This is a genomic window from Stenotrophomonas acidaminiphila (assembly GCA_002951995.1).
Classification (GTDB): Bacteria; Pseudomonadota; Gammaproteobacteria; order Xanthomonadales; family Xanthomonadaceae; genus Stenotrophomonas; species Stenotrophomonas acidaminiphila_A.
On the sequence record CP019797.1, the window covers coordinates 2,206,858 to 2,322,200 of the forward strand.

Genomic DNA, 115,343 nt, shown 5'->3' on the forward strand with positions numbered 1-115,343 from the left:
CCCGGCCCTGGCCGCGCGGCTGCGCGTGCTCATGGCCGCGACCGGTGACGCCGAGGTCATCCAGCAGAGCTGCGATTGCGACCGCGCGCCACTGTGCCGGTGGCTCGATCCGGACCCGCTGGGCCCCACCGGACAGGTCCAGGCCACCCTGTACGAGGCCATCGAAACCCTGGAGCGCAGCCGGCATGCCTTCCGCTCGCGCGAGATGGGGCAACTGCGGCAACGCCTTACCCGCCTGCTGGAGGATCTGGCAGGCGCCGCTTGACCCGGGTGCCGCGCCACGCGCGGACCCGCTTTGCCGGGCAGGACGCACGGGCCTGCAAGACGAGGCGCTGCGGGGGCCGTTCCGGACGGAACCGCCGCCGTGGCGCTTTTTCCATGCTGGTCTTCAACGCAAGAGGGAACCATGGGTGCCGTCGACACACTGCAGGAGCTGATGCGGCGAATCGGGCTGGAGCAGGCGGAAATCAGCGAACGCGGCCGCCTGCTGGAATGGGGCCAGGACGACGCGCGGCGCCTGAACGAAAACGCCGCGCGCATGGCCGCCGCGCAGGCCGCATTCATCGAGCGGCTGTACCGCCACCTCGATGACTTCCCCGCCCCGGCCGCGCTGCTCGGCGACGCGGGCACCGTGCACCGGTTGAAGCAACGGCAACTGGAGTACTACCAGCGGCTGTGGCAGGGGCCCTACGACCGCGACTACATCGACAACCGCCTGCGCATCGGCCTGATCCACCACATCAACGGCGTCGAGCTGAAGTGGTACCTGGCCGCCTACCGGCTGTACCTGGAGCAGATGCTGGCGCCGCTGTGCGGCCAGGGCGCCGACGTGCAGCTTTTCTCCAGCCTGCTCAAGGCCGTGTTCTTCGACATGACCCTGGCCATCGACACCTACAGCGCCGCCCAGCGCAAGGCGCTGGAGGACAGCGAGGCGCGCTTCGCGCGGGCCCTGCGTGGCGCCCATGACGGGATCTGGGACTGGCATCCCGGGGCGGACACCCTGTACGTGTCCGAGCGCTGGGCGGACATGATCGGGCTGGAGCGGCAGGCCCTGGGCCAGACCAGCGACGCCTGGTTTTCCCGGGTCCATCCCGATGACCTGCCCGGCCTGCACCAGGCCATCAACGCGCACCTGCACGGGGAATCGGACTGGATCCACCACGAATACCGCATCCGCTGCCGCAATGGCGACTGGCTGTGGGTGCTCAGCCGCGGCGTGGCCGAGGCCGACCGTGACGGACAACTGCGCATCACCGGCTCGCAGAGCGACATCAGCCGGCGCAAGGCCGTCGAACACCAGCTGCACCACGCCGCCCGCCACGACCCGCTGACCGGGCTGGCCAACCGCCTGCGGCTGGACGAGCTGCTCCTGCATACCCAGCGCCAGCTGCACGACACCGGCAGCGGCCAGGCAGCGGTGCTGTTCATCGACCTGGACCGCTTCAAGCTCATCAACGACAGCTTCGGCCACCTGTTCGGCGACGGCGTGCTGGTCGAGGTCGGCCGCCGGCTCGCGCAGTGCCTGCGCGCCGCTGACCACCTGTTCCGCTTCGGCGGCGACGAATTCGTGGTGCTGCTGGTCGACCCCGGCAGCGCCGGGTGCGCCGAACAGGTCGCCCAGCGCATCCTCGGCCACCTGCACCAGCCGATGCGCGTGGACGACCGCACCCTGGTGGTCAACGCCAGCATCGGCATCGCCACCCTGCATGCCAGCGCCGACCTCAACGATGCGCTGCAGGCCGCCGACCTTGCCCTGCACCAGGCAAAGCAGGCCGGCAAGGCCCAGTTCGCCCACTACAGCGCCGGGCTGCAGGCCAGCGCGCAGCGCCAGCTGGAACTGGAGAGCGCGTTGGGCCAGGCGCTGGCGCGTGGCGAGTTCGTGCTGCACTACCAGCCGATCCACCGCCTGGACGCGCACGACCCGCCGATGGCCGGGGTCGAGGCGCTGCTGCGCTGGCGCCACGATGGCCGCCTGGTGCCGCCGCTGGAGTTCATTCCCTCGCTGGAGGAATCCGGGGAAATCGTCCAGGTGGGGGACTGGGTGCTGCGCGAGGCCTGCCGGCAGACCCGGGCCTGGCAGCTGGCCGGGCACCGGCACCTGTACTGCTCGGTCAACCTCTCGCGGCGCCAACTGCAGCAGGACGACTTCGTCGCACGCGTGGTGGCCATCCTCGACGACACCGGCCTGCCCGCGGCCAGCCTGGTGCTGGAAATCACCGAAACCCACCTGATGCAGGACAGCAACGCCACCCTGGGCGCAGCACTGCGGCGCCTGGCCGCGCTCGGCGTGCGGCTGGCGCTGGACGACTTCGGCACCGGCTACTCGTCGCTGGGTTACCTCAAGCGGTTCCCGCTGCACATGCTGAAGATCGACAAGAGCTTCATCGCCGGCCTGCCCGGCGACGCCGAGCTGGGGGTGATCAGCCGCGCCATCATCGGCCTCGGCCACAGCCTGGGCCTGGAGGTCGTGGCCGAGGGCGTCGAGCACGCCCGCCACCTGGAGTTCCTGCGCGCCGAAGGCTGCCCGCTGGCCCAGGGCTACGGCTTCAGCCCGCCCTGCCCGGCCGCGGTGCTGGAGCGCCTGCTCGAGGGCGGCGCCGCGCCGCTCCCGCCGCTGGCCCCGCCCGCGGCGGTGCTAGGCGCGTCGGCGGCGGCTGGGTGACAATGCGATTTCCGTCGGCGGACTCCGCCGCCCCCGTTTTCCAATGGTATTGCGCGCGATGAAAAAGACTTCCTCCTCCCTACCGCTCGAGATCAGGGCCAGCGTCCGCCATCCGCTCGGCATGCCCGCCGAGCGCTTCCTGCGCGACTACTGGCAGAAGCGCCCGTTGCTGATCCGTGGCGCGTTCCCGGATTTCCAGACCCCGGTGATGCCCGAAGACCTGGCCGGGCTGGCCTGCGAGGAAGGCGCATTGGCGCGCCTGGTCACCCATGACCGCGCCACCGACGGCTGGACCCTGCGCAACGGCCCGTTCCGCGAGGAGGATTTCCCGGGCATGCCCGACCACGACTGGACCCTGCTGGTACAGGACGTGGACAAGTGGGACCCGGACGTGCGCGCGCTGATCGAGCACTTCAACTTCCTGCCGCGCTGGCGCATGGATGACGTGATGATCAGCTTCGCCGCCACCGGCGGCTCGGTCGGCGCCCATGTCGACCAGTACGACGTGTTCCTGCTGCAGGCCCACGGCCACCGCCGCTGGCAGATCGACGCCAGCGAATCGACCCGGGGCAAGCGCCCGCCGCTGGATTTCCGCCCCGACGTCGAACTGAAGCTGCTGCGCAGGTTCAAGCCGACCCACGACTGGGTGCTGGAACCGGGCGACATGCTGTACCTGCCGCCGAACGTGCCGCACCACGGCGTGGCCGAGGACCCGTGCCTGACGTTCTCCTTCGGCATGCGCGCGCCGTCCTCTGCCGAGCTGATCAGCGACTGGCTGGATGACCTGGTGGCCGACGCCGACGAGGCCATCCGCTACCAGGACCCGGACCTGAAGCTGCCGGAGGACCCCAACGAGATCGACGCGGCGGCGATGAAGCGCGTGGTCACCGCGCTCAATGCGCTGCGCATGAACGACCCCGACCGCCTGGGCGACTGGTTCGGCCGCTTCATCACCACCTACCGCGCCGCCGGCGACATCCTGCCCTCGCAGGCCCCGCCCGCCCCCGCCGACGTGGACGCGGTGCTGGACGAGGGCGGCCTGCTCGAGCGCCACCCGTGGGCGCGGCTGGCCTGGCGTCGCGCCACCCGCGGCGCGGTGCTGTACAGCAGCGGCCATGCCTTCCCGTTGCCGGTCAAGGACGCGCAGGGCCTGGCCGCGGCCGAACGGATCGACGCAGCGCTGTTCCGCAAGCTGTCGGCCAAGGGCCGCAGCGCGGTGATGGAACTGCTGGCCGGCGGCCACTACCAGTTGCTGGACGCCGAGACCCTGGCGGCGATGCAGGCCGAGCAGGATGCGCTCGAGGTCATGGAAGACGCGTTCGACGACACGCTCGACGACGAAGCCGACGCACCGGAGCTGGAAATCGAGGTGTTCGAGTACGCCCAGGCCGGCGAAGGCGAGCCGGCCAGCGGCGCCATCGACACCGTGCAGGTGAACGAGGAAGGGGTCGAGGTGGTGGTGATCTGCGACGACGGCGACGAGGACGGCCCGGCAGCATGACCCCGGCGGCGTTCCACGTCGAGGCAGCCGACTACGCCACGCGGCAGGCGCTGCTGCACGGCGTGCGCGAGGCCGTGTTCGTCGGCGAGCAGCAGGTGCCGGCGGCGCTGGAAAGCGATGACCTGGACCCGCTCAGCCACCACGTCCTCGCGCTGGATGCCGATGGCCACGCCATCGGCACCGGCCGGCTGACGCCGCAGCGCCGCATCGGCCGCATGGCGGTGCTGCCCGGCTGGCGCGGCCACGGCGTCGGCGAGGCGCTGCTGCAGGCGCTGGTGGCCGAAGCGGCGCGCCGCGGCTGGGACGAGGTGACCCTGCATGCCCAGCTCCACGCCCGTGATTTCTATGCCCGCAACGGCTTCCTGCCCGAAGGCGCGCCGTTCACCGAGGCCGGCATCGTCCACCAGACCATGCGCCGCCGCATGGGCGGCGCCATGCGCGTGCAGGATGCCGCCCAGGCCGAGGCGGCCCTGGCGGCGGTGATCCACCGCGCCCGCCGCAGGCTCCTGCTCGGCTGCCGCGGCGGCGACACCGCGCTGTTCGCGCAGCCGGCGGTGCTGCAGGCACTGCGCCGCTTCGCCACCCGCCGCCACGACAAACAGGCGCTGGTGCTGCTGCACGATGCCGAACCCGCGGCCATGCCGGCCGCGCTGCTGGCACTGCTGCAGCGCCTGCCCAGCGTGTTCGCGCTGCGCCAGCCGGTGGACCCGGGCGACCCGGCGCTGGCGCCGGCCAGCGCCAGCAACGACAACGGCGACTGCTACTTTCGTCCAATGGGCGACCGCTTCGAAGGCGAGCTGTGCCTGGACATGCCCGCGACGGCCCGCCAGCAGGACGCGCTGTTCCAGCGCGCATGGGACGCCGCAGCGCTCTGCGAAGGGCTGCGGACACTCGGCATGTGAGCGCTGTCGGGGTGCGGACAAGGCATGGCCCGGCATTAACCCGGGGGACAGCGTGTGTGCCCCTTCCTGTCCCCGCGAGGGTATAATTCAGCGGTTTCATCACGCCCGCGCGGCGCCCTGCTGCAAGGTCCCCGCCGGTTCCAGAAGCCATACCCCACAAGCGAATCCGACCCTCCATCGTGGACAATCTCCTGAAGCAGTTTGCGCAGTCATCGCAACTCGCCGGCGGCAACGCCTCCTATATCGAGGACCTGTACGAGCAGTACCTCGTCTCCCCGGACAGTGTGGACCCCAAATGGAAGTCCTACTTCGACGGTTTCAAGGGCCGCGAGGCAGGTGATGTCCCGCATTCGGCCGTCATCGCCCACATCGCCGAGGCCGGCCGCAACGCGTCCAGCGCCGTGGCCAGTGCCGGCGGCGGCGACGAGCGCGAGCGCAACGTCGGACGCCTGATCACCGCCTACCGCTCGCGCGGCCACCTCGGCGCGCAGCTCGACCCGCTGGGCCTGACCCCGCCGGTCAACCCGCCCGACCTGGGCCTGGCTTTCCACCACCTGTCCGATGCCGACCTCAACGACGAGTTCAGCACCGGCGGCGTCGGTGGCCAGCCGCGCATGAAGCTGCGCGACCTGCTGGCGCGCCTGAAGGCGACCTACACCGGCTCCATCGGCGCCGAGTTCATGTACATCGCCGAAGTCGACCAGCGCCAGTGGCTGTACCAGCGCCTGGAAAGCGCCGGCGGCAACTACAACCTCGACGCGGACACCCAGCGCCGCACCCTGGAGCGGCTGACCGCGGCCGAGGGCCTCGAGCGCTACCTGCACACCAAGTACGTCGGCCAGAAGCGCTTCTCGCTGGAAGGCGGCGATTCGCTGATCCCGATGATGGACACGGTGATCCGCAGCGCCGGCAAGGACGGCGTCAAGGACGTGGTGATCGGCATGGCCCACCGCGGCCGCCTGAACGTGCTGGTCAACACCCTGGGCAAGAACCCGCGCAAGCTGTTCGACGAGTTCGAAGGCCGCTTCGAGCACGACGACCGTGCCGTGGCCGGCGACGTGAAGTACCACATGGGCTTCTCGGCCGACGTCGCCACCGCCGGCGGCCCGGTGCACCTGGCGCTGGCGTTCAACCCGTCGCACCTGGAGATCGTCGACCCGGTGGTCGCCGGTTCGGTGCGTTCGCGCCAGGAACGCCGTGGCGACACCGCGCGCAAGCAGGTCATGCCGATCCTGATCCACGGCGACGCCGCGTTCGCCGGCCAGGGCGTGGTGATGGAGCTGTTCCAGATGTCGCAGGCGCGCGGCTTCGCGGTCGGCGGCACCGTGCACATCGTCATCAACAACCAGGTCGGCTTCACCACCTCCAACCGCGACGACTCGCGCTCGACCCTGTACTGCACCGACATCGCCAAGATGGTCGGCGCGCCGGTCCTGCACGTGAACGGCGACGATCCGGAGGCGGTGGTGTTCGCCGCGCAGCTGGCCTACGACTTCCGCCAGCAGTTCCACAAGGACGTGGTGATCGACCTGGTCTGCTACCGCCGCTGGGGCCACAACGAGGCCGACGAGCCGGCGATCACCCAGCCGCTGATGTACCAGGTGATCCGCAAGCACAAGACCACCCGCGAACTGTACGCGGAGAAGCTCGAGGCTGCGGGCGTGATCCCGGCCAATGGCGGCAAGGCGCTGGTCGATGCCTACCGCGAGAAGCTCGATTCGGGCGAAGTCACCACCGAGCTGGCACAGGTCGAGAAGACTCCGCCGACCAGCAAGCTGTACGTGGACTGGCCGAAGCTGCTGGCCGGCAAGCTGTCCGACCCGGTCAGCACCCGGGTGCCGATGGCCGAACTGACCCGCCTGGCCAAGCTGATCAACACCATCCCCGAGGGCGTGGAACTGCACTCGCGCGTGGCCAAGGTCTATGACGACCGCCGCAGGATGGCGGCCGGCGAGATCCCGGGCGACTGGGGCTTCGCCGAGAACCTGGCCTACGCCACCCTGCTCGACCAGGGCCATGGCCTGCGCCTGGTCGGCCAGGACGTCGGCCGCGGCACCTTCACCCACCGCCACGCGATCCTGCACGACCAGAAGACCGACGCCTATTACCTGCCGCTGCGCCAGCTGGTGCAGTCGCCGGAACAGGCCACCGTCATCGACTCGCTGCTCAGCGAGGAGGCGGTGATGGCCTACGAGTACGGCTTCTCCACCACCGATCCCAACACCCTGTGCATCTGGGAAGGCCAGTTCGGCGACTTCGCCAACGGCGCCCAGGTGGTGATCGACCAGTTCATCGCCTCCGGCGAGGCCAAGTGGGGCCGAATTTCCGGCCTGACCCTGCTGCTGCCGCACGGCTACGAAGGCCAGGGCCCGGAACACAGCTCGGCGCGCCTGGAGCGCTTCCTGCAGCTGTGCGCGCTGGAGAACATGCTGGTCTGCGTGCCGTCGACCCCGGCCCAGGCGTTCCACATGCTGCGCCGCCAGCTGTGCATGACCACCCGCAAGCCGCTGGTGGTGATGTCGCCCAAGTCGCTGCTGCGCCACAAGCTGGCCGTTTCGACCCTGGACGAACTGGCCAACGGCGAGTTCCAGCACCTGATCGGCGACGCCAGCGCCGACGCCAAGAAGGTCCAGCGCGTGGTGCTGTGCTCGGGCAAGGTCTACTACGACCTGCTGGAAGACCAGACCAAGCGTGGCCAGGACGACGTGGCGATCATCCGCGTGGAGCAGCTGTACCCGTTCCCGCGCCCGCAGCTGGCCGCCGAACTGAAGAAGTACGGCAAGGCCGCCGACGTGGTGTGGTGCCAGGAAGAGCCGATGAACCAGGGCGCGTGGTACCAGATCCGCCACCACCTGCAGGCCTGCCTGGCTGATGGCCAGAACCTGCACTACGCTGGCCGCCCGCGTTCGCCGTCGCCGGCCGTCGGCCACATGGCCGACCACCTGCGCGAACTGCAGCAGCTGCTCGCCGATGCGCTGGTCAACCCCTTCAACGACCAGTTCGCTGAATAACTCTCCCCCTTTCACCAAGAATACGAACCAGGAAGCCCCTGCATGGCCACCGAAGTCAAAGCCCCGGTACTGCCCGAATCCGTCGCTGACGGCACCATTGCCACCTGGCACAAGAAGGTCGGCGACGCGGTCAAGCGTGACGAAAACCTGCTTGACCTGGAAACCGACAAGGTCGTGCTCGAGGTCCCGTCGCCGGTCGATGGCGTGATCAAGGAGATCAAGTTCCCCGAAGGCGCCACCGTGACCAGCAGCCAGGTCGTGGCGATCATCGAGGAAGGCGCCGTCGCCGCCGCGCCGGCCCCGGCTGCCGCCGAGGCACCGAAGGCCGCGGCCCCGGCACCGGCCGCTGCGGCCGCCGCGCCGGCCCCGGCCGCCAAGTCCGCCGCCGACAACCTGCCCCCGGGCGCCCGCTTCTCGGCCATCACCGAAGGCGTGAACCCGGCCGACGTGGCCGGTACCGGCCGCCATGGCGCGGTGACCAAGGAAGACATCGTCAACTTCGCCCGCAACGGCGGCGTCGGCAAGGCCGGCGGCGCGCGTCCGGAAGAACGCGTGCCGATGACCCGCATGCGCAAGCGCATCGCCGAGCGGCTGATGCAGTCCAAGGAATCCATCGCCATGCTGACTTCGTTCAACGAAGTCAACCTGGCCAAGGTTTCGGCCGCGCGCAAGGAACTGCAGGACGAGTTCCAGAAGGCCCACGGCATCAAGCTCGGCTTCATGAGCTTCTTCGTGAAGGCCGCGGCCAACGCGCTGCAGCGCTTCCCGCTGGTCAACGCCTCGGTCGACGGCGACGACATCATCTACCACGGCTACTCGGACATCTCCATCGCCGTGTCCACCGACAAGGGCCTGGTGACGCCGGTGCTGCGCAACGTCGAGCGCATGTCCTTCGCCGACATCGAGCAGGGCATCGCCGATTACGCCAAGAAGGCGCGCGACGGCAAGCTGGCGCTGGACGACCTGCAGGGCGGCACCTTCACCGTCACCAACGGCGGCACCTTCGGCTCGCTGATGTCGACCCCGATCGTCAACCCGCCGCAGAGCGCCATCCTCGGCATGCACACGATCAAGGAGCGCCCGATCGCCGAGAACGGCCAGGTCGTGATCGCGCCGATGATGTACATCGCGCTGTCCTACGACCACCGCATCATCGACGGCAAGGACGCGGTGCAGTTCCTGGTGGACATCAAGAACCAGCTGGAAAACCCGGGCCGCATGCTGTTCGGCCTGTAACACCCGCCGACCCCTCCCCCGCGGAGGGGTCGGTCGCTCCGGGGCCGGCCCAGCGCCCGCCCCTTGCCCGGCGCCCCGCGCCACCGGCCTCGCCCGCGAGACCGAAGGAAAGCACCAAGGAACCTCAAATGGCTGAACAATTCGACGTCGTCGTCATCGGTGCCGGCCCGGCCGGCTACCACGCCGCCATCCGCGCCGCCCAGCTGGGCCTGAAGACCGCCTGCATCGACGCGGCGCTGGGCAAGGACGGCAAGCCGGCGCTGGGCGGCACCTGCCTGCGCGTGGGCTGCATCCCGTCCAAGGCACTGCTGGACTCCTCGCGCCAGTACTGGAACATGGGCCACATCTTTGGCGACCATGGCATCAGCTTCAAGGACGCCAAGATGGACGTCGAGAAGATGGTCGGCCGCAAGGACGCCATCGTGAAGCAGTTCACCGGCGGCATCGCCCAGCTGTTCAAGGCCAACAAGGTCGCCGCCTACTACGGCTTCGGCCAGCTGCAGGCCGGCAACATCGTCAAGGTCAAGCAGCATGACGGCAGCGAGGTCGAGCTGAAGGGCACCAACGTCATCATCGCCGCCGGCTCGGACTCGATCGAACTGCCGTTCGCCAAGTTCGACGGCGAGACCATCGTCGACAACGTCGGCGCGCTGGACTTCACCGAAGTACCGGGCCGCCTGGCGGTGATCGGCGCCGGCGTGATCGGCCTGGAACTCGGCAGCGTGTGGAAGCGCCTGGGCGCCGAAGTGACCATCCTCGAGGCGATGCCGGAGTTCCTGGCCGCCGCCGACGCCGAGGTGGCCAAGGTCGCCGCCCGCGAATTCAAGAAGCAGGGCCTGGACATCAGGCTCGGCGCCAAGGTCAGCAAGACCGAAGTGACCGGCAAGGGCAAGAAGAAGGAAGTGGTGGTCACCTACACCGATGGTGAAGGCGAGAAGACCCTGACCGTCGACAAGCTGCTGGTGGCCGTCGGCCGCCGCGCCGCCACCCAGGGCCTGCTGGCCGAGGGCACCGGCGTGCAGGTCAACGAGCGCGGCCAGATCGTGGTCGACGACCATTGCCACACCGGCGTCGACGGCGTCTGGGCGGTGGGCGACTGCGTGCGCGGCCCGATGCTGGCGCACAAGGGCTTCGAGGAAGGCATCGCGGTGGCCGAACTGATCGCCGGCCTGCCGGGCCACGTCAACTTCGACACCATCCCGTGGGTGATCTACACCGAGCCGGAACTGGCCTGGGTCGGCAAGACCGAAGCCCAGCTCAAGGCCGAGGGCATCCCGTACAAGGCCGGCAGCTTCCCGTTCGCCGCCAACGGCCGTGCCGTGGCGATGGTCGAGCCGGCCGGCTTCGTCAAGGTGCTGGCGCACGCCGAAACCGACCGCGTGCTGGGCATGCACCTGGTCGGCGCCAATGTCTCCGAACTGGTGCACGAAGGCGTGCTGACCATGGAGTTCAGCGGCTCGGCCGACGACCTGGCCCGCATCTGCCACGCCCACCCGTCGCTGTCGGAAGTGATCCACGACGCGGCCATGGCGGTCGGCAAGCGCGCCATCCACAAGGCCAACTGAGCGACACCGGCCTGACCCAGAAGGCTCCGCCCCGGCGGAGCCTTCTTGCTTTTGCATTCCCCCGATCGCGCCCTGTTCATCGACGCGATCCGCACACCTCCCCAGGACTTCCCATGAAATCGATCTGCGTCTACTGCGGCTCCAACCCCGGTGCCAATCCCCTGTACATCGAGCGCGCCACCGAACTGGGCACGCGCATCGCCCACGAAGGCCTGCGCCTGATCTACGGCGGCGGCCGCACCGGGCTGATGGGCGCGGTAGCCGACGGCGTACTGGCCGCAGGCGGCCAGGTCACCGGGGTGATCCCGCAGCACCTGGTGGACCTGGAAGTGGCGCACCAGGGCGTGACCACGCTGGAGGTCGTCGGCTCCATGCACGAGCGCAAATCGCGCATGTTCGACCTGTCCGACGCCTTCGTCGCCCTGCCCGGCGGTTTCGGTACCGCCGAAGAGATCTTCGAGATGTTGACTTGGCGCCAGCTCGGCATCGGCAACAAGCCCTGCGCCTTCCTCGACGTCAACGGCTTCTACGCCAGGCTGATCGGCATGATCGACCACATGGTGGAAGAACGCTTCCTGCACCCGGAACAACGCCAGGATCTGTGGTACGGCGACGACGCCGGGCAGATGCTGGCGTGGATGCGGGCTTATTCGCCGGCGCAGGCGGACAAGTGGTTCGACGAGAAGCTGCGCGCGGCGTTGCGGTAAGGCCATTGGCGCGTGGCGACGCGGCGGGCTTCGCTGGCGCCTCCTTCCCTGCCTGGCACGGTTCGACGAAAAGCTGCGTGCGGCGTTGCGGCAAGTCCATTGGCGCGCAGCATTGCGGCAGGCCCATTGACGCGTGGCGACGCGGCGGGCTTCGCCGGCGCAGGCGGACAAGTGGTTCGACGAGAAGCTGCGCGCGGCGTTGCGGTAAGGCCATTGGCGCGTGGCGACGCGGCGGGCTTCGCTGGCGCCGCCTTCCCTGCCTGGCGCGGTTCGACGAAAAGCTGCACGCTGCGCTGCGGCAAGTCCATTGGCGCGCAGCATTGCGGCAGGCCCATTGACGCGTGGCGACGCGGCGGGCTTCGCTGGCGCCTCCTTCCCTGCCTGGCGCGGTTCGACGAAAAGCTGCGCGCCGCGTTGCGGTAAGGCCATCGGCGCGTGGCGACGCGGCAGGCTTCGCTGGCGCCTCCTTCCCTGCCTGGAGCGGTTCGATGAAAAGCTGCGTGCGGCGTTGCGGTAAGGCCACTGGCACGGCGTTGCGGCAGGAACACAGGCGCGTGACGATGCGGCAGGCGTTGCTGCGCCTCCCTCCCTGCCTGGCGCGGAATAAACGCGCCCTGCGTTGCGGACAGCCCACCGGCCGTGCCGCGGCGGCAGGCATCCGCGCGACCGTGGTCCAGCATGGCGCGGTTTGACGGGGCACACCGCGCCGCGTTTCCGCAGGGCTCCCGGCGCGAGGCGACGCGATCGCTGTCGCCGCGTGGCCGTTCCTGTATGGCGTGGCTCGACGAACGCCGCACGGCGTTGCGGTGGGTGCCGGCAGGTGCCGGGATCGACCACGCGGCGGTGCGGCGGTTCACGCCATCCGGTACAGCGTCGCTTCGCGCGGCAGCGGGTGGCCCAGCAGATAGCCCTGGCCGAAATTGCAGCCCATGTCGAACAGCGTGCGCAGCTGGCGCTCGTCTTCCACGCCCTCGCCGATGGTCTCGATGCCCAGGGTACGCGCCAGCGACACCACGCCTTCGACCAGCGCCTGCGTGCTCTTGCCGTTGTCGGCGTGCAGCCCGGCCACGAAACTGCGGTCGATCTTCAGCGCGCTGATCGGGAAGCGGTGCAGGTAGGACAGCGCCGAATAGCCGGTGCCGAAATCGTCCAGCTGCACCACGATCCCGCGCTCGCGCAGCTGGTACAGGGTACGCAGCGTGCGCGGGGCGTCCTCCAGCAATGCCATCTCGGTGATCTCCACCCGCAGCCGTCCCGGGTCGGCGCCGGCCGCTTCCAACAGCCCCAGCAGGCGCGCGGCGAACTCGGACGAGCGGAAATGCCGTGGCGAGACATTCACCGAAACGTAGCCCGAACCGGTGCCGGCCAGGTCGCGCACCACCTGCTCGTAGATCAGCCAGTCCACCTGCTCGATCAGGCCGCTTTCCTCGCCCAGCGAGATGAACTCGCCCGGCAGCAGCAGGCCCCTGCCCTCGTGCTGCCAGCGCAGCAGCGCCTCGTGGCCGACCACGGCGCCATCGGCCAGCGACACGATGGGCTGGTAGAACGGCAGGAAATCATTGTTGATGATCGCCCGGCGCAGGTCCGCCTCGAGTTCCAGGCTCTGCAGCGACTGCTCGCGCATGGCCTCGTCGAACAGCATGCAGCGATCCTGGCCCATGCCCTTGGCGCGGTACATCGCCGCATCGGCGTCGCGCAGCAGTTCCGCGCCGGAGGTGTAGCGCGGGCTCCACAGGGCGATGCCGATGCTGCCCGACGGGAACAACTCGCGCCCATCGACCCACATCGAGTGCTCCAGCGAACGCAGCAGGCGCCGGCCGACGTCCATGGCCTCCTTGGCGCCGTCGCAGCGCACCAGCAGCGCGAACTCGTCGCCGCCCAGGCGCGCCACCACGTCGTCGCTGCGCAGCATGCCCACCAGGCGCTGCGCCACTTCCACCAGCATGCGGTCGCCGGCGGCATGGCCGATGCTGTCGTTGACCCACTTGAAGCGGTCCAGGTCGAGGAACAGCAGCGCGAACATCGGGCCCATGCCCAGCTGCGCGTGTTCGATCGCCTCTTCCAGCTTCTCCAGCAACTGCAGGCGGTTGGGCAGGCCGGTCAGCACGTCGTGCATCGCCAGGTGGGTCAGGCGCTGCTCCACGCGCATGCGCTCGCCGATCTGCGCCAGCAGTTTCTGGTTGACCTCGCCCAGCTCGCGGGTGCGCTCGGCCACGCGCTGCTCCAGCTCGGCATGCGCCTGCAGCAGGCGATTGCGGTCGCGCTGGCGCGCCAGGCTGTTGCCGATGTTGCGCGCCACGAACGCCAGCAGCCGCTGGTCGTGGGCGGTGAAGCTGACCTGCGGGTTGTAGCTCTGCACCGCGATCACGCCCACCACTTCGTCGTCGCTGAACAGCGGCACGCCCAGCCAGCACTGCGACTTGGCGCCGAATTCGCGCACCTCGCCGCGCGCGATCAGCTGGTCGATCTCGGCCCGGGTCGCGAGCAGCGGCTGGCCGCTGCGGAGGGTGTACTCGGTCAGGCCGCCACTGAAGGCGCGCGACGCGCGCACCCGGTTGAACTCGTCCACCGAATAGACGAAATCCAGCCCGTCGCCCTGCTCGTTGACCAGCGCGATGTAGAAATTGCTTGCGTCCAGCAGGCCACCGATCACCCGGTGCACCTCGGCATGGAACACCGCCTGGCTGCCTCCGCTCATCGCCAGTTCCGAGACATTGAACAGCGCCGCCTGCAGGGCCTCGGCGCGCCGCCGCTCCTGTATTTCCTCCTGCAGGCTGGCGTTGGCCCGCTCCAGCTCCAGCGTGCGCCGCTGCACGTGCTGCTCCAGCTGCACGTGCGCCTGGCGCCGGTCCATGGCGGTCAGGATGTGCTTGGCCACGAAATTGAGCACGTCGCGGTCCTCGTCGCCGTACTGCACGCCGCTCTCGTAGCTCTGCACCACGATGGCGCCGCAGACGGTACCGTCGCGCCACATCGGCACCCCCAGCCAATCGGCGCTGTCCGGGCCGCTGTGCACGGAATGCTGGTGGTCCAGCACCTGCAGCAGCTCGCGCGAAGGGCCATGCATGGTCCTGCCCAGGCGCAGCACCGCGAAGGTCAGGCTGTCCTGCATTTCCTCGAAGCGGAAACGCCGCTCCGGATGCGGCGCGAAGTTGTCCAGTTCGTCGGCGAAATACAGGAAGCGCAGGCTGCTCTGGTGCTCGTCGCATTCGACGATGTAGCAGTTGTCCGCGTACATCAGGGTGCACAGGATGCGGTGGAAATGGGCCAGCATCTGCGACATTTCCAGGTCGCTGCCGGCCAGGTCGGCGATCTCGAACAGGGCCCGCTGCAGGCGCTTGGCGCGTTCGAGCTGCTCGATCTGCACGCCTTGGCGCAGCGACACCAGCACCGCGGCGACGAGCGCGTGCGCGGTGCCCAGCCAGGCCTGCCGCTGCGCGTCGGAGAAACTGGCATCGATCTCGGCCAGCACCACGATGCGGGCACCACCTTCCGCGTCGGTCCAGCGTTCCACCACGGCCTGGCGCAGGCCGTCCGGCAGCGGCTCGCCCGCCAGCAATGCGTGCACCGGTCCGCGCAATCCATCGGCACCCGGGCTGACGCAGTCGCCCTGCCCGAGCACCGCATCGTCCCAGGCGAGCGCCACGGCGCTGCCCTGGGGCAGCAGGCCGTGCAGCGTCGCCACCACGCGGTTGGTCGGCGAATCGGTGTCCACGCGGCCGCTGCCGGCATGCAGGTCGAGTTGGCGGTGGGACATGATCTCCATGCGTGTTCCGGGTTCCGGCACTCCGGAACTCCCCTGTCGCAGCATAATGCCGCAACCCCCGCCTGCGGTGCGCCCGCGCCGGGGCTGGCTGAACCGGCGCCGGCCCGCGCCCGGCGGCGACTAGGCAGTGGCGCGGCCAGCGCTTAGGCTGGGCCGCGTGGATACCGCCCTCCAAGCCCCGACCGACGAAGCGCTGATGCTGGCCTACGCCGAAGGCGATGGCGAAGCCTTCGCCGAGCTGTATGCGCGGCATCGCGCGCGGCTGTTCCACTATCTGCTGGGCCAGCTGCGCGACCGCGCGTTGGCCGAGGAGCTGTTCCAGGACGTATGGCAGCGGATGATCCTGGCCCGCTCGCGCTGGAAGCCGGAGGCGAGCTTCGCCACCTGGCTGTTCCGCATCGCCCACAACCGCCTGAACGACCACTGGCGCGCGGCGCGGCACCGGCCCGCCGCCCCGGACGATGCCGAACAGCGCACCGCGCGCCTGGCCGATGCCTGCACCCCGGAACTGCTGGCCCACGAACAGGACGAAAGGCTGCGGCTGCGCCAGGCCATGGCCGAGTTGCCGCAGGAGCAGCAGGAAGTCCTGATCCTGCGCCTGGAGCAGGAACTGAGCCTGGAGGAGATCGGGCAGATCACCGGCGTGGGCCGGGAAACCGTCAAGTCGCGGCTGCGCTATGCGATGGACAAGCTGCGCGCGAGGTTGAGCGAATGAACAGGTCCGAACCCCTGACTCCCGAAGAGCGCGAACTGGCACGGCTGCTGGGCCGTCCCGCCGCGGGCATCGCGCCGTCGGCGCGGATCGACGCGGCCATCGCCGCGCTCGCGCGCGAACCGGCCGGGTCGGAACCGGCGCCGCGGCCGTCCGCGCCCCCGGCCACTTTCACTACCGGCGCGCGCCCGGCACGACGCGGCTGGCGCCGCGGCCTGGTGTCCTCGCTCGCCGCCGCCGCGTCGCTGGTGCTGGTTGTCGGCCTGGCCTGGCAGCTGCGGCCCACGCCACCACCGCTGCCCGCGGCGGTGGCGCCGGCGGCCGCCACGCAGGCGCGCGACGCGGCGGCATCGCCCCCGCCGCCGCCGCCCATTCCCGCCCCCATGGCAGCGCCACCGCCAAGCCAGGCCCCTGTCGACAGCCACGCACGGAAAGCAGCAGCGCCCGCGCGGGCCGCACCGGCACCGGCGCGCGCGCCGGTCGCCTCCGTGCCGCCCCCGCCGCCTTCGCCGCCGCCGGCACCCGCCGCGCCTGCGCCTGCCACGGCATCGCGGGTTGCCCCCACGGCGTCCAGCTACGCGCTGGAACCCGCCGCCGCGGCGGAGCAGGCCGCGGTGCAAGCCGAACTGCGCCTGCATTCGCCCCCCAGGACGCACGCGCGGCTGCGCCGGTCCAGGCGTCCGCCGCCAGGCGGCCCGAACCGACCGCAGCGGAGGTCGTGCCCGCCGCGTCGGCCGCCATCGACGGGGACGCGCGCCTGCCGCGCCGGCAATGGCTGCAGCGCATCCGCGCGCGGCGTGCCGACGGTGACCTGGACAACGCACGTGCCAGCCTGGAGCGTTTCATGCAGGTCTATCCGGAAGCCCGTATCCCGCGCGACCTGCGGCCGTTGCTGGGCGACTGAGCGGCCCCCCGCCGGCGGTTGCCGCGCGCGGGCCCGGTCCCGCGTCCGGCAAATGATTGCCCGGCGGCCTAGAATGTGGGCGATGCCCGACACCCTCGCCGCGCCCGCCAGCCACCTGCTGGAGATCAAGCACAGCCGTTTTCTTGCCCAGGCCATGCCGATCGGCAATGCGGCCGATGCACTGTCCTTCGTCAGCGCGGTCTCGGTGGCCGACGCCACCCACAACTGCTGGGCCTACCGCTGCGGCAACGAATACCGTTCCAGCGACGACGGCGAGCCCGCCGGTACCGCCGGTCGCCCGATCCTGGCGGCGATCGATGGCCAGGGCTACGACCGTGTCGTGGTGGTGGTGACCCGCTGGTACGGCGGCATCAAGCTCGGCGCCGGTGGGCTGGTGCGCGCCTACGGCGGCACCGCCGCCGAATGCCTGCGGCTGGCGCCGCGCCTGCCGCTGGTGGCGATGCGCAGGCTGCGGCTGGCGTGCCCGTTCAACGAACTCGGCACCGTGCATGCGCAGTTGGCCGCGCATGCGGCGGACAAGCTCGGCGAGGAATTCGACGAGCATGGCGCGCAACTGGCCATCGAACTGCCCGCCGAACGGGTGGACGGCTTGAAAACCCAGCTGCGCGACGCCACCCGTGACAGGGTGCGCTGGCTCGACGCCGGCGGCTGACGCCGGCACCGCCCTTCCTTTTTCCACTGCCACGCCCATGACCGATACCGCCACCGCTCCCTCTTCTTCCGCCAAGGCACGGCTGGGCACGCTGCGGGCGCTGTGGCCGTTCGTGCGCCGCCACATGGCGCTGTTCACCGCCTGGCTGGCGGCGCTGGCGGTGGCTTCGGTGGCCACGCTGAGCTTCCCGGTCGCGTTCCGGCGCATGATCGACGACGGCTTCAGCAACGGCAGCAACATCGACCAGGTATTCCTGCTGGTGTTCGCGGTGGTGGTGGTGCTGGCCGTGGCGAGCGCCGCGCGCTTCTTCTTCGTGTCGCTGCTGGGCGAAAAAGTGGTGGCCGACCTCCGGCGCCAGCTCTATGCGCACCTGATCGCGCTGGACGCGCAGTTCCACGACCGCAACCGCAGCGGCGAACTGGTCTCGCGGTTGTCCGCCGACAGCGAACTGCTGCGCAGCGTGGTCGGCAGCAGCATGTCGGTGGCGCTGCGCAGCACCGTCACCGTGGTCGGCAGCGTGGCCATGCTGTTCGTCACCAGCCCGCGGCTGGCGGCGTTCACCCTGGTCGGCATCCCGCTGGCGGTCCTGCCGATCATCCTCGGCGCACGCCGGCTGGAAAAGGCCTCGCGCGCCAGCCAGGACCGCGTGGCCGATGCCAACAACCTCGCCAGCGAAACCCTGGGCGCGGTCCGCACCGTGCAGGCGCATGCGCGCGAAGGCTACGAAACCGGCCGCTTCGCCGATGCGGTGGCGGTGGCAGTGGCCACCGCGCGCGGACGCATCCGCACCCAGTCGCTGGTCACCGCCATCGTCATCACACTGGTGTTCGGCGCGGTGGTGCTGGTGCTGTGGTCGGGCGCGCATGACGTGATCGCCGGGCGCATCAGCAAGGGCGAGCTGGGCCAGTTCGTGTTCTACGCGCTGATCGGCGGCGGCTCGGTGGGCGCACTGGCCGAGGTGTGGAATGAACTGCAGCGTGCCGCCGGCGGCATGGGCCGCATCGCCGAACTGCTGCAGGAACGCCCGGGCGTCAGCGCGCCGCCCGCGCCGCTGGCGCTGCCCACGCCGCTGCGCGGCGACATCCGCTTCCAGGACGTGGTCTTCCACTACCCGCAGCGCCCCGGGCAGCCGGCGCTGGACGGCTTCACCCTGCACGTGCGGCCGGGCGAGACCGTGGCGCTGGTCGGCCCCTCCGGGGCCGGCAAGAGCACGGTGCTGTCGCTGCTGCTGCGTTTCCACGATCCCGAGGCGGGAACCATCAGCGTCGATGGCATCGACCTGCGCCAGGCCGAACCGACCGCGCTGCGCGAGCAGATCGCGCTGGTGCCGCAGCAACCGGCGCTGTTCGCCTCCAGTGCGGCCGACAACATCCGCTACGGCCGCCTGCAGGCCAGCGACGAGGAAGTGCATGCCGCCGCCCGCGCCGCCGAGGCCGACGATTTCATCCGTGCCCTGCCCGAGGGCTACGCCAGCGAGCTCGGCGAGCGCGGCGCGCGCCTGTCCGGCGGCCAGCAGCAGCGCATCGCCATCGCCCGCGCCCTGCTCAAGGACGCGCCGATCCTGCTGCTGGACGAAGCCACCAGCGCGCTGGACGCGCAGAGCGAACGCGCGGTGCAGCAGGCGCTGGAACGGTTGATGGCCGGCCGCACCACGCTGGTGATCGCGCACCGCCTGGCCACCGTGCTAAAGGCCGACCGCATCGTGGTGATGGACCACGGCCGCATCGTGGCGCAGGGTACCCACGCGCAGTTGCTGCGCGAGGGCGGCCTGTACGCGGAACTGGCGCGGCTGCAGTTCATCGACTGACGACGCCGCGCTAACGGGCGCCGATGCAGGCTGGCCCGGACGTACCGGGTTGCATGCCACGCAGGAGGTTGCCGATGTCGTTCCGCCAGTTCCCCGCCACCGACAGCAACGGCGAGAGCCGCATCATCATCGAGTTCGTTCCCGAGCCCGGCAGCGCCGGCAACGGCGATACCACGCCGCGCTATGAACTGGACGATGGCCGCCACCTGCGGCGCAACGCGCGCGAATTCGTCACGCTCGACGGACAGGTGCGGCTGCACATCTGAACAAACGGCGGGCACCCGCGCGCACGACCTCCGTGCGTACGCCGGCCTTGTCGCCACACGCGCCGACATCACCGCCGGTGCGCGCATCCAGCTGGCGAATAATTGACCAGCCATCTTGACAGCCTTGCGCCGCAACGGCTGCCGGCGTTCATCCACAGGCTTGTGCGCAGGTCATCCACACCCGCTGTGGATGAATGCGCGGGACACCGCCGACAACGCCTGGCGGAGCGGTGCTGCCGGCGATGCGACCGCAACCGATGCTTTCCCCGGATCGCCGATGCGCGCCGGCCAAAAATTCGCCATCCATCTTGACAGCCTTGCGCCACAACGGCTGCCGGCATTCATCCACAGGCTTGTGCGCAGGTCATCCACACCCGCTGTGGATGACGCACGTTCAGTGCTGCAGTACCCGGCCGATGCCGGTGTGGTCGATCTCGCGCGCGGCCGCGTCCAGCAGGTCCGGCGCATAGCGCTGGGCGAAGCCGATGCGGAAATGCACCTCGCCCGCCGGCGTACGCGAGGAATGGATCGAGGACAGGCTGATGCCGTGCCGTTCGAACACGTGCAGCAGCTCGCGCAGCGAACCGGCACGATCCTCGGGCAGGTGCACGCTCATCGCGCGCGTGTCGGTCAGGTCGGCCAGCAGGTAGCCCAGGCGCTCGAAGCTGTAATTGCCATCGCGCAGCGCCTGCTCGCCCACCGCCTGGCGGTTGTCGTCCAGGAACTGGCTGCGGAAGGCCGCCCGCGCCGCGTCGCTGCCGTCGGCCAGCTGCGCGCGCAGCTGCCGCAGCTGTTCCAGCATGCGGTCCAGTACCTCGCCCGCGTGCGGGTTGCCGAACTGGATGTCCTCGTAGATCGCCGGGTTGAGCGACAGGATGCGCGAGATCACCGCCGCATCCAGTTCGAATGCGGTCGAGCGGTAGGGCATCAGCGCCTGCAGTTCGCCAAGCAGCGGCGCGTAGCTGCGCAGCACGCCGGCCTGGGCCAGGTGGCTGGCATGTACCAGCGCCTGCACCAGCGCCATCACCCGGTCGTGGTGCTCGGGCGTGGCCGGCACGCACTCGGCCTCCAGCGCGGCGTACAGCCGTTCCAGCCAGGGCTGCCAGCACGCGGCCACGCGCGCCTCGCACACCACCATCACCCGGCCCTTGAGCGTGGGCGCCTTGGGCGGCGCGGTCATCGGATGCAGCCCGGCCACGGAGGCCTGCGAGCGCAGCATCGCCGCCATCGGTGCGCTCTTGATCGAGGTCACGTCCAGCCACAGCCTGCCGCGTTCGCGCCCGCCCGAGCGCCGTACGTACTCGTCGATCAGGGCCGGCGTATGCCGGATCGGCGCCGAGAACAACAGCACGTCGGCGCGCTCGAGCAGCTGTTCGGGCGTCTGCGAGGCGGCGTCGACCGGATCGTGGCCGATCACCTCCAGCCCCATGCGTGCCTGGAAAAACCCGCGCAGCCAGCGGCCATAGGCGCCGCCACTGCCGACGATGCCGACGACCGGCGCCTGCGCCGCGCTCACGCCAGCCGCTCGGCGCGGAACCGGTGCGGCGTGCCCAGTGCCGCCGGCGCCGCCGCCAATACGTCGAACTCCTCCACGCCGTGCGCCAGCGTCGCTTCCAGCGCGGCATGCACGCCGGCGATGGCGCGCCCCACCGCATCCTCGAAGCGATGGCCCTTGAGCAGGAACGCCACCAGCAGCGACATCAGCACATCGCCGGTGCCGGCCACGTCCACCGGCAGGTGCGGCGAGGCCCAGCGCCAGACCTCGTCGCGGCCGATCGCCAGGGTCACCAGTTCGCCCGGCACGCCGGACACCGAATGCGCGATCACCCACTGCGGGCCGCGCTCAAGCAGCACGCGCGAAGCGGCGATGGCGTCGTCCTGGCGTAGCGCCGGCATGCCGGTCAGGCGACCCAGTTCGAAGGCATTGGGGGTGACCAGCCAGGCATGCGGCAGCAACCGCTCGGCGAAGATGCGCTCCAGCCCCGGCTCGACATAGGGACCGGTGTGGGTATCGCCGATCACCGGGTCCAGGCAGTAGCGCAGGTCCGGGCAGGCGGGCAGCACCGCGTCCAGCCAGTCGGCGAACGCCGCGCCGTTGGCCACGCTGCCGAAATAACCGGACACCAGCGCGCCGGCGCGCTGCGGCAGGCCGCGCTCGCTGGCTCCCTGCAGCAGTTCGGCGAACCAGTCCGCCGGCAGCACGCGGCCGCGCAGCGTCGCGTAGAACGGCGCGTTGCTGAGCAGGGTGGTGGGAATCTCCGCCACGCGCAGGCCCAGCGCGCGCAGCGGCGGCACCGCCGCGCTGTTGCCGGCATGGCCGTAGACCAGCTGCGACTGTACGGAAATCACGTCCACCGGCGAAGGCCCGTCCGGGCGTTGCCGGCGACCGTGCACGAGATGGCTGTGGTCGACGTCGTTCATCGCCGCATTCTACGCCTGCGCAAACGGTGGCCGGCGGCATGGATGCGCACGCAACCAAATGCCGGAAACGACGAAGCCGCAGCGGACTGCGGCTTGGTCATGGCATTGCAGCGATCGCGCCGGGTCAGGACGAGGTCATGCGGTCCCAGAAGCCCTTGACGCCGTCCAGGAAGGTGGCCGACTTGGGCGAGTGCTTGCGCGCCTCCTCGCCACTGAAGGTGGCCTCGAACTGCTCCAGCAGCCGGCGCTGCTCGGCGGTCAGGTTGACCGGCGTTTCCACCACGATGCGGCAGTACAGGTCGCCCTCGGTACGGCTGCGCACCGAGCGCACGCCCTTGCCTCGCAGGCGGAACAGTTTGCCGGTCTGGGTCTCGGCGGGAATGCGGATCTCCGCCTCGCCGCCCAGCGTGGCCACGCGCACGGCGTCGCCCAGCGCCGCCTGCGAAATGCGGATCGGCACTTCGCAGTGCAGGTCGTCGCCGTCGCGGGTGAAGATCGGGTGCTCGCGCACGCGCACTTCCACGTACAGGTCGCCCGGCGGGGTACCGGCCGGACCGGCCTCGCCCTCGCCCTGCAGACGGATGCGGTCGCCGGTATCGACGCCGGCCGGCACTTTGACCGACAGCACCTTGTCTTCCTCGACGCGGCCGTTGCCATGGCAGGTCCTGCACGGGCGGGCGACGATCTGGCCGCGGCCGCCGCAGTTGTGGCAGGCCTGCTGCATGGCGAAGATGCCGCGCTGCATGCGCACCTGGCCACGACCGCCACAGACGTTGCAGGTCTCGACCTTGCCGTCCTCCGAACCGCTGCCGTCGCAGTCGCCGCACTCGACCAGGGTCGGGATTTCGATGCGCCGTTCCACGCCGGCCACCGCTTCCTCCAGGTCCAGCTCCATCACGTAGCCGATGTCGGCGCCGCGACGCGCCTGGCGGGCGCCGCCGCCCCCGCCGAAGATGTTGCCGAAGATGTCGCCGAAGATGTCGCCCATGTCCGGGCCACCGGGACCGCCGCCCATGCCGCCCATGCCGTGTTCGAACGCGGCGTGGCCGTGGGCGTCGTACATGCGCCGCTTGTTGCCGTCGGACAGGACCTCGTAGGCCTCCTTGCACTCCTTGAAGGCGGCTTCGGCCGCGGCATCGCCCGGGTTGCGGTCCGGGTGGTGCTTCATCGCGCAGCGACGGTAGGCCTTCTTCAGTTCCTCGTCGCCGGCGTCGCGGGAGACACCCAGTACTTCGTAGTAATCGCGCTTGCTCATGCTCTACCTCTCCCTCCCCCTCCAGGGGAGGGCTGGGGCGGGGGTTCGTGGATGCGACAAGGGCCCGGGACCGCGATGCGGTCCCGAACCCTCACCCCGGCCCCTCTCCGCGCAGGGAGAGGGGCGCCGGACGTCAGGACTTCTTGTCGTCCTTGACCTCGGTGAACTCGGCATCGACCACGTCGTCGTTCGACGGGCCGGCCGCACCGGCACCCGGGGCCGGGCCCCCCTGCTCGCCGGCCGAAGCGGCGGCGTACAGCGCCTGGCCGGCTTCCTCCAGCGCCTTGGAACGCGCCTCGATCTGCGCCTTGTCGTCGCCCTTCATCGCGGTTTCCAGGTCGGCCAGGGCCGCCTCCACCTTGCCGATGACATCACCGCCGACCTTGCTGCCGTGTTCGGTGATGGCGCTGCGGGTGGCGTGGATCAGGCCGTCGGCCTGGTTGCGCGCCTGCACCAGCTCCTGGAACTTCTTGTCTTCCTCGCGGTGCGCCTCGGCGTCGGCGACCATCCGGTTGATCTCGTCCTCGGACAGGCCCGAGCCGGCCTTGATCTCGACCTTCTGCTCCTTGTTGGTCTTCTTGTCCTTGGCCGAGACGTGCAGGATGCCGTTGGCGTCGATGTCGAAGGACACCTCGACCTGCGGCAGGCCGCGCGGCGCCGGCTCGATGCCGGTCAGGTCGAACTTGGCCAGCGACTTGTTGTAGCGGGCCTGTTCGCGCTCGCCCTGCAGCACGTGCACGGTCACCGCCGACTGGTTGTCCTCGGCGGTGGAGAACACCTGCGAGGCCTTGGTCGGGATGGTGGTGTTCTTCTCGATGATCTTGGTGAACACGCCACCCAGGGTCTCGATGCCCAGCGACAGCGGGGTCACGTCCAGCAGCAGCACGTCCTTGACGTCGCCGGCCAGCACGCCGCCCTGGATCGCGGCGCCCAGCGCCACGGCCTCGTCCGGGTTGACGTCCTTGCGCGGCTCCTTGCCGAAGAACTCGGCCACGGCCTGCTGCACCTTCGGCATGCGGGTCTGGCCACCGACCAGGATCACCTCGTGGATATCGCTCGAACGGAGGCCGGCATCGTTCAGCGCGGTGCGGCACGGCTCGATCGACTTCTTGATCAGGTCTTCCACCAGCGCTTCCAGCTTGGCGCGGGTCAGCTTGATGTTCAGGTGCTTCGGACCGGAGGCGTCGGCGGTGACGTACGGCAGGTTGACCTCGGTCTGCTGCGCGCTGGACAGCTCGATCTTGGCGCGCTCGGCCGCGTCCTTCAGGCGCTGCAGGGCCAGCGGGTCCTTGCGCAGGTCGATGCCCTGGTCCTTGTTGAACTCGTCGACCAGGTACTCGATGACGCGGTTGTCGAAGTCCTCGCCGCCGAGGAAGGTGTCACCGTTGGTGGCCAGCACTTCGAACTGCTTCTCGCCGTCGACGTTGGCGATCTCGATGATCGACACGTCGAAGGTGCCGCCGCCCAGGTCGTAGACGACGATCTTGCGGTCCTTGTTGTCGCCCTTGTCCAGGCCATAGGCCAGCGCAGCCGCGGTCGGCTCGTTGATGATGCGCTTGACGTCCAGGCCGGCGATGCGGCCGGCGTCCTTGGTCGCCTGGCGCTGGCTGTCGTTGAAGTACGCCGGCACGGTGATGACCGCCTCGGTGACCTTCTCGCCGAGGAAGTCCTCGGCGGTCTTCTTCATCTTCTCCAGCACCTTGGCGGAGATTTCCTGCGGCGCCATCTTGCGGCCGTCGCTGGTCTGCACCCAGGCGTCGCCGTTGTCATGGGCCAGGATGCCGTACGGCACGTGGGCGATGTCCTTCTGCACCTCGCCGTCGGTGAACTTGCGGCCGATCAGGCGCTTCACCGCGTAGAAGGTGTTCTTCGGATTGGTGACGGCCTGGCGCTTGGCCGAGGCGCCCACCAGCACTTCGCCGTCCTTGGTGTAGGCGACGATGGAGGGCGTGGTGCGGTCGCCTTCCGAGTTCTCGATGACGCGGGCCTTGCCGCCGTCCATGATCGCCACGCACGAGTTGGTGGTGCCGAGGTCGATACCAATGATCTTGCCCATGGGGGACTCCTGAGGATTCGTGTGCCGGCAGCCGCCGGGTATGAACGGGATGTGGGGGATGGCCGGATGACATTCAAGCCACCCCCGGAACGCTGTTTGCCGCTGGCCGCCGGCGTTAAGGCGGCGGCCAGCCGGCCGGGGTCAGTCGACCCGGGCCACCACCACCAGCGCCGGCCGCAGCAGGCGCTCGTTGAGCAGGTAGCCCTTCTGGAACACGGTCACCACCGCGCCCGGGGCCATCCCGGCCGGCGCGTCGACCTGGCTGATGGCCTGGTGATGCTCGGGATTGAAGGCCTGGCCCACCGGGTCGAGCAGGGTCAGGCCGTTGTCGGCGGCGACCTTGAGCAGTTGCTTGTAGGTCAGCTCCAGCCCTTCGCGCAGCGGGCTGGGCTCGCTGCCGGCGGCGGCCAGCCCCGCGTCCAGGCTGTCGAACACCGGCAGCAGCTCGCCCAGCAGCTTCTCGTTGGCGAACTTGCGCGCCTGTTCGATGTCGCGCGCCACGCGCTTGCGCTGGTTTTCCAGGTCGGCGCGCTCGCGCAGCGACTCGCCCTTGAGCTGCTCGATCTCGGTGCGCAGCGCCTGGACCTGCGCGTCCTGCGCCGCGGCCATGCCCTCGGCGCTGTTGTCGGTCTCGAATTCGGGGTGGTCTTGGTTCATTTCCGGTTCCCTGGCGGTCGTTCTGCCGCCTGCCTGCTCCCCCGTATGTGGGCTGCCCCCCGGGTTTCAAGGTTCCGGCTCATCCGGTGCGACGGCCGCGCATTAATGTGGCGCCCGGAGCGCCCTTCCCGGATTGACCCGCCGCATGCACATGCTAGTTTTGCGCGGCCCCATCTTCTGCCGACCATGCTCAGACATCTTTCGATCAAGGATTTCGCCGTCGTCCGCGCCACCGAACTGGAGTTCGGGCCAGGCATGACCGTGGTTTCCGGCGAGACCGGCGCCGGCAAGTCGCTGATGGTCGACGCCCTGGGCTTCCTGTCCGGGCTGCGCGCCGACAGCGGCGTGGTCCGCCACGGCGCCAGCCGGGCCGAGCTTTCGGCCGAATTCGACCTGGACGACGGCGCCCCGGCCCGCCGCTGGCTGCAGGACAACGAACTGGACGACGAGGACCAGTGCCAGCTGCGCCGGGTGATCCGCGCCGACGGCGGCTCGCGCGCCTTCATCAACGGCCGCCCGGTACCGGTGTCACAGCTGGCCGAACTGGCCGCCTTCCTGGTCGAGATCCATGGCCAGCACGAACAGCAGGCGCTGCTGTCGCGCCCCAGCCAGCTGGCGCTGCTCGATGCCTATGCCCGCAACGACGCCGAGCGCACCGCGGTACGCGCCGCCAGCAGCCGCTGGCAGGCGCTGGTCGACGAGCGCGACGCGCTGTCGCAGCAGGGCGACGTCTCCGACCGCATCGCCTTCCTGGAGCACCAGTTGGGCGAACTGCAGCGCGAGGAACTGGAACCGGCCGCGGTGGCCGCGCTGGCCGCCAGCCACCGCCGCCAGGCGCATTCCACCGCGCTGATCGAAGCCTGCCAGTACGCCGGCGGCGCGCTCAACGGCGACGACGGCCCGTCCCTGCTCGGCCTGCTGCAACAGGTGCGGCACGAACTGTCGCGGGTCAGCCAGCACGACCCGCGGCTGGGCGAGATCGACGGCATGCTCGACGCCGCCGGCATCCAGCTGCACGAGGCCCTGGCCCAGCTGGACCGGGTGCAGGACGACCTGGACAGCGACCCGGAGGCGTTCGAGGACATCGAGCGCCGGCTCGGCCGCCTGCACGACCTGGCACGCAAGCACCGGGTGTCGATGGAGGAGCTGGCGGCCACCCGCGAGCGCATCGCCGCGGAGCTGGAACAACTGCGCGGCGCCGACGCGCGGCTGTCGCAACTGGCTGGCGAGATCGACAAGGCGGCCGCGCACTGGCAGGCGCAGGCCGCCGTGCTCACCGCCAGCCGCGCCACCGCGGCCAGCGCGCTGTCGGACACCACCACCGCGCTGATCGGCGAGCTCGGCATGGGCGGCGGCCAGTTCCTGATCGAGCTGGAACCGCAGCCGCAGCCGCGCCCCGACCCGAATGGCGCCGAACGGGTCGAATTCCTGGTCGCCGCCAACGCCGGGCAGCCGCCCAGGGCGCTGCGCAAGGTCGCCTCCGGCGGCGAACTGTCGCGCATCTCGCTGGCCATCGAAGTGGCGGCACTGGGCCTGGATGCGGTACCGACCATGGTGTTCGACGAGGTTGATTCGGGGATCGGCGGTGCCGTGGCCGATATCGTCGGCAAGAAGCTGCGCGCCCTGGGCGAGCGCCGCCAGGTGCTGTGCGTGACCCACCTGCCGCAGGTCGCTTCCAAGGGGCACGCCCATTACCGGGTCAGCAAGGCGCCGGTGGAAGGCATGACCCAGAGCGCGGTGGAACTGCTCGATGCCAAGGGCCGCGAGGAAGAGCTGGCACGCATGCTCGGCGGCGCCGAAGTCAGCAAGGAAGCCCGCGCCGCGGCCCGCAAACTGCTCGCCGAGGCCTGAGCCGGCCCGGCACGACACGGCACTGCCGGGCCAGGGCCGGGACCCGCCGCACGGGCGCCATCCGCGCCGCCGGGCCTGACCCACCTGGCAGCGACGGCCTCGCTGCCGCTGCCGGGCCGGTGCCCGCCAACGCAGCCACCGGGCGTCACGCCCCGGCGCTGCCCCTGCATGCCCTTCCCCGCCCTGGGTGCGGGAGGAGGCGCAGACCCGCTGAAACGACGACACCGGCCCAAGGCCGGTGTCGTCAGGTACGGGCGCCCGATGGCTGCTCAGCGGCGCTTCTTGCGCACGTAGAGCACGAGCGAATGCTCTTCCAGTTCGTAGCCGTGCTCGGCCGCGATCCGTTTCTGCAGTTCCTCGATCTCGCGGCTCTCGAACTCGATGATCTTGCCGGTATCCACGTCCACCATGTGGTCGTGATGGCCACCCCGGTCCAGCTCGTAGACCGCCTGCCCGCCCTCGAAATTGTGCTTGAGCACCAGGCCGGCCGCCTCGAACTGGGTCAGCACGCGATAGACCGTCGCCAGGCCGATCTCGTCGCCGCAGTCGAGCAACTGCCGGTAGATGTCCTCGGCGGTCAGGTGGTGGTGGGGGGTGTTCTGCTCGAGCAGCGCCAGGATGCGCATCCGCGGATGCGTCACCTTGAGGCCGACTTTGCGCAGGTCGTTGGATTCCATGGCCATCGTGTTCATTGGCGGTTTGACGCCAGTTGCCTCCGGTCAGATCGCGCTGGGTGCCGGGGAGTGTATCATCGCCGGGATTTCCTCATTCGCCCGTCCCAATGCGCAACCTCCTGCTGATCGCCGTTGTCGCCCTGTCCACCACCGGGTGCGGCATCATCTACAAGCAGCCCATCTACCAGGGCAACCTGCTGCAAGAAAAGTCCGTCGCACAGCTGCAGGTGGGCCAGAGCAAGCAGCAGGTCAACGCGCTGCTTGGAACGCCGTCCATCCCCGACCCGTTCCACGCCCAGCGTTGGGATTACACCTCCAGCCAGCGCGTCAACCGCCTGGGCAGGACCGAGGTGAAGAACTTCACCGTGTTCTTCGAGAACGACCGGGTCACCCGCTGGGAAGGCGACTACTTCCCCAACGAGGACGGGGAACTGGCCAAGCGCAGCGTGCGCCAGTTCGGCCCCAACCTGGCCAAGGACAAGAAGAAGCGCGGCGGCCGCTGACGCCCGCCACCGCGCACCGGATCAATCGCCGCCGCGCGCCCGCCGGCGGCGATTTTCTTTGGGGTCGGCCAACAGCGGCCTGAGCAGCTCGACGCGGTCCCCGTCCTGCAGCAACTGCTGCGGCCGCGCCAGCACGCCATGCACGGCCACCGCCCGGGATTGACCACCGGGATCGAGCGCCGCCGCCGTCACCGCGTCGGCCACCGTCGCCCCCTCGGGCAATACCAGCTCGCGCCGCAGGTAGCGCTCCGGCCAGGCCAGCACCACCTCCACCCGCACGCCTCAGTCCCCCTGCTCGGCCACGCGCACGAAGTCGTTGACCATGCGGTCGGCCAGGCCCTGGAAGCCCAGCGCCAGCGCCGGCCCGAGCAGGCGCGAGGTCGGCTCGAACTCGAGCTCCAAGCTCACCTTGCAGGCGGCGTCGGACAATGGCTGGAACTGCCAGCGGCCATGCAGGCGCTTGAACGGGCCGTCCTTCAGCTGCATGTCGATGCTGCCCGGGCGCTGCAGGGTGTTCTCGGTCATGAACCAGGTGCGGAAGGAACCCAGCCCCAGGTCGAGGCGGGCCACCAGCCGCTCCGGGCCCGCTTCCAGGATCTGCGCCGCCTCGCACCAGCGGAAACGCCGCGGATAGGCAGCTACGTCGTTGACCAGGTCGAACATGCGCTCGGCCGGCTGTTCGACCAGGGCGCTGCGGCGGATGATAGGCATGCGGGATACGGACGGATGTTCGGAAAGCCTCCGAATCGGAGACAATACGGAAATGAGCAAGAAACCCGGTAAGGATAAAGCAAAGAACGCGCAGGCCGACAAAACCATCGCGCTCAACAAGCGCGCGCGCCACGAGTACCACCTGGAAGAACGCTTCGAGGCCGGGCTGGTGCTGCAGGGGTGGGAGATCAAGGCCATCCGCGCCGGGCGCGGCAACATGACCGACGCCTACGCCTACGTGAAGGACGGCGAGATCTTCCTGATCGGCGCGCAGATCACACCGTTGATCCAGGCATCGACCCATACCGTCCCGGAGGACCGACGCCAGCGCAAGCTGCTGTTGCACCGGCGCGAGATCGACAAGCTCATCGGCCGGGTGGAGCGCGACGGCTACACCCTGGTGCCGACCGCGATGTACTGGAGCAAGAACCGCATCAAGCTGGAAATCGCACTGGCCAAGGGCAAGCAGGCGCATGACAAGCGCGATGCGGCCAAGGACCGCGACTGGGCCCGCGAGAAGCAGCGTGCCCTGCGCGCCCACAACCGCAACGCCTGAGCACGGCGGCGGCCCGGCCGCCCGCCGCATTGCCCACGCAGACGGCCCTGCCCGCCCTGCTGGGCCTGGCATCGCGCGGGTATGACAGCACCGCGCGCCGGGCGACGCCCGCATGCGTCAGCGCCCCGTGCGGCACGCCGCGCGTGATCTGACCACCAGCGATGGAAGCGCCCCGTTGCCGGCATTGCCGCCAGCGACGCGGGGCCGCTGGCATCGCATGCCGCTGCCGGCCGCGAACCGTGCCTGCTGGCACCACCGACTTGCGCATCAGCGCAGCCGGCATACCTGCAAGGTCAGGAGAACAGCGTGCATGCCGCACAGCTGGCGCAGGCGGCGTCAGCGCAAGCACCCCTGCGCGGGCGTATCTCCTGATAGATGCCCTCCAGTGGCTCCTGGGCAGTCGCGGAAGATGGCGATCACCCCAGCCGCGGATACCGGGTGCCAGCCGCCTTGATTGGCGATGCGACGACACGGGAACCGCGCCCGATCACGCCCGTCGCGCGATTGGGCCTCACGGCATCACGGCCACACGCGACGGACTGCAGGCTGCACGCAGCGCCCTTGCGCAGGCCTGCGACGCACGCTCCGGGAGCGCGTCGGCGGGCGCAAAAAGAAAAGCCCAGCCGATGAAGGCTGGGCTCTACAGATGGTGGAGGTGGGCTCTACAGAAAATGGAGCGCAAGCGGCTGATTTGCGAGGAACTTTGAATGGCAGGCTTCCGTTGTTACCGCCAAAGTTACCGCCAACGAATGCCGACTAGGCGCGCTTGGCGATGACCTCGGCCACCCATTGGTCAACCTCGGTGGACACCCAGCGGGTTGTCCGCTCCGACAGCTTGACCGGCTTTGGGAACGTGCCTGCGCGGGTACGTTCCCATACGGTGCTCTCGCCTAGTCCGACGATCTGGCAGACCTCGGCAATGGGCAAGAGGCGAACGGGAGTGGCGGCGTTGGTGTTTTGGTCGTGCATGGCTTCTCCAAACGACAAAGCCCGCGCAGCGGGGCGACCGCTGGCGGGCTGTGGTGGTTGATGGTAGGTGTGGGGTGGGCTACGCGCGATGCCTCGCCGCCCGCTAATGTGAGCGGGCAGGCTCGCGCTTCCGTGGGATGGGGTGTTGGCCCGCGCTCACTATCCGGCCAATAGATCACGCGGGGCTACGGGGGTAAGCACGCGCTCGCAGGGTGTTAGACACCCTCGCGGAAATTTTCGCTACACATTTCCGGGAGTATCAGCAGCCCAGCGGATCGCTCCCCCTGTCTCACCAGAGCATCCAGTTTGAGACAAGGGGTGGTGTCTCAATGAGACAGTAGCTAGTAGTCTGCCTCTCCCTCATAGACCTCTGCCAAGCGCTCCCCTGCTTCGCTGATGGCGTCGTCCGCCAGCAGCCTCAGGGACCGGAGAAAGGCATCACGACCGTCCCTTTCGATGATCTTTGCCATCTGGGCCGCCCTTCGCTCATCCCGATGCCGCTCCCTGACATCCTCGGGCACGTCGGCGAACCTGTCGCGGCAGGCATTTCCCCGGACGTGTTTCCACTGTGGCCAGCCCGTGCCGGGGTCGCAGGCGTCGGGCTGGTAGTCAGCTGGGGAGACCTGGGGGAGCCGCTTGACCATCCGACCCACCGTGGACTTGTCCACTCCGAAGGCTCCGCCGATGCTCCTTAGGGACTCGCCTTCGGGCAGCCCGCGGCGTCCTTGGCTGGTGGCCGCCGCCAGGTACTGCCATGCGGATTCCCGCTGCTGATCGCGATGGAGCGGCAGCTTTGCGCCGTCGCAGTTGACCATCTTGGACACCATGAGGGCTTCCGCCCGAGTAGTGCCACGGACACGCACGGGGACGCTTAGGCGTCGCGCGCGCCGGTACGCCTTCAAGCGATGGTGTCCGTCGATCAGGAACAGCCCCCATCGATCCGGCCGACTAGCAGCGGGTCTAGGTCGGAACCTGCTTCCAGCTTGCCCACCATATCGCTTACGTGCTGCTCAGATGCATCCTCCAAGCGGGACCGATCACGAAATGGGGCGAGCCGGACATTCCTAGGCTGATACATCGGATCTTCCCTGATAAGTCCGGGGGCAAGTTGCTGGACTTCCATGGCTCGCCATTCGGACAGCAGGGCCGTCAGCTTCTCCAGCGCCACGCCTACGCCCTCCGACGCCGGGTATCGGCGGCTTCGGGAGCGGGGATGGCAAGGATAAGGCGGTCGAGCACCTCCCCGTTTGTAAGGTGTCGGCCTTCTTTCCGTGACAGGTAGCGTTGCCAGTGCTTAAAGCGGCCGAAGGCGTCGATGCTGAAAGACACCTCCCGATAGACCACGGTCGCGGGTTGGGGAACAGGTGAGGGGTAGAAGTGCATTGGTGGGATTCCATGTCGATTTCTTGGGGACGATAGGTGCGCGCCTGCACAGGGTGAGGGGGTGAGCTACGCCGGCTCCCTGCATTGCTCTTTGGCTGCCTTGCCGCACTGCTTCGCCTGCTTGAAGGGCCGCAAGTGCAGTGCGAAGCGCCGTAGCTCTCCGGGGGCAGCGCTGCGATGGCGGACGCGCATTCCTGCGGGGGCCTCAGTGATAAGGTGGGCGGCCGCTATGGTCTTGCCACCGGGCAGGTCGGCGGTGACCGCGCCCATAGCAAGGAACCAACGCTCCGGGGGCAGTCCGATGCTGTAAAGCTCGGCCAGATCGTCAGCATCAATGTGCGCCTTCGCTCAGCCGCCGCCGTAGGGGGCAACTACGAATGGCCGACGCTGTTCGTTGTCGGGTCTGCATTCATTTCTCCATGGCTCCCGGCAAGCGTGCACGGCAAGACCGCCGAGGCCCGAAGGCCCAGCACTCGCGGATTACTTGGTTGTGATTAGGTGATCCGGCTGTGAACCTAAGGGCACGACCGGAGGGTCAGCATCATGTGCTGCCTGCTCCAAGAGTGACCATTAAATCGGTCCGACGTCGTCCAAGGCGGACTACGGCAGTTCTGGCGGCGTTCCCTCCAAGAGCGACTACTAAATTAATTTCCATATTGATCAGAAACTTATGCAAGTTCGACCTGCATGAGCAACCGATCTCTCTTAGGCAGGGCCTTCTTCAGGCACGCTCCGGCTGCGGCGGACCAAAACGACAGATAGGGCCGCTTACAGACAAGGACGTTGGCGACCGAGGATCAACTATGAAGCTGCTATATCGGGTTGAACTACGCCCCGCCCCCTCTTCGCAGCCCATACGCTGGGCTTTCTCCCGCTTACGGGCATTGGCAACGCAGCCTATGGGGTGACCGCCAGGATGGTCGGTACGCCGTCGTAGGCCTCGGTCTCCTCCACATAGAACGCCGCAGCGGCCCACTGGTTCGCCATTACGGCTGAGGCTCTTGCTGAGCATCACCACTGCCCGCCGAGTCCGCCGCCGCGGCAGGCAGTTCGGAGCCCACTCGCTCGGCTTGGAATCTCTTGTAGCTCTCTGCCAGCATCTCTTGGAACTTGACCCCTCTCACTCCTTTGGCCATGGCGAAATCCGTAGGCCAAAGGACAACCTCGCCGGGAATACCCCGTCATCCAAGTGCTCCGGAATCAGGCGGAGTGTTCCTTTCTCCTTATCCTCCACGCGGAGTAGGAATCGCGCGTATACGGCACGTTGGTTCCGTACTATGTCCCACACCTCGCCTCGAAAATCTCCCGTTGTTCCCAGTCGGCCGTCAAGCATGACGAGCGACCACGGGGCTAGAGAGTGGGTAGCCATGTAGGAAGAATGAATCTCGCCGACATAGCGCCCCCCCCTAAGTACTCAATTGAAAGCTGAATCTCCCCGTTGTCTTCCATCGGGTCTTCGCCATGAAGAAGGTTCAGCTCTGTCCAAGCTTCGGGATCACTTGAGAAGCGCCCTGAGTACCGCTGGTAGTCCCGGAATACGTTGAGCGTGGTCTCTCTGGCTACGGGAAAATGGCTTGAGAAAGACACGATCTTCTCAGGAAGTGCGAGCAGCCCTAGAAGCGCACTAACAATCCAGCCGGACGCCAGTCCAAGCCAGTAAGCCCACTTCTTCCAAGACGGTTTCTCCGCTTGCCTCTTGGAAACCTCTGGCGATTGATGCATCTGAGTGCGCCTTCGCTGTGCTTTCTTGTTCACCACGGTGACGATGCCTCGATTGTTTGCTTCCCATTCTGCCATCGGCGAACGGGGCGAATTCTGGTGGATCAGAGTGCTTTAGGCGGTTTTGGCTTTAAAGTAGACGATGGCACCGGATGTGTTGGCGCGCAGACCGTCCAAGTAGTCCGCCCATGCCTGCATCATCTTCCGCCGCTCCTGGAGGTGACTGGTGCGGTTGTAGGCTCGCCCGTTGGGGTCGCGGACCGCGTGCGCCAGTTGGTGCTCGATCAGGTCCGGCCGCCACCCCAGCACTTCGTCCAACAACGTGCGCGCAGTGGCGCGGAAGCCGTGGGCAGTCATGGTTTCCTTGTCGAAACCCATGCGACGCAACGCGGCAGTGAGCGCGTTATCGCTCAACGGTCGCTTGGGCGAACGGCCACCGGGGAACACGTATTGGCGGTGGCAGGTCAGCGGTTGCAGGTCGCGGAGGATCGCCACAGCCTGCGAAGATAGCGGAACGAGGTGCGGCTCGCGCATCTTCATCTTGTGCGCGGGGATGTTCCACTCACCTGCATCCAAGTCGATCTCCGACCACTCGGCATGGCGTAGTTCACCGGGGCGGACGAACACCAGCGGCGCAAGCCGCAGAGCAGCGCGCGTGGTTGCATCGCCGCTGTAGGCGTCGATGGCCCGCAGCAGGCCGCCGAGCTCTCGCGGGTCGGTGATGGCCGCATGGTGGCGTTCGGCAGGAGGCGCAAGCGCGCCCCGCAAGTCAGCCACGGGATTCCGGTCGGCCCGTCCGGTGGCGACGGCGTAGCGCATGACCTGGCCGCAGTTTTGCATGATCCGGTGAGCTGACTCGATGGCGCCGCGTTCTTCAATACGGCGGGCCACGCGCAGGAAGTCGGGAGCGGTCAGCCCCGCAACCGGGCGACCGCCAATCCACGGGAACACGTCGTTGTCCATCCAGGCGACGACCTTGCAGCGGTAGGACTCCACCCAGTTCTGCTTACCTAGCCACTCTCGGGCCACGACCTCGAAACTGTTGGCTGCCCGCTCGGCACCCGCCACCTTCTCTGCCTTCCGGTGTTCGCCGGGGTCGATGCCCGCTGCCAGCAGACGGCGCGCTTCGGCATGACGGTCACGGGCAGCTTTGAGGGATACGTCGGGGTAGGTGCCAAGACTCAGGGTGTTGCGCTTGCCAGTTACCGGGCGGCGGTAGTCCCAGCGCCACCAGCGGGAGCCGTCCGGGTTGAGCAACAGGTACAGGCCGCCGCCATCGCGGAGTTTGTACGGCTTGGGGCCGGGCTTGGCCTTGCGGATGGCAGGATCGGTGAGCGGTGGGACTGCTCGCGGCATGGCGGTAACTGTTTTGGCGGTAGTTGAGTTACCGCCATTGTTACCGCCATGGGGAGCCGGATTTCAAGAGGCCCTACCGGACCTCCTTGGACACAAAAAAGGCCGGAAGCCCTGATATTGCTGGACTTTCCGGCCTTTCGTGGCCCTTGTGGGGCCGTCTAATGGTGGAGGTGGGCGGAATTGAACCGCCGTCCGAAGGCACTCCATCCCCGGCACTACATGCTTAGCTCGCCGTTGTATCTCGCCCCGGAACAGCACGGCGCGCAAAGCGCATTCCGGAACCAGCCCGCTTTATCTAGCTTGGGGCTGACGGGCAGCCACCCCATGCGATTCCGTGATGATGACCCTACGCAGCGAGCACGGACACAAGCTGTTTCGGGGCTTAGGCCTTAAGCGGCCAGAGCGTAGTTGTCGTCGTTGGCAACTATGAGTTGTGCAGCTGGATTTACGAGGAAAGCTACCCCCTCGGCATGCGCCAAGCGACTTCACAACCCCCGTCGAAACCAGTGCACCCCGATTTCTTCAAGAATTCTTCCGTACTGATCGTCTGTATCCGCGATGCGGCGTGGACGATGCTCGACAGCGGCCATGGTACGCGATGTGGCGCGATGCGTCACCTGCGCGTGACCCGGCGGACATCTTCCAGTCATGCCCCGCCCGTGGCTTGCATCGCGGCCCGCTCATGCATGCCCCGGAAACGAAAAACGTCCGCAAACCCGGGGCTTGCAGACGTTCTTCAACTGGCGGAGTGAGAGGGATTCGAACCCTCGATAGAGCTTTTGACCCTATACTCCCTTAGCAGGGGAGCCCCTTCGGCCTCTCGGGCATCACTCCGTTTTCTTTCGCCCTGCCGCGTGTTCCGTGGCAGGGCGCGAAGAATACCGTTTAACGGGGTGAAAGGTAAACCCTTATTCGGAAGTTTCTTCACTTCCCTGTGCAGCCGGCTCATCGCCGCGCTGGATACGCTGGAAAATTTCCTCACGGTGCACCGCCACGTCCTTGGGCGCGGTGATACCGATACGTACCTGGTTGCCCTTGACGCCGAGCACGGTCACGCTGACCGAGTCACCAATCATCAGGGTTTCGCCTACACGGCGAGTCAGGATCAACATTGTGCGAGTCTCCATGGAACCGGTGGGGGTTTCCCACCGGCATTGGCGCGCCAAGAACCTGCGCCCCACGACAAAGGGAAAAGACTCCCAATGTTAATGGCAGGCAGCAGGCGCCTTCAAGGCGCGCGGCTGCCTACGTTCATGCCAAGTGTGGCTTGATCCATTCCAGCACGCCGTCGAGCGCGGCAACCAGCCTGGGACCGTCTTCACCGCCACCCTGTGCCAGATCGGGACGACCACCGCCCTTGCCCCCGATCTGACCGGCGACATGGGACAACAGTTCCCCGGCCTTGACCCTGCCCATTGCCGAGCCATTCACGCCCGCGACCAGCGAGGCCTTGCCGTCCTGGGCGCCCGCCAGCAGGATCACCGCGTCGCCCAGCTGCTGCTTGAGCCGGTCCATCGCCTCGCGCAGCGCCTTGGCATCGAAGCCCTCCAGGCGCGCGGCCAGCACCTTCACGCCGCCGATCTCGACCGCCGAGGCACCGAGGTCGGCGGTCGCGCCGGAGGCCAGCTTGGCCTTGAGGGCCTCCAGCTCGCGCTCGAGCTTCTTCTGCCGTTCGCCGAGCTGGCGGATCTTGTCCACCACATCGGCCGCAGCCCCGCCCAGCAGGCTCGCGGCCTCGGCCAGGCGCGCCTCCTCGGCGTCCACGTGGTCCAGCGCCCCCTGCCCGGTCACCGCCTCGATGCGGCGCACGCCGGACGAGACGCCGCCCTCGGCGGTGATCTTGAACAGGCCGATGTCGCCCGTACGCGACACGTGGGTGCCGCCGCACAATTCGGTCGAGTAGTCGCCCATCTTCAACACGCGCACGTTCTCGCCGTACTTCTCGCCGAACAGCGCCATCGCCCCGAAATCCAGCGCTTCCTGCATGCCCATGTGGTGCACTTCGGCCGCGTTGTTGGCACGGACCTGCTCGTTGACCTTGCGCTCGATGAGCGCCAGCTCGTCGCTGCTGATCGGCTGGAAGTGGGAGAAGTCGAAGCGCAGGCGATCCGGCGCCACCAGCGAGCCCTTCTGCTGCACATGGCTGCCCAGCACTTCGCGCAGCGCGGCATGCAGCAGGTGGGTGGCGGAGTGGTTGAGGATGGTGGCACTGCGACGGGCAGCATCGATCGCGCCGGCGAGGACGTCGCCGAGCTTGATCGTGCCCTGCTCCACGGTACCGACGTGGCCGTGGAACTGGCCGGCGAATTTCTGCGTATCGGAAACCGCGAGCGCTACGCCATTGCCGGACAGCATGCCGGTATCGCCAACCTGGCCGCCGGATTCGGCATAGAACGGCGTCCTGTCGGTGAACACGATCACCTCGTCGCCAGCCTGCACCTCCTCCACCGGGCGCCCCCCTTGAGCAGGGCGACGACCTTGAGGCCCTCCGCCTGCTGCTGGTCGTAACCCAGGAACACGGTGGGCGACAGCGTCGCGACCAGTTCGGCGGGCAGGGTCACGCCACCGCCGAACTTGCCGGCGGCGCGCGCCATCTCGCGCTGGTGCTCCATGGCGCTGTCAAAGCCGGCCATGTCCACCGTCATGCCGCGTTCGCGGGCGATGTCGGCGGTCAGGTCGACCGGGAAACCGTAGGTGTCGTACAGGCGGAAGGCGTCGGCACCGGGAATGACGCCATCGCCGACCCTGGCGGCGACGTCGTCGAAGATCTTCATGCCCGCGTCCAGCGTCTCGGCGAAACGCTCTTCCTCGGCCAGCAGTGCCTTGTGCACCGTGGTGGCGGCGGCCGGCAGCTCGGGGTAGGCCTCGCCCATCTGCTCGACCAGGGTCGGCACCAGCTTGTGGAAGAACGGCTGGCGCACACCCAGCATCCAGCCATGGCGCAGGGCGCGGCGGATGATCCGGCGCAGCACATAGCCGCGGCCTTCGTTGGACGGCAGCACGCCATCGACGATCAGGAACGAACAGGCACGGATGTGGTCGGCGATCACGCGCAGCGACTTGTTCTCCAGGTCGGCGGTGCCGGTCAGCTCGGCGGCCTTGCGGATCAGCGCCTGGAACAGGTCGATCTCGTAGTTGGTATGCACGTGCTGCAGGATCGCCGCCAGGCGCTCCAGGCCCATGCCGGTGTCGACGCACGGCGCCGGCAGCGGCACCAGGGTGCCGTCCGGCTGGCGGTCGAACTGCATGAACACCAGGTTCCAGATCTCGATGAAACGGTCACCGTCCTCGTCCGGCGAGCCCGGCGGGCCACCGGCGATGTGCTCGCCATGGTCGAAGAAGATCTCGGTGCACGGGCCGCATGGGCCGGTATCGGCCATCTGCCAGAAATTATCGGAGGCGTACGGCGCGCCCTTGTTGTCGCCGATGCGCACGATGCGGTCCTCCGGCACGCCGATCATGTCGCGCCACAGCGCGTAGGCCTCGTCGTCGTTGTGGTAGACGGTGACCAGCAGGCGCTCGGCCGGCAGCTTCCAGACCTGGGTCAGCAGTTCCCACGCCCAGGCGATGGCATCCTTCTTGAAGTAGTCACCGAAGGACCAGTTGCCCAGCATCTCGAAAAAGGTGTGGTGGCGGGCGGTGTAACCGACCGAGTCGAGGTCGTTGTGCTTGCCGCCGGCGCGCAGGCAGCGCTGCACATCGGCCGCACGGACATAGCTGCGCTTCTCGGCGCCCAGGAACACATCCTTGAACTGCACCATGCCGGAGTTGGTGAACAGCAGGGTCGGGTCGTTGCCCGGCACCAGCGGCGCCGACGGCACGATGGTGTGGCCCTTCCCCTTGAAGAAGTCGAGGAAGTCGGCGCGGATCTGAGAGGTAGTGAACTTGACGGGTGTATTCATGAGGACTGGCGATAGGCGGGCTGGCGGCAGCCGGCACCCCACGCGGTGCGTGGACCCGGGACAGCCGAAACCCTGAAAGGGTATCAGGCCCGGTCGCGTCAGTCCTCAGGATCGTAGCGGGTAGCGGCGCGGATGCAGCCGCCGTCGAAGCCGCGCCGGGCCAGCATGTCCGCGGCCTTGCGCCGCTGGGCCAGGTCCAGCGGCCCGTCCGGACCAAAACGGCGGCAGACCAGGTCCCTGGCCAGCGCTGCCCAATCGCCCTCGAAGGTAGCCAGTGCGGCCTCGATCGCCTCGCTGTCCAGGCCGTGGGTGCCCAGCTCGGCACGGATGTGCAGGGGGCCGTAGCCGCTGCCGGTGCGGTTGCGCACCAGGGCCTCCGCGAACCGGGTGTCGTCCTGCCAGCCTTCCTCGGCCAGGCGCGCCACCGCGGCGTCCACCGCGTCGGCGTCCACCCCGCGGGCCTTGAGCTTGCGCCCCAACTCCTTGCGCGAATGTTCCCGCCGCACCAGCAGCCCAAGTGCGCGCTGCAGCGGCGTCTGTTCACGTGGCCGCCGGCTGCGGCGGACAGGCCGATCTTCGCTGTCGTTCATTGCGTTACCTGCCATCGCGCGCGTACGGGGCATGCCCCGTACCTACCTGCTGGCAACCCTGCTGCGGAGCAGCCCTTTACCTCCATGAAACCGCGGGGACGGGACGACGTCACTGACGATGCGCCGCCCGTCCCCGCGGGAAAATCATTCCTCGTCCGCGTCGTCGCCGGCATCGCGCGCGGCGTCGGCGGGCTGGAACTTCTCGCGCAGCTCGGCCTCCAGCCTGGCTGCCACCTGCGGGTTGTCGCGCAGGTAACCACGGGCGTTGTCCTTGCCCTGGCCGATGCGTTCATCGCCGTAGCTGTACCAGGCGCCGGCCTTCTCCACGAGCTTGGCGTCCACGCCCATGTCGATCAGCTCGCCCTCGCGGCTGATGCCTTCGCCGTAGAGGATCTCGGTGACCACCTGCTTGAACGGCGGCGCCAGCTTGTTCTTGACCACCTTGATCTTGGTCTGGTTGCCGATGATCTCGTCGCCCTTCTTGATCGAGCCGATGCGGCGGATGTCCAGGCGCACCGAGGCGTAGAACTTCAGCGCGTTGCCACCGGTGGTGGTTTCCGGGCTCTGGCCGGGCATCATCACGCCGATCTTCATGCGCAGCTGGTTGATGAAGATCACCAGGGTGTTGGAGCGCTTGATGTTGCCGGTCAGCTTGCGCAGCGCCTGGCTCATCAGTCGCGCCTGCAGGCCGGGCAGCTGGTCGCCCATCTCGCCTTCGATTTCAGCCTTGGGGGTGAGCGCGGCGACCGAGTCGATCACCAGGATGTCCACCGAGCCCGAACGCACCAGCATGTCGGCGATCTCCAGCGCCTGTTCGCCGGTATCCGGCTGCGACAGCAGCAGGTCGTCCACGTTCACGCCCAGCTTGGCGGCGTAGATCGGGTCCAGCGCATGCTCGGCGTCGATGAAGGCGGCGGTGCCGCCCTGCTTCTGGCACTCGGCGATGGCCTGCAGGGTCAGGGTGGTCTTGCCCGAGGACTCCGGGCCGTAGATCTCGACCACGCGACCCTTGGGCAGGCCGCCGATGCCCAGCGCGATGTCCAGCATCAGCGAACCGGTGGGAATCGCCTCGACGGGCTCGACCACGCGGTCGCCCATGCGCATCACCGACCCCTTGCCGAACTGCTTTTCGATCTGGCCCAGGGCGGCAGCGAGCGCGCGCTTCTTGTTATCGTCCATCGGGGTCTTCCTCGTCGTTGATGTCATGGATTTCGTCATGGGTCCACTGTAGCGGGGGCGTATCGCACAGGCTGAGACGAGTGCGGGCGGCCAGATTATCGGGACGGGAAGGATACCGGCAGCCGCGCCGGCACCTGCCGCCCGTAGGAAAACCATCGCCCCTGCGATGGGAGAAATGCGGTCACCGGTTCGGCCTCAACAGCCCGCAATACAGGCCTTCGATGGCGAAGTCCTGGTCCGGCAGCACCTCGATGGGCGCATAGTCCGGATTACGCGGCAGCAAGCGGATGCGGTCCTTGCCGACCTTGAGCAGCTTGACCGTGATCTCGTCGTCGATGCGCGCCACCACGATCTGCCCGGACCGCGCGTCACGGGTACGGTGCACGCCGATCAGGTCGCCATCGAAGATGCCTTCGTCGATCATCGAATCGCCCTGAACCTTCAGCAGGTAGTCCGGCGCCGGCGAGAAGAACACCTTGTCGAGCACCACGAAATCGTCCGCCCCCGAGCCGATGTCCGCGCCGATCGGCAGGCCGGCGGCGACCCGCCCCAGTACCGGCAGGCGCAGCACCGTGTCCTCGGCCACCCCCGCGACCGTCACCGCCGGCTCGTCATCACCGGCGGGCCGCACCAGGCGGATGCCCCGTGCCCGGCCCGGTACCCGCTCGATGGCGCCGGCCGCCTCCAGTGCATCCAGGTGATATTGCGCCGAGCGCACCCCCTTGAAGCCGAAAGCGCGGGCGATCTCGGTCTGCGAGGGCGGCATGCCCTCGCTGTCGATGCGCTCGGCGATCATGTGCAGGATCGCCTGCTGGGTCTGGGTCAGGTCCATGGTTAGTAGTATTACTACTAACGAAAGCCATCGCAAGTGCCTGGTGGCCAGGCCACCAGGCGGGCCCCCGGCCCTTGCCGTACGCGGTCGTCGGCCCGCTAGGAGCGCCTGCCGCTGCGCCAGATCGAGAACAGGATCCACACCCCGCACAGCCCGGCGCCGAGGAAACCGGCCACGCCCAGCGCCAGCAGCCAGCGGTTGCTACCGCTGCCGATGCTGTTCATGACGATGGACGAGCCGATGATCAGCGCGGCGGTGACGATGCCCACGGTCAGGCGGTTGGCAGCGCGGTTGACCTGGTCGCCGAAGCCCTTCAGCCCCGGCGTGTCCACCATCAGGCGCATGCGCCCGCGGCGTGCGGCCTGCAGCAGGCGGCGCATGTCGCGCGGCAGGTCGCCGGCCAGGTCCAGCGCGCCGAGCAGGCTGCGACGGCCACGCCGCAGCACCGCGCGCGGCGCGTAACGGCGGCGCATGATCCGCTCCAGGAACGGGCGCGCGGCGCCGGCCATGTCGAAATCCGGGTCCAGTTGCCGGCCCATGCCTTCCAGGGTCAGGAAGGTCTTGATCATCAGCGCCAGGTCGGCCGGCAGGGTCAGCCCGTACTGGCGCAGCAGTGCGGTCACGTCACCCAGCATCAGGCCGATGCGCAGGTCCTTGAGCGGCACCCCGCGGTACTGGTCGACGAAACTGCCCAGGTCCTGCTGCAGGCGCGATTCGTCGACTTCCACGCCGCCGGCCCACTCCAGCAGCACGTCGGTCACCGCCTCGGGATCCTGGGTCACCAGCCCGTGCAGCAGCCTCGCGACCTGGAAGCGGCGCTGCTCGGACAGCCGCCCGACCATGCCGAAATCGATGATGCCGATGCGCCCATCGCGCAGGTAGAAGATGTTGCCCGGGTGCGGGTCGGCGTGGAAGCAGCCGTCGTCCAGCACCATCTTGAGGATGATCGCCGCGCCGGTATGCGCCAGCGCCACGCGGTCCAGGCCGGCGGCATCGACGGCCTGCAGGTCGCGTCCGGGAATACCGTCGACGAAGTCCTGCACGTTCAGGCTTTCGCAGGTCCATTGCCAGTGCACGCGCGGGATCAGCACTTCCGGATGGCCGGCGAAGTTGCCGGCGATGCGCTCGGCATTGCGGCATTCGGCGGCGAAGTCCATCTCGCGCCGCAGCGACCGGGTGAACTGCTGCACCACTTCCGAAGGCCGGTAGCGGCGCAGGTCTGGCAGGCGCGCCTCGATGATCTCCGCCAGCCGCGCCAGCAGGCGCAGGTCGGCCTCGACCACGTCGCGGATGCCGGGCCGGCGCACCTTCAACACCACCGGGGTGCCGTCGTGCAGCCAGGCCCGGTGTGCCTGCGCCAGCGACGCCGCGGCCATCGGCCGCTGCTCCAGGCGGGCGAAGGCCTGCTCCAGTGGCTGGCCAAGGTCGGCCTCGAGCTGCCCGCGCACCTGGTCGTACGGCAGCGCCGGCACCGCGTTCTGCAGCTCGCTGAACTGGTCGATCCATTCCGGCGGAAACAGGTCCACGCGCGTGGCCAGTACCTGCCCCAGCTTGACGAAGGTCGGGCCGAGTTCCTCCATCGCCCGCCGCACCCGCACCGGCGCGGACATCTGCAGCATCTGCCCGGAATCGTTCCAGTGCAGCAGGCGCCCGGCGCGCTGCAGGACGTCGGCCAGGCCGACGCGGCGGACCACGTCGCCGAAGCCATAACGGATCAGGACCGCGGCGATCTCCTGCAGCCGCCCCAGGTCGCGCACGGTGCCCAGCGCCTCCCACATCAGCCGCGCCCTCCACAGGGGAGCCGCCGGCCAGCCATCACAGCAGGGCCTCCAGCCCCTCCAGCGCGCGCGCCACGGTCTGCCGCCGCACCGCCTCGCGGTCGCCGTCGAAGTGGAAGCGCTCGGCATGGGTGTAACCGCCACGCCGCTTCCAGCCGATCCATACCGTGCCGACCGGCTTGTCGGCGCTGCCGCCGCCGGGCCCGGCGATGCCGGTGACGGCCACGGCGACGCTGGCGCCGGAATGCACCAGCGCCCCGAAACCATCTCGATCACCGTCTCACGGCTCACCGCGCCCTGGCTTTCCAGCGTCTGCGGACGCACGCCCAGCAGCGCCTGCTTGGCTTCGTAGCTGTAGGCCACCATGCCGCTGTCGAACCAGTCCGAGGAGCCGGCCACGCCGGTCATGGCCTTGGCGATCCAGCCACCGGTGCAGCTCTCGGCGGTGACCACGCGGTCGCGCGCGGCGCGCAGGCGCTCACCGATGCGGGCGGCGAGGCGCTCCAGTTCCAGATCGTCGGGCGTGGTGGCCATGTCGTCGCCTGCGTAAAGGGTTGCCCCGTTGTAACGAAAAACCCGCGGCGGCGAAACCGCCGCCGTGCGCCCGCCGCGTTCAGCGGTCGCAGCCTTCCAGCTTCAGCGCCTGCCCGGGCTTGATCGCATAGGCCGGGGCGCGCAGCCCGTTGGCGCGCGCCAGCGCCGGCAGCTCGCACTGGAAGCGCGCGGCGATGCGGCCCAGGGTGTCGCCCTTGGCGACCTTGTAACTGCGCGCGGCGGGCCGCCTTGCCGGGCGTGCCGGGGCGACCGGCGCGGTGGCGGCAGGCGCGGCCGCCTGCATCGCCTGCACGTCGCCCACCGCCACGTTGCCGGTGTAGCTGGCGGCCTGCGGCCGCTTGATCGCGGTATTCACGTCGGCGGTGATCAATGCCCGCGCCAGGTCCGCGCGCGGCCCGTTCACGCAATGCCGGTTATACAGCCCGGCGATGCGGGTGGTGGCGTTGATGGTGGTGCCGGCGGGGATCCAGCCATCGGCCTCGTAGCGCGGGTTGAGGTTGCGCAGCACGCGCATGTAGCCGTCGCGGGTACCGGCGCTGCCCAGGCAGATGGTCAGCTCGTAGATCGTGGTGGACCTGGCCAGGCGGATCGTCGCCGGCTGCGCGTTGACCTTGGGGAACTCGACGCCGTACTGCTGCGGGTGCAGGAAGATCCACGCCGCGGCGATCACCATCGGCACGTAGTCCTTGGTCTCGCCCGGGAACTGGTTGTAGATCGAATCGGTCCAGAAGCCCTGCCCGCCGCCCTGGTTGAACACCCGCTGCGCGCGGCCCTCGCCGCCGTTGTAGGCGGCCAGCGCCAGCTCGATGTTGCGGTTGAGCTGGCCCATGCGCTCGTTCATGTAGGAGGCGCTGGCCTCGGCGGCGCTGCGCGCGTCGAACCGGGTATCGAAACCGCTGCCGTCCGGGCCGAGGCCGAAGCGGCGGCCGGTGGCCGGCATGAACTGCATCAGCCCCGCCGCGCCGGCGCGCGAGGAGGCGTGCACGCGGCCGTTGGACTCCTTGGCCATGATGCCGAACAGCAGCGCCTCGGGCAGGCCGCGCTTTTCCCACTCCGGCCACATCACCGCGCGCAGGTTCATGTAGTTCTCGTAGCTGGTCAGCAGCGCCGGGCGCATGTCGGTCAGCCAGCGGCGGATGCCGGCCTGGATGGCCGGGTTGTATTCGACCATCTCATCGAAGGCGTGGCGGTGGTCGTTGAGCAGTGCCGCCGCGCGCGCGGCCTCGGGCACGTCGGCGACCAGCGGACCGACGTGGTCGGGATCGGCCTCGAGCGTATCGCCGGCCTCGTCGGCGCTGTCGCCGGCGCTGTCGTCGGCCTGCTTCTTCAGCAGCCGCTTGTAGGTGGACAGCAGGTTGCCCACCTGGCAGCCCTTCTGGCCGATGCAGGCATTGATGACGTCCTCCATGTCCTCCAGCGCGGCGTTGCCCTCGGCGGTGCCCTTGGGGTCGGCGTTGGCAACCAGCAGCAGGGCGTCCGCATAACGCTTCTCAGCCGCGGCCATGCGCTGTTCGATCGCCTCGACCCGGGCCTTGTCGCGGGCGGACACGCGCTGCGCGTGCGCGGTGGGAATGGCGATCAGCAGCGAGGCGGCGACCAGCAGCGAGCAACGACGGACGGACGGAACGGAAGCGGGCATCAGCGGCTTTACGGGCGGAAAGGCTGGCAGGGTAGCCGCCGGCCTCGCTGCCCGGCAACCGGAACGGCCAGGCGATACAGTCGGCAGCTAGAATCCCCCCACGAACACCCGGGAGCACTGCATGGACCCCATCCTGATCGGCAAGGGCATCACCGACGATATCGCCGTCACCCTGCTTCCGCGCTTCGGCAACCGCCATGGCCTGGTGGCCGGCGCCACCGGCACCGGCAAGACGGTGACGCTGATGACCCTGGCCGAGGGCTTCTCGCGGCTGGGCGTGCCGGTGTTCCTGGCCGACGTGAAGGGCGACGTGGCCGGCCTGGCCGTGCCCGGCGACGGCGGCGAGAAGCTGGCCCAGCGCGCCGCCGACATCGGCGTGGCCGGCTACGCCCCGGCCGCCAGCCCGGTGGTGTTCTGGGACCTGTACGGCCAGCTCGGCCACCCGGTGCGGACCACGGTCAGCGAGATGGGCCCAACCCTGCTGGCGCGCATCCTGGAGCTCAACGACACCCAGGCCGGGGTGCTCGACATCGTGTTCAAGCTGGCCGACGACCGCGGCCTGCTGCTGCTCGACCTGGACGACCTGCGCGCCCTGCTCAACCTGGTGGCCGAGGAGCGCAAGGACGTGTCCACCGAGTACGGGCTGGTCAGCGCGCAGTCGGTGGCGGCGATCCAGCGTGCGCTGCTGCGCCTGTCGCAGGACGGCGGCGAGGGGTTCTTCGGCGAACCGGCGCTGGAACTGGCCGACATCATGCGCGTCAACCACGACGGCCGCGGCGTGATCGGCATCCTCGCCGCGGCGCAGCTGATCCTCAAGCCGCGCCTGTATTCGACCTTCCTGCTGTGGCTGCTCTCCGAACTGTTCGAGAAACTGCCGGAAGTGGGCGACCTGGAGAAGCCGAAGCTGGTCTTCATCTTCGACGAGGCGCACCTGCTGTTCGACGATGCCCCGCCCGCCCTGGCGCAGCGCATCGAGCAGGTGGTGCGACTGATCCGCTCCAAGGGCGTGGGCGTGTATTTCTGCTCGCAGTTCCCCGATGACGTGCCGGCCAACATCCTTGGCCAGCTCGGCAACCGCGTGCAGCACGCGCTGCGCGCCTTCACTCCGCGCGACCAGAAGGCGGTCAAGACCGCGGCGGAGACCTTCGTCCCGAACCCGAAGCTGGACGTGGTCGCCACGCTGTCGCAGCTGGGCACCGGCGAGGCGCTGGTGTCCACCCTGCAGGACAAGGGGGTGCCCGCGCCGGTGCAGAAGACGCTGGTGGCGCCGCCACGCTGCCGCATGGGCACGATCACCGACGCCGAGCGCGCCCAGGTCCGCGCCGGCAGCCCGGTCGGCAGCCGCTACGACACCGCGGTCAACCGCGAATCGGCGGCCGAGATCCTGGCGCGTCGCGCGCAACAGGCCGCCGACCAGGCCAAGGCGCCGGCGGCGCGCACCCGCGAGCAGGACGACAGCCAGGAAGCCGGCTTCGGCCAGGCCATCAAGGACGCCATCTTCGGTACCAAACGCCGCCAGGGCATGATCGAGACCATGGCCAAACAGACCACGCGCACGGTCGGCACCAAGCTGGGCAACCAGATCGTGCGCGGCATCCTCGGCGGGATTTTCGGCGGCAAGCGCTGACCGGTCCCCGCGACCGCCACGGCGTCCGCTGGCCGACGTCGCCGGATGCCTGCGCCGCCGCGTGTCGCGCCGCGCTCGGCAAGCGCCCCAACCCGGCGGCGTGGCCACCGCGGGCAGCCCGCCCGGCGTGCCCGCGCTCCATCGACGTGCCGTGACTTCAGCCATTGGTTGGCCTGGCGCACGCGTGCGCGGCTACCATGCGCCGCGTCTTCCCGATGTTCCGTCGCAATGAGCCGCTGGCGTCCCCCTGCAGAAAAGAGCACTGCCCTGATCACCGCCCAGGGCCATGCGCGGCTGAAGGCCGAGCTGGATGAACTGTGGCGGCAGCGGCGACCGGAGGTGGTCAAGGCGCTGGCCGCCGCCGCGGCCGAAGGCGACCGCTCGGAGAACGCCGAATACACCTACCGCAAGAAGCAGCTGGGCGAGATCGACCGCCGCGTGCGCTATTTGAGCAAGCGCCTGCAAGCGCTGCGCGTGGTCGACACCCGCCCCAGCGACCCCGACGCGGTGTTCTTCGGCGCCACGGTGGAACTGGAGAACGTCCAGTCCGGCCAGGTCCACGTCTACCGCATCGTCGGCCCGGATGAAACCGATGCGACCGCCGGCTGGATCAGCATCGATTCGCCGCTGGCCCGTGCGCTGCTGAAGAAGCGCATCGACGACGAATTCGAGGTGGAACTGCCGGGCGGGCGGCAGGGGTTCGCCATCATCGGCATCGACTACGCCGCCGGGTGATGCCCCACGGCGGCGGGTGCGAGCCGCCCCCGCCTGCGGCTTCGGGCTGGCCAAGCCGCCGGGCCGGCAAGTCGGCACGGCATCCCGCGCAAAGCGGGACGCACCGGTCATGGCCGGCGAACCCGGACCGCGTCAGCGCAGCGGCGCGGGGTATGTGCGCCCTTCGCGCAACGGCCGGAAATAGCCGGCTTCGGCGTAGAAGACATCGTCCTGCCGCGGCTGCCAGCCGGGCACACCGGCCAGCGGCAGCGGGCGCAGCTGCAGCGGATCGTCGAGGATCTCGCCGGCTGCCAGCGCCGCGGCCACGCGCGCCACGCAGGCCGCATCGTCCGCGCCGTGCACCACCACGCAGCGCCCGACCAGGCGCGGCCCGGGCACCAGTGCCTGCTCCATCAGCGCGTGCCCGATCACCGCGGCCACGCCGATGCAACCGTCCTGCCAGCGCGTGGCCTGCGCGGCGAACAGCGCATGCCACTGATGGCCATCCCACAACCGCAGCAGCCCGGGATCGGCAACACGCACGATCACCCCGCATTCGTCGAACTGGGTCAGCGCCTGCTGCGCGCGGTTGCGCCGCTGCGGTCCCATCGCGGCGACATGCAGGCACTGGCGCGCGTTGAGCGCCGACTTGATCGCCGGGTAACGTGCCCAGACCAGTGCGTTGAACAGGTCGTGCCAGTTCTCCGGGCGGGTGGCGATGCGCCCCTGCGTTGCGATGCGCGTTTCGTAGTGCAGGCCATCGGCCAGCAGCGCCTCGTCCTGCACGACGAAGCGCGGCCCGTGCGCCGGCAGCAAAGCGTTGAGTGCGTCGATCCCGGGCCACTCTGCGGCGGTCATCCATCCGCGATGGGCGGCATATCCATCGAACAGCGGATGCCGGAAGCACGCCGGATCGACCTGCACACGCGACGGCGCGATGAAACGGCGCCGCCCGGGTGCAGCGCCGGTGCCGTCCGTGCCACCGCCCCCGCCTCCCGGCTGGCCGGTCACAGCACCTTGAGATCGAACGGCGTCGTGGCGGGTTTGACCCGGGCGTCACCGAACAGGTCATGCTCGTCGCTGTCGGTGATCTCCACGTCGACGAAATCGCCCACGCGCAGCCCCGCCGCGTCGGCATTCTGGATATGCACCAGGCCGTCGATCTCCGGCGCATCCGCCCGGGAGCGCGCCACCGCGATGCCGTCCTCGATGGCGTCCACCAGGCATTGCTGCACGCTGCCGACCTTCGCTTCCAGCCTGGCCGCGGAGATGGCGGCCTGCTTTTCCATGAAGCGCGCCAGGCGCTCCTGCTTGACGTCTTCCGGCACCGGGTCGGGCAGCTCGTTGGCGGTGGCGCCTTCCACCGGCGAATAGGCGAATGCACCGACGCGGTCGAGCTGGGCGGCGTCGAGAAACTCGAGCAGCTGCTCGAACTCGGCTTCCGTCTCGCCCGGGAAGCCGACGATGAAGGTCGAACGCACGGTGATGTCCGGGCAGATCTGGCGCCAGCGCAGCACCCGCTCCAGGGTCTTGTCGACCGCGCCCGGGCGCTTCATCAGCTTGAGGATGCGCGGACTGGCGTGCTGGAACGGGATGTCCAGGTACGGCAGGATGCGGCCGTCGGCCATCAGCGGCACGACATCGTCCACGTGCGGATACGGGTAGACGTAGTGCAGGCGGGTCCAGGCGTCCAGCTCGGACAGGCCCTCGCACAGCGCCTTCATGCGCGTGGCGTACTCCCTGCCGCGCCAGGTGCCCGGCGCGTACCGGCGGTCCACGCCGTAGGCCGAGGTGTCCTGCGACACCACCAGCAGTTCGCGCACGCCGCCCTTCACCAGCCGCTCGGCCTCGCGCAGCACGTCCTCCACCGGGCGCGAGACCAGGTCGCCGCGCATCGACGGGATGATGCAGAAGCTGCAGCGGTGGTTGCAGCCTTCGGAAATCTTCAGGTACGCATAGTGGCGCGGGGTCAGCTTGATGCCGTAGTCCGGCACCAGGTCCACGAACGGGTCGTGCCTGGGCGGCAGCGCGGCATGCACCGCGTCCATCACGCTGGCGTAATCCTGCGGCCCGGACACCGACAGCACGTCCGGGTACTGCTCGCGGATCATCTCCGACTTCTTGCCCAGGCAGCCGGTGACGATGACCTTGCCGTTCTCGTTCATCGCCTCGCCGATGGCATCGAGCGACTCGGCCACGGCCGAATCGATGAAGCCGCAGGTGTTGACCACCACCACGTCGGCCGCGTCGTAGGACGGCACGATGTCGTAGCCCTCCACCCGCAACTGGGTGAGGATGCGCTCGGAATCGACGAGGGCCTTCGGGCAGCCAAGGCTGACGAAGCCGACTTTGGGGTTCAGCTGGGACATGGGGTCTGGCGGTTCTGGAAGGCCGGGGCCGGAATGGCCGCGGGGCCGTGAGGGCGGCGATTATACCGGCCGGGTGCCGGCACTACCCGGCAGTGGCCTTAACATCGGCGGGAATCATTCCCGCGCGCGCCACGGAGCCCTCCCATGAACCACTGGATCACCCTCGCAACCGCCCATGGCCCGGTACGCGCCTGGCAGGCCCTGCCCGACGCCCCCGCGCGCGCCGGGCTGGTGGTGATCCAGGAGATCTTCGGCGCCAACGCCCATATCCGCCATGTCGCCGAGCAGTATGCAGCCGAGGGCTACGCGGTGCTGGCCCCCTCCTTCTTCGACCCGATCGAACCAGGGCTGGAGCTGGACTACGACGCCGCCGGCACCGCCCGCGGCAGGGCGCTGGTGGACGCGCTGGGCGTGGACCGCGCCGTCGATATCGTGGATGCCGCCGCGCACGCCCTGGCCGGGCACGGCAAGGTCGGGACCGTGGGCTACTGCTGGGGCGGCACCATCGCCCTGCTCGCAGCGCAGCGGCTGGGCCTGCCCTCGGCCAGCTATTACGGCGCACGCAACGTGCCGTTCCTGGATGCGCCGTTCAAGGCCCCGGCGATCTTCCACTTCGGCGCGCAGGACCCCTCGATCCCGGCGGCCGCCGTTGCAGCGCACCGTGAAAAGCAACCGTCGATGCAGGTATACGTGTACCCGGCCGACCACGCCTTCAACCGCGAGGTCGGCGCGCACTACCACGCTCCGAGCGCCGCGCTTGCGCGCGAACGCACCCTGGCCTTCTTCAGCGAGAACCTGCGATGACCGACGTTGTGACGTCCGATTTCGAGCTTGACACCCGCCTTGCCGCCGACAGCGTGCTGATCGCCGACGGCCCGCTGTCCCAGATCCGGCTGATGAACGACGACCGCTTCCCCTGGGTCGTGCTGGTGCCGCGCGTCGCCGGCGCCAGCGAGTGGATCGACCTGGACGGCAACCAGCAGCGGCTGCTGCTGGCCGAGATCAACCAGGTCTCCCGCCACCTGAAACAGAAGCCCAACGTCACCAAGCTCAACATCGGCGCGCTCGGCAACATCGTGCCGCAGCTGCACATCCACCTGGTCGGCCGCCATGAGGGCGATGCCGCCTGGCCCGGACCGGTCTGGGGCAGCGGCCCGGCGCAGCGCTTCGACCCGGGGGTGCTGGCCGAGCGTGTCGAAATCTGGCGCCAGCGGCTACGATAGCCACCACTTCAACCAAGGACCCGCAAGTCGATGCGCTCCAACCTGATCGCCGCCCTGATCCTGATCGTCGTCGGCCTGTTCTTCCTGGCCAAGAACCTGGGCTGGATCAACGGCAACATCGGCTCGATGCTGGCCACCTGGTGGCCGGCCATCCTGGTGGCCGTGGGCATCGGCATGCTGTTCGGGCGCGGCAAGTAGGCCCGGGCCGCCGGCGCAAACACGAAGGGCGCGGAATTCCGCGCCCTTTTCGTCTGCCGTAGTCCCCCGCTCAGGTACGCGGCAGGGTCACCCCGGTCTGGCCCTGGTACTTGCCGCCGCGATCGCGGTAGGACGTCTCGCAGACATCGTCCTTGTCGGCCTGGAAGAACAGCATCTGCGCCACGCCCTCGTTGGCATAGATGCGTGCCGGCAGCGGCGTGGTGTTGGAGAACTCCAAGGTCACGTGGCCTTCCCACTCCGGCTCCAGCGGGGTCACGTTGACGATGATGCCGCAGCGCGCATAGGTGCTCTTGCCCAGGCACACCACCAGCGTGTCGCGCGGGATGCGGAAATACTCCACCGTGCGCGCCAGCGCGAACGAGTTCGGCGGGATGATGCACTCGTCGGCCTCGATGTCGACGAAGCTCTTCGGGTCGAAGTGCTTGGGGTCGACGATGGTCGAGTTGATGTTGGTGAACACCTTGAATTCGCGCGAACAGCGCACGTCATAGCCGTAGCTGGAGGTGCCGTAGCTGACGATGCGCTGGCCATCAAGCTGCTTGACCTGCCCGGCTTCGTACGGCTCGATCATGCCGTGCTGCTCGGACATGCGGCGGATCCAGCGGTCACTCTTGATGCTCATTCGACGTTCCTGGTGGCGATGGAACCCGGCCCGCGGGCCGGAGGGAGGGCGATTCTAGCCCAAGCCCGGCGCCTGGCATGGCGCCCGGGTGGTAGCGGCGGCCGGCTCAGACCAGCGAGGAAACGATGGGAATGCCCGCCCGCGGGCGCTTGCCCAGCTCCTCGACCATGCGCTGCGCCGCCGCCACATAGGCTTTGGCGGCCGCCGAATCAGGTGCCGCCGCCACGATCGGCGTGCCGGCGTCGCCCTGCTCGCGGATGCCGATCTCCAGCGGCAGCGCGCCCAGCAGCGGCACCCCGTACTGGGCGGCCATGCGCTGGCCGCCGCCTTCGCCGAACAGGTGCTCGACATGGCCGCAGCTGGAGCAGGTATGCACCGCCATGTTCTCGATGATGCCCAGCACCGGCACTTCGACCTTCTCGAACATCTTCAGCGCCTTGCGCGCGTCCAGGGTGGCGATGTCCTGCGGCGTGGTCACGATCACCGCGCCGGCCACCGGGATCTTCTGCGCCAGGGTCAGCTGGATGTCGCCGGTGCCCGGCGGCAGGTCGACCAGCAGGTAGTCCAGGTCGTCCCAGCGGGTGTCGTTGAACAGCTGGGTCAGCGCCGACGTGGCCATTGGCCCGCGCCAGATCATCGGCGAGTCCTGATCGACCAGGAACCCGATCGACATGGTCTCCACCCCGAACGCCCGCATCGGCTCGATCGACTTGTTGTCCGGGCTCTCCGGGCGCCCGCTGAGCCCCAGCATCGCCGGCATGCTGGGCCCGTAGATGTCGGCATCCAGCACCCCCACCCGCGCGCCCAGTTGCTGCAGCGCCACAGCCAGGTTAACCGCCGTCGTCGACTTGCCGACCCCGCCCTTGCCGGAACCCACGGCGATGACGTTGCGGATGCGGGGATGGGGCGAAAGGCCCTTCTGGACGCGGTGAATGCTCGTCGACAGGGCGGCTTTCTGCGAGGCCATGCTAGTAATTCCTGATCAGATAAACCCGCAGATGATGCTTCATAGAAGAGCTCCAGGGTAGCGGCAGGCCAGGCGCCCCATTCCTTTGATGGCCCGATGCAGCGGCACCAGACCCTGCATCACGTGCGGCACTCCGACGACTTGAGTTCTGGGCCACCACGCAGTTGCGCTTCCATAGGACATCCAGTGCGCTCGGATCTTCAATGAGACCTGACCACCGTCGTCGAGCCAGAAGATTGCCGGATCACGCACTTATGACCATGAACTGAATGGTTGACATGCAAAATTAACCATGTGTTAATTCGAAGTTATCGGCACATGAATTTTTTGCGACGTGATTCCAGACCGCGAGGAGAGTGAAGCACGGACTGCCGATCCGGCTTTCACCTCGCACACTGCACCCAGGGGCAACCGATGATCAACCGCTTCTCACTCAGCCGTCACCCGCTGTCGTTCGCGCTCGCCAGTGCCATGCTAGTCACTGCAGTAGCGCCGGCTCATGCTCAGGAAGCTGAACTCCAGCCCGGCCATGAGGTTAGCAACAAGAATGCAACCAATCTGGACAAGGTCACAGTCACCGGCTCCCGCATCAAGCGCGCAGAGGTCGAGGGTCCAGCACCGGTAACAGTGATTTCCTCCGCTCAGATCGAGCGCGAAGGCTTCACTACCGTCTTCGATGCGCTCAACACCCTGACCCAGGCCAGCGGCTCCACCCAGAATGAGATTTTCCAGGGTGGCTTCACGCCGAATGCCAGCGTGATCAACCTCCGCGGCCTCGGCCCGGGCCGCACCCTGCTGCTGATCAATGGCCGTCGTGCCGCCGACTACCCACTGCCCTACAACGGGCAGAGCAACTTCGCCAACTTCGGCAATATCCCCCGCCGCAGTCGAGCGTATCGAACTGCTGGCCGGCGGCGCTTCGGCGATTTACGGCTCCGACGCCGTTGCCGGCGTGGTCAACATCGTTCTCAAAACGAACTTCGAAGGCGATCTGCTCAAGGTCAAGGGCTCCACCACCACCGATGGCGGCCGAGATCGCGCCGACCTGCAGTGGATTGGCGGAAAGACGGGCGACAAGTGGAGCGTCACTTATGCCGTCGAGTATTTCAACTCCGAGCCGCTGCATGCGTTCCAGCGTGACTTCATGGACTCGCTGCTGGACAACCCGCTGCCACCGGACTACGTGGGCATCCAGCCAACCGGAACCATGCGCGTCCGCGACCGCACCAAGAGCGCGAACAGCTATATCGCGCCGCCCCCGGGGGCGTGCGAGCAGTTTGGCGACGAGTGGGTTCGCCACAACTATCGCTCCGCTAATGCAGCCGGCGTGATCACCAACCTTGGCCAGGCTTGCGGCAGCTACAAGGATGTGGGTTACCAGACGATCAGCAATGGCAACAACGACATGTCGGCCTACCTGTACGGCACGTTCGATTTCGACAGCGGGGTCCAGGCATGGGCAAGCCTGCAGACTTACTGGTCGCGCGCCAAGTACACCGGTGGCACCCAGTTCTGGGTGGCCCCACTGTCGGTGGCCTCTGGTACGACCAGGGCCTTGGCACCATCGTCGACGCGCAGCGCGTCTTCACACCGCAGGAAGCCGGCGGCGTGGACAAGCTGATGAGCAAGAACGACGAGAAGTCCTACGATTTTGCCGTCGGCTTCAAGGGGAACTTCGGTGAACGCTTCGACTGGGATGCCACCCTGTCCCGCGCGGAGTACCGCATCAAGGTCGAAACTCCGCGCCTTATCGCCTCGAAGATCAACGACTGGTTCCTCGGCCAGCGTATTGGCACGCGCAACGGCTACGCGATCTATGATCTGAATGAATCCCGCTACTACAGTGCGCTGACGCCTGAGCAGTTCGCGTCGATGAGCACCGTCATCAAGACGGATGCAAAGTCGTACGTGAACCAGGGCAACTTCGTGGTTTCCGGTGATCTCTTCGAACTGCCTGCGGGTCCGCTCGGCTTCGCAGCCGTGGTGGAAGCATCCCAGCAAGAGTACGAGCTGAACGAAGATCCGCGTATCCTGCCGGACTATACCGGTGCCGATCGCCCCTACAACCGAACGGGCACGGGCGGCGGCGGCAAGCGTGACCGTTACGCGACGGGTGTCGAGCTGTCTGTTCCGATCTTCGACAGCCTGAAGGCCAGCATCGCCGGCCGTCTTGACAAGTACGACGACATCACGGCGGTGGATGACGCCCGCACTTGGAACGCAGGCCTCGAATGGCGTCCGTTCTCGAACCTGCTGGTGCGCGGCTCCTACGCGACCAGCTTCCGCGCCCCGGACATGCACTACGTATTCGCAGAGCGCAGCGGCTCGTACAGCAGCATTCTCGACGTGCGCCGCTGCCTTGAAAGTGGCCGCGTGGCGTCGCAGTGCCCGACCTCGGATACGACCACCAACTACACTGCGTTCGGCGTCCGCCAGGGCACCAAGGATCTGCGTGAAGAGACCGGCAAGTCGTGGACGGCCGGCTTCGTGTGGGACATCATTGACGGCCTGTCGATCAGCGCCGACTACTACCACATCGAGTTGGAGGACGTGGTCTCCGACATCACTTCCGCCTATATCCTGGAAGGGGAAGCGGGCTGCATCACCGGCAAGACCCGCAATGGCCAGCCGTTCACCCTGGGCACCTTGGGTTCCGCATTCTGTAACGACATGCTGTCGCGTGTTTCCCGCCTGAGCGCTCCGGGCACGCCGAACGATGGTCAGATCACGGAGATCCGCCGTGGCCCGATCAACCGCGCGGTCCTCGGCACCAAGGGTATCGACGCGACCCTGGACTACAGGCTGGACACCGACCGACTGGGTGACTTCCGCGTCCAGGTGGGCTGGTCGCACACCCTGGGCCAGACCTCCGCGCAGTTCAAGACCGACCCGGTCCTGGACTACCGCGATGACCTGGGTAACTTCGATTTCCGTAGCCGTATCCGTGCAACCGGTACCTGGCAGCGTAATGACTGGCAGGCGGCATTGTTCATGATCCGCTATGGCAGCCTGCCCAATTGGCAGGAAACCGGCCGCATCGCCCCCTATTTCATCTGGAACGGCAGTGTCGGCAAGAAGATCACTGACAAGGCACAGGTGAACCTGTACGTCAACAACATGTTCGACAACCATCACCCGAGGGACGACGGCTTCAACTCTTACCCGTACTTCTGGCGCGCCTTTGATGCAGTTGGACGTGAGGTTGCGGTCGAGTTCCAGTACCGCTTCCGTTGATTGAACACGTGATGTAAACCGAATGGCCCGGGTACTCCCGGGCCATTCTGTTGATGCGCAAGCCGATATCAGACAAGGAAATCCAGATGAAATCATGCCTGCCAGCAGCCATTCTGCTCACACTTTCCATCTCGGCCGCCTCTGCGGCGCCGGTGCAGTCGCCCCCGTCAATCCGCGACTTTGTCGCGCACTCCGCCTACGGTACCGCCAAGATTTCGCCGGATGGGCGCTATATCGCCATCACCATGGATCGCGGTGAACAGGACGTACTGGCCGTACTGCGGACTTCCGACCTCAAGATCGTCAAGGTCAACCAGCTCCCCGACCAGAAAAGCGTTGGCAGTTTCTACTGGACGAGCCCGGAACGCCTGATGTTCAACGCTGTCAAGAAGATGGGCGGTTATGCGGCTCCCTTTTCGACCGGAGAATGGTTTGCCGTGAACGCAGATGGCTCGCAGCCGCGGCCACTCATTTTCTACGGCACCCGTGATGCCACCCAACGGGCAAAGACCGTCGGCGCAGAGCGTTTCAGTCTGCTTGATACGCTAAAAGACGACGATCAGAACGTGATCATGCAAGTGACCAGCGCCCGTTCCTCCGAGGGCGTCGGCACCGAAATCGTCAGGATGGACACTTTGAGTGGACGGCGTACCAGCCTGGCGCGCGCACCGAAGGAGAACTGCAACATCACCCTAGATTCCGCCAAGCAACCGCAGTTCGCAGTCTGCTCCACCAGCAAGGGTGACGATGGCGAGTACGATGAGCGAACCGAGCTCTACCGGCGGGATGCGGGCAACTGGACCCTGATCAACTCATCCCAATCGGACGGCAACCATCTGGATATCGTGCGCGCAACCACGAACGGCACGATCTATGCAAGCCGCGATGACGGACGGCGGCCAGCCGCGATAGGCACGCTGGATCCCTCGACAGGAAAGTTCACGACGCTTCACCAGGATCCCGTCGCCGAGGTCTCCGACATGATCTGGTCAACCGATGAAACAACGCTCATTGGCGTGGTGACCGAGGCCGGGGCCCCCAAGGTCACACTCACCAATGAAGATCATCCGGATGCACAGCTTTATCTGTCGCTGGCGAATGCGTTCGAAGGGCAGATGGTCGACTTCTCCAACGCCACTGCCGATGGCAAGAAGATCATCGTCAACGTTTACAGCGATACCAACCCATCCGAGCTGTATCTGTTCGATCGTGAAAGCGGCAAGGCGCGGTTTCTGATGAAGCAGAGGCCGCAGCTGGCGTCGGCCCGGCTCGCCTCGGTGAAGCCTTTCTCGTTCACCTCTCGTGACGGAAAGCTCATCCATGCATTCCTCACCCTACCGCACGGCAGTGATGGCAAGAATCTTCCACTGATCGTGAATCCACACGGCGGCCCCATCGGCCCGCGCGACCGCTGGGGTTTCAATCCGGAAACACAATTATTTGCCAGCAGGGGCTATGCGACGCTGCAGGTCAACTACCGAGGCTCGGGTGGGTATGGCAAGGAATTTCAGGATGCAGGCCACCAGCAATGGAGCCAAGGAATCCAGAACGACATACTCGACGCGACGCACTGGGTGATCGACAACGGCTACGCCAACAAGGATCGCATCTGTATATACGGCGGCAGCTTCGGCGGCTATTCCGCACTGATGGCACCCATCAGAGAACCCGGCCTGTTCAAATGCACGTTCGGATATGTGGGTGTCTATGACATCGACATGATGTTCAAGAAGGGCGACATACCCGAGCGGGACTCGGGTCGTCGCTTCCTGCGGCGTACGCATGGGACCGATTCCAAGCTGTGGGCGGAGAGCTCACCCGCACGCCGGGCTGACGAAGTGAAGATCCCGGTGTATCTCGCCGCTGGTGCCCGTGACGTACGCACTCCGCCAGAGCAAACGGAACTGATGAACAAGGCTCTGATCGCAGCAGGCAACAAACCGGAAGGCATGATCATCCAGTCCGGCGAAATGCATGGCTTCTACGGCGAGGACGCACGCGTCAACCTGTACACGGAGATGCTGGGCTTCTTCCAGCGTCATATCGGCGATGGCAAGGTCGATGTCGGCCAACCGACCAACGCGGACTGACGCGGGCGTGGTAAACGCGCCCGGAGAATGGCGGTGCCACGAGCGACGGGGGGCGTTTCGCGCCCCTCGTCGCCGCAATGACTTTTGACCGTTCCACGGCACCTGCCAGCCAGTCGAACATTGCTTCATGGCAGGGACAGCAGAAAGCAGACATATGACGCTTAAAGGCACATTCACCAGGGCATTTATCTTATTGGCCCTGTCGAGCGCTTGGACTCCCGCTGTCGCGCGCGAGGCAGTCGGTACGCTTCCGGCCGATCCTGTACAGGATCCACTGATGGTCACATCCGGCTTCCTCAATGGACACCCGGACTTGCGCTTTCGAATGCTTGGCATTGAAAAATACAAGTCGGGTGAGCACAAAAAGGCGCTGCGATACTTCCAGAATGCTGCCTTTTACGGGGACAAGCCGTCACAAGGCATGGTCGCGGAGATGTTATGGACCGGCACCGGCACCGAGCGCGACCGGGCGCGGGCCTATGCCTGGATGGATCTCGCAGCAGAGCGTGGCTACGAGGGTTTTGCGGGGATGCGCGAGCGGTACTGGACTGACCTGTCAGAAGACGAGCGTGCACAGGCGCTTGAGGTAGGGCAGGAGGTCTATGCCCGTTACGGTGACGCGGCGGCGTTGCCGCGTATTGCCTCCAAGCTACGCAGAGAGCGCAGGAGCCTTACCGGCAGCAGGACCGGTTTTAGCGGGAACGTACGCATCATCATTCCCACGGCCGTGGGCAGTACCGAAATTGATGGTTCGAAGTTCTATGACGAACGCTATTGGGATCCTGCCAAGTACCAGGCATGGCAGGATTCGTCATGGATTAAGCCGCGCATCGCCACCGTAAACGTCGGCTCCGCGCAACAGCTGCCTGCCGACAAGCAGCCGTCACGCATATCGCCGGTGGCGCCGCTTCTGGACGCTCCAGAACCGGACGCAGACGATGAGATGCCCCGTATTGAAGGCCTCCGTGACAGTCCCTGACAACGCCGGACCTGCTCCGTCGTCGTCAAACGCGGTCCTTTAGTATCTCCCGCGCCGCATTATGCCCCGGCGCCCCGGTCACGCCGCCGCCGGGATGGGTGCCGGAACCGCACAGGTACAGCCCGGGGATCGCGCCGCGGTAGTTGGCCTGGCCCAGCATCGGCCTCGCGCTGAACAGCTGGTTGAGGCTCAGCGCGCCGTGGAAGATGTCGCCACCCACCAGGCCGAAGGTGCGCTCCAGGTCCAGCGGGCTGAGGATCTGCCGGCCCAGCACCGAGGCGGCGAAGCCGGGGGCGTGGCGCTCGACGGTGGCAATCATCAGGTCGGCCACCTCCTCGCGGTGGTCGTCCCAGCTGCGCCCGTCCGGCAGCTGCGGCGCCACGTGCTGGCAGAACAGGCTGGCCACGTGCTGGCCCGGTGGCGCCAGCGAATCGTCCAGCGTGCTGGGAATGAGCATCTCCACCACCGGCTCGCGCGACCAGCCGTGGCGGCGCGCGTCCTGCCAGGCACGGTCCATGTAGTCCAGGCTCGGGGCGATGATGATGCCAGCGGTGAGATGGTCGCCCTGCCCCGGCAGCACGCTGAAATCGGGCAGCCGCGACAGCGCCACGTTCATGCGGAACGTGCCCGAACCGCAGCGCCAGTTCGCCATCCGCTCGCGGGTGGCCGGGGGCACGTCCGCCGGTTCCAGCAACCGTTCGTACAGCAGTTTTGGATTCACGTTGGCGACCACCGCGCGGGCGCGGATCACCTCGCCGCCGGTAGTCACCACGCCGGTCGCCCGCCCTCCTTCCACCAGCACCCGCTCCACGCCGGCGCCGGTGCGGATCACTGCGCCGGCCTCGATCGCCGAACGCGCCATCGCCTGGGTGATGGCGCCCATGCCGCCGAGGGCATGGCCCCAGGCGCCCTTGACCCCGTTGCTCTGCCCGAACACGTGGTGCAGCAGCACGTAGGCGGTGCCCGGCGCATACGGGCTGGCGTAGTTGCCGACGATGCCGTCGAAGCCGAACAGCGCCTTGATCGGTTCGCTTTCGAACCAGCGGTCCAGGTATTCGGCCGCGGACAGGGTGAACAGGTCCAGCAATTCCTGTTTCAAGGCGATGTCCAGGCCCTGCAGGCGCCGCCCCAGCTGGCCGGCCTTCCACAGTTCCGGCAGCGCATGCAGCCATCCGCCGCCGGTCACGTTCGGCGGCGGCTGCAGCGCCACCGCGCGCAGCACGTCGGCGAAGATCTCCAGGCGCTGCTCGTAGGCCGGCAGGCGTTCGGCATCGCGGGCGGAGAACTTCGCCACTTCCACGCCGGTGCGCCCGCCGCCGGCCAGCAGGTAGCGGCCGCCCGGCAGCGGCAGGAAATTGTTGATCCGCCGCGGCACCACGCGCAGGCCATGGCGCTCGAGCTGCAGGTCCTCGATCACCCGCGGCTGCAGCAGCGACACCGTGTAGGACGCCACCGAATTGCGGAAGCCGGGGTGGAATTCCTCGGTGACCGCGGCGCCGCCGACCACCTCGCGCCGCTCCAGCACCAGTACCCGTTTGCCGGCCCTGGCCAGGTAGGCCGCGCACACCAGTCCGTTGTGGCCGCCGCCGACCAGGACCGCATCCCACTGCCGCGAAGCGTTGTCTGTCATCCGCCCTGTATATCACCCCGCGGCAGCCGCCGGACCCGGCGACCGGCATGACCTTCGACACCCTTTCGGCAACGGTTACAGGCGTATCTTCTGCGCACGCCCCGTGATCGGGGTCTCACCCATGCACCGAATCCGGCCCGGAGGCCTCCTGTGATCGTTCGCAAACCCCAGATTCTCCTGCTGACCCTGGCCGTCTCGGCCGCGCTGGTCGGCTGCAAGAAAGAAGAAGCCCCGGCCGCGGCCGCCACCGCGCCGGCCCCGAGGCCGCCGCCGAACTGAAGCTGGACGAGTCCAAGCTGCCGGCCTACAACGCCTTCAGCGTGGCCGACCTGGATCCCAGCAAGGACGCCTGCACCGACTTCGGCGGCTACGTCAACGACAAGTGGCTCAGCGCCAACGAGATCCCGGGCGACCGCACCAGCTGGGGCGCCTTCACCATCCTCGACGAGCGCTCGGTCGCCGTGCAGCACCAGCTGGCCGAACAGGCCGCGGCGATGAAGAACGCGACCGGCGTGGAGAAGATCGTCGGCGACTTCTGGGCCTCGGGCATGGACGAAGCCAAGATCAACGCGCTGGGCATCACCCCGCTGAAGGCCGACCTGGAGGCCATCGACGCGCTGGCCGACAAGGACGCCATCGCCAACTACCTGCGCACCAGCGCCGCCAAGGGCGAGAACGTGCTGTTCGGCTTCGGCCCCGAAGCGGACTTCAAGAACTCGTCGATGAACATGGCCTACGCCAGCCAGGGCGGCCTGGGCCTGCCGGACAGCACCTACTACACCGACGCGAAGAAGGCCGACAAGCTCAAGGCCTACCAGGCGCACGTGGCCAAGGTGCTGGAACTGTCGGGCGTGGCCGCGGCCGACGCCGCCAAGCAGGCCGAGGACGTGGTCAAGTTCGAGACCCGCCTGGCCAAGGCCTCCAAGTCCAGCGTCGAGCTGTCGCGCGATGTCTCGCTGTACTACAACCCGGTCACCGTGGCCGACGCCGACAAGCTGACCCCGAACTTCAGCTGGAGCAAGTTCTTCGAGGCGCAGGGCATCGCCGCGCCGGAGAAGTTCTCGCTGGCCATCCCCGGCTTCCACCAGGAAGTGAGCAAGATGCTGGGCGACACCGACCCGGCCGCATGGCGCGCCTACCTGCGCTTCCACACCGTCGACGGCGCCTCGCCGTACCTGAGCGATGCGTTCGTGCAGGAGAACTACGCGTTCTACGGCAAGGAACTCAACGGCCAGAAGGAAATCAAGCCGCGCTGGAAGCGCGTGCTGGGGACCATCGAAAACGACGCCGGCGAAGCCTTCGGCCAGATGTACGTCAAGGTCGCCTTCTCGCCGGAAGCCAAGGCCAAGATGGAAGAACTGGTGAAGAACCTGGCCGCGGCGCTGAAGGACCGCATCCAGAACCTGCCGTGGATGAGCGCCGAGACCAAGGCCAAGGCCATCGCCAAGTGGGAGACCTTCACCCCGAAGATCGGCTACCCGGACAAGTGGCGCGACTGGAGCGGCCTGCAGACCAGGCACGACGACTACCTGGGCAACATCCGCGCCGCCAACGCGTTCAACTACAAGTTCGCGTTGTCCAAGATCGGCCAGCCCGTCGACAAGACCGAGTGGGGCATGACCCCGCAGACGGTCAATGCCTACTACAACCCGCTGCAGAACGAGATCGTGTTCCCGGCCGCCATCCTGCAGCCGCCGTTCTTCGACCCCAACGCCGACGACGCGCTCAACTACGGCGGCATCGGCGCGGTGATCGGCCATGAGATGACCCACGGCTACGACGACCAGGGCAGCCGCTTCGGGCCGACCGGCAACTTCGAGAACTGGTGGACCGAGGCCGACGCCAAGGGCTTCTCCAGCCTGACCGGCAAGCTGGTCAAGCAGTTCGACGAGTACAAGGTGGGCGACCAGAACGTCAACGGCTCGCTGACCCTGGGCGAGAACATCGCCGACCTCGGCGGCCTGGCCACCGCCTACGACGCCCTGCAGAAGGCCAGCGCCGGCAAGGAAGACCCCAAGATCGACGGCTTCACCCGCGACCAGCGCTTCTTCTTCAACTGGGCCACCGTGTGGCGCACCAAGTACACCCCGGAGAACGCCAAGGTCCGCCTGGCCACCGACCCGCACGCCCCGGCGCAGTTCCGCGCCATGGGTGCGCCGTCGAACCTGCCGACCTTCGCCGCCGCGTTCCAGTGCAAGGCCGGCTCGCCGATGGTCCGCACCGGCGACAAGCAGGTGGTGATCTGGTAATCGGCCAGCGCACCACGCGCCAGCCAACGAAGGCCCGGGATTTCCCGGGCCTTTCGTTTTCCGCGCGCCGCGCACGCACGAAGGCGCCACGCGCGCGGCGCCGACGCAACCGCGGCGCCTGCCCGCACCGCTGCCGTGGCACGCTCCTCCGTCTGCGCCGCCCGCTGCTAAACTCCGCCCACTTTCAGTCCTCGACGGATCCGCTGCACATGCCCACCCTCCGCCCGCTTTCCCTGGCACTGGCCTTCGGCGTGGCCGCCGCGCTGTCGGCGCCTGGCGCCGATGCCGCGCGCAAGAAGGCTGCCCCGCGCGCGCCCGCGGTCAGCCCCGCCTGCACCGACTTCTACGAGCAGGCCAACGCAGACTGGCTCAAGGCCAATCCGGTGCCGCAGGTCGGCGCCGTCACCGCGCTGGGGCAACTGGCCGACAACGCCCGCACCCAGCAGCGCCAACTGCTGGAGCGCGCGATGACCGCGCCGCAGGGCAACGTGCAGAAGCTGCTGGGCGATTTCTGGGCCAGCGGCTTGGACGAAGCCGCGGTGGAAGCCGACGGCTCCAAGCCGATCGCGCCGCTGCTGGGCCGCATCAATGCGATCAGGAAAGCGAAGGACATCCCCGCCTCGATCGCCGCGCTGCACCAGGTCGGCATCCCGGTGGCGTTCAACTTCGCCCCGGACGTCGACCTCAAGGCGCTGGACCGCCACATCGGCTACTTCATGCAGGGCGGCATGGGCCTGCCCGACCCGGCCTTCTACACCCGCACCGACGCCGACACGGTGGCGCTGATGGGTCGCTACCGCGCCTACGTGAAGCAGATCCTGGCGCTGACCGGTACCCCGACCAACAAGCTCGACGCCGAGTCGGCGCTGGTGATCCAGCTGGAGACCGAACTGGCGCGCAACGCGCAGCCGCTGGCCGGCATCAACAACCCGTTCAACAACTACGCGCCGGTCTCCACCAAGGACCTGAACAGCCGCTACCGCAACCTGCAGCTGGACGCGTTCCTCAAGGCGCAGGGCGTCAACGACGACCTGGTGTCGCTGTCCGATCCGGCGCTGTTCCAGCAGCTCAACGGCATGATCACCCGGCTGCCGGCCGAGCAGTGGAAGGCCTACCTGCGCTGGCGCGTGGGCGATGCCATGGCGCCGTACCTGTCCAAGGCCTACCGTGACGCGGAATTCGAGTTCCGCGGCCGCGTGCTGCGCGGCCAGGCCATCGCGCCGGCGCGCTGGGAACAGGTGCTCGACGCGATCAACGTCGCCGCCGGCCCGATGCTGGGCCATGAATACGCCGCCGCCCATGTCAGCCGCGACGCGCTGCGCCAGGCCGGGCTGATGGTCGACCAGATCCGTGAAGCGCAGATCGCCGCGGTCAAGCGCAGCACCTGGATGAGCGCCGAGGCCAGGAGCGAGGCCGAGGCCAAGCTGGCCGCGCTGAAGATCGAGATCGGCAAGCCGCTGCGCGACCTCGACTACACCGTGCAGCCGATGGGGCGTGGCAGCTTCGGCGGCAACATGCTGATCGCCTCGACCTGGCGCCATGCCCAGGAAATGAAGCGCATCGGCAAGGGCAACGCCGACCGCCGCTGGGACGTGCTGCCACAGCAGCCGGCGCTGTCCTACGACCTGGCGCAGAACCGCCTGATCGTCACCGCCGCTGCGCTGCAGGGGCCGATCTTCACCGATGCCGACGGCCTGCCGGGCAAGTTCGGCGCCTATGGCGGCCTGGTCGCGCATGAGATCAGCCGCGCCATCGACGCCAAGGGCGCGCTGGTCGATGCCAAGGGCGAACTGCGCAGCTGGTGGACGCCGGCGGACAAGAGCGCCTGGACCCTGATCGGCAACCGCGTCGCCGCGCAATACGGCGCTTACCCGTTCCCGGGGTGAAGGACGCCAAGGTCAACGGCGAACTGACCCGCGACGAGAACATGGCCGACATTTCCGGCGTGGAGATCGCCTGGGAGGCGTTCGCCGCCGCGCAGCCGGACGCCAGCCCGGCCGACCGCCAGGCCTTCTTCCGCGCCTGGGCATCGCTGTGGCCGCAGCAGCTCTCGCCCAACGAGGCGGTGCAGCGGCTGGGCGCCGAACCGCGCGCGCCGGGCCGCTGGCGTACCAACGGCCCGCTGGCCAACCTGCCGGCCTTCGGCACGGCGTTCCAGTGCAAGCCCGGCCAGCCGATGCAGCGCACCGATGCGGAGCAGATCCGGATCTGGCGCTGACACCCTCCTCGGCCCACGAAAAAGGCGCGGATTTCCGCGCCTTTTTTTGTTTCCTGCCCGGTAGAGGCGGGGCTCGCCGCGCATGACCCCTGCATGACGCCTCGCCTGGACAGCCCTGTGCCGGGCAAGCCCGGCACCTACGGGTGACGCGCGCCGCGCGTCATTTCACCCGGCGCAGGTGGTTGGGACGGCCGCCACCACCGCGGCGGTTGAACGGCGGCTGCCCGCGCCAGTAGCGGATCAGCAGCCAGCCGAACAGCATGCCGCCCAGGTGCGCGAAATGCGCCACGCCCGGCTGCCAGCCGGTGAACCCCAGCATCAGCTCGATGGCGCCGAACACGATGACGAAGGTGCGCGCCTTCATCGGGATCGGCGGGAACAGCAGCATCACCCGCTGGTTTGGGAACAGCATGCCGAACGCCAGCAGCAGGCCGAACACGCCACCGGACGCGCCCAGCACCGGGCCGCCCTCGCCGATCAGCGCCGCCACCAGCAGCTGGCACAGGCCGGCGCCGGCCACGCACACCAGGTAATACGTGGCAAAGCGCTTCTCGCCCCAGGTCAGTTCCAGCGGTGCGCCGAACATGTACAGCGCCAGCATGTTGAACAACAGGTGGGTGAAACCGCCATGCAGGAAGCCATAGGTCAGCAGTTGCCAGGGCTGGAAGTTCTGCCCGGGCGAGAACGGGTCGAAGCCACCGGTATTGAGCGGCCACAACATGAACGGCTCGAACGTTTCCATCCCCAGCAGGAACGGCTGCTGCAGGATGAACAGCACGATGTTGGCGATCAGCAGCGCCTTGGTGACGGTGGGCAATCGGGGAAACATGGCGGCATCCTTGGGAACTGCCGCCATGATAGCCGGGGACGCGCCGCTACCTTCGCTGATGCGCCATCGCCTTCGCGCTGACGCCCCACGGTTTGCAACGCAAACCGCGGGCCCCAGCTCGGGCTTCCAGACCCCCGCCGCTTCGCGGCCGCCCCCTGACTCAGGGGGAATGCGTCATCGCCTTCGCGCTGACGCCCCACGATTTGCAACGCAAACCGCGGGCCCCATCTCGTGCTTCCAGACCCCCGCCGCTTCGCGGCCGCCCCTGACTCAGGGGGAATGCGTCATCGCCTTCGCGCTGACGCCCCACGGTTTGCAACGCAAACCGTGGGCCCCAGCTCGTGCTTCCAGACCCCCGCCGCTTCGCGGCCGCCCCTGACTCAGGGGAATGCGTCATCGCCTTCGCGCTGACGCCCCACGGTTTGCAACGCAAACCGTGGGCCCCATCTCGTGCTTCCAGACCCCCGCCGCTTCGCGGCCGCCCCCTGACTCAGGGGGCTTTGTTCCAGATACATACGCGGGTACCGGCTGTCGGCTGCGCGCTCGATCCGCTCACTTGAAACCGGCCGCGGTGTCCTGGTTCCCCGCGCTTCTTCACCCGTTCCTGCTCCAGGCAGGCCCCCAGATCCGGGCATCCAGGTCGTGCGGCGGCCGCGCGCGCCGGACCCGGCCGTTCTCGACCACCACGCCCTCGGCGCGCAGGCGTTGTGCCTGCTCGCGCCAGCCGGCCGACCCCTCGGGCAGGGCGATGCGCCCATCCGAACGCAGCACCCGGTGCCACGGCAGGGTCCGGTCGTCGTTGCCGCCGAGCAGCCGCGCCACCAGCCGCGCGCGGCCCGGCAGCCCGGCCTTGGCCGCGACCTCGCCGTAGCCCATCACCTGCCCGCGCGGGATGGCGCGGATTACCGCCAGGATGCGTGCCTGTGCCGCCGCCGCATCGGTCGCCGCGCTCACCGTCTGCGGGCCACGCCGCTGCCCACCAGCAGCACGCCCAGCAGCACCAGCACGGTGCCGGTGCCCTGCCATGGGCCCATCGGTTCGTCCAGCAGCCATACGCTCAGCACAATGGTGGAGACCGGGCCCAGCATACTCACCTGCGCGGCCAGCGAGGACCCGATGCGCTTGACCCCGAGCATGATCGCCAGCACCGGCAACACCGTGCACACGGTGCCGTTGAGCAGCGACAGCCAGTACACCGGCGGCGGCTGCCTGCCGAGCGCCGCCAGTGGCTGCAGCAGCAGGTACTGACCGATGCACAGCACGCAGGCCACGGTGCTGGCGTAGGCGGTCAGGCGCACCGCGCCGATCCGCGCCACCGCCTGGCCGCTGCCGAACAGGTAGACCGCGTAGCTGAGCGCGCTGGCGAACACCAGCGCCGCGCCGAGCAGCGTGCGCCGGCCATCGAGCTGAATGTCGTGGCCGAAGGCCAGCAGCACGCCCAGGTAACTGACCAGCAACGCCAGCACCTGCAGCCGCGTCGGCCGCTGCCGCAGCACCAGCAGCGCGATCAGCACCACCAGGGTCGGGCTCAGGTACAGGATCAGCCGCTCCAGCGTGGCGCTGATGTACTGCAGCCCCAGGAAATCCAGGTAGCTGGACAGGTAATAGCCGCTGAAGCCCAGCAGCGCCACCCGCCCCAGGTCGCCGCGCGACAGCGCCGGCGCCCGGCGCGCGGCCCACGCACCCATGGTCACGAAGAACGGCAGCGCGACCAGCATGCGCAGCGCCAGCAGCGTGGTCGCATCGGCACCGTGGCGGTAGGCCAGCTTGACGATCACCGCCTTGCCGGATGCGGTGATGGCGCCCACGCCAGCCAGCAGCAGGCCGCTGGCAAGCAGGCGCCGCGACGTGGTCGGCAGCGACGAAGCGACCGGCGCTGGCGCCGCAGCGGCGCTGCTGGGGGAAGCATTCACGGGATGAGCGCATCCGGGGGAGATGAGCCCGGCATTATCCCGCCTGCGGCGCGCTCAGCGCATCAGCACCACTTCCTCGGCCGAGGTCGGGTGGATCGCCACGATGTCGGCCATCTGCCGGCGGGTCACCCCGGCCTTGAGCGCCACCGCGAAGCCCTGCAGGATCTCGTCGGCGCCCTCGCCCAGCAGGTGGATGCCGACGACCTTCTCGTCCGCGCCGGCGCAGACCATCTTGAACAGCGAACGGGTCTGGCCCTCGCCGAGCGCCTGCAGCATCGGCCGGAAGCGGCTGTGGTACGTGGTGACGGTGTCGAAGCGCCCGCGCGCCTGCGCCTCGCTCAGGCCGACGCTGCCCAGCGGCGGGTGCGAGAACACCACGCTGGGGATGTTGTCGTAGTCCAGCCGCGCCTCCGGCTGGCCGCCGTACAGGCGGTCCATCAGCCGGCGCGCGGCGGCGACCGCCACCGGCGTCAGCATCGCCTGCGCGGTCACGTCGCCGACCGCGCTGATGCCGGGCACGGAGGTGTTCTGGAACGCATCGACCACGATGGCGCCGTTGTCGTCCAGCGCCACCCCCGCGGCCTCCAGCCCCAGCCCGCGGGTGCTCGGGGCACGGCCGGTGGCGAACAGGACGGTGTCGAACAGCGCGTCTGCGGCACCGCCCCGCAGGCGCGCGTGGATGCCGCCCGCGCGCCGCTCCAGGGCCTGCAACTGGCACTCGAACCGCACCGTGATGCCCTGCTGACGCAGGTTCTGCGCCAACTGCGCCGTCATTTCGGCGTCGAACTGCGACAGCAGCTCCTTGCCGCGCACCAGCAGCGTCACCTCGCTGCCCAGCCCATGCAGCACGCCGGCCAGTTCTACCGCGATGTAGCCGCCACCGACGATGGCCACCCGCGCCGGTGCCGCCTGCAGGGCGAAGAAATCGTCCGAGACCCCGCCCAGCCCGGCACCGGGCAGGTCCGGCTTCAACGCATGCGAGCCGGTGGCGATGACGATATGCCCGGCGTGCAGCCGGGTGCCGTCCTCGCATTCCACGGTGCGGGCGTCGCGCAGGCGGCCGCGCTGCGCGATGTGCACCACGCCGCTGTCCTGCAGCCGCTGCCGGTAGCTGGCATGGATGCCATCGATGTACTGCTGCCGGCGCTGCAGCAGCCGCGGCCATGACAGGCGCGGCGCCGCTGGCACGTCGAAGCCCAGCGCCGAGGCCAGCGCGATGCGCTCGGCGAGGTCGGCCGCCAGCCACATGGCCTTCTTCGGCACGCAACCGACGTTGACGCAGGTACCGCCCAGCAACGCCGGTTCCAGCATCGCCACCTTCGCGCCGTGCGACGCGGCGCGGAAACACGCGGCCAGCCCGCCGGAGCCACCGCCGAGCACGACCAGATCGAATGACTGCCCGCTCACCGCGCCGCTCCCATGCGCCGGGATGCGGTTTCGATCACCGCCACATGCCCGCTGATGAGGTCGGTCATTGCGCGTCCACTCCTGTTGTCCATGCGGGCCCCGAGCATGCCATGCCGTGCCGTTGCCGGCCTGTAAATGCCCCGCGAAACCGATCCACGCGGCCGCGGCCATGCGCCACCGACGCCGCCGGGCGGGCATCAGGCAACGCGCGGGCAGCGGGCGCAGCCGGGCGTGGTCACCCACGGCGCGGCTATCGCGGCCGCGCGTCGGCCGGATCGCGGCGCAGGGGCGGCAACCGCCAGTAGGTGATCGCACGCCACAGCCATTCCATCGGCCCGAAACGGAAATGGCGCAACCAGACCCGGCTCAGCAGCAGCTGCACCGCGAACAGCGCCACCGCGAACAGCAGTTGCCACGCGCGTCCCATCTGCTCGAAACCGCCCAGCCCATAGCCGTAGAACAGCAGCGTGCATACCAGCGACTGCCCCAGGTAATTGCTCAGCGCCATGCGCCCGGCCGGGGCCAGCCCGCGCAGCGCGTGGCTCCAGCGCACGCCCCAGGCCAGGTAGCCCAGGCACATCAGCAGGCCGGCCACCGCGGTACCGCCGTAGGCCGCGGCCGAACGCAGGTCGAAACGCCCCGGCGCCAGCCACGGCTGGTACCAGGCGCAGGCCAGCATCAGCGCAAGGCCCAGCGGCAGCGCGCCCCAGCGCAGCCACGCGAACAGCCGCCGGTGCGCCTCGGGATCGGCGATGGCGCCGCTGCGCGCGAACCAGCTGCCGATCAGGAACATGCCCAGCACCTGCGGCCCCACCACCAGCAGCGCGCCCAGCGATGCGCCGAAATCGCGCAGCCGCTGCAGCACCGCCTGGCCATAGGTGCCGTGCCCGTAGGCCTGTCGCTGGGCCTCGATCGCGGCCTGCGCGTGGGTCGCCTGCGCGGCCGTGGTGTCGGCCGGCACCAGCAGCATCAGCGCGCCCAGCAGCAGCATCAGCCCGACCGCCGCCAGGTAGGCCAGCACGCCCATTGCCGGCAGCCAGGCACGCGGCGCGTCACGGAACGCCAGCAACAGGAACGACAACAGCGCGTAGGCGACCAGGATGTCGCCGGACCACAGCAGCAGCGCATGCACCAGGCCGATGCCCAGCAGGCCGAGGCTGCGGCGCAGGTAGAAGCGGTTGAAGTCGCGCCCGGCGACCTCGGCGCGCTGCGCCATCACCGCGAAGCCGGCGCCGAACAGCAGCGAGAACAGGGTGAAGAATTTGCCCTGCACGAAGATGTAGACGAAGGCGTCCGCCCAGCGGTCCACGCCCTGCCAGTGCGGGTCGATGCCACTGGTGGACAGGTCCAGCGGGCCGACAAAGGCCTCCATGTTCATCAGCAGGATGCCCAGCAGCGCCAGTCCACGCAGGACATCGAGCGTGGCGATGCGCTCGTCCGGCGCGATCGGCTGGAAAGTGGCGTTGGACACGTCCGTGGTTCCCCCGTGGATGGACCGGCGATTAGAGCATGCGGCCACGGCCACCGTCCGCGGCGCCGGAAAACGAAACGGCCCGCACAGGGCGGGCCGTTCGCTGCGGAATCGCCGGTCGGGCGATCAGTGGTGGTGGCCACCGTCGCCATGCACGTGGCCGTGCTGCACTTCTTCTTCGTTGGCCTCGCGGACTTCCACGATCTCCACGTCGAAGTGCAGGTCCTTGCCGGCCATCGGGTGGTTCAGGTCGACGTCGACCACGGTCATGCCGACCTTCTCGACGGTGACCGCGCGCGGGCCGAAGTTGGTCTGCAGGATCACCTGCTGGCCCGGTACCAGGCGGGTGTTGCCGAAGTGCTTCTTCGGCACGCGCTGGGTCAGGCCCTCGCGGCGCTCGCCGTAGGCGTCGGCCGACTTCACGTCCACGCCGAAGCTCTCGCCGGCCTCCTTGTCCATCATCGCCGTCTCCAGGCCCGGGATGATGTTGCCGTGGCCGATCAGGATCGCCAGCGGCTCACCACGCTCGCGGGAGCTTTCGATCGGCTCCTGGCCGACTTCGGAAACGGTGTAGTGGAAACGGACGACGCGGTCTTTTTCGATCTTCATGCGCAACTCTTCAGTGGCTGCCCGCTGGCAGACGTTGGGACGGCCTTGCCGGCCGACGGGGAGGCGGCCATCATGGCAGCCGTCTTGAGGTGGCGCATTATCCGGGCTCCATGCACATCACGCCAGTTTTCCGGTACCGCCGCTGGCGGCTGCCGGCCCTGCTCGCCGCGGCCACGGTTCTCGCCGCCTGCGGCCATGCGCCCGCCAGGCGCCCCGCCCCGCCCCCGGCCAGCCATGCCTGGCCACAGGTGACCCCGGCCGATCCGGCCGCGGCCTCATCGGTGCTGATGCGGGCGCTGGGGCTGGTCGGCACGCCGTACCGCTATGGCGGCAATACGCCCGAATCGGGTTTCGACTGCAGCGGGCTGGTCAGCTATGTCTACCGCGACATGCTGGCGCTGAACCTGCCGCGCACCTCGCGCGAGCTGGCCGCCGTGCAGGGCCCCCGCATCGCGCCGCGGCAGCTGGCGGCTGGCGACCTGGTGTTCTTCGGCGACAAGGGCAACGTCTGGCACGTCGGCATCTATGTCGGCGAGGGGCGCTTCGTGCACGCGCCGAGCACCGGTGGCACGGTGCGGCTGGACCATCTGGAAGGCCCGTACTGGCGCGACCACTACACCGGCGCCAAGCGCGTGCTGCATTGAAGTGTGAAAAAAGTCATAGGAAATAATGAAAATTTAACGAAATTTGTACCTATGCACACTTTTCACAGGGCATGATCGCCCATCGCTTTTTTCCGTGACTGCCGCGTGACGAACGAAAATCCGTCCCATCCGGGTCAACCCGGTCACCGAATTCCCGCCTTCCGCCGGCTGCTGTGCGCCGCGGCCCTGGCCATCACCGCCATGCCGGCGCTCGCCCAGAGCGCTCCCGATGCCGAGCCCGCCGCCCGCCCGGCCGGGGCCAAGCCGGACGCCCAGCGCAGCAAGGCCGACGCCGCCGCCACCGCGACCCTGGCCGCCCTGCTCCCGCACCTGGCCGCCAACGACACCATTCCGCTGATGGACCGCTCGGCGATGTTCGCCGGCGACCTCGGCCGCCTGCTCTCGGCCTACGACGCATCCAAGAGCGTGGCCGGCGCCACCGACACGGCGCTGGCCAACGACAGCGACGGCAAGGTGCAGTCGATCCTGCGCCGCGCCATGACCCTGCTAGGCACCCCGTACCGCTGGGGTGGCACCTCGCCGGACGCCGGTTTCGACTGCAGCGGCCTGGTCGGCTACGTGTTCCGCACCGCGCTGGGCATCGAGCTGCCGCGGGTGTCGCGCGAGATGGCCAGCCAGGCCAGCAACGAGCTGATCAAGGACCGTTCGGCGCTGGTCGCCGGCGACCTGGTGTTCTTCGGCCGCAGGGGCCGCGTCGACCATGTCGGCATCTACGTCGGCGAAGGCCGCTTCCTGCATGCGCCGAGCACCGGCAAGGACGTGCGCACCGACACCCTGCTCAGCGGATACTGGGGCGACAAGTTCATGCAGGCGCGCCGCCTGGACCTGTAACCGGCGTCCCGGGGTGCCTCTTGCAAAGCCGCGGCTCCGCCGCGGCTTTTTTCATGCCTGTCCCCGGATGGCGCCAGCCACCTGGCCGCCGTGTCTCCGGGCCGGAGTCGCTCCGGCCCGGATGGGGTGCCTCAGCGCTGCTCGACGCCGAACGGGCCGAACGGCTCCAGCTGCGGGGCGACCGCATCGCGGTCACCGACCACGATCACCGACTGCGCTTCCGGCGCGTAGTAACGCGCGGCCACCGCCTGCAGTGCCGCCGCGTCCACCGCACGGATCCTGCCCACGTACTGGCCCAGGAACTCCGGCGGCAGCCCGGCGAGCCAGTTGCTGGCCAGGGTGCCGGCCACCGTGGCCTGCAACTGGTTGCTGATCAGGTAGCCGCCGGCGACATAGCGCTTGGTCGATTCCAATTCGGCGGCCGGTACCGGCTCCTTGCCCAGCCGGTCGAACTCCCTCATGAACTCGTGCAGGGACGCGCCGGTGACCTCGTTGCGCACGTCGGCCGACGCCACCAGGTTGCCGCCGGCGCGCAGCGCCGCCAGGCCCGCGCCGGCACCGTAGGTGTAGCCCTTTTCCTCGCGCAGGTTCTGGTTGAGGCGGCTGCTGATGCCACTGCCCAGCACGGTGCTGGCCAGTTGCAGCGGCACGTAGTCCGGGTCGGTGGCGGCGATGGCCGGGCGCCCGATCCGGAATGTCGACTGCACGCTGCCCGGGCGCGGCAGTATCGTGCGTTGCGCCGGGGCCTGGCGCGGCGCGGGCGCGGTGTCGGCGACCGCATCGCCCTGCCCCCGCCAGTCGCCGAAGGCACGCTCGGCCTCGGCGAACGCGGTCGCAGCGTCGATCCGGCCGGTGATCACCAGCAGGCCATGCCCGGGGCGGAAGCGACGCGCGTGTTCGCGCTTGAGCGCGGCCGGGGTCAGGGCCGGCAAAGTGGCGTGGTCGAGTTGCGTGCGCGCATACGGGTGGTCGCCATAGACCGCCTGCAGCAGCGCGCGCGAGGCACGGAAGCCCGGCTGCGCCTCGGCCGCCTTCAGCTCCTGGGCGGCGTTGGCCCGGGCCAGTTCCACTTCGTTGTCGGCGAAGGCCGGGGTGCGGGCGACTTCGGCGAGCAGCGCCAGCATCGGCTTGGCCTGCGAGGCCAGTGCAGAGCCGCTCAGCAGCAGGCCGTCGACGCTGGCGACGGCGCTGACGCTGCCGCCCATGCCCTGGGCCAGCTCGGCGATCTGGCGCGCGTCGTGCGCCTGGGTGCCAGCGCTCAACAGCCGCGCCAGTACGGTGGCGAAGCCGGGCGTGGCGGCGGCATCGGCGGCCAGCCCGGCACCGCGCATGGCCAGCACGTAGTCCACGCGTGGCAGCCCGTTGCGGGGCACGACCCACACTTCCAGGCCATTGGCCAGGGTCCTGCGCGATATTTCCGGCACCGGCAGCGGTTTGTCGGCGGCATAGTCCGGCAGGCCGGCGGGCAGCGCCGCGGGGGCGGCGCCCGCGCCGGTCGGGGCGAGCGACAGGGCCAGGCCCATCGCGAGCAGGCAGGGTATCGGCTTGATCATGGCGGTGTCCTCACTTCTGCGCGGCGGGGGCCAGCATCGCCGCCGGCTTGCGGTCGATGACGGTGCGGTTGGCGGTGGTCAGGTAGGTGCGCGCGGCGCGCTGTACGTCGGCGGCGTCCACCGCTTCGATCCATCCCGGGATCCGGTTGACCACCTGGGCGTCGCCCCACAGCGCCTGCAGCTTGGCCAGCGCGTCGGCGCGGTCCAGGAACATTTCCAGGCCGTCGTACCACTGCGCCAGCAACTGGGTCTTGACCCGCGCCAGCGTGGCTGCGTCCACGCCCTCGCTGGCGACCCGGGCGATCTCCGCGTCGATCCCGGACAACACCGCGTCGGCATCGTGGTCGGGCTTGTACATGGCAAACACCACGAACAGGGTGGGACCGTCGTACTCCCAGGCGCTGGTCAGGCCATAGAGCGAGTCGACGTTCAACGCCAGCTGGCGCTCCTTGACCAGGCCCTGGTGCAGGCGCGAAGCCTCGCCATTGGCCAGCAGCGCGCCCAGCACCGCCATCGGCGCCTGGTCGCGGCTGCCGCGGTCGGGCATCTTCCAGCCCACCGCCAGCGCCGGCACCTGCGCCAGCGCATCGGACTGCTGCAGGCGGATTTCCTTGGTATTGAGGCCTTCGGCGTAGTCCGGTCGTGGCGGCGTCGGCCGCGCCGGGATGTCGCCGAAGTAGCGTTTGGCCAGGGCGAAGCCCTGTTCCGGGGTGACGTCGCCGGCGATGGACAGCACCGCGTTGTTGGGGCCGTAGTAATCGCGGTGGAAGGCGCGCACGTCGTCGAGGCTGGCGTTCTCCAGATCGTGGAAGCTGCCGTAGCCGTCATGGTTGTTCTCCCACTTGGAGAACGCGTGCTGGCCGATGTCGATCCACATGAAGCCGCCATAGGGCTGGTTCTGGACGTTGTTGCGGATCTCCTCCTTGACCACGTCCTGCTGGTTCTTCAGCGTTTCCGGGTTGAAGTCCAGCGTGCGCATCCGGTCCGCTTCCAGCCACAGCATCGGCTCCAGCGCCGAGACCGGCGCGGTTTCGATGTAGTTGGTGAAGTCGGCACGGGTGGAGCCGTTGTTGCGGCCGCCACCGCCGGTGATCACGCTGTCGAACACGCCCTTGCGCGCCTGCGGCGTGCCCTGGAACATCAGGTGTTCGAACAGGTGCGCAAAACCCGTGCGGTTGCGAGGTTCCAGGCGCATGCCGACGCGGTAGACCACGCTGATCCCGACCACCGGCGCGCTGTGGTCCTCGGACACCACCACGGTCAGGCCGTTGTCGAGTTTCTCGACCGTCACCGGCACCCGCCACTGGTCGGCGTCGGCGGCAGCGGCCGTGCCGGCCAGCGCGCAGCCGGCCAGCAGGAGCATTCGTTGCAGCATCATGGAGCGACTCCTTTCGTTGTCATGGACGGGCCGGATGGCCGCCGCCCCCATGATGCACCCGCCTCGCGCGGATGGCCGTCCCCGGGCAGGCCCCGGCGACGGGCGGTCAGTCCACCCCGACGCCGGGACGGACCGGGGCGTCGTAGACCTGCCGGTCCAGCAGCCCGGTTTCCTTGGCCACGATCACCGGCACCACCATCTGCCCGGTGACGTTGGTCATGGTGCGCATCATGTCCAGCACGCGGTCGATGGCGTACAGGTAGCCGATGGTCTCCAGCGGCAGGTTGGCCGCGCTCAGCACCACGGTGGCCATGACCACCGCGGTACCCGGCACGCCGGCGGTGCCGAAGCTGCCCAGCACCGAAGCAATCAGCACCACCACGTACTGCTCCGGGGTCAGCGGCACCCCGGTGTACTGGGCGATGAACACCGCGCACAGCGCCGGGTAGATCGCACCGCAGCCGTCCATCTTGATGCTCGCGCCCAGCGGCACCGCGAATGACGCGTAGTCCTTGTTGACGCCCAGGTTGGCGGTGATCGAGCGCATCGCCGCCGGCATCGCCGCGAAGCTCGACGAGGCCACGAACGCCACCTGCATGCCCGGCGCGGCACCGCGGAAGAACTTGATCGGGTTCAGCCCGTGGGCGAGCAGCAGGCCGCTGTAGACCACCACGATATGCAGCGCGCAGGCCACGTACAGCGCCAGCACGAAACTGCCCAGCGGCAGCAGCTTCTCGAAGCCATAACTGCCGACCAGGCCGGCGATCAGGCCGAAGGTGCCCAGCGGGGTCATCTCCAGCACGAAGCGGGTGACCTGGATCATGACCTCGCTCAGCTGCCCGGTGAGCCTGCGCGCCTCGCCGACCTTGTCGCCGAGCTTGACCATGGCAAAGCCGAGCAGGCCGGCGAAGAAGATCACCGGCAGGATCGAGCCGCGCCCGGCGGCCAGCACGGTCTCGCCGGCGGCGTTGACCTTGGTACCGATGCCCGACAGCGCGTAGAACACGTTGGACGGCACCACGTCCATCAGCACCTTGGCCACCGACGGCACGTCGCGCGGGGTATAGGCGCTGTCCATGGCCAGGCTCAGGCCGCCGGTGCCCGGCTGCATCAGCGTGCCAACGCCCAGCCCAACGCATACCGCCAGCGCCGCGGTGATGATGAACCACAGGAAGGTGCGCCCGCCCAGCGCCACCACCGATTTCTGCCCGTGCAGCGAGCCGATGGCGCTGATCACCGCGAAGAACACCAGCGGCACGGCGATCATCTTGATCAGGGTGACGTAAAGCTCGCCCAGCGGGCCGAACCAGAGCTCGGCGGCCGGGCCCAGCGCCCAGCCGGCCAGCGCGCCAAGCACGAAGCCGCCTGCCACGCGCTGCCAGAACGGAATCCGCAACCAGGCAGAAACCAGCTTCATAGGGGAATCCGGGGACTTTTTTCAGGAACCGGCACGATAGCGCAAGCCCGCGGGCGGCACGACGCCAGCGCGGAAAAGCTGCGTGTCATCGGCATGCCTTTTCAGGATCGTCATAATGGCCGCCTGTTCCGGATTCATGGTCGATCGCATGCGCCACGCCCCTTCCCTGCTCGCCGCCCTGTCCACCCTGCTGCTCGGCGCCTGCGCCAGCACCGCCGCGCCCCGCGCGCCGCAGGCCCTCGCCGTCGAGGTGCCGGCGGTCAGCCACCCGCAGGGCGAGACGCCGCAATGGTGGTACCGCGCCGGCGCCGCGCAGGCCGCCGGCAATGGCGCCATGGCCGGCAAGGCGAAGAACGTGATCCTGTTCCTGGGCGACGGCATGAGCCTGACCACCGTGGCTGCCGCGCGCATCCTCGAGGGCCAGCGTCACGGCAACCCGGGCGAGGAGAACCTGCTGTCCTGGGAGCGCTTCCCGGCGACCGCCTTCAGCAAGACCTACAACACCGACTCGCAGACGCCGGACTCGGCCGGCACCATGACCGCCATCACCACGGGCGTGAAGACCCACATGGGCGCCATTGGCGTCAGCGCCGGCAGCCGCAGCGACTGCGCCGACAGCCTGGGCAAGCATGCGCTGACCTGGCTGCAGCTGGCCGACAGCGCCGGCATGGCCACCGGCGTGGTGTCCACCGCGCGCCTGACCCACGCCACCCCGGCGGCGACCTACGCGCATTCGCCCGACCGCAACTGGGAGAACGACACCGACGTGCCCGAAGCGGCCCGCGCCGCCGGCTGCGTGGACATCGCCCAGCAGTTGCTGTCGACCACGCGCTACGGCCGTGGCCCGCTGGTCGCGCTGGGCGGCGGCCGCGGCCAGTTCACCACCGTCAACGAGCAGGATCCGGAGTATGCCGACAAGGTCGGCCTGCGCCTGGACGGCCGCAACCTGGTGGCCGAATGGCAGGCCGCGCACCCGCAGGGGGCCTACGTGTGGAATGCCGCGCAGCTCAAGGCCGCGGCCGATGCCCCGGCGCTGCTGGGCCTGTTCGAGCCGGACCACATGCAGTACGAGCACGACCGCGCCCGCGACCCGGCCGGCGAGCCGTCGCTGGCCGAGCTGACCCGCGCGGCCATCGCCAACCTGTCCCGGCATCCGGAAGGCTATGTGCTGATGGTGGAGGGCGCGCGCATCGACCACGCCAACCACAGCGGCAATGCGGCGCGCGCACTGGGCGACACCATCGCCCTGTCCGACGCGGTGCGCGCGGCGGCCGAAGCGACCTCGGCCGATGACACCCTGATCATCGTCACCGCCGACCATTCGCACACGCTCAACTTCGTCGGCTACCCGGCGCGCGGCAACCCGATCCTGGGCAAGGTCAAGGACAAGGGCGGCGAGGACGGTGCCGGCGGCCTCGACCTGGCGCGCGACGCCACCGGCCTGCCCTACACCACGCTCAGCTATGCCAACGGTCCCGGCTACACCGGCGCCAGCAACCGCCAGCCGGCCGGCCCCAAGACCTTCCCGCACGCGCCCAGCAGCTACGAGCCGGCGCGCGGCCGCCCGGACCTGACCCACGTCGACACCGAGCACCCGGACTACATGCAGGAAGCGCTGGTCCCGGCCAAGGCCGAATCGCACGGCGGCGAGGACGTCGGCATCTGGGCGCGCGGCCCCGGCAGCACCGCGGTGCGCGGCACGCTGGAGCAGAACGCCATCTACCACCTGATCGTGCAGGCCACCCCGCGCCTGCGCGAGCGCCTGTGTGAACAGGGCACGTGCGACGCGCAGGGCGTGCCGGTGGAACTGCCGCAGCCGGTGAAGTTCGAACGCAAGGCGCCGTAAACCACGCGCGACGGCACGTGTCGGGGCCAGCGGCGGCACTGCTGTCGCTGGCCCTGCTGCCCGCCCCGGCCTGTGCCGGGGAGGCCTGCCATCGTCGCGACACCCAGCGCCTGGAGGTACTGCCCGGCTGCACGCAGACGGCGCCGGGCGCGCTCGCGCCCAGTGCCGGCGCACGGGCGCGGCTACGCTTGGACGAAAACGGACTGGCCGCGCTGCAGGCCGGCAGCCAGTGCTATTACGTGCGCCGCGACGGCGCCCACCTGCCGGTCATCACCTGCGACAACGGCCCGGACTACTTCGCCCAAGGCCTGGTCCGCGCGCGTGGACGGCCGGATCGACTACTACGCCCCCCTGCAGCCGGCCTTCGCCGCGCGTTTCGACGGGGGCTTCCCCTTCCGGAACCGCAGCGTCGAGGTCTGCGACGGCTGCCGCGAAGGCGCGGCAGACGCCGGCGGCCACACGGACATCGTCGGCGGCACCCGCTTGCGCATCGACCGGCAGGGCAACGCACTGCCCGATTCCCCGTAGCGGACGGCGCCCGCCCGCGCGTCCGTCGCCCAACGTGCATGGCAGCGGGATGGACCTGCGCCCCCTCACTGGTGCGCCTCCTACAATGGCGCCGATGGAATCCTCCCTGCCACCGCTGCCGGACCTCACCACTCCCGTGCTGGTCGGTTTCAGCGGCGGGCTGGACTCGACCGTGCTGCTGCACCTGCTGGCGCACGCCCCGGCGGCGCGCGCGCTTGGCCTGCGCGCCGTGCACGTGCACCACGGGCTGCAGCCCGCCGCCGACGCCTGGGCCGCCCACTGCCAGCGCGTCTGCGATCAATGGCAGGTGCCGCTGCGGGTCGTGCACGTGCAGGTGGACATGGCGGCCGGCGAAGGCCTGGAAGCCGCCGCGCGCCGCACCCGCCACGCGGCGTTCGCCGGCCTGCTGCAGGCGGGCGAACGGCTGGCGCTGGCGCACCACCGCGACGACCAGGCCGAGACCTTCCTGCTGCGCGCCCTGCGCGGCTCGGGGTGGAGGGACTGGCGGCGATGCGCGAATACCGCGAGTTCGGCGCCGGCCAGCTGTGGCGGCCGCTATTGCGCGTTCCGCGTGCCGCGCTGGAAGCGCATGCGCGCCGGCACGACCTGCAGTGGATCGACGACCCCAGCAACGGCGAGGACGCCTTCGACCGCAACTTCCTTCGCAACACGGTGATGCCGCTGCTGGCCACGCGCTGGCCCGACGCAGCCGCCGTGTTCGCGCGCAGCGCCGCGCTCGCCGGCGAAGCCACGACCCTGCTGCAGGCGCAGGACGAACGATGGCTGCACGCCTGCCGTGATGGCGATGACGGCCACGCGCTGTCGGTCGCCGCGCTGTCGGCGCTGCCGGCGCCCGCCTGCGCCCGCGTGCTGCGCCTGTGGGCGCGGCAATGCGGCCTGCCACCACTGCCGGGCCATGGTGTGGCCCGCATCCAGCACGACCTGCTCGGCGCCGGCCATGACCGGCAGGCGGAGTTCCGCTGGCAGCAGGCACGCATCGTGCGCTGGCGCGACCGCCTGCATGTCGCCGCCGTGTACCCGCCCTGGCCGGACGGCTGGCAGGCCGATTGGGATGGCCGCACACCGCTGCCGCTGCCCGATGGCGGGGTACTGGCGCTGCATGGCGCACCCGGCTTCGACGCGCCGCTGCAGGTGCGCCAGCGCCGGGGCGGCGAGCGCATCCGCCTGCCCGGCCGCGCCCATTCGCACCTGCTCAAGCACCGCCTGCAGGCGTCGGACATCCCGCCGTGGCTGCGCCCGCAGCTGCCGCTGCTGTGCGACGGCACGCAGGTGCTCGCCGCCGGCGACGGCATCGTCGCCGCACCGTTGCGGGACTGGCTGCAGTCACGCGGCGCGCAGTTGCGCTGGCAGCCCCCGGGCAGCGCGAATTGACCCGTCAGCGCCCGCCGCTCACACTTCCCCCATGCCCAAGAAGTCCCCCAACGAGACCTCGCCGGTCGCCCACTTCGAGCAGTCGCTGGAAGAGCTGGAGCAGCTGGTGCAGAAGATGGAAACCGGCGAGTTGAGCCTGGAACAGTCGCTGGCCGCCTACGAGCGCGGCGTCGGCCTGTACCGCCAGTGCCAGCAGGCGCTGGAGCAGGCGGAACTGCGCGTGCGCCTGCTCACCGATCCGGCGCAGCCGGAGAAGGCCGAACCGTTCGAACAGGCCGGCGATGTCGACTGAGGCCCTGTTCGCCGGCTGGATCGAACGCACCGAACAGCACCTGCACGCCGCCCTGCCCGACCCCGACGCCGCGCCGCAGCGCCTGCACCAGGCCATGCGCTACGCCGTGCTGGGCGGCGGCAAGCGCATGCGGCCGCTGCTGGTACGCGCCGCCGGCCACCTGTTCGCCGCCGACCCGGCGCTGCTCGACGCACCGGCCAGCGCGGTCGAGCTGATCCATGCCTATTCGCTGGTGCACGACGACCTGCCGGCGATGGACGACGACGCGCTGCGCCGTGGCCGTCCCACCACCCACGTCGCGTTCGACGAGGCCACCGCGATCCTGGCCGGCGATGCGCTGCAGACCCGCGCCTTCGAGCTGCTTGCCGACGCCCCGCTGCCACCGGCGCTGGCGGTGGCCTGCCTGCGCACCCTGGCCACCGCGTCCGGCGCGGCCGGCATGTGCGGTGGGCAGGCGCTGGACATCGACGCCACCGGCCGCCGGCAGCCCTTGTCTGGCCTGGAACGCATGCACGCGCTCAAGACCGGCGCGCTGATCCGCGCCGCGGTGCGCATGGGCGCACTGTGCGGTGGCGCCGGCGATGCCGAGCTGGCGCGGCTGGACGGCTTCGCCGACGCGCTGGGCCTGGCCTTCCAGGTACGCGACGACATCCTCGACGTCGAGGCCAGCTCCGAGCAGCTGGGCAAGACCGCCGGCAAGGACGCGGCGCAGGACAAGTCCACCTTCCCGGCACTGCTGGGCATGGACGGCACCAAGGCACGGCTGGAAGCGCTGGCGGTCGACATGCATGACGCGCTGGCACCGTTCGGTGCACGTGCCGACGCACTGTCGGCGCTGGCCGAGCTGGCGATCCGGCGCTCGCATTGAGGCCCCAGCGGGCACGCGCCGCACGCGTCCCGCCACATGCACCCCGCAACGGAAAAGGCCCGGGAATCCCGGGCCTTTTCGCTGCTGCATGCTGCCGCCGGATTACTTGATCAGGCGGATCGCGAACGGATAGCGATACGCCTGGCCCTTGTTGGCCGCCAGACCCGCGACGATGCTCAGCACGATGCAGGCGATCCAGGCGGCCAGGTTGATCAGCGCGCCGATCAGGATGATCGACAGGATGGTGCCGACGATGTAGATGCCCAGCAGCGTAAGCTGGAAGTTCAGCGCTTCCTTGGACTGGTCGGTGAGGAACGACTTCTGCGGGTTGTCCTTGTTCACCAGCCACATGATCAGCGGCACGATGAAGCCCAGGATGATGCCCGACAGGTGCACCAGCATGGCCATGGTGTTGTCGTCGGAACCTGCCGCCGGCGGAGTGCTGTTCTCGTAATCGCTCATGGTGTTTCCCTTTACCTTGGTCTGTGGAATGTGTGGGGTGCTGTCATCCGCGGTCCCCCGGAGTGCCCCGCAGCGGCGGCAGCCGAAGAATTACGTCACTCGTCGCCCGCGACCGTCATTGTCCCGACTAGGATCGATCCTGTCGAGATATGTGAACGCGGGTCGACGTCATTGCCCACCGCCTCGATGCTGGCGAACATCTGTTTCAGATTGCCTGCGATGGTGATGCCGTCGACCGGCCAGGCGATCTGGCCGTTCTCGATCCAGAAACCGCTGGCGCCGCGCGAGTAGTCGCCGGTCACGCCGTTGACCCCCTGGCCCATCAGCTCGGTGACCAGCAGGCCGCTACCCATACCCGAGAGCATGGAGCACAGGTCGCCGGCATTGGCCGCGACCGCCAGGTTGTGCACGCCGCCGGCGTTGGCCGTGGTCTGCAGGCCCAGCCGGCGCGCCGAATAGCTGCCCAGGATGTAACGCTGCAGCACGCCGCCGCTGACCAGCGCCGAATCGCGCGTGGCCACGCCCTCGCCGTCGAACGCGCTCGAGCGCAGGCCGCGGCGCAGCCGCGGCCGCTCGTCGATGGCGAACCACTCCGGGAACAACCGCGTCCCGGCACTGTCGAGCAGGAAGCTGGCGCGCCGGTACAGCGCGCCGCCGGAAACGGCCGACAACAGGTGGCCGATCAGCGAGCGCGCCACTTCCGCGGCGAACAGCACCGGCACCTGCCCGGTCGCCAGCGAGCGCGGCTGCAGCCGTGCCAGGGTGCGCTCGGCCGCGCGGCGGCCGATGGCCTCCGGGTCCTGCAGGTCGGCACGGGCGATGGCGCTGCTGTACCAGCCGTCACGCTGCATGCCGTCGCCCTGCCCGGCGATCAGCGCACAGCCGATGGAATGGTGGCTGCTGCGTTCGCGGCCGATGAAGCCATGCGAGTTGGCGTAGACCGACAGGCTCTGCGCGGTGGCCACCGAGGCGCCGTCGGAATTGGCGATGCGCGGATCGGCGCCACGCCCGGCCGCCTCGCAGGCCAGGGCAAGTTCCACCGCGTCATGCGCGTCCAGCGCCCACGGGTGCCAGGTATCCAGGTCGGGGAAGTCGCGCGCCATCAGCGCCGCGTCGGCCAGGCCCGCGGCCGCATCGTCCTCGGTGTGGCGGGCGATGGCGCAGGCCTGGGCCACGGTCGCCTCCAGGCTGCCGTCCTGCAGGTCGGCGGTGCTGGCGCTGCCCTTGCGCTGGCCGAAATACACGGTGACGGCGATGCCGCGGTCGTGGGTGGACTCGACCGTTTCCACTTCGCCCAGGCGGACATTCACGTCCAGCCCGCGGTCCTCGCTGCAGCTGACCTCGGCCTGGCTGGCGCCCAGCGCGCGGGCCTTGTCCAGCAGCCGCTGCGAGATGCCGGCCAGGTGTTCGAGCCGCTGCAGGCTGTCGTCGGCGGCGAAGGTTCCGGTGGTGATGGTGTTCAATGCTTTATCCTTTCAACGAATCAGGCCGGAGCCGGCCGTTTCCTTCCCCGGCCGGGGAAGGTGGCGTGAAGCGCCGGATGCGGGTACGGGCCAGGCCCCATGCCACCCGGCATCGCGGGACTTTGCCCATGCCCTCCCCCTCTCCCCGGTGGCAGAGGGGCACAACGGATCAACTTTAATCGAGTAACAACGCAATGCGCGGACGCGACGAAGAGACCGGCGAATTTTTCAGCGAGAGCCGCAGCCAGAACCGGCGCGAGGCGCTGGAAGTACTGGCGCTGGGCGAGAAGCTGGTGGAACTGACGGCCGCGCAGCTGGCGCGCCTGCCGATCCCCGCCGACCTGCTGGAGCACATCGAATACAGCAAGCGCATCACCTCGCATGGCGCGCGCAAGCGCCAGCTGGCGTTCCTGGCCAAGCAGATGCGTCGCGAGGACGACGCCACCCTGGACGCCATCCGCGACGCGATGGAAGCCAACAGCGAGACTTCCAAGCGCGCGGTGGCGCTGATGCACCGCATCGAGCGCTGGCGCGAGCGGCTGCTGGCCGAGGGCGACGCCGCCCTGGCCGAGCTGCTGGACGAGTACCCGGATGCCGACCGCCAGGCCCTGCGCACCCTGGTCCGCAATGCGCTGGCGGAGAAGGCCCGCAACAAGCCGCCGCGCGCGTACCGCGAGATCTACCAGGCGCTGCGCGAGCTGATGCTGCCGGCCCTGGCCGGCGCCGATGCCGAGCCGGCCGCGGACGAAGCCGACGACACGGACCAGCCGACCGCCTGACATGCGTCGCGAATGGGCCCTGGCCATGCTGCTGGCGGCGATGCTGCTGGCCGGCCTCGGGCTGCTGCTGCGGTCCGCGCTGGCGGGGTTCTACGGCAGCGTGCTCGGCGGGCTGTGCCTGGGCGCGGCCGCGCTGCTGGGCACCACCGGGGTCGCCATTGCCGGCCTGTCGGCCATCCACCGCCGCTGCTCGCGGCGCACCTTCGCGCTGGCGCTGGCCTGCGCGCTGCTGCTGCCGCCGCTGGCGCTGGCCGCCGGCGTCCAGCTCAAGCTGCGCAGCGCCTATCTGGCCGTGGTGCCCTGGCAGCTGGACGTGCACGACATCGCCTACCGCAAGGAACAGCGCTGGGGGCTGCCGCTGCTCGCCCTGCCCGGCGACAACGAGACCGGCATCCGCGTCTTCCCGCTGCCACCGCGTGCGGCGCAGGCGCTGCGGCAGCACGGCATCGGCTACCTGCGCGGGTTGCCGGACATGCCGCTGCGCCTCGACGACCCGCATACCCGCGGCCGCTACGGACCGTGGCATGAGACGCCGCTCGACGAAGACGCGCGCCGCCATGTCACCCGCCATTGCGCGCAGGACGAGGGCGGCTTCTGCATCAGCGTCGACGCCCGGGTCTGGGGCGCGGTGCAGCAGGCCATCTCCACCCCGGCAGCTACTACGCCATCGGCCGCAGCGGGGTGATCGTCATCGACCCGGCGCGGCAACGGGTGATCTACATGTACAACGGCTAGGGCGGCGCGGTAGCCACCGCGCCACGGCTCAGGCCTGGGTGCCGCCGACGGTGAGCCCGTCGATCAGCAGCGACGGCTGGCCGACGCCGACCGGTACGCTCTGGCCGTCCTTGCCGCAGATGCCCACGCCTTCGTCCAGCGCCAGGTCGTTGCCGACCATGCGCACCTTCTGCATGGTTTCCGGGCCATTGCCGATCAATGTCGCGCCCTTGACCGGGGCGGTGATCCGGCCGTCCTCGATCAGGTAGGCCTCGGTCGCCGAGAACACGTACTTGCCGCTGGTGATGTCGACCTGGCCGCCACCGAAGTTGACCGCGTACAGGCCCTTCTTCACCGAGCGGATCATTTCCTGCGGGTCGTGGCTGCCGGCGCGCATGTAGGTGTTGGTCATGCGCGGCATGGTCAGGTGCGCGAACGATTCGCGGCGGCCGTTGCCGGTGGGCGCCACGCCCATCAGGCGCGCATTGAGCGTGTCCTGCATGTAGCCGACCAGGATGCCGTCCTCGATCAGCGTCGTGCACCGGGTCGGGGTGCCTTCGTCGTCGATGGTGAGCGAGCCGCGGCGGCCTTCCAGGGTGCCGTCGTCGACGATGGTCACGCCCGGGGCGGCGACGCGCTCGCCGATGCGGCTGGCGTACACGCTGGTGCCCTTGCGGTTGAAGTCGCCTTCCAGGCCGTGGCCGACCGCCTCGTGCAGCAGCACGCCCGGCCAGCCCGGCCCCAGCACCACCGGCATCACCCCGGCCGGCGCCGGGATCGCCTCCAGGTTGACCAGCGCCTGCCGCAGCGCTTCGCGGGCGAAGGCCTCGGGGCGACCATCGGCGAACAGTTCCTGGTAGCCATGGCGGCCACCGCCACCGGCATAGCCGGACTCGCGGCGGCCGTCCTGTTCGACGATCACCTGCACGTTCAAGCGCACCAGCGGGCGCACGTCGGCGCCGAGCACGCCATCGCTGCGCGCGATCAGCACGGTATCGACGCCGCCGGACAGGCTCACCATCACCTGCTGCACGCGCGGGTCGGCCGCACGCAGGTAACGGTCCAGGCGCTTGAGCACCTCGACCTTGGCCTCGTTGCCGAGGCTGTCCACCGGATCCAGCGCCGGGTACAGCGGCCGGGTGGCCGGCGCGCGGGCCTGGCCGTGTGCCAGTGCGCGCGCGTCGCAGCTGCCGCCGTCGCGCGAGATCGCGCGTGCCGACTGCGCGGCGGCCAGCAGCGCCGCCGGCTGGATGTCGTCGGAATAGGCGAAACCGGTCTTCTCGCCGGCAATGGCGCGCACGCCCACGCCCTGCTCGATCGAATGGGCGCCGTCCTTGACGATGCCGTCCTCCACGCTCCAGCTTTCGCGCCGCGAGTGCTGGAAATACAGGTCGCCGAAATCCACCCCGGGCCCAGCAGGGTGCCGAAGGTGCGGTCGAGGCGGGTGGCATCCAGCCCGGCCGGCAGCAGCAGGCGGGATTCGGCGAGCATCAGGGCGTTGTCGGTCATGGCTTTCCAGATGGGGGGCAGGCCACGGGTTCGCAAGCCTGCGGCAGCGTCGGTCAGGGCTACCGGCGCCGGCCGGTTGCTGCGCCGGCGGCGGCAGGCGCGGGGCGTCGCGGTCGACCACTTCCACCTTCGGGTCGGACCACGGACCGGTGACACGATAGGTCCTGGCGCCGATCTCGCCCAGTGGCTTGCCCAGCACCGCATTGGCGGCCGCTCCGACCGCCGCGCCCACCGGGCCGCCGGCGACCGCGCCGACCACGGTGAGCAGGTTGCCCGAGCGCGGGTTGACCTCGACGGTCTGGTCGAACCGCTGCGCGCGCAGGTCAGCCTGGCCGCGGATGGTGATGTCCGCCGCCGGCCCCTGCATGCCGATGCGGTCGGTGCGGGCCAGGCCGTCGCCGAACGCGACGCGGCCCTCGGCATGGTTGAACGCCAGGCCCTTGGAGAAGAAGTCGCGGAAATCCAGCAGCAGCCGGCGCGGCAGCTGGGCGACGCTGAGCAGACCCAGCACCCGTCCCGCCCCCGGTTCGACCTCCAGGATCTGACCGTTGCGGATATCGATGTCCAGGGTGCCTTCCAGCCCGGCCAGGTTGAACGCGGCCGGCGCGCCGTCCCAGCCGGCGTTGAACTGCAACTGTCCCTGGCCACCGCGCAACTGCCCGCCATAGCCGAGGTTGTCCAGCAGCCCGCCCAGGTTCTCGCTGCGCACGGCCGCCTCGAACCGGGTCCGCGCCTGGGCACCGGTGCCGCGCCATTGCCCGGTCACGTCGATGGCCTGCTTCGGCGAGCGGAACTGCAGCTGCGACACCTGCAGGCCGTCGGCCAGCGGGCGGGTGCGCAGCGTGGTCTGTCCCAGTTCGGCCTTGCCGAAGGACAGGTCGCCGATGTCCAGCGCCAGCGGCGGCACCTTGGCCGGGTCCACCGGGTCCGCGGGACGGTCGCCGGCCTCGCCGGCCACGGCCGTGGCCGCCTGCCAGTGCACCCGCGCCAGGGTACCGCTGACGGTGCCGCCCTCGGCCGCGGGGAACGACAGGTCGCCGGCCAGCGACGGCCCTTCCAGCTGCACCGCCACCGCGTCCTTGCCCGGGCGCAGGCGCAGCCGTGTCTGCTCGAAGCGGCCACCGACCAGCAGCAACTGGTCGGCCAGCACGTCCACCTGCTTCAGTGCCACGCCGTCGGCATCGGCGCCGCCCGCGCCGCCCTGCCCGCGCGCCAGGCCGATCCATTCCAGCGCGTCCAGCGAGGGCGTGCGCCCGTCCACCACCAGGCCGTCGGCCGGCGGCTCGCGGCTGACCCGGTCGCTGCCCAGGGTCACCTGTACGCCGGTACGGCCGTTGTGCGTGCGCGCGGCCAGCGCCAGGCGCCGGCCGAAGGCGACTTCGGTGGTGCCGCTGCCCAGCGGCAGGCTGGCGGTGACCCGGGTCGGCAGGGTGTCGGCGGCCGGCTTGTCCAGCGGCGCCGGCAACTGCAGCCGCGTGCCCTGCAGGTCCGAGCGCAGGCTGAGCGTGGTCGGCGGCGCGACACAGCTGCCGGCCGCTGCCTTGGGCAGGGCCACGCCGATGGTCCAGCGCGAGGTGCCGTGCACGTAGGGCTGCAGCCATTTCAGCTCCGGCGCGCGGTCCAGCAGGTCGCTGGCGGCCAGCGAAGACGTCAGCTCGGCCTCGAACGCATTGCCGGGATCGCCCACCGGGCTGCCGGCGCTGAGCGACAGCACGCCGTCGTGCTCGCGGTGCCTGACCTGCAGCGCGGTCGCGCGGAAGCCGTCACTGGCGTACTCGGCCTTGCCGCGCACGTTGTCGAAACGCAGGTCCCAGCGGCGGTCGGCCAGGGTCGCGCCGCGCAGCTCCACGGTGCCGCCGACCTGGCCCTCGCCGCCGCGCAGCGGCAGCGACAGGCCGAAATCGACCGCGGCCGGGCCGTTGGCACTGAGCGCATCCAGGGTTTCGCCGTAGCTGCCCTGCAGCGGGCTCTGCCGCAGCAGTGCCAGCAGGTGCCCGCTGTCGTCGAGCGTGCGCGCGTCCACTTTCAGGCGCGATTCGTGGAAATCGGCGATGCCGGCACGGAAGGCATCGACCTTGACCCCGCCGAGGCTGCCCTTGCCCTGCAGCGCGAAGCCATTGGCGATGAAGGTGATGTCGGCATCCACGCCGCTCATCGCCGGCCAGCCATGCGAGAAGCGCAGGGTGCCGTTGTCGATGCGGCCGCCGGCCTCGAAGCGGCCATCATTGCCGTCGAACGGCCAGTCGTCGAGGTCGCCCACGGCCAGGCCGACGCCACCGCGCAGCTGCCCGTCGACCAGCGCGCCGTCCAGCCAGTCCACCGCGGCCTGGCTCATGTGCGAGCGCACCCAGAACCCCTTGGCCGCGGTGATCGGCACGTCGTCCAGCTGCGCGGCCAGGCTGATCCACGGCCGCGTGCCGTCGCCCTGGAACCACAGGCCGCCGCGCACGTTGGCCGCGTAGTCGTTGCCCTGCACGCGCATGGCCGGCGTGGCGACGTGCCAGCCGGCGCCTTCGCGCCAGACCACTGCCTGGCCGTCCAGCTTCAGGGTGTGGACGACCCCGAACCCGGTCGGCCAGTCGAAGCGCAGCGGATGCGCCGGCTGCAGCCGCAACGCCACCGCCTGGCCATCACCCTCGAAGCGCCCGCGCAGGCCGCTCAGCCCCGGGCTGCCCGCGACCGCCGCGAACGCGGCTTCCTCCAGCTCGCCGGCGCCGTGCATGGCCCCGCCCGCCTGCCCGGCGATATCCACGTCGGCGAAGCGCAGCACCGGCGCGGCGCGGTACAGCCAGTGGCGCAGTCCCGGTTCCACGGCGTCGCTGAGCGCGGCCACGCGCAGCAATGGCGTCGCGTCGATGCGCCGCCCGCGCAGCGCGAATTCGCGCCCACCGCCCAGGTGCAGGCCGTCGAGCACCTGGCTGCCGGCCGTGCCGGTGGCCACCCGCAACTGCGGCGCATCCACGTACCAGCGGTCACCGTCCTGGCGCCAGCGCGCGCGCAGCCGCAGGCTGTCGAAGCCGGCGACCGGCGGCTTGCCGCCGGCGGCGAAGGGCGCGCCGGCCAGTTCCAGCCGCTCCAGCGTGGCATCGGCGATGACCGACGCCACGCGGTGGTCGTTCAGCGCCACCCAGGTGCGGATCGTGCCGGTGCCGCGGCGCACGTCCAGGCCACCGACGTGCAGCAGCGCGCGCCAGGCCGACAGGTCGGCCGGTGCCGCCGCGATCCAGGCGGTGCCATCGCCACGCTGGCGCTGGAAATCGACCACCGCGGTCACCGGCGCGGCATCGTGGGCGATCCACGCCCGCGCACCCGCGCGGATGCGGTCGCCGTCCACGCGCAGGCGCAGGTCGATGCGCGGCAGTTCGGTGTCCAGCCCGAGCGACGGCGCGTCGAGCCGCAGGCGGCCGCCGATCACCTGCAGCTCGCCCAGCCGGCGCACGGTTTCCATCGGATCGCCGGCGGCGGCGGCAGTGGGCAGGCCGCGCACCGACCAGCGGCCATCGTCGGCCCGCTGCAGGGTCAGCGCCAGCCCGCGCAGGCGCAGTTCGGTCAGCGGCGCGCCGGGCAGCAACCCGGAATACAGCGATACCAGCACCTCGGCCTGGCCGATGCGCACGCCTTCGCCCTGGCCGATGCGCAGGCCATCGAGCCGCAACAGCGGGCCGCGGCGGGTCCAGGCGGTGTCCAGGTGGTCGAACGCCACCGGCTGGCCGGCGCGCGCGCTCAGCCAGGCCGCCACCTTGTCCGGGTGCCGCTCCACCAGCGGCAGCAACTGGTTGAGGCTGCCCACCAGCACGGCCACGACCACCAGCAGCACGGCCAGCGCATAGATCGCATGGCGGCGCAGGTGGCGGAGACGGTAGCGCGACAGCACGGGCATCGGGTTCGGGGCCGGGAATCAGGGGCCAGGGGTCAGCAGGCAGCCGGGGCGGTCGCCTGCGGCACGCAGCGGGCCACATTGCCACACGGGCAATGAACGCGGCCCGTTCCGCCGCGGTGCCGGCGCCTGCTCACAGCAGGACCACGTCGAATTGTTCCTGCAGGTACTGGTCGTCGGCCTGGAAGCGGATGCTCTTGCCCAGGAATTCCTCCAGCTCGGCAACCGCCGCCGATTCCTCGTCGGTGATGCGCGCCACCACCTTGGTCGAGGCGATCACCAGCAGCCGCGCGGCGTCGAACTGGCGCACGGCGCGGGTGATCTCGCGGAAGATCTCGTAGGTGACCGTCTCGGTGGTCTTGATGCTGCCGCGCCCGCTGCATTCCGGGCACGGTTCGGACAGCTGCCGCTCCAGGCTCTCGACCGTGCGCTTGCGGGTCATCTCCACCAGCCCCAGCGGCGAGAAGTCGTAGACGGTGGTCTTGGCATGGTCGCGCGCCAGCGATTTCTCCAGCGTGCGCAGGACCTGGCGGCGGTGCTCCGGATCGACCATGTCGATGAAGTCGATGATGATGATGCCGCCCAGGTTGCGCAGCCGCAGCTGCCGCGCCACCGACTGCGCCGCCTCCAGGTTGGTGCGGAACACCGTCTCCTCCAGGTTGCGCTGGCCGAGGAAGGAGCCGGTGTTGACGTCGATGGTGGTCATCGCCTCGGTCTGGTCGATGACCAGGTAACCGCCGGACTTGAGCGGCACCTGCTTGTCCAGCGCGCGTCCGATCTCGTCCTCCACCCCGTACAGGTCGAAGATCGGGCGGTCACCGGTGTACAGCTCCAGCTTCTCGGCCAGCACCGGCATGTACTTGGCGACGAACGCCTGCAGCTGGCCGAAGGTTTCCTTCGAGTCCACCTTCACCTTTTCCACGTCCTTGCGTATCAGGTCGCGCACCGAGCGCAGCGGCAGGCTCAGGTCCTCGTAGATGATGCTGCGCGGCGGCGCCTCGCGGCCGCGGCGCTCGACCACGTTCCACACCCGCGACAGGTAGGAGATGTCCTCGGCCAGCGCCTCGGCCGGCTGGCCTTCGGCGTTGGTGCGCACGATGTAGCCATAGCCGCCGTGCTGGGCGGATATCTCGGTGACCAGCGCCTTGAGCCGCGCACGCTCGGCCTCGTCCTCGATCCGCGCCGACACCCCGACCATCTTCGACTGCGGCAGCAGCACCAGGTAGCGCGAGGGAATGCTGACCTGGGTGGTCAGGCGCGCGCCCTTGCTGCCGATCGGGTCCTTGACCACCTGCACCACCACGTCCTGGCCGTCGCGCAGCAGCTCGACGATCGGCACCGAGGACGGCAGCGGCAGACTGGGCGCGGTTTCCTCGGTGTCGGCGGCCACCGGTGCCGGCCGAACCACGTCGTTGGCATGCAGGAACGCGGCGCGCTCCAGCCCGACCTCGACGAATGCCGCCTGCATGCCCGGCATCACCCGCTGCACCCGGCCCTTGTAGATGTTGCCGACCACGCCGCGGCGCCAGCCACGCTCGATGTGCAGCTCCTGCAGCATGCCATTCTCGATCACCGCCACCCGGGTCTCGCGCGGGGTGACGTTCACCAGTATTTCCTCGGACATCGGTTCAATCCTTCCCGGTCACGCCAAACCCGCGCAGCAGCGCGGCGGTCTGCTGCAGCGGCAGCCCCATCACGCCCGAATAGCTCCCCGCCAGCCGGCTGATCCAGCGTTCGGCGCCCCCCTGTATGGCATAAGCGCCGGCCTTGCCCATCGGCTCGCCACTGGCGACATAGGCGGCGATCTCGTCCTCGGCCATCGCCGCGAACGTCACCTCCGATTCGACCACCACTTGTGCCTCGCGGGCGGGCGCCGCCAGGGCCACCGCGGTGATCACCCGGTGGGTGCGCCCGGCCAGCGAGCGCAGCATCGCCGCGGCGTCGGCGGCATCGACGGGCTTGCCGTAGACGCGGTCGCCCAGCACCACTTCGGTGTCGGAACCGAGTACCACCGGCTGCGGGTCGCCGACGACCTGCGCCAGCCCGGCGCGCGCCTTGTCCAGGGCGACCCGGCGCACATAGGCCAGCGGCGATTCGTCGGCGCCCCGGCATTCCGGGACCTCCAGGTCGAGCGCGCGGAACGGGATGTCCAGCCGCGCGAGCAGTTCGTTGCGACGGGGGAGCGGGAAGCAAGATAGAGCATCGGCGAAGCATAACCTGCGCCCGTTGCGGCCGCGCCTGTCATCGGCGGCGCATGACCATGCTCGCCATGGCGGGGCGTTAGCGCCTACGCTGGGACGGTCGCCCCCTGAACGACCGGCAACTCCCCCGCCGCGGCCCCGACCCCGCGTGGCCTCACCGCCCGTTCATCGCCACCGCACCACCCTCGCATCCGTCCAAGGAGGATCCACATGCGCCATTCCACCCTCGCCCCGCTGCTGCTCGCCCTGTCTTTCGCTTCGGGAGCCCCGATGACCGCCCACGCCCAGAACGCCCCGGCCGTCGTGGCCAGCGACGCGACCCTGCTGAACATCTCCGCCCAGGCCGAAGCCCGGCGCGTCCCCGACGTGGCCACGCTGTCGGCCGGCGTGGTCACCCAGGCCGCCGACGGCAATACCGCCATGCGCGAGAACGCGGTGCAGATGGACAAGGTGATGGCCGCGATCAGGGCCGCCGGCATCGCCGAGCGCGACATCCAGACCAGCGGCGTCAACCTCAACCCGCAGTACCGCTACGCCGACGACGAGGCGCCGAAGATCACCGGCTACCAGGCCAGCAACACCGTCAGCCTGAAAGTGCGCGACATCACCAGGCTGGGCAAGGTGCTCGACAGCCTGGCCGCGCAGGGCGCCAACCAGATCAACGGCCCCAGCTTCGAGATCGACCAGCCCGAGCCGGTCTATGACGAGGCCCGCCTGGCCGCGCTGAAGAAGGCCCAGGCCCGCGCCGAGACCTACGCCAAGTCGCTGGGCCTGCGCGTGCGCCGCATCGTCAGCATCTCCGAAGGCAGCAGTGGCGGCTTCCGCCCGCCGATGCCGATGATGGCGATGGCGCGTGCCGGCAAGGCCGAAATGGATACCGCGGTGGCCCCGGGCGAGACCACGCTGTCGGTCAACCTGGACGTGGTGTTCGAACTGGGCCGCTGAACCCCAGGGGCACCCGGCCTTGCGGAAAACGGCGCCTGCGGGCGCCGTTTTGCTGTCTGCTGGCTGACCGGAAAACCCGCCCCCGCTTGCCGGATCGCGGATTTGCGGGCGCACTGGGGCTGCGCGGGCCGGGTCGATGCAACCCCGTCCCGCGCCACCGAGCGTTGTATCCGGCACACGCCCCTGCATGGAGGTGGTACATGGTCCGCACGCATTCCGGCACTTCCCCGATCCGTTTCGACACCTCCCGCATCCTCGCCTACAGCACGGCCATCGCGCTGCATGCGCTGGCGGCGGGACTGCTGCTGATTCCGCTGTCGCAGGCCCCCATCCGCAACGACGCCGTCCGCCAGGAGCCACGCTGGCAATTGCCGGAAATCGTCCCGGTGGTGCCAGTGCCACCGCCGACGGAAGTCCCGGTGGTCAGCCACACCCCGCCGCCGACCCGCCACGCCCTGCCGGCCCCGGTGGAGGACGCGCCGATGCCGGTGTTCGCCACCGAGGCGGTCATCGCGCCACCGGCCGCGGCCGTCGCGCCGACCGATACTGCCGCGGTGGCCGATTCGGTCGCCCCGCCAGCGCCACTGGCGGGCGTGCAGCTGCGCTACCTGCATGCGCCGGCCCCGACCTACCCGCGTGACGCGCTGCGCGTCGGCGCGCAGGGCACGGTGACCCTGCGCGTGCTGGTCGACGTCGACGGCTCGCCGCTGGAAGTGCGGGTGGAGCGCAGCAGCGGCAACCGCAGCCTGGACAACGCCGCGCGCACCCAGGTACTGCGGCAGTGGAAGTTCCAGCCGGCCATCGACAACGGCCGGCCGGTGCAGGCCTATGGCCTGGTGCCGGTGGATTTCAAGCTGAATTGAGCCCGTCCCCGGACCGCCGGGAAGCGCCCCGCCGCGCTTCCCGGCGGGCACCGGCGTGAAGGCGCGCGTATTAATCCATTTTTCACGATCACCTCACCTGGGGAAAACATAGATTCGCGGCCGTCGATGTCCCTGGCCGCCGGTCCGGCGGTCGCCTGCCGCAGTTCCCTTGGAGAGAAGACTGTGAAACATCCGACCCATCGGCAGCCCGCCTGCCGCCCGAACCGTCTCTGCGCCGGCATTGCCACCAGCCTCGCGCGCCTGCTGCTGGTCCCGGCCACGCTGGCCATCGCCGCCCCGGCCGCACTCGCGCAGAGCGCTGCGGATGACAAGCCCACCAACCTCGACCGCATCACCGTCACCGGTTCCAACATCCCGCGGGTCACCACCGAGACCGCTTCGCCGGTGCAGGTGATCACCCGCCAGGAGATCGACCGCACCGGCAAGGCCACCATCGGCGAGTACCTGCAGACCCTGACCAGCGACGGCGCCGGCTCCATCCCCAAGAGCTTCGGCACCGGCTTCGCCGGCGGCGGCTCCGGCATCTCGCTGCGCGGCCTCGGCGCGGCATCGACCCTGGTGCTGCTCAATGGCCGCCGCATGGCGCCCTACGGCCTGGCCGACGATGGCCAGAAGGTGTTCACCGACCTCAGCGTGATCCCGATGGACGCGGTCGAGCGGGTGGAGGTGCTGAAGGACGGCGCCTCGGCCATCTATGGCTCGGATGCCATCGCCGGCGTGGTCAACATCATCCTGCGCAACGACTTCACCGGCGCCATCGCCAAGGCGTCCTATGGCATGTCCGGCGACAGCGACGGCAATGCCCGCCGCGGTTCGCTGACCGCGGGCATCGGCAGCCTCGCCGAGGACGGCTTCAACGCCTTCATCAGCCTCGACGTCAGCAAGACCGACGGCATCCGCATCTCCGACCGCCGCAACCGCAAGTGGATCGGCAACGGCGACCTCAGCCCCTACGGCTACGACCGCGTCGCCGGCGGCCAGAACTTCCCGCTCAACGGCGCCATCACCGCCGGCGGCACCGTGGCCGGCAATTCCCCGGCGGGCAGCATCCGCGATCCGTTGACCGGGCTGTACCAGTCGCTGCCGGGCTGCGCGCAATTCTCCAGCATCACCCCGGCCGACCCCGGTGGCGGCTGCCTGTGGGAAACCCAGGACTTCCGCAGCCTGAGCCCGAGCGAGGAGTTCGGCAACCTGTTCGCGCGCGGCACGTTCGCGCTGTCGGACAACTTCGAGCTGTACGGCGAGTTCGGCTACTCGAAGAAGAAAACCGAGTTCTACAACACGCCCAGCGGCGTCTCCGGCTCGTGGGGCTATCCAGGCGGGCCGGTCAACGCCAGCAGCGGCGCCGGCGCCACCGTGCTCGGTGCCGGGCACCCGGACAACCCGCTGGGCGCCAACGCGCGGCTGCGCTACGCCGCCTTCGACGTGGGCCCGCGCGTGACCCGCAACACCAATGAGTTCACCCGCTTCCTGGTCGGCATGAAGGGCACCGTGGGCGACTGGGACATCGACACCGCCTACCTGCACTCGGCCACGCAGCTGGTCAACGAGCGCACCGGCTTCCTGCGCTACAGCCACGTGCGCACCGCGCTGTCCGACCCGAACAGCCCGGTCGGCTGGTGGCGCCTGGGGGCCAACGCCGGGCTCAACTCGCAGGCCCTGTACGACTACATTTCGCCCACGATCCATGCCAACGCCAACACCAGCCTGGACATGATCGACTTCAAGGCGTCGCGCACCCTCACCGAGCTGCGCGGCGGCCCGTTGGGGCTGGCCTTCGGCGCCGAGTACCGGCGGCAGAAGGCGCAGCTCGATCCGCAGACCTACACCGATATCGGCGACATCATCGGCCTGGGTTATTCGGCCTACAAGGGCACCCAGAAAGTAACCGTCGGCTACGTGGAAATGGTGGCGCCGGTGCTGCCGTCGCTGGAACTGTCCGGCGCCTTCCGCGTGGACAAGTACCAGGGCGGCGACACCGCGAGCACGCCCAAGCTGGGCGTGAAGTGGACCCCGGCCGAATGGATCGCGCTGCGCGCCACCTACGCCGAGGGCTTCCGCGCCCCGGGCGCGGCCGAAGCCGGCGATGGCGGGCTGGCGGCGTTCAGCACCGCGCGCGACCCGGTGCGCTGCCCCGGCGGCACCCCGGCGCCCGGCGCCACCGCGGCGGACTGCGCGGTCAACCTGGCGATCATCACCTCGGCCAACCCCAACCTGAAGCCGGAGAAGTCCAAGAGCTACACCGCCGGCCTGGTGCTGGACCCGACCTCGACCACCACGCTGACCTTCGACGCCTGGCAGATCAAGCGCACCAACGAGATCAACCAGGGCGATACCGACCAGGCCCTGGCCGCCGGCCGCGGCGTGCGCTCGGACAACGACCTGCCGGGCATCCCCAACAGCGGCAGCCTGCTGGCGGTGAGCGTGGACTACATCAACTCGGCGCAGACCACGGTGCGTGGTTTCGACTTCGACATCCGCCAGCGCGTGCCGCTGGGCGACTACGGCAAGCTGGTGGCGGACCTGCAGTGGACCCGGATCAACTCGTTCAAGCGCGACGATGGCGCCGGCGCGGTGTACGAGTACGCCGGCACCCATGGCAACTGCGACGTGACCAACTGCATCGGCACGCCCAAGGACCGCCTCAACCTCGGCCTGACCTGGGACATGGACCGCTTCAGCGTCAGCGCCATCGCCAACTACATCGGCAGCCTCGACAACGTCGCGTTCAAGGGCGACAGCTGCGCCAACCACTTCACCGACGGCAGCGATGCCCCGGACGGCTGCAAGCTGCCGTCGTTCTACAGCATCGACCTGTCCGGGCGCTGGCGCGTCACCGATGCGTTCGAGGTGTTCGGCTCGGTGCAGAACCTGACCGACCGCATCGCCCCGCTCGATCCGCTGACCTATGGCGCGGTCAACTACAACCCGCTGCACTACAGCGGCGCCATCGGCCGTTACTACACCCTGGGCGCGAAGTACACGTTCAACTGATCGGCCACGGATCGCCGGCTGCACAGGCCCGGGCATGCCCGGGCCTGTGCATTTCCGGCCGGCAGCGCGCGCGCAACGAAAAAGGCCTGCATCTTGCGATGCAGGCCTTCGAATCTGGCGCCCGAAGTTGGACTCGAACCAACGACCCCCTGATTAACAGTCAAGTGCTCTAACCGGCTGAGCTATTCGGGCGGGGACGCGCATTCTATACGCATGTCAGGCGCGATGGTAGGGGTGATTGGCGAGCATCGCCGCGGCGCGGTACAACTGCTCGGCCACCACCAGCCGCACCAGCATGTGCGGCAGGGTCAGCGGCCCGATCGACCATTTCTCGTCGGCGCTCGCCGACACCTCCGGTGAATGCCCTTCCGGGCCACCGATCAGGAACGCCAGGTCGCGCCCCTGTGCGCGCCAGTGCTCCAGCCGCTGCGCGAGCTGCTCGGAACTGAGCTGGCGCCCGGGCACGTCCAGCGCCACCACGTACGGATTCTTCGGCAGCGCCGCCAGCACCCGCCGGCCTTCGTCCTCGATCGCGCGCCTGGGGTCGCGCCCCTTGCCACGCAGGCCCGGCTCGATCTCCACCAGCTCCAGCGGCAACCAGTGCGACAGGCGCTTCTGGTACTCGGCGAATCCCTGCGCCACCCACGATGGCGCGCGTTCCCCGGTGGCGATCAGTCTGGCTTTCATGGCGCGGCTCCCGGCACGGCGTCGAAACGAAGACGGCGCCCTGCGGCGCCGTCGCGTGGCATGTGGCCGGGCAGGTCAGCCGGCCTGCTGCTCGTCGTCGGCCGCCGACGGCGGCTGGTCGCCCACCGTCCACAGGCGCTCGAGCGCGTAGAACTCGCGCACGCGCGGCAGCATCACGTGCACGATCACGTCGCCCAGGTCCACCAGCACCCACTCGGCCTCGCGCTCGCCCTCAACGCCCAGCGGCATCACCCCGAGGTCCTTGGCGAAGCGCACCACTTCGTCACCGATGGACTTGACGTGGCGCGTCGACGTGCCCGAAGCGATGACCAGGTAATCCGCCACGCTGGACTTGCCGCGGACGTCGATCTCCACGGCGTCCTTGGCCTTGAGCTCCTCCAGCGCCGCGTGCACGGAGGCCAGCAGGGCGGGAACGGACGGCGGCGGATTGGGCAACTGGGTCTTGATGACTTGGGCTTCGGTGGTCAAAGCGGCAGAACTCGATGAATTGAAGCGGCGATTATAGAGAACCCGGACCGGCCCGGCATTCACGCCGTGGCGCATCCATACAGGCGGTGGGCGGCGATGTAGGCGGCGACGGCGGGCGGCACCAGCCCGCGCCAGGCGCCGCCGGCGGCGATCAGGCCGCGCACGGCGGTGGCCGATTCGGCCTGCAGCGGCTGGCGCAGGCGCCACACCCGCCCGGCCGGCCGTGCGCGCAGCGATGCGACATCGTCCGCCCAGGCGTCGCGCAGGCGCGCGGCCAGCATGGCGGGCAGCTGCCCGTCCAGCGCATTGCCGGGACGCTCGGCGACGACGATATGCGCCAGTTCCAGCAGGTGCTCCCATTCATGCCAGGTCGGCAGGCCCAGCAGGCTGTCCGCGCCCATCAGCAGGGCGACCGGAGCCGTGGCGCCGGTTTCGGCGCGCAGTTCCCGCAGGGTGTCCACGGTCCACGACGGTACCCCGGGCTGGCGCGCGGCGCGACGCAGTTCTCGGGTGTCGACGCACAGGGCGTCCTCGCCGGCAACCGCCAGTTCCAGCATGCGCATGCGCTGGGCGGCATCGGCACCGGGCGGCGGCCGGTGCGGTGGATCGGCGGCCGGCATCAGCCGCACCGGGGCCTGCAGTTCGTCACGGGCGCGGCGGGCAATGGCCAGGTGGCCGTTGTGCACCGGGTCGAAGGTGCCACCGTAGAGCAGCAGCAGGCCGTCACCGGACCGGTCCGGGCCTGGTCCCGGCATGGCCATCACGGTCAGCGCGTCCCGCGGGCCAGCAGGCGCACCGCCTGCGCCTCGGCTACCGCCAGCAGCAGGCGTTCCAGCGCCAGCCACGGATCACCCTCGGCGCGCCCCTTGGCCATGCGGTCGACCTGTCCGGCCTCGGCCACGAACCGCTCCCAGCGCTGCGCCGCCGGGTGCCGCTGCAGCGCGCGCTTGAACGGCGCCTGCCGCGACTCCCAGATGCCGCGCGCCTTCATTTCGCCGGCCAGGTTGCCGCCGGCGGCCTGGACCCGCGCCAGCCCGGCCGTGAGCAGCAGCTCGCGGATCAGGATCGGGGTGAGCGCGGCCACCGCCTCGCCCTCGGCGCGCAGCCCGGCGAGCATGCGCAGCACCGCCTGAGGCTGCCCGGAGAATGCTGCCTCGACCAGCCGGAACACGTCGTAGCGCGCGGCGTCGGCGACCAGCGACTCCATCTTCGCCACGTCCAGCGTCTGGCCTTCGGCCAGCAGCGCCAGTTTGTCGATTTCCTGCGCGGCCGCCAGCAGGTTGCCCTCCACGCGTTCGCTCAGGCGCTGCACCGCCGCCGGCTCGGCGCGCAACCCGCGGGCACGCAGGCGGCGCTCGATCCAGTCGCCCAGTTCATGCGGCTTGATCGCCCACGCCACCGACAGCACGCCGGCCCGCGCCACCGCGTCGGCCCACTTGCCCTGGTGCGACTTGCTCCACTCGCCGGCGGTGATCAGCAGCACCACGTCGGCCGGCGGCTGCGCGCAGAATTCGCTGATGACCTCAGCGCCCTCCTTGCCCGGCTTGCCGCTGGGCAGGCGCAGCTCCACCAGCCGGCGCGCACTGAACAGGCTGGGCGCGTTGAAGCTGGATGCCAGCTGGCCCCAGTCGAAGTCACGGCCGTCGGCATCGAACACCTCGCGCTCGCCGATGCCTTCGGCGCGCGCCCGCGCGCGCACCGCGTCGGCCGCTTCCAGCACGCGCAGCAGTTCCGGCCCGGCGATCAGGTAGACCGGCGCCAGCGGCTGCGTGCCGGCCTGGGTGGCGAGCTGCTCGGGACGCAGTTCCATCGCTCAGCGCCCGCGCGCGGGAGCCGCCATCGTCGGCATCGCTCAGCCGTCCTTGCCGGTGGCCGGAGCGGCGCTGCGTTGCTTCTCCATCTGCGCGCGCACCACGCTGTCGATGCGCCGCAGGATCGAGGCGGACATCTCACGGCGCAGTTCGTCGGCGAGGATCTCGCGCTCGGTGGTGGTGCCGGTGGCGTCGGTCGGCTCGGACACATAGTCGCGCGACAGTTCGATCACCTGCTCGGGCACCAGCACGCTGCCGTCGGGGTGCTGGAACACGAACACCACCGCGTAGCGCATGCTGTATTCCTGGGTACGGCCCTGGGCGTCGATGGCGATGGGCAGGTCGCCCCAGCGCTCGGAGCGGATCTGCAGCCGGGCCGCGCCCTTGCCGGGCGCGTCTTCGCCGACCACGACCGCACCGGAGGCGTGCAGCCCGCGCTCGAGCAGCTTGACCAGTTCGCTGTAGCGCACGTTCGATTCGACCTTCACCGCCGGGGTGTCCTCCGGCAGGGTGAGCCTGTTGCGCAGGTGGAAGCCGCAACCGGTCAGGCTCACGGCAAGGACGAGGGCGGTCAGGTATCGGGTCATGGGCACAGTCTGGCGGAGCCGGCCGGGAGCGGCAACAGAAAACGGCCCGCATCATCGCCCATCGGGTGTGAGCGGGGATGAAACCGGGATCGCTGATCCACTGTTCGCAAACGCACTCCGGGCGTGCCGGGGCAACACGAAGCCGGAGCCGGCGCTCACACGCTCCTGGTAGGAAAGCATTCGCGAAAAAGCCGGTTGCCAAGCCCCAGCCCCCAGGTTGGGGGGCGATCCGCGCGCAAGCGCGGATGGGGGGCGCCGCGACAGACCACAAGCCGCAGCGAATGACAAACGCGCCGCCGCGCGCCCGGATGGCGAACCATCGGGGCGCGCCGCAGGCGGATCAACCCGCCACGATGTTGACGATCTTGCCCGGCACGATGATGACCTTGCGCACGGCCAGGCCTTCCAGGAACTTGGCCGCGTTCGGCTCTTCCCTGGCGGCGGCCTCGATCAGCTCGCGGCTGGCGTCGGCGGCCACCTCGATGGTGCCGCGCAGCTTGCCGTTGACCTGCACCGCCAGGGTCAGCGCATCCTTGACCAGCGCGCCGGCATCGACCTGCGGGAACGGCTGGTCTTCCAGCAGGGTCTCGCCATGGCCCAGCGCCTGCCACATCGCATGGCAGGCATGCGGGGTGATCGGGTTGAGCAGCAGCACCGCCGCCTGCAGGGCCTCCTGGCGCACCGCCCGGCCCTGGTCGCTGGCGTCGTCGAACTTGGCCAGCACGTTGAGCAGCTCCATCACCGCGGCGATGGCGGTGTTGAAGGCATGGCGGCGGCCGTAGTCGTCGCCGACCTTGCCGATGGTCTCGTGGGTCTTGCGGCGCAGGGCCTTCTGCCCGGCGTCCAGCGCGGCGACATCCAGCGCCGGCGCGCTGCCATCGGCGGCATGCCGGTGCACCATGGTCCACAGCCGGCGCAGGAAGCGCGCCATGCCGTCCACGCCGGCCTCGTTCCATTCCAGCGACTGTTCCGGCGGGGCCGCGAACATCGAGAACAGGCGCACGGTGTCGGCGCCGTACTTGGCCACCATCGCCTGCGGATCGACGCCGTTGTTCTTGGACTTGGACATCTTCTCGGTGCCGCCGATCACCACCGGCTGGCCGTCGCTGCGCAGGGTGGCGCCGGTGATGCGGCCGCGCTCGTCGCGCACCACGTCCACATCGGCCGGGTTGAACCAGTCCCTGGAGCCATCGGCGTTGAGCCGGTAGAAGGTCTCGGCGATCACCATGCCCTGGCACAGCAGGTTGCGCGCCGGCTCGTTGCTGTCGACCATGCGCGCGTCGCGCAGCAGCTTGTGGAAGAAGCGGAAGTACATCAGGTGCAGGATCGCGTGCTCGATGCCGCCGATGTACTGGTCGACCGGCAGCCAGTAGTTGCCGCGCTTGTCCACCGCCTCGCGCGCACCCGGCGAGGTGTAGCGGGCGTAGTACCAGCTCGACTCCATGAAGGTGTCGAAGGTGTCGGTCTCGCGTTCGGCCGCGCCGCCGCATTCCGGGCAGGTGGTCCGGCGCCATTCCGGGTCGGCCTTGATCGGCGAGCCGGTGCCGGTGAACTGCACGTCCTCGGGCAGCACCACCGGCAGCTGGTCTTCCGGCACCGGTACCGCGCCGCACTTGTCGCAGTAGATCACCGGGATCGGGCAGCCCCAGTAGCGCTGGCGGCTCACGCCCCAGTCGCGCAGGCGGTAGTTGACCCGGCGCTGGCCCTGGGCCTTGCGCTCGAAGCGCTCGGCCAGCGCCTCGAAGGCGCCCTGGAAATCCAGCCCGTCGAACTCGGCCGAGTTGACCAGCTCGGTCTCGCGGGTCTTGTCGCCGTACCAGTCCTGCCAGCGGTCCGGGTCGTAGCTGCGCTCGTCGTCGTTCTTCGGGTGCTTCAGCGCGATGACCTGCTTCTTCGGCAGGCCGTACTTGCTGGCGAACTCGAAATCGCGCTGGTCGTGGCCGGGAACGGCCATCACCGCGCCGGTGCCGTAGCCCATCAGCACGAAGTTGGCGACCCAGATCGGCACCTGCTCGCCGCTGACCGGGTGCACCGCCTTCAGGCCGGTGTCCATGCCGCGCTTTTCCTGGGTTTCCAGCTCGGCCTCGGAGACGCCGCCCTGCTTCAGCTCGGCCAGCAGCGCGGCCAGTGCCGGGTTGTTCTTCGCCGCATGCACCGCCAGCGGGTGTTCGCCGGCGATGGACACGAAGCTCACGCCCATCACCGTGTCAGGGCGGGTGGTGAACACGCGCAGCGGGTCCAGCACGCTGCCGTCCACGTCACGCACGTCGAACTGGATCTCCAGGCCTTCGGAACGGCCGATCCAGTTGCGCTGCATGGTCTTGACCGATTCCGGCCAGCCGTCCAGCTCGTCCAGGCCGTCCAGCAGCTCCTGGGCGTAGTCGGTGATGCGCAGGAACCACTGCGGGATCTCGCGCTTTTCCACCAGCGCGCCCGAGCGCCAGCCGCGGCCATCGATGACCTGCTCGTTGGCCAGCACGGTCTGGTCCACCGGGTCCCAGTTCACCACCGCGTTGCGGCGGTAGGCCAGGCCCTTGCGCATCAGCCGGGTGAACATGCGCTGCTCGTGCACGTAGTAGTCCGGCGTGCAGGTGGCGAACTCGCGCGACCAGTCGATGGCGTAGCCCAGCGACTTGAGCTGGCCGCGCATGTGGTCGATGTTGGCGTAGGTCCACTTGGCCGGCGCGGTGTTGTTCTTGATCGCCGCGTTCTCGGCCGGCAGGCCGAACGCGTCCCACCCCATCGGCTGCAGCACGTTGTGCCCGGTCATGCGCTTGTAGCGGCTGATGACGTCGCCGATGGTGTAGTTGCGCACGTGGCCCATGTGCAGCGCGCCGGACGGATACGGCAGCATCGACAGGCAGTAGTACTTGGGCTTGTCCGAGGTTTCGTCGACCTCGAAGGCACGGGTGGTTTCCCAGTACTTCTGGGCAGCGGTTTCGACCTGCTGGGGATCGTAGATGTGGGTTTCGACGCTGGACATGAAAGCGTTGGGGCTGCGGCAAAGCGGGACAGCGTACCGCAGTGCACCAGAGGGCTCCAATCCGGCCCACCCCGCCGCCCCCGGGAAAAACCCGTTTCCTGCAATATCAATCGCTTGCGCGATTTCGCCCGGCGGCGGCCACGAGCGCCCCGGGCGCCCGGCCGGTTTCCCGCGCCGGCCCGCTATGCTGCCGGCTCCATCCCTGGGGAATGAGACCGATGCCGATCCGCCGCCACCTCGCCACCGTCCTGCTGCTGGCCTGCGCCCCGGCCTGGGCCGAACCCGTCGCCGTGCAGTGCGGTCGCCTGTTCGACGCCCGCAGCGGCCAGCTCAAGGGGCCGCACACGCTGCTGGTGGACGACGGTCGCATCCAGCAGGTGCTGGCCGGCGCCGATGCGGCAACCGGCGGTGCGCGCGCGGTCGATCTGCGCGACAAGGTGTGCCTGCCCGGCTGGACCGACCTGCACGTGCACCTGGGCAGCCAGTCCAGCCCGCAGAGCTACTCCGAAGGCTTCCGCCTGGATCCGGTGGACTACGCCTTCCGCGCGGTCGGCTACGCCGAAAAGACCCTGATGGCCGGCTTCACCAGCGTGCGCGACCTCGGCGGCGAGGTCGGCCCGCACCTGCGCGACGCGATCAACCAGGGGCTGGTGAAGGGGCCGCGGATCTTCGCCGCCGGCAAGTCCATCGCCACCACCGGCGGCCATGCCGACCCGACCAACGGCTGGAACGACCAGCTTGCGCACCTGATCGGCGCCCCCGGCCCCACCGAGGGCGTGATCAACTCGGTGGACGAGGCGCGCCAGGCGGTGCGCCAGCGCTACAAGGACGGCAGCGACGTGATCAAGATCACCGCCACCGGCGGCGTGCTCAGCTACGCGCGCTCCGGCGACGCGCCGCAGTTCACCGTGGACGAGGTCAAGGCCATCGTCGATACCGCGCGCGACTACGGCTTCCGCGTGGCCGCCCATGCCCACGGCACCGAGGGCATGAAGCGCGCGGTGCTGGGCGGGGTCACCAGCATCGAGCACGGCACCTACATGGACGATGAGGTCATGCGGCTGATGAAGCAGCACGGCACCTGGTACGTGCCCACCTTCTACGCCGGGCGCTTCGTCACCGAGAAGGCGGCCATCGACGGTTACTTCCCCGAGGTGGTGCGGCCCAAGGCCGCGCGCATCGGCGCGCTGATCAGCCAGACCGCGGCCAGGGCCTACCGCAACGGGGTCAGGATCGCCTTCGGCACCGACCAGGGCGTGGGCCCGCACGGCGACAACGCGCGCGAGTTCGTCTACATGGTCGAAGCCGGCATCCCCGCCGCGTACGCGCTGCAGGCCGCCACCGTGCACGCCGCGCAGGTGCTGGGCGTGGACGACCAGGGCGTGCTGGAAGCCGGCAAGCGCGCCGACGTGATCGCCCTGGCCGGCGACCCGCTGCAGGACATCAACGCGGTGCTGGACGTGCGCTTCGTGATGAAGGACGGGGTGATCTACAAGCAGTAATGGCCGCGCGCACTCCGCCGCAGGGAGCGCGCGCCGCCCGGCTCAGCACGGCGCCAGCCGCGCCAGCAGCGCCAGCCACAGCGCCCAGCCAAGGAAGGCCAGCCGCTGCGCCATCGCCACCGGCATGACGCTGCCGAACACGAACGCGCTGCACAGCATCCACACCGCGCAGGCCACCGCCAGGGTGGCCACCGGGCGCCATGCCGCATCGCGCGCGGCGCCCACGCGCAGCATCGCCGCGCCGGCGCAGAACGCCACCAGCCACAGCAGCCAGACGCTGGCGTGAGCCTGGCTGGCGCGGTTCTCGATGTCCTGCGCGTCCAGCGGGAACACGCCCATGGCGGCGAAGGCCAGCCCGGCCAGCAGCAGCATCTGCCCGGCCACCCGCAGCGGCCGCGAGGCCGTGGCCGGCATGCGCAGCACCAGGCCGAGCGCGGCCAGCGCCGCCAACAGCCCCGGCAGCACGAAGCCCAGCGCATTGAACGAGCCCGCGCCGGGAACGCCGGTGGCGCCCAGCAGCGAAACCGGGTGGCGCATCTGGTCGTAGAACGGCAGCCGCGCGCCGAACACCGCCAGCGCCACCAGCCATATCACCACCGACGCCGGCCCGGCCCAGCGCACCCATGTTCTCCACACCACCATCGCCATGTCGACCCCGTGCTTGTCGGCGCAGGAGCGCGCCAGCCGATGCCGGCGATTGTGAAGGCTGCGCCGCTGGCGCGCACGCCACCGCCTGCCGGCTCAGCCGCGCCAGTGGAAGACATCCTCGACGCCGGCGCCGAACGCGCGGGCGATGCGGAACGCCAGTTCCAGCGACGGCGCATAGCGTCCGGCCTCGAGCGCGATGATGGTCTGCCGGGTCACGCCGCAGGCGTCCGCCAGTGCCTGCTGGGTCATCTCGCCGTGCTCGCCCCGCAGCCGGCGGATGTCGTTGCCGACCGGCGTGCCGCTCACCGGCAGCCGTACCGGTAATGCCAGAGCATGACCGCGGCGTGCACGCTGAGCGAGAGGCCGACCAGCCATGCCAGGAAGCTCCCCAGCCAGGCACCGCCGCGCGCCGCGACGAAATCCGCATGCTCCTCGGCCAGCACCGAAGCCACCATCAGCATCAACGCCAGCGCGGCGTAGCCGGCACGCGCGCCCTGCGCCTGGATCGCCCGGTCGCGCTCGTCGGCCACGACGCTGCCGTCGCGGCGCAGGAACAGGAACGCGCCGACCAGGAACAGCCACCAGGCGGGGCCCAGCACATCCGCCCTTGCGCCCGCGCCGCCAAGGAGCAGCCAGCGCCCCAACAGGACCGAGGCCAGGCCGGCGCTGGCCAGCAGCAGCCAGGCCAGCTTCTGTTGCCGGTTGATCGCCACGCGCGTGCCGGTGCGTTCCATGGACTCTCCTCTTCTCTCCCGCGCGCGCCACCCCCTTGGCAGCACCGGCGCGATGCGATGCGATGCGATGCGATGCGACGTTGGCATCCGCCCGCCGCCATGTCAAATATCTTTTACATCGACTTGCATCCACGCGCTCTGCCACCATCTCCGACGAAACCTCCCACTGCGAGTCCCGCGATGTCCGACCTGCCCCACGTTTTCGACGCCACGACCGAGACCTTCGAAACCGACGTCCTGCAGAAATCGCTGCAGACGCCGGTGCTGGTGGATTTCTGGGCGACCTGGTGCGGGCCGTGCAAGACGCTGGGGCCGATCCTGGAGAAGCTGGCCGGCGAGTACCACGGCGCGTTCGAACTGGCCAAGGTCGACGTGGACAAGGAGCAGCAGATCGCCGCGGCGTTCCAGATCCGTTCGGTGCCCACCGTGTTCCTGGTCAAGGACGGGCAGATCGTGGACGGTTTCCCCGGCGCGCTGCCGGAAGGCCAGCTGCGCGAGTTCCTGTCCCAGCACGGCATCACCCCGGCCGAGGCGCCGGCCGAGCTGGAGGCCGAGCCGGCGCCGCTGGATCCGCTGTCGCAGGTCGCCGCGCTGCGCCAGGCCATTGCCGCCGAGCCGGACAAGGCCGAACTGAAGCTCGACCTGGCGCTGGCGCTGATCCGCACCGGCGAGGTCGCCGAGGCCGGGCAGCTGCTCGACGCCCTGCCCGCCAACCTGGCCACCGACGACCGCACCATCCGCGCCCGCGCACGCCTGGACTTCCACGCCGCGGCCGCCGACGCGCCGCCGGCCGACGCCCTGGCCGCGCGGGTGCAGGCCGACGGCAACGACCTGCAGGCGCGCTACCTGCTCGGCATCCGCCAGCTGCTGGGCGGCAGCGAGGAAGCGGCGCTGGAGCAGTTCCTGGAAATGCTGCGGATCGACCGCGGCTACCGCGACGGCCTGCCGCGCAAGGCGTTGATCGATGCGTTCCGCGTCGTCGAGGACGACGACCTCGTCGGCCGTTACCGGCGGCGGATGTCCTCGCTCCTGTTCTGAGTGTCATTGCACGTTCAGGCAGGTGAAGCGCGGCCTGCCGGATAATGCGCTGTTCATCGTGGTGATGACGTACGGCGACACCGCCGTGCCACATGGGGAGGGAGGCGCGAGCAATGCCGGGCGCCGGTTCCCGCGACGCAAGGACCTATTGCCGATGATGTCGTTCAACCGGGGTGGGCTGCGCCTGACCGTGCTGCTGCAGATCGCGCTGGCGACGCTGCCGCTGTCGTGCTCGGCCGCGGCCAGCGCCCAGGACTGGAACTATCGCGTGCGCCCCGGCGACACCCTGTGGGACCTGGGCACGCGCTATCTCAAGCCCACCGTGTCCTGGGAAGAGCTGCGGAACCACAACGCGGTGGCCAACCCCTACCGCCTGCCACCGGGCCAGGTGCTGCGGTTTCCCATCGCCTGGCTGCGGGTGGAGCCCGCGCCGGCGCGCGTCGTGGCGGTGCGCGGCCAGGTCGATGTCGGCACCGATGGCCAGCCGTCCGCGGCAGCGCGCGAGGGCATGCGCCTGCCCATCGGCAGCCACATCCGCACCGGTGCCGACGCCAGCATCACCCTGGCGTTCGCCGACGATTCGCGGCTGCTGCTGCGCGAGCACTCGGAACTGCGCCTGGACCAGCTCAGCAGCTATGGCGCCACCGGCATGGTGGATACGCGCCTGCGGCTGCAGCGCGGCCGCAGTGGCAGCCGGGTGACCCCGGCGCAGGGGCCGGCATCGCGCTACATGATCACCGCGCCCACGGCCACCAGCAGCGTGCGCGGTACCGTGTTCCGGGTCAGCGCCGGACAGGACGGCGACCCGGCCGCCACCGAAGTGGTCGAAGGCCGGGTGCAGGTGGGCAACCGCCATGGCCAGCGGATGGTCGCCCCCGGCCAGGCCAGCCTCAGCGCCTCGGCCGGGCACGCGCCGGCGGCGGTGCAGCCGCTGCCCCCCGCACCGGAGCTCGACGCCGCGCGGCTGCGGCTGGCACCGCTGCCGCTGCTGGCGGCCTGGCAGCCGGTGCCACAGGCGCGCGGCTACCGCGTCGAGGTGGTGCGCGCCGATGCGCCCGAGGTCCTGCTGTTCGCGCGCGACACCACCGATTCCAGCATCCGTATCGACGACCTGCCCGGTGGGCAGCTGCGCCTGCTGGTGCGCGCGGTGGCCGCCGACGGTGTCGAAGGCCACGACAGCGCCCATGATTTCGAGGTACCCGACGGCCTGCCGCCGCCGCTGACCACCGCCCCGGTGCATGGCCAGACCCTGGCCCAGGCGCAGCCGCGCTTCGCCTGGGCGCAGGTGCCCGGCGCCACCGCCAGCGTGCTGCAGATCGCGCGCGAGCCGGCGTTCCGCCAGCCACTGGTCGAGCGCCGCACCGACGCCACCCGGCTGCGTTCGCCGGTTGCCCTGGCGCCCGGCGACTACTACTGGCGGGTCGCCTCGGTGGACGCGCAGGGACGCAGCGGCCGCTTCGGGCAGGCCCTGCCCCTGCGGGTCAGCGACGCGCCGCCGGATTCCGGCCTGCAACCGGCGCAGGCCGGCAGGGGCCAGTTGACCCTGCGCTGGCAGCCCGGCGCCGACGGCCAGCGCTATCGCGTGCAGGTGGACCGCCGCGGCGACTTCAGCGCCCCGCTGCTCGACCGCGAAACCAGCGTGCCGGAGGTGGTGATGAAACAGCCTTGGCGCGGCGGCACCCTGCACGTGCGCGTGCAGTACATCGACGACGACGGCTATGCGGGCCCGTTCTCCAGCGCCCAGCAGATCCGGCTGCCGTGCAAGCTCTGCTACGGCGCCGGCGCCGGCGCCCTGCTGCTGCTCGCCCTGTGAGACTGTTCCTGCTGCCCTGGCCGTGGCGGCTGCTGCTGGCCGTGGCCGTGGGCGCGCTGGCCGGGTGGGCCAGCCAGACGCACCTGCTCTGGCAGCAGGACGAATACGTGTATGACCGCCTGGTGGGCAACTGGCACTACCCGCCCGACGAGCGCCTGGCGATCGTCGCCATCGACGAGCGCAGCCTGCAGCAGCTGGGGCAGTGGCCGTGGCCGCGCGGCACCCATGCGCGGCTGCTCGAGCGCCTGCGCGAAGCCGGCGCCCGGCGCGTCGCGCTGGACCTGATGTTCCCCGAGCCCGACCGCAAGGACGCGCGCCAGGATGCGGAGCTGGCGGCGGCGATCAAGCGCGGCGGCAACGTCGTGCTGCCGGTGCTGGCGGCCGCGGCCAGCGACGAGGCCGTCCCCGAGGAACTGCTGCCGGTACCGGTGCTGGCCGCGGTGGCCGACGGGCTGGCGCATACCGACATCGAGGTCGATGGCGACGGCGTCGCCCGTGGCCTGTACCTGCGCGCCGGCGTCGGTTCGGCGTACTGGCCGGCACTGGGCCTGGCGCTGAGCGGCCTCGACGGCCCCATCCCCGGGCTGGCCGATCCGGCCCCGGACACGCTCTCGCCGTACCAGTGGCGGCGCGACAACTACGTGCGGCTGCGCTACGCCGGGCCGCCGGGCAGCTTCCCGCAGGTGTCCTACATCGACGTGCTGGAAGGGCGGCTGCCGCCCGGCCTGCTGCGCGACCGGCTGGTGATCGTCGGCATGACCGCCAGCGGCATCGCCCCGCGCCTGCTCACCCCGACCTCGCGCGAGTACTGGATGAGCGGCACCGAGTACCAGGCCAACGTCGCCTCGATGCTGCTCGGCGGGCACGTGATCCTGCCGCTGCGCCCGCCGCTGCAGCTGGCCGCGGTGTTCGTGCTGGTGGCGCTGTGCGCACTGGGCATGACCCAGCGCCGGCTCTCGCCGTGGCTGGTCGCGGTACTGTCGCTGGTGCTCCCGCTGCTGCTCAGCACGGTGCTGCTGCGCGGCTTCAACCTGTGGTTCGCACCGGCGGCGGCGGTCGGCGGCGCGTTGCTGATGTGGGTGGCCTGGGGCCTGTGGCAGCTGCGCTACTGGCGCCGCCAGGCCAACCGCGACCCGCTGACCGGGCTGGCCAACCGCATGCGTTTCGAAGAAGCGCTGCAGCAGGAATACGAAGCGGCGCGGCGCGGCGGCCGGCCGTTGAGCCTGGCCCTGATCGACCTGGACAACTTCAAGCACTACAACGACACCTTCGGCCACCACGTCGGCGACCTGGTGCTGCAGCAGACCGCGCGGATGATCGGCGAACTGTCGCGGCGGCCACGCGACCTGGCCGCGCGCTTCGGCGGCGACGAGTTCGCCCTGGTGTTGCCGGACACCAGCAGCGAGGGCGCGGTCCTGCTGGTCGAAACCCTCATCGGCCGCGTCCGCCAGGCGGGAGTGGCGGTCGGCAAGGGCCGCCAGGCCAGGATCAGCATCACCGTCGGCGTGGCGACCATCGTGCCGGGCGCCGACAGCCTGCCCGGGGAACTGTTCCGCGACGCCGACGCCTCGCTGTACCAGGCCAAGGCCGCCGGCCGCGACGGCTACCGGGTGGCCGACTGAGGCGCCAGCCGCCTCACCATACGGCAGCGAATGCTAGACTCCCGGTCCCGCGTACGCTCCAGTCCGTCATGAAAGCCAGCACGTTCCGCCTCGGCATCAATCTGTGGCCGCCGTTCCTGTTCGCCGGCATCCACGTCACCGAGCTCCACGCCGATTACCGCTACGTACGCGTGGAACTGCGCGAGCGCCCGTGGAACGTCAACTACGTACGTACCCATTTCGGCGGCAGCCTGTTCGCCATGACCGACCCGTTCTGGATGCTGTGCCTGCTGCACAACCTCGGGCGCGACTACTACGTGTGGGACAAGGCCGGGGAGATCGAGTTCATCAGGCCCGGCAAGGGCACGGTCAGTACCGAATTCCGGCTCGACACGGCCACGCTCGAACAGGTGCGCGCGGCCACCGCCGGTGGCGCCAAGCACCTGCGCTGGTTCAGCAATGACGTGCTCGACGCGCACGGCGAGGTGGTCGCGCGCGTCCGCAAGCAGGTCTACGTACGCCCCAAGCCGGAAGCACGCCAACCGCGCGGGTAGCCACGGCAGTGACCGCGGAGACGCGCGGCAGACGCTGCGCGCCCGCGGCGCAGGCCCGGCGGCCACGCTTCAGCGGCTGGAGGCGGCCACCGGCAACGGCATCCGCAGCACCTGCCCCTGCCTGGCATAGGCCGGCGTTTCCAGCGCGGTGCCATCGGCGGACAGGTTGATGGGGCGGTGCGCGCTGCGCAGCCCGGCGGGCAGCGCGCGCAGGCGCGCGGTCACCGCGTCAGCGTCCTGCAATGCCTGTCCGCGCAGCCACAGCCCCGCCTGCAGCAGCCGCAACCGCGCGGCGGCATCCTGTTCGCGGTACACGTATCCCGTGTAGGCGGGGCCGGCGATGTCGCTGAGGATGCAGCCGATGGCGTTGGTCAGGCACTGCGGCTGCCACCACGCCACGGCCGGCAGGGGCGGCAGCGGCACCCTGCGATCCTCGGCCACGGCCTGGCGTGCAGCCGGGAGGCAGGGCCCGGCAAGCGCCTCGGCCTGTCGGGCAAGGGTTTTGCGACCGTTGTAGAACAGCCTGCCCGAGCGCGGGCCCGCCTCGATCTTGCGGTCCATCAACAGCGCGAAGCGTTGCTGCAGGGCGAATTCCCCGCGCATGCCGTTGCAGACGGCGGCCTCGTCCGCCGCCAGCGGCGCGAACGCCGTGGCGCACCCCGGTGGCAGCGGCGCGTCCGCCGGGAGCTCGGCCAGCACCGCGGCGAACAGCTCCGCATTGGCCTGCAGCATGGCGATGCCCGCCATCGTGGCCAGCAGGTTGTCGGCGTGCGCCATCAGCATGCGTCCGCTCCCGGCATCACGGCACAACCCGGCCAGGGCACGCGCACTGTCGCCCTGCACGTGGGCCAGTGCATGCGCGCCCAGGGGAACCGCCAGCGGAGCCAGCGGCGGCCAGGGGGTGGGCGGCGCCTGTACCAGCGGCGAGCGGTAATGCCCATGCGCCGCCAGTTCATCCATGCGCGACAGCAGCGTGGCCCGCGCCGCCAGCGCGGTGGTCACGGCCTCGGGCGCGCGGCGCACCCGCTCCAGGCAGGCGGCGGCATCGCGAAAACCGCACAGTGCCGGGTCCGCGGCGGGCGCCTGCGCCGCGCCGTCCACCGGCAGCGGCGGCGGCACGCCAGCTTCGCCTTCGGCGTCGCCGCGGATGAACCCGGGCGCGTAGCTGTCGTCGTACCACGCCTGGAACAGACGGGCGTGTTCATCCACCTGCGCCTGCCTGTACGCCAGCGGGGCCTGCATCTCCAGCGTCGCCAGGGTGACGTAGGCGTTGCTGCCGGGCAGGTCGTGCGGCGCCTGCAACGCGGCCAGCGCGCGCGTCTGTGCCGCCGACGGGGGCCATGTCCACGAAACCAGCAGCACCACCACTGCCAGCAGCAGCAGTCCGACCACACCCGCCACCACGCGTCCCAGCGTCCTGCCCATTGCGTTTCTCCCTGGTGTCATGCCGCCTTCCGTGGGCGGACGCGGCGCAAGCACTGTTACATATCCGGCAACACTGCGGCGCGCAACCGTCCTGCTGCGGTATCGGCCACGGGGCTACAATCGGCACATGTCGCCCGAAGCATCCGCCGCACCCCACCGCCCCTCCCTGCAGCGCCTGTTCCTGACCGGATTGCTCACCCTGCTG

The 115,343-nt window shown here is 69.4% G+C and carries 82 protein-coding genes, 2 tRNA genes, 1 other RNA gene and 11 pseudogenes (2 of these 96 only partly in view); 43 read left to right on the plus strand and 53 right to left on the minus strand.

Annotation, left to right across the window (positions count from 1 at the left end; genetic code table 11):
• The 8 genes from B1L07_09920 to B1L07_09955 form a co-directional block, all read left to right on the plus strand.
• Positions 1-265, plus strand: partial view of a hypothetical protein gene (locus B1L07_09920; protein ID AUZ55352.1) — the 3' portion only. Its footprint begins 23 nt before the window's first position; only the last 265 of its 288 coding nucleotides appear in the window; its start codon lies beyond the left edge, outside the window; the stop codon is at positions 263-265.
• A gap of 141 nt (positions 266-406) precedes the next feature.
• Positions 407-2,662: a hypothetical protein gene (locus tag B1L07_09925; GenBank protein ID AUZ55353.1), complete on the plus strand. Its 2,256-nt coding sequence runs from the start codon at positions 407-409 to the stop codon at positions 2,660-2,662.
• A gap of 43 nt (positions 2,663-2,705) precedes the next feature.
• Complete coding sequence (locus B1L07_09930; GenBank protein AUZ55354.1) at positions 2,706-4,163, plus strand: transcriptional regulator; 1,458 nt, start codon at positions 2,706-2,708, stop codon at positions 4,161-4,163.
• On the plus strand, positions 4,160-5,065 hold the full coding sequence (locus tag B1L07_09935) for a hypothetical protein (protein ID AUZ55355.1): 906 nt from the start codon (positions 4,160-4,162) through the stop codon (positions 5,063-5,065). Before B1L07_09930 ends, B1L07_09935 begins: the two co-directional genes overlap by 4 nt.
• 179 nt (positions 5,066-5,244) lie before the next feature.
• Positions 5,245-8,076 (plus strand): 2-oxoglutarate dehydrogenase E1 component, encoded by a 2,832-nt coding sequence (locus B1L07_09940; GenBank protein AUZ55356.1) that lies wholly within the window; start codon positions 5,245-5,247, stop codon positions 8,074-8,076.
• 42 nt (positions 8,077-8,118) lie between these two features.
• A complete protein-coding gene (locus B1L07_09945; protein ID AUZ55357.1) occupies positions 8,119-9,312 on the plus strand; it encodes a dihydrolipoamide succinyltransferase in 1,194 nt (397 codons plus the stop codon).
• A 128-nt stretch (positions 9,313-9,440) separates the two neighbouring features.
• The gene (locus B1L07_09950) at positions 9,441-10,877 is read left to right on the plus strand and encodes a dihydrolipoyl dehydrogenase (GenBank protein ID AUZ55358.1); all 1,437 of its coding nucleotides are present in this window, start codon (positions 9,441-9,443) and stop codon (positions 10,875-10,877) included.
• 113 nt (positions 10,878-10,990) lie between these two features.
• On the plus strand, positions 10,991-11,584 hold the full coding sequence (locus B1L07_09955) for a Rossman fold protein, TIGR00730 family (protein AUZ55359.1): 594 nt from the start codon (positions 10,991-10,993) through the stop codon (positions 11,582-11,584).
• A gap of 853 nt (positions 11,585-12,437) precedes the next feature.
• Here B1L07_09955 and B1L07_09960 read toward each other — a convergent pair.
• A complete protein-coding gene (locus tag B1L07_09960) occupies positions 12,438-15,299 on the minus strand; it encodes a hypothetical protein (protein ID AUZ56540.1) in 2,862 nt (953 codons plus the stop codon).
• 178 nt (positions 15,300-15,477) lie between these two features.
• On the opposite strand from B1L07_09960, the gene B1L07_09965 reads away from it, so the two are divergent.
• The 5 genes and pseudogenes from B1L07_09965 (at position 15,478) to B1L07_09985 (ending at position 19,712) form a co-directional block, all read left to right on the plus strand.
• Positions 15,478-16,065 carry an RNA polymerase subunit sigma gene (locus B1L07_09965; GenBank protein AUZ55360.1) on the plus strand — a complete coding sequence of 196 codons (588 nt, stop codon included), beginning with the start codon at positions 15,478-15,480 and terminating at the stop codon, positions 16,063-16,065.
• Positions 16,062-16,966: pseudogene (locus B1L07_09970) on the plus strand (hypothetical protein). The gene B1L07_09965 and the pseudogene B1L07_09970 overlap by 4 nt, the downstream one beginning before the upstream one ends.
• Before the next feature lie 82 nt (positions 16,967-17,048).
• The gene (locus tag B1L07_09975; GenBank protein ID AUZ55361.1) at positions 17,049-17,639 is read left to right on the plus strand and encodes an IMPACT family protein; all 591 of its coding nucleotides are present in this window, start codon (positions 17,049-17,051) and stop codon (positions 17,637-17,639) included.
• Between the two features lie 37 nt (positions 17,640-17,676).
• Complete coding sequence (locus B1L07_09980; protein AUZ55362.1) at positions 17,677-19,446, plus strand: ABC transporter ATP-binding protein; 1,770 nt, start codon at positions 17,677-17,679, stop codon at positions 19,444-19,446.
• Positions 19,447-19,520: 74 nt separating this feature from the next.
• Complete coding sequence (locus tag B1L07_09985) at positions 19,521-19,712, plus strand: hypothetical protein (GenBank protein AUZ55363.1); 192 nt, start codon at positions 19,521-19,523, stop codon at positions 19,710-19,712.
• A gap of 394 nt (positions 19,713-20,106) precedes the next feature.
• Here the strand turns inward: B1L07_09985 and B1L07_09990 are convergent, their stop codons facing one another.
• The 5 genes from B1L07_09990 to B1L07_10010 all read right to left on the minus strand — a co-directional run bounded on the left by B1L07_09990 (position 20,107) and on the right by B1L07_10010 (position 26,101).
• Positions 20,107-21,228, minus strand: a complete 1,122-nt coding sequence (locus B1L07_09990) for a prephenate dehydrogenase (protein ID AUZ55364.1) — start codon at positions 21,226-21,228, stop codon at positions 20,107-20,109.
• On the minus strand, positions 21,225-22,133 hold the full coding sequence (locus tag B1L07_09995; protein AUZ55365.1) for a pyridoxal kinase: 909 nt from the start codon (positions 22,131-22,133) through the stop codon (positions 21,225-21,227). Before B1L07_09995 ends, B1L07_09990 begins: the two co-directional genes overlap by 4 nt.
• A gap of 124 nt (positions 22,134-22,257) precedes the next feature.
• The gene (locus B1L07_10000) at positions 22,258-23,388 is read right to left on the minus strand and encodes a molecular chaperone DnaJ (protein ID AUZ55366.1); all 1,131 of its coding nucleotides are present in this window, start codon (positions 23,386-23,388) and stop codon (positions 22,258-22,260) included.
• A 133-nt stretch (positions 23,389-23,521) separates the two neighbouring features.
• Complete coding sequence (locus B1L07_10005) at positions 23,522-25,444, minus strand: molecular chaperone DnaK (GenBank protein ID AUZ55367.1); 1,923 nt, start codon at positions 25,442-25,444, stop codon at positions 23,522-23,524.
• 141 nt (positions 25,445-25,585) lie between these two features.
• The gene (locus tag B1L07_10010; protein ID AUZ55368.1) at positions 25,586-26,101 is read right to left on the minus strand and encodes a nucleotide exchange factor GrpE; all 516 of its coding nucleotides are present in this window, start codon (positions 26,099-26,101) and stop codon (positions 25,586-25,588) included.
• 186 nt (positions 26,102-26,287) lie between these two features.
• Between B1L07_10010 and B1L07_10015 the strand changes: the two genes are divergently transcribed.
• Complete coding sequence (locus B1L07_10015) at positions 26,288-27,952, plus strand: DNA repair protein RecN (protein AUZ55369.1); 1,665 nt, start codon at positions 26,288-26,290, stop codon at positions 27,950-27,952.
• Positions 27,953-28,221: 269 nt separating this feature from the next.
• Here the strand turns inward: B1L07_10015 and B1L07_10020 are convergent, their stop codons facing one another.
• Positions 28,222-28,629, minus strand: a complete 408-nt coding sequence (locus tag B1L07_10020) for a transcriptional repressor (GenBank protein AUZ56541.1) — start codon at positions 28,627-28,629, stop codon at positions 28,222-28,224.
• Positions 28,630-28,733: 104 nt separating this feature from the next.
• Between B1L07_10020 and B1L07_10025 the strand changes: the two genes are divergently transcribed.
• Positions 28,734-29,129: a hypothetical protein gene (locus tag B1L07_10025; protein AUZ55370.1), complete on the plus strand. Its 396-nt coding sequence runs from the start codon at positions 28,734-28,736 to the stop codon at positions 29,127-29,129.
• A gap of 21 nt (positions 29,130-29,150) precedes the next feature.
• Here the strand turns inward: B1L07_10025 and B1L07_10030 are convergent, their stop codons facing one another.
• Both B1L07_10030 and B1L07_10035 read right to left on the minus strand, forming a co-directional pair.
• Positions 29,151-29,408, minus strand: a complete 258-nt coding sequence (locus B1L07_10030; GenBank protein AUZ55371.1) for an RnfH family protein — start codon at positions 29,406-29,408, stop codon at positions 29,151-29,153.
• A 3-nt stretch (positions 29,409-29,411) separates the two neighbouring features.
• The gene (locus B1L07_10035) at positions 29,412-29,840 is read right to left on the minus strand and encodes a ubiquinone-binding protein (GenBank protein AUZ55372.1); all 429 of its coding nucleotides are present in this window, start codon (positions 29,838-29,840) and stop codon (positions 29,412-29,414) included.
• A 52-nt stretch (positions 29,841-29,892) separates the two neighbouring features.
• Between B1L07_10035 and B1L07_10040 the strand changes: the two genes are divergently transcribed.
• Complete coding sequence (locus B1L07_10040; protein ID AUZ55373.1) at positions 29,893-30,396, plus strand: SsrA-binding protein; 504 nt, start codon at positions 29,893-29,895, stop codon at positions 30,394-30,396.
• Between the two features lie 756 nt (positions 30,397-31,152).
• Here the strand turns inward: B1L07_10040 and B1L07_10045 are convergent.
• From B1L07_10045 to B1L07_10105, 13 genes and pseudogenes are all read right to left on the minus strand, one after another.
• Positions 31,153-31,365, minus strand: coding sequence for a transcriptional regulator (locus B1L07_10045; protein AUZ55374.1), 213 nt, complete (start codon positions 31,363-31,365; stop codon positions 31,153-31,155).
• Between the two features lie 341 nt (positions 31,366-31,706).
• Complete coding sequence (locus B1L07_10050; GenBank protein AUZ55375.1) at positions 31,707-32,267, minus strand: hypothetical protein; 561 nt, start codon at positions 32,265-32,267, stop codon at positions 31,707-31,709.
• Between the two features lie 2,314 nt (positions 32,268-34,581).
• Positions 34,582-35,823, minus strand: a complete 1,242-nt coding sequence (locus B1L07_10055; GenBank protein ID AUZ55376.1) for an integrase — start codon at positions 35,821-35,823, stop codon at positions 34,582-34,584.
• Between the two features lie 162 nt (positions 35,824-35,985).
• Positions 35,986-36,339: a transfer-messenger RNA gene (gene ssrA, locus B1L07_10060) on the minus strand.
• 225 nt (positions 36,340-36,564) lie between these two features.
• Positions 36,565-36,657, minus strand: a tRNA-Ser gene (locus B1L07_10065).
• Positions 36,658-36,731: 74 nt separating this feature from the next.
• Positions 36,732-36,935, minus strand: coding sequence for a carbon storage regulator (locus B1L07_10070; protein ID AUZ56542.1), 204 nt, complete (start codon positions 36,933-36,935; stop codon positions 36,732-36,734).
• Positions 36,936-37,074: 139 nt separating this feature from the next.
• Positions 37,075-39,725 (minus strand): annotated as a pseudogene (locus B1L07_10075) (alanine--tRNA ligase).
• Between the two features lie 98 nt (positions 39,726-39,823).
• A complete protein-coding gene (locus B1L07_10080) occupies positions 39,824-40,315 on the minus strand; it encodes a recombination regulator RecX (protein ID AUZ55377.1) in 492 nt (163 codons plus the stop codon).
• Positions 40,316-40,459: 144 nt separating this feature from the next.
• Positions 40,460-41,494 (minus strand): recombinase RecA, encoded by a 1,035-nt coding sequence (locus tag B1L07_10085; protein AUZ55378.1) that lies wholly within the window; start codon positions 41,492-41,494, stop codon positions 40,460-40,462.
• 181 nt (positions 41,495-41,675) lie between these two features.
• A complete protein-coding gene (locus B1L07_10090) occupies positions 41,676-42,326 on the minus strand; it encodes a repressor LexA (GenBank protein AUZ55379.1) in 651 nt (216 codons plus the stop codon).
• A 98-nt stretch (positions 42,327-42,424) separates the two neighbouring features.
• The gene (locus B1L07_10095; GenBank protein ID AUZ55380.1) at positions 42,425-44,104 is read right to left on the minus strand and encodes a 2-polyprenylphenol 6-hydroxylase; all 1,680 of its coding nucleotides are present in this window, start codon (positions 44,102-44,104) and stop codon (positions 42,425-42,427) included.
• Positions 44,105-44,141: 37 nt separating this feature from the next.
• Positions 44,142-44,638, minus strand: a pseudogene (locus B1L07_10100) (damage-inducible protein CinA).
• A 79-nt stretch (positions 44,639-44,717) separates the two neighbouring features.
• Positions 44,718-46,298, minus strand: coding sequence for a lytic transglycosylase (locus tag B1L07_10105; GenBank protein AUZ55381.1), 1,581 nt, complete (start codon positions 46,296-46,298; stop codon positions 44,718-44,720).
• A 121-nt stretch (positions 46,299-46,419) separates the two neighbouring features.
• Between B1L07_10105 and B1L07_10110 the strand changes: the two genes are divergently transcribed.
• Both B1L07_10110 and B1L07_10115 read left to right on the plus strand, forming a co-directional pair.
• Complete coding sequence (locus tag B1L07_10110) at positions 46,420-47,925, plus strand: ATP-binding protein (protein ID AUZ55382.1); 1,506 nt, start codon at positions 46,420-46,422, stop codon at positions 47,923-47,925.
• Positions 47,926-48,153: 228 nt separating this feature from the next.
• On the plus strand, positions 48,154-48,660 hold the full coding sequence (locus B1L07_10115; GenBank protein AUZ55383.1) for a transcription elongation factor GreB: 507 nt from the start codon (positions 48,154-48,156) through the stop codon (positions 48,658-48,660).
• Positions 48,661-48,792: 132 nt separating this feature from the next.
• Here B1L07_10115 and B1L07_10120 read toward each other — a convergent pair whose 3' ends face one another.
• Together B1L07_10120 and rimO are read right to left on the minus strand one after the other, a co-directional pair.
• Complete coding sequence (locus B1L07_10120) at positions 48,793-49,650, minus strand: hypothetical protein (GenBank protein ID AUZ55384.1); 858 nt, start codon at positions 49,648-49,650, stop codon at positions 48,793-48,795.
• The gene (gene rimO, locus B1L07_10125; GenBank protein AUZ55385.1) at positions 49,647-51,008 is read right to left on the minus strand and encodes a ribosomal protein S12 methylthiotransferase; all 1,362 of its coding nucleotides are present in this window, start codon (positions 51,006-51,008) and stop codon (positions 49,647-49,649) included. The genes B1L07_10120 and rimO overlap by 4 nt, the downstream gene beginning before the upstream one ends.
• A gap of 144 nt (positions 51,009-51,152) precedes the next feature.
• On the opposite strand from rimO, the gene B1L07_10130 reads away from it, so the two are divergent.
• Both B1L07_10130 and B1L07_10135 read left to right on the plus strand, forming a co-directional pair.
• Entirely contained in the window at positions 51,153-51,812 is a 660-nt protein-coding gene (locus tag B1L07_10130) for a carboxymethylenebutenolidase (protein AUZ55386.1), read from the plus strand.
• Positions 51,809-52,231: a diadenosine tetraphosphate hydrolase gene (locus B1L07_10135; GenBank protein ID AUZ55387.1), complete on the plus strand. Its 423-nt coding sequence runs from the start codon at positions 51,809-51,811 to the stop codon at positions 52,229-52,231. The genes B1L07_10130 and B1L07_10135 overlap by 4 nt, the downstream gene beginning before the upstream one ends.
• Before the next feature lie 268 nt (positions 52,232-52,499).
• On the opposite strand, the gene B1L07_10140 is transcribed toward B1L07_10135, so the two are convergent.
• Entirely contained in the window at positions 52,500-53,072 is a 573-nt protein-coding gene (locus B1L07_10140; GenBank protein ID AUZ55388.1) for a deoxycytidine triphosphate deaminase, read from the minus strand.
• Between the two features lie 106 nt (positions 53,073-53,178).
• Positions 53,179-54,039 (minus strand): Fe-S-binding ATPase, encoded by an 861-nt coding sequence (locus B1L07_10145; protein AUZ55389.1) that lies wholly within the window; start codon positions 54,037-54,039, stop codon positions 53,179-53,181.
• A 414-nt stretch (positions 54,040-54,453) separates the two neighbouring features.
• On the opposite strand from B1L07_10145, the pseudogene B1L07_10150 reads away from it, so the two are divergent.
• The 3 genes and pseudogenes from B1L07_10150 (at position 54,454) to B1L07_10160 (ending at position 60,342) form a co-directional block, all read left to right on the plus strand.
• Positions 54,454-57,273: pseudogene (locus B1L07_10150) on the plus strand (TonB-dependent receptor).
• 86 nt (positions 57,274-57,359) lie between these two features.
• Positions 57,360-59,363, plus strand: coding sequence for a S9 family peptidase (locus B1L07_10155; protein ID AUZ55390.1), 2,004 nt, complete (start codon positions 57,360-57,362; stop codon positions 59,361-59,363).
• A 277-nt stretch (positions 59,364-59,640) separates the two neighbouring features.
• Complete coding sequence (locus tag B1L07_10160) at positions 59,641-60,342, plus strand: hypothetical protein (protein AUZ55391.1); 702 nt, start codon at positions 59,641-59,643, stop codon at positions 60,340-60,342.
• A gap of 25 nt (positions 60,343-60,367) precedes the next feature.
• Here B1L07_10160 and B1L07_10165 read toward each other — a convergent pair whose 3' ends face one another.
• Entirely contained in the window at positions 60,368-61,972 is a 1,605-nt protein-coding gene (locus B1L07_10165) for an FAD-dependent oxidoreductase (GenBank protein ID AUZ55392.1), read from the minus strand.
• 150 nt (positions 61,973-62,122) lie between these two features.
• Between B1L07_10165 and B1L07_10170 the strand changes: the two are divergent.
• A pseudogene (locus B1L07_10170) lies at positions 62,123-64,221 on the plus strand (peptidase).
• Between the two features lie 209 nt (positions 64,222-64,430).
• Positions 64,431-66,439 (plus strand): annotated as a pseudogene (locus tag B1L07_10175) (peptidase M13).
• A 160-nt stretch (positions 66,440-66,599) separates the two neighbouring features.
• Here the strand turns inward: B1L07_10175 and B1L07_10180 are convergent.
• The 6 genes from B1L07_10180 to B1L07_10205 form a co-directional block, all read right to left on the minus strand.
• On the minus strand, positions 66,600-67,268 hold the full coding sequence (locus B1L07_10180) for a rhomboid family intramembrane serine protease (GenBank protein AUZ55393.1): 669 nt from the start codon (positions 67,266-67,268) through the stop codon (positions 66,600-66,602).
• Between the two features lie 594 nt (positions 67,269-67,862).
• Complete coding sequence (locus B1L07_10185) at positions 67,863-68,222, minus strand: methylated-DNA--protein-cysteine methyltransferase (protein AUZ55394.1); 360 nt, start codon at positions 68,220-68,222, stop codon at positions 67,863-67,865.
• Entirely contained in the window at positions 68,219-69,127 is a 909-nt protein-coding gene (locus B1L07_10190) for an EamA family transporter (protein AUZ56543.1), read from the minus strand. The genes B1L07_10185 and B1L07_10190 overlap by 4 nt, the downstream gene beginning before the upstream one ends.
• A gap of 108 nt (positions 69,128-69,235) precedes the next feature.
• Positions 69,236-70,588 (minus strand): glutathione-disulfide reductase, encoded by a 1,353-nt coding sequence (locus tag B1L07_10195; GenBank protein AUZ55395.1) that lies wholly within the window; start codon positions 70,586-70,588, stop codon positions 69,236-69,238.
• A 250-nt stretch (positions 70,589-70,838) separates the two neighbouring features.
• Positions 70,839-72,080 (minus strand): hypothetical protein, encoded by a 1,242-nt coding sequence (locus tag B1L07_10200; protein ID AUZ56545.1) that lies wholly within the window; start codon positions 72,078-72,080, stop codon positions 70,839-70,841.
• 105 nt (positions 72,081-72,185) lie between these two features.
• A complete protein-coding gene (locus B1L07_10205) occupies positions 72,186-72,668 on the minus strand; it encodes a peptidylprolyl isomerase (GenBank protein AUZ55396.1) in 483 nt (160 codons plus the stop codon).
• 110 nt (positions 72,669-72,778) lie between these two features.
• Here B1L07_10205 and B1L07_10210 point away from each other — a divergent pair, with 110 nt between their 5' ends.
• Both B1L07_10210 and B1L07_10215 read left to right on the plus strand, forming a co-directional pair.
• Positions 72,779-73,312 (plus strand): hypothetical protein, encoded by a 534-nt coding sequence (locus B1L07_10210; protein ID AUZ56544.1) that lies wholly within the window; start codon positions 72,779-72,781, stop codon positions 73,310-73,312.
• Positions 73,313-73,417: 105 nt separating this feature from the next.
• Positions 73,418-74,164 carry a hypothetical protein gene (locus tag B1L07_10215; protein AUZ55397.1) on the plus strand — a complete coding sequence of 249 codons (747 nt, stop codon included), beginning with the start codon at positions 73,418-73,420 and terminating at the stop codon, positions 74,162-74,164.
• A 131-nt stretch (positions 74,165-74,295) separates the two neighbouring features.
• On the opposite strand, the gene B1L07_10220 is transcribed toward B1L07_10215, so the two are convergent.
• The 3 genes from B1L07_10220 to B1L07_10230 form a co-directional block, all read right to left on the minus strand.
• Positions 74,296-75,717 carry a peptidase M16 gene (locus tag B1L07_10220; GenBank protein ID AUZ55398.1) on the minus strand — a complete coding sequence of 474 codons (1,422 nt, stop codon included), beginning with the start codon at positions 75,715-75,717 and terminating at the stop codon, positions 74,296-74,298.
• A 10-nt stretch (positions 75,718-75,727) separates the two neighbouring features.
• Entirely contained in the window at positions 75,728-77,095 is a 1,368-nt protein-coding gene (locus B1L07_10225; protein AUZ55399.1) for a peptidase M16, read from the minus strand.
• 106 nt (positions 77,096-77,201) lie between these two features.
• Positions 77,202-78,512 (minus strand): dicarboxylate/amino acid:cation symporter, encoded by a 1,311-nt coding sequence (locus B1L07_10230; protein ID AUZ55400.1) that lies wholly within the window; start codon positions 78,510-78,512, stop codon positions 77,202-77,204.
• Positions 78,513-78,660: 148 nt separating this feature from the next.
• Between B1L07_10230 and B1L07_10235 the strand changes: the two genes are divergently transcribed.
• From B1L07_10235 to B1L07_10255, 5 genes and pseudogenes are all read left to right on the plus strand, one after another.
• Positions 78,661-80,358, plus strand: coding sequence for an alkaline phosphatase (locus B1L07_10235; GenBank protein ID AUZ56546.1), 1,698 nt, complete (start codon positions 78,661-78,663; stop codon positions 80,356-80,358).
• Between the two features lie 41 nt (positions 80,359-80,399).
• Positions 80,400-80,886, plus strand: a pseudogene (locus B1L07_10240) (hypothetical protein).
• A 94-nt stretch (positions 80,887-80,980) separates the two neighbouring features.
• Positions 80,981-82,278, plus strand: a pseudogene (locus B1L07_10245) (tRNA lysidine(34) synthetase TilS).
• A gap of 31 nt (positions 82,279-82,309) precedes the next feature.
• Positions 82,310-82,570: an exodeoxyribonuclease VII small subunit gene (locus tag B1L07_10250; protein ID AUZ55401.1), complete on the plus strand. Its 261-nt coding sequence runs from the start codon at positions 82,310-82,312 to the stop codon at positions 82,568-82,570.
• Complete coding sequence (locus B1L07_10255; GenBank protein AUZ55402.1) at positions 82,560-83,438, plus strand: geranyl transferase; 879 nt, start codon at positions 82,560-82,562, stop codon at positions 83,436-83,438. The genes B1L07_10250 and B1L07_10255 overlap by 11 nt, the downstream gene beginning before the upstream one ends.
• 102 nt (positions 83,439-83,540) lie before the next feature.
• Here the strand turns inward: B1L07_10255 and B1L07_10260 are convergent, their stop codons facing one another.
• Positions 83,541-83,900, minus strand: a complete 360-nt coding sequence (locus B1L07_10260; protein ID AUZ55403.1) for a hypothetical protein — start codon at positions 83,898-83,900, stop codon at positions 83,541-83,543.
• A 95-nt stretch (positions 83,901-83,995) separates the two neighbouring features.
• A complete protein-coding gene (locus tag B1L07_10265; protein AUZ55404.1) occupies positions 83,996-85,363 on the minus strand; it encodes a metalloprotease PmbA in 1,368 nt (455 codons plus the stop codon).
• Positions 85,364-85,557: 194 nt separating this feature from the next.
• Between B1L07_10265 and B1L07_10270 the strand changes: the two genes are divergently transcribed.
• A complete protein-coding gene (locus B1L07_10270) occupies positions 85,558-86,142 on the plus strand; it encodes a hypothetical protein (protein ID AUZ55405.1) in 585 nt (194 codons plus the stop codon).
• Position 86,143: 1 nt separating this feature from the next.
• Positions 86,144-86,827 carry a hypothetical protein gene (locus B1L07_10275; protein AUZ55406.1) on the plus strand — a complete coding sequence of 228 codons (684 nt, stop codon included), beginning with the start codon at positions 86,144-86,146 and terminating at the stop codon, positions 86,825-86,827.
• Between the two features lie 78 nt (positions 86,828-86,905).
• Here the strand turns inward: B1L07_10275 and B1L07_10280 are convergent.
• From B1L07_10280 to B1L07_10295, 4 genes and pseudogenes are all read right to left on the minus strand, one after another.
• A pseudogene (locus tag B1L07_10280) lies at positions 86,906-88,365 on the minus strand (metalloprotease TldD).
• Between the two features lie 100 nt (positions 88,366-88,465).
• Positions 88,466-92,212 (minus strand): annotated as a pseudogene (locus B1L07_10285) (TIGR02099 family protein).
• A gap of 163 nt (positions 92,213-92,375) precedes the next feature.
• Entirely contained in the window at positions 92,376-93,866 is a 1,491-nt protein-coding gene (locus B1L07_10290; protein AUZ55407.1) for a ribonuclease E/G, read from the minus strand.
• 4 nt (positions 93,867-93,870) lie between these two features.
• A pseudogene (locus B1L07_10295) lies at positions 93,871-94,445 on the minus strand (septum formation inhibitor Maf).
• 208 nt (positions 94,446-94,653) lie between these two features.
• On the opposite strand from B1L07_10295, the gene B1L07_10300 reads away from it, so the two are divergent.
• The 3 genes from B1L07_10300 (at position 94,654) to B1L07_10310 (ending at position 99,266) form a co-directional block, all read left to right on the plus strand.
• Entirely contained in the window at positions 94,654-95,388 is a 735-nt protein-coding gene (locus B1L07_10300; protein ID AUZ55408.1) for a hypothetical protein, read from the plus strand.
• A 200-nt stretch (positions 95,389-95,588) separates the two neighbouring features.
• On the plus strand, positions 95,589-96,251 hold the full coding sequence (locus B1L07_10305; protein AUZ55409.1) for a hypothetical protein: 663 nt from the start codon (positions 95,589-95,591) through the stop codon (positions 96,249-96,251).
• A 183-nt stretch (positions 96,252-96,434) separates the two neighbouring features.
• Complete coding sequence (locus B1L07_10310) at positions 96,435-99,266, plus strand: TonB-dependent receptor (GenBank protein ID AUZ55410.1); 2,832 nt, start codon at positions 96,435-96,437, stop codon at positions 99,264-99,266.
• 115 nt (positions 99,267-99,381) lie between these two features.
• On the opposite strand, the gene B1L07_10315 is transcribed toward B1L07_10310, so the two are convergent.
• The 7 genes from B1L07_10315 to B1L07_10345 all read right to left on the minus strand — a co-directional run bounded on the left by B1L07_10315 (position 99,382) and on the right by B1L07_10345 (position 105,823).
• Positions 99,382-99,458, minus strand: a tRNA-Asn gene (locus B1L07_10315).
• A gap of 24 nt (positions 99,459-99,482) precedes the next feature.
• The gene (locus B1L07_10320) at positions 99,483-99,953 is read right to left on the minus strand and encodes a 23S rRNA (pseudouridine(1915)-N(3))-methyltransferase RlmH (protein AUZ55411.1); all 471 of its coding nucleotides are present in this window, start codon (positions 99,951-99,953) and stop codon (positions 99,483-99,485) included.
• Between the two features lie 75 nt (positions 99,954-100,028).
• The gene (locus B1L07_10325; GenBank protein ID AUZ55412.1) at positions 100,029-100,442 is read right to left on the minus strand and encodes a ribosome silencing factor; all 414 of its coding nucleotides are present in this window, start codon (positions 100,440-100,442) and stop codon (positions 100,029-100,031) included.
• Between the two features lie 59 nt (positions 100,443-100,501).
• On the minus strand, positions 100,502-101,197 hold the full coding sequence (locus tag B1L07_10330) for a nicotinic acid mononucleotide adenylyltransferase (protein ID AUZ55413.1): 696 nt from the start codon (positions 101,195-101,197) through the stop codon (positions 100,502-100,504).
• Between the two features lie 11 nt (positions 101,198-101,208).
• On the minus strand, positions 101,209-102,252 hold the full coding sequence (locus tag B1L07_10335; GenBank protein ID AUZ55414.1) for a DNA polymerase III subunit delta: 1,044 nt from the start codon (positions 102,250-102,252) through the stop codon (positions 101,209-101,211).
• A gap of 42 nt (positions 102,253-102,294) precedes the next feature.
• A complete protein-coding gene (locus tag B1L07_10340) occupies positions 102,295-102,840 on the minus strand; it encodes a hypothetical protein (protein ID AUZ55415.1) in 546 nt (181 codons plus the stop codon).
• A 340-nt stretch (positions 102,841-103,180) separates the two neighbouring features.
• Complete coding sequence (locus B1L07_10345; GenBank protein ID AUZ55416.1) at positions 103,181-105,823, minus strand: leucine--tRNA ligase; 2,643 nt, start codon at positions 105,821-105,823, stop codon at positions 103,181-103,183.
• Between the two features lie 218 nt (positions 105,824-106,041).
• On the opposite strand from B1L07_10345, the gene B1L07_10350 reads away from it, so the two are divergent.
• On the plus strand, positions 106,042-107,325 hold the full coding sequence (locus tag B1L07_10350; protein ID AUZ55417.1) for an amidohydrolase: 1,284 nt from the start codon (positions 106,042-106,044) through the stop codon (positions 107,323-107,325).
• A 42-nt stretch (positions 107,326-107,367) separates the two neighbouring features.
• Here B1L07_10350 and B1L07_10355 read toward each other — a convergent pair whose 3' ends face one another.
• The 3 genes from B1L07_10355 to B1L07_10365 all read right to left on the minus strand — a co-directional run bounded on the left by B1L07_10355 (position 107,368) and on the right by B1L07_10365 (position 108,707).
• A complete protein-coding gene (locus B1L07_10355; GenBank protein ID AUZ56547.1) occupies positions 107,368-107,967 on the minus strand; it encodes a hypothetical protein in 600 nt (199 codons plus the stop codon).
• A 99-nt stretch (positions 107,968-108,066) separates the two neighbouring features.
• Entirely contained in the window at positions 108,067-108,279 is a 213-nt protein-coding gene (locus B1L07_10360; protein ID AUZ55418.1) for a transcriptional regulator, read from the minus strand.
• Complete coding sequence (locus B1L07_10365; GenBank protein AUZ55419.1) at positions 108,276-108,707, minus strand: hypothetical protein; 432 nt, start codon at positions 108,705-108,707, stop codon at positions 108,276-108,278. The genes B1L07_10360 and B1L07_10365 overlap by 4 nt, the downstream gene beginning before the upstream one ends.
• Before the next feature lie 180 nt (positions 108,708-108,887).
• Between B1L07_10365 and B1L07_10370 the strand changes: the two genes are divergently transcribed.
• The 4 genes from B1L07_10370 (at position 108,888) to B1L07_10385 (ending at position 113,713) form a co-directional block, all read left to right on the plus strand.
• Positions 108,888-109,745: a thioredoxin gene (locus B1L07_10370; protein ID AUZ55420.1), complete on the plus strand. Its 858-nt coding sequence runs from the start codon at positions 108,888-108,890 to the stop codon at positions 109,743-109,745.
• Positions 109,746-109,902: 157 nt separating this feature from the next.
• Positions 109,903-111,558: a peptidoglycan-binding protein LysM gene (locus B1L07_10375; protein ID AUZ56548.1), complete on the plus strand. Its 1,656-nt coding sequence runs from the start codon at positions 109,903-109,905 to the stop codon at positions 111,556-111,558.
• The gene (locus B1L07_10380; protein AUZ55421.1) at positions 111,555-113,180 is read left to right on the plus strand and encodes a diguanylate cyclase; all 1,626 of its coding nucleotides are present in this window, start codon (positions 111,555-111,557) and stop codon (positions 113,178-113,180) included. The genes B1L07_10375 and B1L07_10380 overlap by 4 nt, the downstream gene beginning before the upstream one ends.
• 68 nt (positions 113,181-113,248) lie before the next feature.
• The gene (locus B1L07_10385) at positions 113,249-113,713 is read left to right on the plus strand and encodes a tetrameric acyl-CoA thioesterase (GenBank protein ID AUZ55422.1); all 465 of its coding nucleotides are present in this window, start codon (positions 113,249-113,251) and stop codon (positions 113,711-113,713) included.
• 69 nt (positions 113,714-113,782) lie between these two features.
• Here B1L07_10385 and B1L07_10390 read toward each other — a convergent pair whose 3' ends face one another.
• Positions 113,783-115,138, minus strand: coding sequence for a hypothetical protein (locus B1L07_10390; GenBank protein AUZ55423.1), 1,356 nt, complete (start codon positions 115,136-115,138; stop codon positions 113,783-113,785).
• A gap of 127 nt (positions 115,139-115,265) precedes the next feature.
• Between B1L07_10390 and B1L07_10395 the strand changes: the two genes are divergently transcribed.
• Positions 115,266-115,343 carry the 5' portion of a hypothetical protein gene (locus B1L07_10395; protein AUZ55424.1) on the plus strand. The gene runs 600 nt beyond the window's last position, so 78 of the gene's 678 nt are visible here — the first part of the coding sequence; it begins with the start codon at positions 115,266-115,268; its stop codon lies beyond the right edge, outside the window.

Coding starts and splice junctions, on each gene's coding strand:
- B1L07_10260 (AUZ55403.1), bottom strand. CDS start 83,900: ATGAGCGATTACGAGAACAGCACTCCGCCGGCGGCAGGTTCCGACGAC.
- B1L07_10345 (AUZ55416.1), bottom strand. CDS start 105,823: ATGTCCAGCGTCGAAACCCACATCTACGATCCCCAGCAGGTCGAAACC.
- B1L07_10305 (AUZ55409.1), top strand. CDS start 95,589: ATGGTCCGCACGCATTCCGGCACTTCCCCGATCCGTTTCGACACCTCC.
- B1L07_10005 (AUZ55367.1), bottom strand. CDS start 25,444: ATGGGCAAGATCATTGGTATCGACCTCGGCACCACCAACTCGTGCGTG.
- B1L07_09925 (AUZ55353.1), top strand. CDS start 407: ATGGGTGCCGTCGACACACTGCAGGAGCTGATGCGGCGAATCGGGCTG.
- B1L07_09935 (AUZ55355.1), top strand. CDS start 4,160: ATGACCCCGGCGGCGTTCCACGTCGAGGCAGCCGACTACGCCACGCGG.
- B1L07_10180 (AUZ55393.1), bottom strand. CDS start 67,268: ATGTTTCCCCGATTGCCCACCGTCACCAAGGCGCTGCTGATCGCCAAC.
- B1L07_09995 (AUZ55365.1), bottom strand. CDS start 22,133: ATGAACGACGTCGACCACAGCCATCTCGTGCACGGTCGCCGGCAACGC.
- B1L07_10140 (AUZ55388.1), bottom strand. CDS start 53,072: ATGAGCATCAAGAGTGACCGCTGGATCCGCCGCATGTCCGAGCAGCAC.
- B1L07_10375 (AUZ56548.1), top strand. CDS start 109,903: ATGTCGTTCAACCGGGGTGGGCTGCGCCTGACCGTGCTGCTGCAGATC.
- B1L07_10205 (AUZ55396.1), bottom strand. CDS start 72,668: ATGAAGATCGAAAAAGACCGCGTCGTCCGTTTCCACTACACCGTTTCC.
- B1L07_10045 (AUZ55374.1), bottom strand. CDS start 31,365: ATGCACGACCAAAACACCAACGCCGCCACTCCCGTTCGCCTCTTGCCC.
- B1L07_10105 (AUZ55381.1), bottom strand. CDS start 46,298: ATGCCCGCTTCCGTTCCGTCCGTCCGTCGTTGCTCGCTGCTGGTCGCC.
- B1L07_09955 (AUZ55359.1), top strand. CDS start 10,991: ATGAAATCGATCTGCGTCTACTGCGGCTCCAACCCCGGTGCCAATCCC.
- B1L07_09975 (AUZ55361.1), top strand. CDS start 17,049: ATGCCCGACACCCTCGCCGCGCCCGCCAGCCACCTGCTGGAGATCAAG.
- B1L07_10235 (AUZ56546.1), top strand. CDS start 78,661: ATGCGCCACGCCCCTTCCCTGCTCGCCGCCCTGTCCACCCTGCTGCTC.
- B1L07_10010 (AUZ55368.1), bottom strand. CDS start 26,101: ATGAACCAAGACCACCCCGAATTCGAGACCGACAACAGCGCCGAGGGC.
- B1L07_09980 (AUZ55362.1), top strand. CDS start 17,677: ATGACCGATACCGCCACCGCTCCCTCTTCTTCCGCCAAGGCACGGCTG.
- B1L07_10370 (AUZ55420.1), top strand. CDS start 108,888: ATGTCCGACCTGCCCCACGTTTTCGACGCCACGACCGAGACCTTCGAA.
- B1L07_10000 (AUZ55366.1), bottom strand. CDS start 23,388: ATGAGCAAGCGCGATTACTACGAAGTACTGGGTGTCTCCCGCGACGCC.
- B1L07_10020 (AUZ56541.1), bottom strand. CDS start 28,629: ATGGAATCCAACGACCTGCGCAAAGTCGGCCTCAAGGTGACGCATCCG.
- rimO (AUZ55385.1), bottom strand. CDS start 51,008: ATGTCCCAGCTGAACCCCAAAGTCGGCTTCGTCAGCCTTGGCTGCCCG.
- B1L07_10300 (AUZ55408.1), top strand. CDS start 94,654: ATGCGCCATTCCACCCTCGCCCCGCTGCTGCTCGCCCTGTCTTTCGCT.
- B1L07_10250 (AUZ55401.1), top strand. CDS start 82,310: ATGCCCAAGAAGTCCCCCAACGAGACCTCGCCGGTCGCCCACTTCGAG.
- B1L07_10090 (AUZ55379.1), bottom strand. CDS start 42,326: ATGGACCTGACCCAGACCCAGCAGGCGATCCTGCACATGATCGCCGAG.
- B1L07_10255 (AUZ55402.1), top strand. CDS start 82,560: ATGTCGACTGAGGCCCTGTTCGCCGGCTGGATCGAACGCACCGAACAG.
- B1L07_10290 (AUZ55407.1), bottom strand. CDS start 93,866: ATGTCCGAGGAAATACTGGTGAACGTCACCCCGCGCGAGACCCGGGTG.
- B1L07_09930 (AUZ55354.1), top strand. CDS start 2,706: ATGGTATTGCGCGCGATGAAAAAGACTTCCTCCTCCCTACCGCTCGAG.
- B1L07_10330 (AUZ55413.1), bottom strand. CDS start 101,197: ATGCCGGGACCAGGCCCGGACCGGTCCGGTGACGGCCTGCTGCTGCTC.
- B1L07_10095 (AUZ55380.1), bottom strand. CDS start 44,104: ATGTGGGAGGCGCTGGGCACCGTGCGCGACCTGGGGCGGCTGCAGGAG.
- B1L07_10385 (AUZ55422.1), top strand. CDS start 113,249: ATGAAAGCCAGCACGTTCCGCCTCGGCATCAATCTGTGGCCGCCGTTC.
- B1L07_10335 (AUZ55414.1), bottom strand. CDS start 102,252: ATGGAACTGCGTCCCGAGCAGCTCGCCACCCAGGCCGGCACGCAGCCG.
- B1L07_10130 (AUZ55386.1), top strand. CDS start 51,153: ATGAACCACTGGATCACCCTCGCAACCGCCCATGGCCCGGTACGCGCC.
- B1L07_10145 (AUZ55389.1), bottom strand. CDS start 54,039: ATGGCCTCGCAGAAAGCCGCCCTGTCGACGAGCATTCACCGCGTCCAG.
- B1L07_10070 (AUZ56542.1), bottom strand. CDS start 36,935: ATGTTGATCCTGACTCGCCGTGTAGGCGAAACCCTGATGATTGGTGAC.
- B1L07_10350 (AUZ55417.1), top strand. CDS start 106,042: ATGCCGATCCGCCGCCACCTCGCCACCGTCCTGCTGCTGGCCTGCGCC.
- B1L07_10340 (AUZ55415.1), bottom strand. CDS start 102,840: ATGACCCGATACCTGACCGCCCTCGTCCTTGCCGTGAGCCTGACCGGT.
- B1L07_10220 (AUZ55398.1), bottom strand. CDS start 75,717: ATGATCAAGCCGATACCCTGCCTGCTCGCGATGGGCCTGGCCCTGTCG.
- B1L07_10015 (AUZ55369.1), top strand. CDS start 26,288: ATGCTCAGACATCTTTCGATCAAGGATTTCGCCGTCGTCCGCGCCACC.
- B1L07_10230 (AUZ55400.1), bottom strand. CDS start 78,512: ATGAAGCTGGTTTCTGCCTGGTTGCGGATTCCGTTCTGGCAGCGCGTG.
- B1L07_10320 (AUZ55411.1), bottom strand. CDS start 99,953: ATGAAAGCCAGACTGATCGCCACCGGGGAACGCGCGCCATCGTGGGTG.
- B1L07_10355 (AUZ56547.1), bottom strand. CDS start 107,967: ATGGTGGTGTGGAGAACATGGGTGCGCTGGGCCGGGCCGGCGTCGGTG.
- B1L07_10365 (AUZ55419.1), bottom strand. CDS start 108,707: ATGGAACGCACCGGCACGCGCGTGGCGATCAACCGGCAACAGAAGCTG.
- B1L07_10055 (AUZ55376.1), bottom strand. CDS start 35,823: ATGCCGCGAGCAGTCCCACCGCTCACCGATCCTGCCATCCGCAAGGCC.
- B1L07_10115 (AUZ55383.1), top strand. CDS start 48,154: ATGAGCCGCTGGCGTCCCCCTGCAGAAAAGAGCACTGCCCTGATCACC.
- B1L07_10210 (AUZ56544.1), top strand. CDS start 72,779: ATGCACATCACGCCAGTTTTCCGGTACCGCCGCTGGCGGCTGCCGGCC.
- B1L07_10270 (AUZ55405.1), top strand. CDS start 85,558: ATGCGCGGACGCGACGAAGAGACCGGCGAATTTTTCAGCGAGAGCCGC.
- B1L07_10025 (AUZ55370.1), top strand. CDS start 28,734: ATGCGCAACCTCCTGCTGATCGCCGTTGTCGCCCTGTCCACCACCGGG.
- B1L07_10165 (AUZ55392.1), bottom strand. CDS start 61,972: ATGACAGACAACGCTTCGCGGCAGTGGGATGCGGTCCTGGTCGGCGGC.
- B1L07_10160 (AUZ55391.1), top strand. CDS start 59,641: ATGGTCACATCCGGCTTCCTCAATGGACACCCGGACTTGCGCTTTCGA.
- B1L07_10040 (AUZ55373.1), top strand. CDS start 29,893: ATGAGCAAGAAACCCGGTAAGGATAAAGCAAAGAACGCGCAGGCCGAC.
- B1L07_09950 (AUZ55358.1), top strand. CDS start 9,441: ATGGCTGAACAATTCGACGTCGTCGTCATCGGTGCCGGCCCGGCCGGC.
- B1L07_10390 (AUZ55423.1), bottom strand. CDS start 115,138: ATGGGCAGGACGCTGGGACGCGTGGTGGCGGGTGTGGTCGGACTGCTG.
- B1L07_10135 (AUZ55387.1), top strand. CDS start 51,809: ATGACCGACGTTGTGACGTCCGATTTCGAGCTTGACACCCGCCTTGCC.
- B1L07_10085 (AUZ55378.1), bottom strand. CDS start 41,494: ATGGACGATAACAAGAAGCGCGCGCTCGCTGCCGCCCTGGGCCAGATC.
- B1L07_09985 (AUZ55363.1), top strand. CDS start 19,521: ATGTCGTTCCGCCAGTTCCCCGCCACCGACAGCAACGGCGAGAGCCGC.
- B1L07_09945 (AUZ55357.1), top strand. CDS start 8,119: ATGGCCACCGAAGTCAAAGCCCCGGTACTGCCCGAATCCGTCGCTGAC.
- B1L07_10225 (AUZ55399.1), bottom strand. CDS start 77,095: ATGATGCTGCAACGAATGCTCCTGCTGGCCGGCTGCGCGCTGGCCGGC.
- B1L07_10155 (AUZ55390.1), top strand. CDS start 57,360: ATGAAATCATGCCTGCCAGCAGCCATTCTGCTCACACTTTCCATCTCG.
- B1L07_10110 (AUZ55382.1), top strand. CDS start 46,420: ATGGACCCCATCCTGATCGGCAAGGGCATCACCGACGATATCGCCGTC.
- B1L07_10275 (AUZ55406.1), top strand. CDS start 86,144: ATGCGTCGCGAATGGGCCCTGGCCATGCTGCTGGCGGCGATGCTGCTG.
- B1L07_10080 (AUZ55377.1), bottom strand. CDS start 40,315: ATGAACGACAGCGAAGATCGGCCTGTCCGCCGCAGCCGGCGGCCACGT.
- B1L07_10035 (AUZ55372.1), bottom strand. CDS start 29,840: ATGCCTATCATCCGCCGCAGCGCCCTGGTCGAACAGCCGGCCGAGCGC.